Origin of the sequence: Mesorhizobium sp. LCM 4576 (assembly GCF_001854815.1) — a bacterium.
In the GTDB taxonomy this organism is placed as follows: domain Bacteria; phylum Pseudomonadota; class Alphaproteobacteria; order Rhizobiales; family Rhizobiaceae; genus Mesorhizobium; species Mesorhizobium plurifarium.
Genome location: NZ_MDDT01000089.1, coordinates 230685 through 346027, shown reverse-complemented (window position 1 = coordinate 346027; position 115343 = coordinate 230685). Strand labels below are relative to the sequence as shown.

The following is a 115343-nucleotide window of genomic DNA, read 5'->3' as shown; positions in this document are numbered from 1 at the left end:
TTCTCCGGGGAGATCGCCGGCGAGCAGGGCAGTTTCGCCACGGAGATCGACCGCCTGTTCGAGACCATGGGCCGCGTCGATCCGCTCGACCTTCTGCGCGCGCCGGAATGGCTGCCGCGCCTGACCCGCATACGCGGYCGCAAGACCATGGCCTATTTCCGCGACATCGTCGCCGGCACGGTGAGGATGYGCGAAGAGCGGATGAAGCGCGATCCGGGTGGCGTGCCGCAGGATTTCCTCACGCTTCTGCTGCGCGCTGAGGGGCCGGATGGGCTGACCCGCGCCGAGGTCGAGGACAACATCATCACCTTCATCGGCGCCGGCCATGAGACGACCGCGCGGGCGCTGGGCTGGACGATCTATTGCCTGGCCGAAGCGCCCTGGGAGCGCGACAAGGTCGAGCAGGAGATCGACGCCGTGCTGGCGCGCGAGCCCGATCCGACGAAGTGGCTGGATGCCATGCCGCTTACCCGCGCCGCGTTCGAGGAAGCGCTGCGGCTCTACCCGCCGGCGCCCTCGATCAACCGCGAGCCGATCGAGCCGGAGACCTGGAACGGTCTCTACATTCCGAAATACGCCGCCGTGCTGGTGATGCCCTGGGTCGTGCATCGCCACCGCAAACTATGGGACAGGCCGGACGCTTTCCTGCCCGAACGCTTCCATCCGGAAAACCGCGACAGGATCGACCGCTTCCAGTACCTGCCCTTCGGCGCCGGCCCGCGTGTCTGCATCGGCGCCAGCTTCGCCATGCAGGAGGCGATCATCGCGCTGGCGATCCTGTTGTCGCGCTTCCGCTTCGACGCGACGTCCGAGACGCGGCCATGGCCGGTGCAGAAGCTCACCACGCAGCCGCAGGGCGGCCTGCCGATGCAGGTCTCCCGGCGGGCGTAATCAATGCATGTCGCCCAGAAGTGTGCAGCGGTTCTGGGATAACGACATGTATCAAAACTCAGAATCTTCTAACGGTCGGCGATCGGCCGGCGCTGCTGGAACTGGCCGGCGGCGCGGAAGCGCCAGAGATAGCTGGGCAGGATGGTGGCGATCGCCTGCGGCTGGATGCCCAGCCCGGCAAGCGTCCTGCCGGCCTTGGCGGCTCCGTCCGAGACCACGTTGTGCTCGCGCAGCTGCAGCACCTGGTCCCTGGTCAGGAGCGGATTGGGCAGCAGCTGAAGGATCGACGCCTGGATGTTCGCCACCCACCACGGCACCGGCACCAGCAGGCGCCTGCGGTCGATGACCGCGAGCAGCTCCTCCATGCATTCCTTGAAGGTCAGCACCTGCGGGCCGCCGAGCTCGTAGATCTGGCCGCCCTTGACCTCGCCGTCGACCGAGCGCGCGATCGCTTCGGCGACGTCGCCGACATAGACCGGCTGCAGCTTGTTCTGTCCGCCGCCGATCAGAGGCAGGACGGGTGAGAGGCGCGCCATGCCGGCGAAGCGGTTGAAGAAGCGGTCCTCCGGTCCGAAATTGATCGACGGCCGGAAGATGACGGCATCGGGAACCGTCTCGAACACTGCTTTCTCGCCGAGCGCCTTGGTGCGTGCGTAGGCCGAAGGCGAATTGAGATCGGCGCCGAGCGCCGAGATCTGGGTGAGGCCGGCGCCGACCGAGCGTGCCGCCTCGGCGACAGCGCGCGCGCCGAAATCGTGCACGGCGCCGAATTTCTGGCGGCCGGTCTCATGCAGGATGGCGACCAGGTTGACGACATGGTCGGCGCCCTGCACGGCGCGGTCGACCGACCAGCGCACGCGCACATTGGCCTGCACCGGCTGGATCTGGCCGACATTGCCGAGCGGCTGCACATGGCCGGCAAGGTCGGGCCGCCGGCAGGCAACCCGGATGCGATAGCCGCGCTTGGCGAGCGCCCGCACGACATGGCGACCGACGAAGCCCGAGCCGCCGAAGACGACAACGAGCTTGGGGGTCTGCAGGATTTCGGTCATGATTGGCTCCGCGCGCGTGCTTGGCTGAAGCCGTTTCTTAATCCGTTTCTCGCCAAAGGCAAAGAGCGACCGGAGGTCGCCATTGCCTTGTTTCGCATCGAGGTTCAGGCGGCTCAGAAAGCCCGGCCGATGCGAGCGTCGACCGAATGCCGATTGCCGCCGCGGATGACGAAGAAGGCGAGGATCGCCGCCCAAAGCAGCGATTTTTCGGCGCCTGAAAAACCCTCCCCCATGGTCACCCAATGGAACCACACGGTGACAAGAAGCACGATCAGGCCGGCGAAAGCGGCAGGACGGGTGAAGAGGCCGAGGGCGATCAGGATGCCGCCGAAGAATTCGGTGCAGGCGAGCAGCGGCGACCAGAACGCGCCGGGATAGAAGCCCAGCCCCTCGACCATCTCCGTGGCGCCGAACGGATTGACGATCTTTTGCGAGCCGTGGATGGCCAGGAAGCCGCCGGCGACAGCGCGCAGCAGGGTTTCGCCGGCGGCATGCAATGCCGAATAGAGACGGCCAAGCGCCGGAATGATCAGATTTGCGCGGTCGGTGGTCGCGGACATCGTAGCTCCTGTTTGTGGCAATACAGGCAGACGCCCGACGGCTCCGGGCAAGTCAAGTTAACAAAAGTTAACCATTGAATTTCGAGTGGCTGACGAACAAACGCAGAAAACCCCGCCGAAGCGGGGTTTTCCGGGCAGTGTCCACGCCGAAGCAGGGTCCAACGAGGCGGCCTGACCTGAGACGGTATCAAGGTGGCGTGAAGCAAGCACGCCCGCCCCGCCCTGAACGCCCGGCGCGGCGCCGCCAACCGCGAGCCGGACGAAGCCAACCAAGGCGGCTCGCGGCGTGGGGTGCCGCGGATGCGTCGCGTCAGGTCGGGAAAAGGTTCAATCGCGCGGGAAAAATCAGGCCGAATAACGCTCGGCGAATTCCGAAATGCGCTGCACGACCGCCCTGGACGTGGTGATGCCGCGCGCCTTTGCCTTCTCGGCGGCCTCGGCGCGGGAGCGTCCGGGAATATGCACGCCATAGCGCCGCCGCAGCCGGTCGAGCTGGTCCTTCATGCGCTGCTCGRAATCCGGGTCGAGCAGTTTTGGCTCTATGGCCAGGACGAAAAGGCCGGTTCCGGGGCTGTCCGGCCCGCCGGTGAACCATGGCGCGTCGAGCGACCAGTTGGCGCCGGAAATGCCCGCGGCCAGCACCTCGACCATAAGGGCGATGTTGGCGCCGCGCTGGCCGCCAAAGGCAAGCATCGCGCCCTTCATCGCCGCCGCCGGATCGGTGGTCGGGTTGCCGCTGGCGTCCAGCGCCCAGCCTTCGGGTATCTTCTTGCCGTCCTCGGCCGCCTTGCGGATGTTGACGAAGGCGGTCGCGCTCGACGACTGGTCGATGACCAGCGGCGGTCCGTCGGCGGCGGGCGAGGCAAAGGACATCGGATTGGTGCAATAGACCGGCTTGACCGAGCCTGAGCCGGCCAGCACCGCCGGCCCGTTGGTGGCGGCGAAGGACACCAGCCCCTGTTCGGCCAGCCGCCCGGTGAAATAGCCGAGCGCGCCGCAAGTATAGGCGTTCTTCTGCGAGAAGATCGAGACGCCGAACAGTTTCGCCGCCTTGACCAGGTCATCGATCGTGCGGTCGAAACCGGTATGGGCAAGCCCGCCGCCCGCATCCGAAAGATAGACGGCGAGCGCCGGCCTGGTGATCACCGGATCGGCATTGCCGTCGATGCGGCCGGCTTCGAGTGCCTCCAGATAGTCGATGAAATGCGATAGCCCGACCGTCGACAGGCCTTCGGCCTCGGCCGCGATGATGGAAGCGGTCAGCGACTGTGCCGCCTCCTCATTGGCGCCGGCGCCGAGCGCCGCCATCCGGCATAGGCCTGTTGCCTGGTCGAGGGTGAGTTGCATCAGAGTTGCCCTGCAGCAAGTAGCGAATAGGGAATAGCGAGTAGGGGRGATAAAGGAACTACTCGCTATTCGCTACTCTCTATTCGCTAACCGATTTTGACCGGAATCCGCGCCTCGATCCGGCTGAAGACGAAGACCAGGATGCCCGTGATGGTCATATAGATCAGCGCCAGAAGCAGCAAAGGCTCGTAGGTCAGATAGGTGTCCTGGCGCACCTTGGAGGAGACGGCGAAGATGTCGATGACGCTGATCGTCGCCACCAGCGGTGTCGACTTCAGCTGCAGCACCGTCTCGCCCGTCAGCGTCGGCAACGCCCGGTAGAAGGCTTGCGGCAGCCAGATGCGGCGGAAGATTTTCCAACGGCTCATGCCGAAGGCGCGGGCGGCCTCGAGCTGGCCTCTCGGCACGCCGGCAAAGGCGCCGCGCATCACCTCGCCCTCATAGCCCGCGAAGGAAAAGGTCAGTGCCACCACGGCATAGGGCCAGGCCTGCCTGAGATATGGCCACAGCCAGGATTCGCGGATCCACGGATATTGCGGGAAGATCGAGCCGAGACCGTAATAGAGCAGCCAGAGCTGCAGGAGCAGCGGCGTCCCCCGGATGATGGTGCAGAAGGCCTTTGCCGGCGCCGAGAACCAGATCGGTCCGCCGGCTTGGGCGAGGCCGAGCGRCACGGCAAGCGCAAAGCCCAGCGCGCAGGTGACGGCGAGGATCCAGAGCGCCCGCCAGATGCCTATCAGGCCCATTTCCCAATATTGYGGCAGCCAGTCCCAGCGCATGAAGAAGGCTGCGCAGAGCACCAGCGCCAAGGCGATCAGGATGAGCACGATGCGGTGCGGCTTGAGCCAGATTGAGGCGCGCGCCGCCATGTTGATCGCGGTGGCTTCGGCCGTCATCAGCGCGCCTCCTTGACGGAGGGCATGCCGCGCCGCGACCAGGCCTCGACGCGGCCGATGATCAGGTTCGAGAACAGCGTGAGCGCGAGATAGAGCGCGCCRGCCGCGAGATAGAAGAGCAGATAGGCCTTGGTGACGCCGGCCGCCTGGCGCGTCGCCAGCGTCAGTTCGAAGAAGCCGACGACGGCAAGCAGCGCGGTGTCCTTGGTGGCGATCAGCCACAGATTGGCAAGGCCGGGAATGGCGAAGGGCAGCATGGCCGGCAGCGTTATACGCCGCAGCATCAGGCCGGGCGGCATGCCGTAGGCTCGGGCAGCCTCGATCTGGCCTTGCGGGATGGCGAGGATGGCGCCGCGGATGACTTCGGTCGAATAGGCGCCCTGGACGAAACCCAGCACGAAAATGCCGGCCGCGAGCCCGCTGATGTCGACGCGGCTGTAGCCCATCGCCGTCAGCACCTGGTTGATGAGGTCGGTGCCGGCATAATAAAGCAGCAGGATCAGCACCAGTTCCGGCACCGCGCGGACCACCGTGGTGTAGACGGCCAGAAGGTCGCGCGTCACCGGGCCGCCATAGAGCTTGCCGAAGGCGCCGGCGGTGCCGATCATGAGTCCGAGGCAGGTGGCGCCCACGGCGATCTCGATCGAATGCAGCAGCCCGACCAGCAGCGTGCCGCCCCAGCCGGGCGCCACGGGTGACAGGAGTTCCATGATGCCGGCCGCGGAGGCCGGAAGAAAGGCGTCGATCAGCTTCGCCCCCGGATTGCTGGGCTAGAGAGTTTCACCGTTCACGGAAACGGCGAACCACTCTATCTCTTTGTTCTCACGCAATTCCGGACGGAAACCRCTCACACTTTTCCTGGAATTGCTCTAGCCGCCGATCATCGGGTCAGCGACTTGCATGCGTGGCAAGGTTGGGCATGGCGTTGGCGCCATGCCCACACTCATTCGCGAGAGGGCTCAGTTCGACTGTGTGGCGCCGCCATAGATGTCGAAGTCGAAATACTTCTTCGAGATCTCGTCATATTTGCCGTTGGCGCGGATCGCCTTGATGCCGGCGTTGAACTTTTCCTTGAGCGCGGTGTCTTCCTTGCGGATGCCGGCGCCGACGCCCGGTCCAAGCACTTCGTCGTCCGGGGCCACCATGCCCTTCAGGTCGCAGCAGGCCTTGCCCTGGTCGGTTTTCAGGAATTCGCCGAGCGCGATCGAGTCGGCCTGCACCGCGTCGATACGGCCGGCGGCCAGATCGTTGTTGGCTTCGTCCTGCGTCTGGTATTCCTTGATTTCCTGCGCGCCGGTGAAGTGCTTCTTGGCGTAGACGGCATGCACGGTCGACACCTGGACGCCGATCACCTTGCCCTTGAGGTCGTCCGGCGTGGCGCCGAATTTCTGGTCCTTCGGCCCGATGATCGCGGTCGGGGTGTTGTAGTACTTGTCCGAGAAGTCGATCGTCTTCTTGCGCTCGTCGGTGATCGACATCGAGGAGACGATGGCGTCGATCTTCTTGGTGGTCAGCGCCGGGATGATGCCGTCCCAGGCGACCGGCGTGATGACGCAGTCGAGCTTCTCTTCGGCGCAGACGGCGTCGACGAAGTCGATCTCCCAGCCCACCCACTTGCCGGTGGCGTCGGGCGAGGTGAACGGCGGGTAGGGCTCGGCGGCGACGCCGATCTTGACCTGCTCGGCCTTGGCCACGCCACCCATCGCCGCGACGCCGAGAAGCAGCGCCGCCGCGAATGTCTTGAGAACAGTCTTCATGTCAGGACTCCCAGTTTGTTGTTGTTCCCGGTTTTTCGCTCCGCGTGATGCCGGCGCCTAGCCGACATTGCGGAGGAATTGTTTGAGCCTTTCGGATTTGGGCGCGCCGAACAGCTGTTCCGGCGGACCCTCCTCCTCGACCAGCCCGTTGTAGAGATAGACGACATGCGTCGCGACCTCGCGGGCGAACTTCATTTCATGCGTCACCAGCACCATGGTGCGCCCCTCGCGCGCCAGGTCGCCGATCACTTTCAGCACTTCGCCGACCAGTTCCGGATCGAGCGCGGAGGTCGGCTCGTCGAACAGCATGACGCGCGGGTTGATCGCCAGCGCCCGGGCGATCGCGGCGCGCTGCTGCTGCCCGCCGGACAGGAAGGCCGGATAGACGTCGCGCTTGTCCGCCAGCCCGACGCGGGCGAGCAGCTTCTCGGCCTGGGCGATCGCCTCGTCGCGCTTGACGCCCAGCACATGCACCGGAACCTCGATGACGTTCTCGATCAGCGTCATGTGGCTCCACAGGTTGAAATTCTGGAACACCATGCCGAGCCTCGAGCGGATCCRCTCGATCTGCCTGCGGTCGGCCGGAACGGTGTGGCCATGGCTGTCGGCCTTGAGCTTGATCTCCTCGCCATTGACGCGAATGATGCCGCTGGTCGGATTTTCCAGGCAGTTGATGCAGCGCAGCAGCGTCGACTTGCCGGAGCCGGAGCCGCCGATGATGGCGACCACCTCGCCGTCGCGCGCCGACAGCGAAACGCCCTTCAGCACGTGCAACTGGCCGAACTTCTTATGCAGGTTCTCGACATGGATGGCTTCGGCGGYGCCGCTTTGCGCCTTGCCGGATTGGATGGCTGCAGCGTCCGCCACGCTCACCGGGCGACCTCGAAGGCAGTTCGTCGAACGTCCATCCGGCTAACCAACATACGCTGTAATACCCGCTCCGAGCTTCAGCATGGACTCGACAGCGCGAGCCCGTCAATCCCGCTCATTACGGCACTTGCGGCGTTGTTGTGCAAGTGTATAAATAGCCTCTCATGAAATTTTTTCGCTTTTTTTCATCTTAGAAGGGCATCGATGAGCGCTTTCGGATCACAGTCCATGGCGGCGCCGCTGCGGCGCGTGCTGATGCGTTCGGCGGCCAACGCCATGCGCGACGCCGACAGGGCTCAATGGCACTATGGCCCGGGGTTCAACCCGGCGAAAGCTGCCGCGCAGCATGCGCTCCTTGCCGATCTCGTGGCGGCTTCCGGCGCCGAGATCGAATGGATCGAGGACAAGGCCGACGGCCTTTCGGATTCGGTGTTCACGCATGACCCGTCGTTGATGACCGACCGTGGCGCGCTGATCCTGTCCATGGGCAAGCCCTTGCGCGCCAAGGAGCCCTCGCTGCATGAGGAAACCTACAGAACCCTGGGCATTCCGATCCTCGGCCGCGTCGAGGCGCCCGGCCAGGTCGAAGGCGGCGACTGTGTATGGCTGGATGCCCGCACGCTGGCGATCGGGCGCGGCGTGCGCACCAACCAGGAAGGCATCCAGCAGGTTGCCAACCTGCTGACGCCGCTCGGCATTTCCGTCTACGGTTTCGATCTGCCGCTGTGGCAGGGCGAAGAGGCATGCCTGCATCTGATGTCGGTGATCAGCCCGTTGGCCGACGACCTTGCGCTGGTCTATTCGCCGCTGTTGCCGGCCCCGTTCTACCAGATGCTGAAGGGGCGCGGCATCCGCCTGGTCGAAGGCGACCCGCAAGAGTTCGCCGCCTCCAATGGCCTCAGCCTGAACGTGCTGCCGACCAGCCCGCGCAAGGTCATCGCCGTGGCTGGCTTTCCCAGGACCAAAGCTGCCATGGAAGCCGCCGGCTGCACGGTCGAAATCTTCGAGGCGGATGCGCTCTGTATCGCCTGCGAAGGCGGCCCGACATGCCTGACGCGGCCGATCCTGCGCCAATGAATGCGCGCCGCAAGTTCCGCCGCGAGGGTGAGGAGCGGCGGCGGCAGGACCTGATCGATGCCACCCTGGACAGCGTGGCCGAACACGGCCTCGAGGGCGCCACCGTGCGCACCATCGCCTTGCGCGCCGGCGTCACCGCCGGGCTGATCCGGCACTATTTYCCCGGCAAGGAGGATTTGCTGCAGGAGGCCTATGCAGCATTGATGAGCCGCATGACCGAGCAGGCGAAAGCGGCATTGGCCATGGAAGATGCCTCGCCGCGCCAGCGCCTTGCCGCCTTCGTCACCGCCAATCTCAATGCGCCGATCATCGACCAGCGGGTGTTCTCGCTCTGGGCGACCTTCATCGGCCGCGCCGGCGCGGATCCGACGCTCGCCCGCGCCCATCGCGAAGGCTATCTCGGCTTTCGCAACGAGGTGGAAGCCGTCGTGGCCGAGGTGCTCGCCGCCGAGCGGCGCAAGCCGGACGCGGCCGAGCTGCGCCATCATGCCATCGCCATCAACGCGATCATCGACGGGCTCTGGATCGAAGGCTGCCTGGCCGGCGAGATGTTCTCGCCCGGCGAATTGGCGGCGATCGGCATCAAGGCCGTCGAGGCCGAGCTCGGCCTCGTGCAGGAAAGGGGAGAAGATCAATGACCACCGTCGGCGAAGCGCTGATCACCCTGCTCGAGGCGCATGGCGTCGACACTGTCTTCGGCATTCCGGGCGTGCATACCGTCGAGCTCTATCGCGGCCTGGCGCGCTCGAAGATCCGCCATGTCACGCCGCGCCACGAGCAGGGAGCCGGCTTCATGGCCGACGGCTATGCGCGCGCCGGCGGCCGGCCCGGCGTCGCCTTCGTCATCACCGGGCCGGGGCTGACCAACACCATCACCGCCATGGGTCAGGCGCGCGCCGATTCAGTGCCGATGCTGGTGATCTCCGGCGTCAACGCCACCGATACGCTGGGCAAGGGGCTGGGCTTCCTGCATGAGCTGCCCGACCAGCGTGGTATGATGGAAAAGGTCGCGCTGTCTTCCGAACGCATCAGCGAGGCCGGGCAACTGCCGGGCGCTCTCGCCCGCGCCTTCACGGTTTTCTCCTCGTCACGCCCGGGCCCGGTCCATATCGAGATTCCCACCGATGTCATGGTCAAGCCCGCCGACGGCATAGCGGCGGCGCTGAGCAACGCCGCGCCGCCCGCTCCGGCCCCTGCGGCGATCGCCGAAGGGGCGAAGCTCATCACGGCGGCGCGCCGGCCGCTGATCCTTGCCGGCGGCGGCGCCAGGAAGGCCGACGCGGCGCTGCGGCGTCTGGCCGAGACGCTTGGCGCTCCCGTGGTCGAGACGGCCAACGCGCGCGGCCTGCTGCACGGCCACCCGCTCTGCGTGCCGGCCAGCCCCAGCCTGAAGGCGGTGCGCGCGCTGATGGCGGACGCCGATCTGGTGATCGCGGCCGGCACCGAATTCGGCCCGACCGACTATGACGGCTATGGCGACGGCGGCTTCGTGCTGCCCAGGAACCTGATCCGCATCGATATCGGCGCCGACCAGATCGCGCGCCGGCCGCTGACGGTAGGCATCCAGGCCGATTGCGCCGAAGGCATCGAGGCTTTGCTCACGGCAATCGGGCCGGGTCATCCTGCAGCCAAAGACGGCGAAGCCCGCGCGGCCGCCGCGCGGAAGGCAGCGCGGGCCGAGCTGAAGCCCGAGTACCTGGCGCAGGTTCATGCCGTGGAGATGATCCGCGACGCGCTGCCGAGCGCCATCATCGTCGGCGACTCGACCCAGCCGATCTACGCCGCCAACCTCTATTACGACCACGACCGTCCCGGCGGCTGGTTCAACGCCGCGACCGGTTTCGGTGCGCTGGGCTACGGTCCGCCGGCGGCGATCGGCGCGGCACTCGCCGTTCCGCAAGCGCCCGTGGTGTGCCTCACCGGCGACGGCGGCTTCCAGTTCACCCTGCCGGAGATCGGCGCCGCGCTCGATGCCGAAACGCCGGTGATCTTCGTCGTCTGGAACAATCGCGGCTATCGCGAGATCGAGACCTCGATGCTCGATGTCGGCGTCGAGCCGGTCGGCGTGTCGCCGGCACCGCCGGATTTCTGCAAGCTCGCCGAGGCCTACGGCATCGGGGCCGAGCGCTTGACCGGGGTTGGCGGTCTTGCCGAGGCGCTGAAGCGCGCGCGCGCGGCCGCCAAGCCGCGCGTCATCGAAATCGCCGTCGACTGACCGTTGTTTGGACCATGCGCTGCCCGGCAATTGGCGTCGCCCGCCGTGGTCCGACGCATGCAAAGACGCTGCGCCAGCCATGTCGATATTTCAATTGAGTGACAGCGCGAAAGGCGCGACGTTCGAGCCTGGGGCGGCATAACCCAAGATATAATCATAAAAAAATGACAGGAGCGGTCTAAGTATGACGGAAACGCTGAATGGCAGGCATGTCGTGGTGACGGGCGGCACTGGGGCGCTCGGCGGCGCGGTTGTCGGCAGGTTGCTGGAGCAAGGCGCGATCTGCCACGTGCCCAATGCCCACGCGGCGGCCCCGCCGCATTTTCCTTACGCGGCTCATGCCAGCGTGCATCTGGCGCACAATGTCGACCTGTCGGATTCGGCCAAGGTCGAAGCTTTCTACCATCAGGTGCCCGAGCTCTGGGCCTCTATCCATCTTGCCGGCGGCTTCACCATGGCGCCGGTCGAGAAGATCGAGTCGGCTTCCTTCGCCGAGATGATGGACACCAACGCTCGCACGGCCTTCCTGTGCAGCCGCGCCGCGGTGCGCTCGATGCTGGCGTCCAACACCGCCGGCCGCGTCRTCAACGTCACCGCGCGGGCGGCRCTGGAACCGCGCAAGGGTTCGGGCATGGTCGCCTATACGGCGAGCAAGGCGGCGGTCGCGGCCATGACCGTGGCGATGGCCGAGGAGTTGAAGCACAAGGGCATCCTGGTCAATGCGGTGGCCCCCTCGACGCTCGACACGCAGGCCAATCGCGACAGCATGCCGGACGCCGATTTCAGCAAATGGGTCAGCCTCGAGGCCGCGGCCGAAGCGATCGCCTACCTCGCCTCGCCTGCCAACCAGGCCATGAGCGGCACGCTGGTTCCGCTCTACGGCCGCGCCTGACGGCTATCTCTTATCTTACGCAATTCCGGACGGAAAACCGCTGACACTTTCCTGGAATTGCTCTGATATCCCGACAAAGAAAAACCCCGCCGGATCGCTCCGGCGGGGTTTTTGTTGTTCGGCTGGAAGAGGCTTGGCTTAATTGCCCTGCTTCTTCAGCGCCGCGCCCAGGATGTCGCCGAGCGACGCGCCGGAGTCGGTCGAGCCGTACTGGGCGACCGCTTCCTTCTCCTCGGCGATTTCCAGCGCCTTGATCGAGACCTGCAGCTTGCGGGTCTTCTTGTCGAAGGCGATGACACGGGCGTCGACCTTCTGGCCGACGGTGAAGCGCTCGGGGCGCTGCTCGTCGCGGTCGCGCGAGAGGTCGGAACGCTTGATGAAGGTCTCGATGCCGCTGTCGACCAGCCGCACGTCCAGACCGCCATCCTTCACGCCGATGACCTCGCAGGTGACGACGGCGTTCTTGCGCAGCTCGCCGCTGTTGGCCGCTTCGCCGACCGTGTCACGGGCCAACTGCTTGATGCCGAGCGAGATGCGCTCCTTCTCGATGTCGACGTCGAGCACCTGCGCCTTGACCATGTCGCCGCGATTGTACTCTTCGATGACCTGCTCGCCCGGACGGGTCCAGTCGAGGTCGGAGAGGTGCACCATGCCGTCCACGTCGCCTTCCAGGCCGATGAACAGGCCGAACTCGGTCTTGTTCTTGACCTCGCCCTCGACCTGGCTGCCGACCGGATGGTTGCGCGCGAAGGCTTCCCACGGGTTCTCCAGCGTCTGCTTGAGACCGAGCGAGATGCGGCGCTTGGCCGGATCGACCTCGAGCACCACCACGTCGACTTCCTGCGTTGTCGACAGGATCTTGCCGGGGTGCACGTTCTTCTTCGTCCACGACATTTCCGAAACGTGGATGAGGCCCTCGATGCCCGGCTCCAGCTCGACGAACGCGCCGTAGTCGGTGATGTTGGTGACGGTGCCCTTGATCTTCTTGCCGATCGGGAACTTGGTGCCGATATCCGACCACGGATCCGACTCGAGCTGCTTCATGCCGAGCGARATGCGGTGGGTTTCCTGGTTGATGYGGATGATCTGCACCTTGACCGTCTGGCCGATGTTGAGGATCTCGGTCGGATGGTTGACGCGGCGCCATGCCATGTCGGTGACATGCAGCAGGCCGTCGATGCCGCCAAGGTCGACGAACGCACCGTAATCGGTGATGTTCTTGACCACGCCTTCGACCACCTGGCCTTCCTCGAGGTTCTGCACGATTTCCGAACGCTGTTCGGCGCGGCTCTCCTCGAGCACGGTGCGGCGCGACACCACGATGTTGCCGCGGCGGCGATCCATCTTGAGGATCTCGAAGGGCTGCGGGTTGTGCATCAGCGGGGTGACGTCGCGGATCGGGCGGATATCGACCTGGCTGCGCGGCAGGAACGCCACGGCGCCGTCGAGGTCGACGGTGAAGCCGCCCTTGACCTGGTTGAAGATGACGCCTTCGACGCGCTCACCCTTGGTGAACTTCTCTTCGAGGCGCACCCAGCTCTCCTCGCGGCGAGCCTTCTCGCGCGACAGCATGGCTTCGCCAAGCGCGTTCTCGATGCGCTCGACATAGACTTCGACGGTGTCGCCGACCTTGAGGGAGGAGTCCTTGCCCTTGGCGCCGAATTCCTTCAGCGGCACGCGGCCTTCGACCTTGAGGCCGACGTCGATGATGGCCATGTCCTTTTCGATCGCGGTGATCGTGCCCCGGACAACCTGGCCCTCGCCGGAATGGCCGGCGGTGAATGATTCTTCGAGCATGCTCGCGAAATCGTCGCGAGACGGATTAGCTACTGACATTGTTTCTCCTGGAATGCTCCGCGCGCTGGCGGAGCGGGCGCCGTGGGTTAGCGTTGCGTGAGCCTGCCGGCGTTCCGGGCTGAAGAGCCCTTGGCCGCTATCGGAGCGGCAAGTCCGGCGCATGAAGAATGYTGGCAGGCTGGTTCATGCCCGATATGGGTATTTTCGCCGCCGACGGCAACCGAAAACGCCTGATCAGGCCTTGTTTCTCTTGGCAAGGGCCTCGTCAACGATCGCCATCGCCGCCAGAAACGCGGCCTCTATAGCCATTTCGCTGGTATCAAGCAAGTGCGCGTCCGCCGCCGGCTTCAACGGCGAGTCGGCGCGGCCCATGTCGCGTTCGTCGCGCCGCTCGATGTCGGCGAGGATGGTGGCGAGGTCGGCGCTGCCGCCCATGCTCTCGATCTCGGCCAGCCGGCGCCGGGCACGCACCTCGGCGCTCGCTGTGACATAGAGCTTGATGTCGGCGTCCGGGCACACGACCGTGCCGATGTCGCGGCCGTCGAGCACGGCACCCGGCGGCGCCTTGGCAAAGGCCCGCTGCTTCTCGACCAGGATGCGCCGCACCGTGGGAATGACCGCGACCTTCGAAGCCGCTTCGCCAACCGCATGTGCAGAAAGCACAGTGCGGTCGAGGTTCGAGAGGTCGACCTGGCGCGCCGCGGTTTCCGCCGCCGAGACATTGTCGAGCGGCAGGCCGAGTTCCAGCAGCTTGTGGGCCACGGCGCGGTAGGTGAGGCCGGTGTCGAGCAGGTTCAGGCGATAGTGGTCGGAGAGCCGCCGGGCAAGCGTGCCCTTGCCCGCGCCTGCGGGTCCGTCGATGGCGATGGTGAAGGTGTGGGTCATTGGCAGTTCGCCTTTGCCGAAAGGAGCGAGCGCCGCGTTCCTTCACACCCCCCTCTGTCCTGCCGGACATCTCCCCCGCAAGGGGGGAGATTGGCGGTTGCCGCGCCCTGCTCAATCCTGCGACGTTGGCGATTGGCGAAAGCCCGCGTGCCGGCTGATCTCCCCCCTTGCGGGGGAGATGTCCGGCAGGACAGAGAGGGGTGCTGTCCCGCCAGCATCTCAGTTCGGCTCCAACCCATCGACAATCACTCGATCTCCGCGCCCAGCCCCTTCATCAGCCCCATGAACTCCGGAAAGCTCGTCGCGATCATGTTGGCGTCGTCGATGGTCACCGGCTTTTCCGTCGCCAGCCCCATAACCAGAAAACTCATGGCGATGCGGTGATCGAGATGCGTCTTCACCACTGTGTCCTGGCCGTTCGGATGAGCGCCCAGGCCCTTGCCGCCGGGCTTGCCGCGCACGGCGAGCGAAGCCTCGCCCTCGGTGCAGTCGACGCCGTTGAGCTTGAGCCCGTTGGCGACCGCCGCGAGCCGGTCGGATTCCTTGACGCGCAATTCCTCCAGCCCCTGCATCAACGTCTCGCCCTCGGCGAAGCTCGCGGCCACGGCCAGCACCGGGTACTCGTCGATCATCGACGGCGCCCGCTCGGGCGGCACCACCACGCCTTTCAGCTCTGAATAACGCACACGCAGGTCCGCCACGTCCTCGCCGCCGGCATTGCGCGGGTTGAGGATGTCGATACGCCCGCCCATTTCCTGCAGCGTCAGCAGCAGCCCGGTGCGGGTCGGGTTCATCAGCACGTTCTCGATTGTAACATCCGAGCCCGGCACGATCAGCGCCGCGACCAGCGGGAAGCCGGCGGAGGAGGGATCGCCCGGCACGGCGATCGTCTGCCCGGTGAGCTTGCCCTGGCCCTCGATGAAGATGTGGCGCACGCCGCGCTCATCGGTCTCGACGGTCAGGTTGGCGCCAAAACCTTTCAGCATCTTTTCGGTATGATCGCGCGTCATCACTGGTTCGATCACCGTGGTGATGCCCGGCGTGTTCAAGCCGGCAAGCAGGACCGCCGACTTCACCTGGGCCGACGCCATCGGCACGCGATAGGTGATCGGCGCGGCGTGCTTCGGGCCGCGCAGCGTGATCGGCATGCGGTCGCCCGGCGCCGCCTTCAGCACCTGCACGCCCATCTGGCGCAGCGGGTCGAGCACGCGGCCCATCGGCCGGCCGGAGAGCGAGGCGTCGCCAATGAAGGTGGTCTCCATGTCATAGGTGCCGACGAGGCCCATGGTGAGGCGCGAGCCGGTGCCGGCATTGCCGAAATCGAGCGGGCCTTCCGGTTGCAGCAGCGCGCCGTTGCCGGTGCCGCGGATCACCCATTCGCCGTCCTTCTTTTCGATATGTGCGCCCATCGCCTTCATGGCGGCCCCGGTGCGCATCACGTCCTCGCCTTCGAGCAGGCCGGTGATGCGCGTCTCGCCGGAGGCAAGGCCGCCGAACATGAAGGAGCGGTGCGAGATCGATTTGTCGCCCGGCACGCGCGCGGTGCCGGCAAGGGCAGGGGATTTGCGGGCCGTGGCTGGTTTAGCGGCGGCGGAATGAGACATTTTGTCGTCCAAATGAAATGCCGGCTGGCCGGCCCGGTTCGTCATGGTGCGGCGGTCTCGTATCACGGCGCGCGGCAATGGTCATCCCCTTGGCGCAAGCCTTTGAAAAGCGGGTTTCGCGCACATGTCTTTTGGCTTTGACAGCGCGGAAAACTGCGGTTATGGGGACCATTCTTTTTTTGACGAGGCCTGCTGTGGCAAAAGCTGAACTTGGCACCAAGCGTGTCGACCCCGAAACGGGTCGGAAATTCTACGACCTGAACAAGGACCCGATCGTTTCGCCCTACACCGGCAAGAGCTATCCGCGCTCCTATTTCGACGAAGGCAAGATTTCCGCCCTCGAGGAAGATGAGGAAGTCGCCGACAAGGAACTGGACGGCGACGAGGAAGAAGGCGCCGAAGTCGTCTCGCTCGAAGAAGCCGATGACGAGGCCAAGGGCGGCGGCGACGATCTTCCCGATCTCGGCGACGATGAGGATGACGATGTCGATCTCGGCGACGATGACGACGACACCTTCCTTGCCGACGAAGAAGAAGAAGACGACGACGTCTCCGACATGATCGGCGTCGGCGACGACGAGGACGAGGTCTGATTCTGATTGTTTGCCGGCCATTTTCGCCTGTGACRAAAAAGCGGTCTTTCAAGGCTTGATCTTGACCGAAGGCGGCGCTAGAAGCCGCCARCACTAAACAACGGCGCGGTCCCAACCGTGCCGGATCTCTTCGCCGGAAACGGCGCCGGCTGACTGCCGGGAGTGGGGCCATAGCTCAGTTGGGAGAGCGCTTGAATGGCATTCAAGAGGTCGTCGGTTCGATTCCGATTGGCTCCACCAAACAGTCCTTCTTGATCGAAGTTTCGTATAGCCGAAGTCACCGCTGTTCACGCTGAGCGGCGCCCCAGCCCGTATGACGGGCCTTGACGCGAAGGCATCTTGTGGCCGGTGCAGCCTGACGCAGGAACCCGGTCAACTGGTCCGCTCCTCGTCCTGCAACTGCGGCTAACCGCGCTCGGCGCGGGTTCTGGCTGCCTTGCGCGCCGCTGCCGATCGTCCGGCAGCGCCTTTGGTCTGCGCGGCTTTCCTGGCCGCCGCCGATCGCTCTGCGGCCGTGCGGCTGGATGCGGCGCTCTTGGTCTGTCGCGACAGGGCCTTGCGGGAGACGGTGCTTTTCGGCTCGTCCTCGAGCACTTTCGACACCGCCTTCGAGACCTTCGGCTGGCGCTTCGGCTTGCGTTCGCCCTGGCCTGCCTCGTAAGCGTATTTGGCGCTCTTGCGCGTGGTTTCCTTCACGTCGCCTTTCTTGGGGGGCGGCAGGTCGACACCCGCGCGACGCGCCTCCGAAAGGCCGATGGCTATCGCCTGCTTGGTGGAGCGGGCGCCGTGCTTGCCTTGGCGGACTTTGTCGATTTCTTCGTGAACGAATTCGCCGGCCTGCGTGCTTGCCGATTTGCCTTCGCGCTTGTCCTTGCGCGCCTTTTCAATGGTTTTCTTGTCCGGCATTGTTTTTCTCCCTATGCGAACGGGGCATGAGCGAACGCCGAAAGCCGCTTCAGCTTGCGCATCAGCGGCTTTCATATGTGCCGACGAGGTCGGCGGTGGCGATCGTACGCGGCCCCGCATGGGCCAGAAGATCGGCTATTCCAGTTTCTCCGYCGGTTTCCAGCGTCTCCACGTCGAGGGCTGAAAGGCGGAAGTGATAGTGATGGACGCCATGGCCTTTCGGCGGCTGGGGGCCGTCGTAATGAGCATTGCCGAAGTCGTTCACGCCTTGGCTGAAGCTTTCCGGCCCGGCGGTGCCCTCCGGCAGGCGATCCCGCCCGGCGGCGATGTCATAGACCGCCCAATGGCGAAACAGGCCGCGTGGCGCGTCGGGGTCCTCGACGACAAGCAGGAAGCTTCTGGTGCCGGCCGGCGCGTTCTTCCACTGCAGCGGAGGAGACAAGTTGCCGCCGTTGCGGACATAGGGCTCGGGAATGGTCTGCCCGTTTTCAAAGGCTGGACTCTCAAGCGTGAAAGCCATGGTTGGAACTCCGTGCTCTATCGCGTTCTTCCCGAAGGAATTCACGGACGATCCTTCCTCGGATCGGTGGAGCGCAATCGCTGCTGGTTTTCATGGGAACGCGGGGCATCCGCGGGGGTTCCAGCCTCGACGGATGTTCGCAAGCGAAGCTATCGTCCCCGGAAAGGGCTGCGCGGACGGATACGACGCAGGTCGTGTCCGGCGAAGATACCGGCAGGTCGGCGTGGAAGCCGTCGACGCGGAACTGGAGGTCTCGAGGATTTTACCGGCTGCATTTTCGGGGCAACGGGTAATAGCCGACGGCACGTCGGCTCGATAGACGGAGTGTCCGTCTCGCGAGCGCGTTCGCCTGAAACGGCTCTAACATTCCTGTGATGGATTCCCCGTTGACAACGAACATGGCTTCGTGTGAAACGGTGAGAACGTTCTCAGAGAACGTTCTCACCTGCAGCTGCGACCTTACCTTGGGAGGAGGTATGAGCACCGACGAGACCCGGCTAGCCGTCCGCATCGCCAAGATCGCGAAGTCCTACGGGCCGACCGTGGCGCTCGATTCCGTTTCCATCGATCTGCGCCCGGGCGAGGTCCATGCGCTGCTGGGCGAGAACGGCGCCGGCAAGTCGACGCTGGTGAAGATCCTCAGCGGCGTGGTGAAGCCGGACAGCGGATCAATGTCGATCTTAGGCTCGCCCTACACGCCGCACGGCATCGTCGATGCGCGCATGCAAGGCGTGGCGACGGCTTTCCAGGAGCTCAGCCTGCTGCCCAATCTCAGCATCGCCGAGAATCTGATGCTGCCGAAAATGCCAAGGGGCATGCTCGGCCTCGCGTCGCATCGCTCGGCCATGGCCGCCGCCGRCAGGATCCTCAGCGATTATGGTCTCGCGCATTTCGATCCCGACACGCCGGTGGGCGTGCTCTCGCTGTCGGACCGTCAACGGCTCGAAATCRTCCGCGCCTTCACCCATGCCGCGAAATTGCTGATCCTCGACGAGCCGACGGCGGCACTGGCCGACGTCGAATGGCTGTTCGAGCTCGTGCGCCGGCAAAAAACCCTGYAGACCGCCATCCTCTACATTTCCCATCGCCTCGGCGAAGTGCGCACCTTGTGCTCGCGCGCCACCATCCTGCGCAACGGCCGCAGCATCGGCACCGTCGAGCTTTCGGGCGCCTCGGACGAGAACATCTTCGAGATGATGGTCGGCCGCAGCGCGCGTGAGACGATCAATGCGCTGCCCAAAACCRGTGAGGCTGCGCCCGTCGCGCTCGGCGTCAAGGGCCTCTCGGGCGGCATCCTGAGCGACGTGTCGTTCGATGTCAGGCAGGGCGAGATCGTCGGCATCGCCGCGCTCGAAGGGCAGGGCCAGCGCGATTTGTTCAGGACGCTGATCGGACTTGCCAAGGCCAGGGGCGGAAGCGTCGAGATCGACGGCGTGCGCGCCCAGATCTCCAGCCCGGGCGCCGCGCTCCATTTCGGCAACGGCCTCGCCTACCTGCCCGAGGACCGCAAGTCGGAAGGCATCCTCGCCGGCCTCACCACGGCCAGCAACATGGTGCTGCCGATCATCTCCCGCATCGCGCGCGGCGGCATCGTCTGGCCGGCCGGCGAGCGTCGCGCCGCACGCGAAACGGCGGCCGTGGTCGACCTGCAGGAACGCTATCTGCATTTCAAGATCGACGAGTTGTCCGGCGGCAACCAGCAGAAGGCGCTGCTGGCGCGCGTCATCATGACCGGCGCGCGCACGCTGCTGCTCTTCGATCCGACGCGCGGCGTCGACGTCGGAACCAAGCAGTCGATCTACGAGGCGATCCGCAAATTCGCCGCCGATGGCGGCTCCGTGCTCTTCTATTCATCCGAGTTGCCGGAACTCGTCCACCTCGCGCATCGCTGCATCGTGCTCTATGGCGGCCGTATCTTCGCCGGGTACCAAGGCGACGCCATCGACGAGCAGACGATTGTCGGCGCGCTGATCGGCCACGCCCGCGGCGCGAAGACGGGAGTGGCGGCATGAGCGCGATCGCTGCAAATCCGGCGCCCCGCCGTTCGCCCTTCTGGCGCGCCGTCATCAGCGGCACCGGCATCGTCGCGCTGATCTATGTGCTGCTCTACGCTCTTTATGCGTTCTGGCAGCCCGATGCGCTCTCGGTCTACACATTCACCGACCTCGTCAACAATTCGACGCCGCTGGCGCTGGCTGCGGCGGGCGAGACGCTGGTCGTCATCAGTCGCGGCTTCGACCTGTCCGTCGCGGGCGTCGTCTCGCTGACCAACGTGCTGATGGCCGTCTATCCGCTCGACGGCCCCGGCGGAGCGCTGGTCAGCCTCTTGATGTGCTGCGCCATCGGCGCCGTCGTCGGCATGATCAACGGCATTCTGGTCGCCAGGCTCGGGCTACAGACCATCGCGGCGACGCTGGGCACCATGATCGTCTGCCAGGGGCTGGCGCTGGTCATTCTCGACGCGCCCGGCGGCATGGTCGCCGACTTCGTCACCTACACCCTGACCGACACGCTCTTCGGCGTCGTCCCGATCGCCGGCCTGTTCCTGGTCGCCGCCATCGTGCTGTGGCTGGCCTTCCGGCGGACCAACACCGGCATCGGCCTTTATGCCATCGGCGCCGACGAGCAGTCGGCCCGTTTCTCCGGCGTCGCCGTCTCGGGCGTTCGCATCACCGCCTTCGTCGGCGCCGGCATCCTCTATGGCGTCGCCGGCTTCATGCTGAGCGCCCAGACCGCCACCGGCAATCCGACTGCGGGCACGCCGTTCCTGATGCTCACCTTTGCCGCCGTGGCGCTCGGCGGCACGCCGCTCAGCGGCGGCCGCGGCAGCCTCGTCGGCTCGATCCTCGGCGCCGGCACGCTCATGCTTCTGCAGAAGGTGCTGTTCTCGGGCGGCGTGTCGTCTTTTTACACCGGCATCTTCCAGGGCTTCGTGCTGGTGCTCGCGATCGTCTTCGGCAACACCGTGGCGCGCCTGCTCAGGAAGGACGACGCCCGGTGAACGCGCACAAGGACATAGCGATGCCATCCGAGGCCTCTTCCGACCAGCGCGGCAGGCAGAAGCTCGACCGGGAAACGGTGAACACGCTCGTCGTGTTCGGCTTGAGCATCGTGCTCATTGTCTGCTCGCGCTTCATCAGTCCGGCGCTCGGCTCCTGGAGCCAGGTGCTCACGGTGCTGATCCTCGCCTCGTTCCTGATCATCCTGTCCTTCGGGCAGGGCCTCGTCATCCTGATCGGCGGACTGGACCTCTCCATCCCGGCCCTCATCACGCTTGGCGGCGTGCTGACCACGACCTGGGTTGGCACGGGCGATGCCGGCGTCTGGTACATGTTGCCGGCAATCCTCGCCATCTGCGCCCTGGTCGGCGCGGTCAGCGGCATCGRCATCGTCTGGTTGAAGGTGCCGCCCTTCATCATGACGATGGCGACCTCGATCGTCGTCGCCTCGGTCGCGCTCGGCTATACCAGCGGCACGCCGCGCGGCGGTTCGCCATCGGCCCTCCTGTGGCTGATGAAGGCATGGTTCCTCGGCGTGCCGGTGGTCATCTACTTCACCCTCGCTTTCATCCTGTTCGGCTGGCTCCTGCAGAACTTCACCGCGCTCGGACGCCGGCTTCGCGCGCTCGGCACCAACAGGAACGCAGCACTTATCGCCGGCGTCGGCGTCAACCGGCTCGAACTCGTGCCCTATGCGGTCAGCGCCGCCTGCGCCGGCTTCGTCGGCATGATGCTGGTCGGCTATTCGAACGGCGCGACGCTCAGGATGGGCGACAGCTACATGCTGCCCTCGATCGCCGCGGTCGTGATCGGCGGCTCCTCGATCCTCGGCGGCAGCGGAACCTTCATCGGTACGGTCGGCGGCGCGATCCTTTTGACCACGCTGGGCACCATGATCTCCGCCATCGGGCTGAGTGAAGGATGGCGCACCATCATCGAGGGTKGAATCATCGTCGGAGCGCTGCTGGTGCTGCGCGGCGAGTTCCTGACCCACATCGGAAACCGGATGCTGACGCGAGGAAAATGACCATGCGCCCGCATGCCAATGATTTTTGTCCAATTGTGAGAACGTTCTCACAAGCTCTGGTCCGGCACCTGAAAGGGCCAAATTCCAAAGGGAGGTTGAYGGAAATGAAGCTGTTGAAAAGACTGGGACTGGCCGCGTCGCTGACGCTTGCCACGACCGCGGGCGTCGCGACGGTCGTCGATCATGCCGAAGCGCAGGACAAGAAGCTCAAGGTCTACCTGTCGCTGAGCTACAGCGGCAACTCGTGGCAGTCGGAGGCCRCGAACATCGTCAAGGCGCTGGCGCAGACGCCGCCCTACGACAAGACGGTGGAACTGAAGGAGGTGATCTCGGGCACGGATCCGCAGGCGCAGATCTCCGCCTATGAAAGCATGATCCAGGATGGCGCCGACGGCATCATCAGCTTCCCGATCTCGTCGACGGCGCTGAACCGCACCATCCATCGCGGTTGCCAGAAGGGCGTGCTCTTCTTCATGTATGACGCGACGGTCACCGAGCCCTGCGCGTACAATGTCAGCTACATCACCGCTGGCTTCGGCGAGAACACCGCCCAGGCGCTGGTCAACATCCTCGGCGGCAAGGGCAACATCTTCCTCAGCCGCGGCGTTCCGGGCAACTCGGTGGACAAGCGCCACACCGACGGCGCCATGCACATCTTCAGCCAGTATCCCGGCATCAAGGTGGTCGCCGAATACTATTCCTACTGGGATGACCGCACCACGCAGCAGGAGACGGCCAAGGCGCTCGCCGCGCATCCGGACGTCGACGGCATCTGGGCCCAGGCCGGCGAATACGGCGCCATCCAGGCGCAGCTCGACAAGGGCAACAAGCTGGTGCCGATGACCGGCGAGAACTCCGATGGCTTCCGCCTCGGCCTGGCCGATCCGAAGATGCAGGGCATGGGCCTCAAGGGCGTCTCGGCCGGCTCGCCGCCCGCCACTTCCGGCTACGCCTTCAAGCTGATGATGGAGATCCTGACCAAGAAGCGCGAGCTGAAGCCGATGAACATCGAGTACCCGCTGCCGTGGGTGCCTGCCGATCAGGTCAAGCCTTGCAAGGGCGATACCTTCGCCGACGGCTGCAATGTCTTCCCGACCGACAAGGTGCCGTCTTCCTTCGTCACCGAGGTCTTCAATCCCGAGCTTCTGCCGGAACTGTCGCTGCAGTCGGCGCTGGAAGGCAAGCCGACGCCCGGAGCGACCATCCAGCCGCTGCCGGCGGATGTGAAGCAGGCGCCCGACGCGCCCGGCATCAACTGCTCGTCCTGCAAGGCCCCGGCCGACGAATACAAGCTCACCAAGATCGAGCCGACGGTTAAGCCCTGACGATCAGCAATGCGACAGATGGACGGCATCCTGCCGTCCATCCCACCCAAGACAAGGATGAGAAAATGCCGACCTTTCTGAAGCGGGGCAGGGATCCCGAAGCCGTCGCCCAGGGCGACGCGGTTGTCCGCACGACCGTCGAGACGATCCTCGCCGATATCGAGAAACGGGGCGACGCCGCCGTCCGGGAATTGTCGGAGCGTTTCGACAAGTGGTCGCCGGCAAGCTTCCGGSTGAGCGACAGCGACATAGAAAAGGCCATCGCCAAGGTCTCGGCGAGGGATCTGGAGGACATTCGTTTCGCCCAGGCGCAGGTGCGCAATTTCGCCGAGAAGCAGCGCGCCTGCCTGCAGGATCTCGAGGTCGAAACGCTGCCGGGGGTCGTGCTTGGCCATAAGAACATCCCAGTCGAGACGGTCGGCTGCTACGTGCCGGGCGGCAAATATCCGATGGTCGCCTCCGCGCATATGAGCGTGGTCACCGCGAGGGTCGCYGGCGTGAAGAAGATCATCGCCTGCGCGCCGCCGTTCCAGGGCGGGCCCCATCCGGCCATCGTCGCCGCCATGCATATGGGCGGCGCCGACGAGATCTACGTTCTGGGCGGCATCCAGGCCGTCGGCGCCATGGCGCTCGGAACCGAGACCATCGGCCGCGTCGACATGCTCGTCGGCCCCGGCAACGCCTTTGTCGCCGAAGCCAAGCGCCAGCTCTACGGCCGCATCGGCATCGACCTGTTCGCCGGTCCGACCGAAACGCTGGTGGTCRCCGACGACAGCGTCGACGGCGAGATCTGCGCGACCGACCTGCTCGGCCAGGCCGAGCACGGCCCGACGAGCCCGGCGGTGCTTCTGACCAATTCGGAAAAGCTCGCCCGCGACACCATGGCGGAGGTCGAGCGCCAGCTGAACACCCTGCCGACGGCCGAGATAGCCGCCAAGGCCTGGGCCGACTATGGCGAGGTGATCGTGTGCGATTCCTACGAGGAGATGGTCACGGAAGCCGACCGGATCGCCTCCGAGCACGTGCAGGTGATGACGCGCGATCCGGACTACTTCCTGAACAACATGCGCAACTACGGCGCGCTGTTCCTGGGGCCGCGCACCAATGTCGCCTATGGCGACAAGGTCATCGGCACCAACCATACGCTGCCCACCAAGAAGGCGGCCCGCTACACCGGCGGTTTGTGGGTTGGCAAGTTCATCAAGACCTGCACCTATCAGCGCGTCCTGACCGACGAAGCGAGCGCCATGATCGGCGAATACTGTTCGCGCCTGTGTGTCCTCGAGGGATTCTACGGGCATGCCGAGCAGGCCAACATCCGGGTCCGCCGCTACGGAGGTCRCAACGAGGCCTAAGGCCGCGCGCCAACGGAGTTTTCATGTCGATCGTCGCCCGCAACAAGAACAGCAAGCCCCGCGTGACCGTAAAGGATCTGGCGCGCGATCTGGGCATGTCTGTTTCGACCGTCTCCAGGGCTTTTCACGCCGATGCCGTGATCGCCAAGGACACGCGGGACGTGGTGCTGAACCGCGCCCGGGAGATCGGCTATTCGCCGAATCCTTTCGCGCGCAGTCTCATCACCAAGAAGACGCGCATCGTCGGCGTGGTCGTGGCCGACATCACCAACCCGTTCTATCCGGAAGTGCTGACCCGGCTCACCACCGAGCTGCGCGCCATCGACATGAACGTGATGCTGGTCGCGGCCGACCAGTCGGGCGAGGTCGACCAGGCGCTGCGCCTTCTCCTCAATTACCAGCCCGACCTCGCCATCATCCTCGCGGCGACCTTGTCCTCGGAAGCCGCGCAGGAATGCCGCAAGGCCGGCACGCCGGTGATCTTCTTCAACCGGCTGTCGGCCGACGACCACGCCTTCGGCATCTCCTGCGACAACATCCTCGGTGGCCGCAGCATTGCCGATTATCTGGTCGACACCGGCCACCGGCGCCTGGCCTATATCGCCGCGCTGGCGGATGCCTCGACCAATGTCGCCCGTCACCGCGGCTTCAGCGAGCGCGCGGTCGAACGGGGCCTTGCCGCGCCCGTGGTCATCGAGGCGGGGCAGTTCAGCTACCACGCCGGCTACGAGGCTGCCCGCAAGCTGCGCGACCTCAAGGAGATGCCCGACGGCGTGTTCTGCGCCAACGATATTCTCGCCATCGGCTTTCTCGACGGCGTGCGGCGAGAGCTCGGCCTCGGCGTGCCGGACGACATCTCGATCGTCGGCTTCGACGACATCGAGATGGCTCACTGGYCCTCGCATGGGCTGACGACGGTCCAGCAGCCCATCGAAAAGATGCTGGAGGCGACGGTCTCGCTGGCCAAGGAGCTTGGCACGAATGCCGGCAAGGAGCCGGTCGTGCAGATGATTCCGCCGGGCTCCGTGATCGAGCGCGCGACGACGCGCCGGAGGCATCATGGCTGAGATGTCGGGGAAACTGTTCTTCGAGCGCGCGGTCACCGTCCACCGCTACGATTGCGAGGTGATTGCGTCGCCGCCGTCGGACGTCGAAGGCGGGGAAACCAGGCAGGCCGTCGAGAACGATCCTGCAGCCGACGAGGTCGTCGTCCGCTACGTGGTCGCCTGCCGCCCCGTCTATGACGGCTTGCGCCGGCTGATCGGACAGGTCGCCGGCCTGCTGGTCCTGGCCGAGGCCGGCGGCCGCCGCGACGTGCTCGACCTGCCGGATATCCCGRCGGCACGCGAACGCTGGGCCGAGGTCGAGCAGCGGCTTCGCGCCTTGYAGGCGCCGAGCGGCCTGGAGGGTCATCTCGACCGCCTTGCGACCGCGCATGCGACGCTCGGCGAAGTGCTCGAGGATTTCGGTCTGGCCCGGCTGCAGCGCGACTGGCAGCAGCATCTCGACCGGGCGGGAGACAGGATCAAGCACGCCTATGCCTGGCTGCAGGCGGCGTCGGAACCACGCGCCGGCATGACGCCGGTCGACTTCAATCACGCCTGCTGCAGTTGTGCGCAGCGCTGGCGACATCAGGGAGGAAACGATGGGCCAATATTCGATCTGGGTGCTTGAGTACAGCTACGTCACCAACTACCACAAGAGTGGCGTGCTCTACGGCGCCCACAACCAGGGCTACGTCAAGCTTCCCTATTGTTATGCGCTGATCAAGGGCAACGGCCACGTCGCCATGGTCGATGTCGGCTACAACAACAAGGATTACGGCAAGCATCTCGGCGACAAGTTCGGTGTCGAGAACTGGCATTCGCCCGAGACCGTCCTCGGCGAGATCGGCCTGGCGCCGAAGGACGTCGACACGGTCTTCATCACGCACGCCCATTTCGACCATTTCGGCAATGTCGAGGACTTCCCCAAGGCAACCTTCTACATCCAGGAGAAGGAGATCGCGAAATGGGTCTGGGCGATGTCGTTGCCGGACCGCATGCGCTGGATGAACGTCGCCGTCGATCCGGGCGATATCGTGCGCGGCGTCGACCTTGCCCGGCAGAAGCGGCTGGTGACGCTCGATGGCGCCAAGCAGGACGTGCTGCCGAATGTCGATCTCAATCCCGCCTTCGACAGCCACACCTATGGTTCGATGTGGGTCACCGTGCGCAACGGCAAGGAAGACACCTGGGTGCTGGCGGGCGATCTGGTCTATGTCTTCGACAATATCGAGGGCTCGGGAGCCGCCGTCGATATCGAGACGCTCTATGTGCCGGTTGGRCTTGCGGTCGGCAGCCAGACCAATCTCGTGCTGGCGACCGAGGAGATGATGAAGCAGGTGAATTACGAGGCGCGCCGCGTCATTCCCATCCACGAAGAACGGCTGAAGGACCGCTTCCCGTCGCGCATCACCAAGGATGGCCTGCGCATCACTGAAATCTGCCTCGCGGACGGCGAGAAATCGCGGGTGCAGTAATGGATGTAATCCGCAAGGTCGCCATCGTCGGGGCGGGGCTTGTCGGCCGCGGCTGGGCGATCGTCTTCGCCCGGGCGGGGCACGACGTGGCCATCTACGATGGCAGCGCCGATATCCGCGCGGCGGTGATCGAGAGCATCCGCGCCAGTCTCGCCGACATGCGGGAAGCCGGGCTGGTCGACRCCATCGATCTGGTCCTGCGGCGGTTGCGCGTGGTCGACACGCTGGAGGCTGCGGTCGCCGGCGCCGACTATATCCAGGAGTCGGTGCTCGAACGGCGCGATGTCAAGCAGGCCGTCTGCCTCGAAATCGACCGGGCGATGCGGCCGGACGCGGTCGTGGGCAGCTCGAGCTCGGGCATTCCGGCCTCGGCTTTCACGGAGGGATGCGTCAACCGGGCCCGCTTCCTCGTCGCGCATCCCGTCAACCCTCMGCATCTGATCCCGCTGGTCGAACTTGTTCCGGCGCCATGGACCGACGCCGGCATCGTGCCGTGGCTGCGGGCGCAAATGGAGCAGGTGGGCCAGGCCGCCATCGTCGTGCGCAAGGAGGTCGACGGCTTTGTCCTCAACCGGCTCCAGGGGGCGTTGCTCAACGAGGCCTGGGCCTTGCTGGAGGAGGGCGTCGCAAGCGCCGCCGACATCGACCTGACCGTGTCGCACGGGCTCGGCTACCGCTGGTCCTTCATGGGTCCGTTCGAGACGATCGACCTCAACGCGCCGGGCGGGATCGCGGATTAYGCGCGGCGCCTGGGGCCGCTCTACCATGCGATCGCGCTGGCAAGGCGCGACCCGGCTCCGTGGTCCGAAGCGCTTATCGCCAAGGCCGAAGCCGAGCGCCGCGCGAAGCTGCCGGCATCCGACTTGAGCGAGCGCAGCGCCTGGCGCGACCGCAATCTCATGGCGCTGGTCGCCCACAAGCGACGCACCGGCGTCTGACACGGAGACCGTCATGGCGGCAATGCTGCAAGACAAGGTTGCCCTGGTGACCGGAGCGACCGGCGGAATCGGGGCGCAGATCGTGTCCAGGCTCGCGCAGGAAGGTGCCTCGGTCGTCGTCGGCTACAACAGCTCGCGCCAGGCGGCCGAAGCGCTGGTCTCGACGCTGGCGCCCGGCGATCACATGGTCGCCGAGGCGGCCGTCACCGACAGCGGCTGCCTTGCGCGGCTGGCCGGCCAGATCGGGCAAAGGTTCGGCCGGCTGGACATCCTGGTCAATTGCGCCGGCATAACCCGCTTCGTGCCGCATCCGGACCTCGATAGCCTGGATGACGCTTTGATCGACCGCATCCTCAGCGTCAACGTACGCGGCGTCATCGCTGCGACGCGGGCGATGCGGCCGCTGCTCGACCGCACCGGCAACGGCATTGTCKTCAACATCTCGTCGATCGCGGGCGTCACCGCCATGGGCAGCAATATCGCCTATTGCGCGTCCAAGGCCGCGGTCGACAATTTGACCAAGTCGCTGGCGCGCGCGCTCGCGCCGAAAATCAGGGTCGTCTCCGTTTCACCAGGCGTCGTCGACACCGATTTCATCAAGGGCCGCGACGAATCCTGGCGCGATGAACAGGCGAGCCGGACGCCGCTCGGGCGATTGGGCACGCCCGACGACGTCGCCGAGGCGGTTCTGGCGGCCGCGGCGCAGCTTCGCTTTGCGACGGGCGTTATCATTCCGGTCGACGGCGGGCGGCCTTTGGCGTGATTGTGTCTTCAACGCCCGTACGGCCCCTGGAGAGAACCGAATGACCGCAACCATTGCCATCACCGTCGGCGATCCGGCGGGCGTCGGACCCGAGATCGCGCTCAAGGCCGGTCGGCATTTCGCGCCGCAACTCGAGACCGGCGCCTTTCGGCTGCGCCTCATCGGGTCGCTGGCGGCGTTGGGCGAAGTGGCCCGGTCGCTCGACTTGCCGTTGCCCGCCGTCGCGCAAGCGGACGAGCCGCTCGGCGTCTGGCCGATCGAGGGCTCCGCCGTCGCGATCGGCCAGGTGTCGGCGGAAGGCGGCAGCCAGGCCTACAAGGCCGTCGCCGAGGGCGTGCGCCGCACGATGGCGGGCGAGGCGTCGGCCATCGTCACCGCGCCGCTCAATAAGGAATCGCTGCACCTGGCCGGTCATCGGTTCCCGGGCCATACCGAGCTGCTGGCGGCGCTGACCGGGGCGCGTGACAGCGCGATGATGCTCGCGCACGGGTCCTTCCGCGTCAGCCATGTCACCACGCATATCGCGCTCGAAGATGTGCCGAAGCGGGCGACGGAGCCGCGTATGCGCCGGGTGCTCGACCTGACGATCGAAGCCTTGAAGCATCTGGGGATCGCCGCCCCCCGCGTCGCGATCGCGGCGCTCAATCCGCATGCCGGCGAAGGCGGCATTTTCGGCACCCACGATATCCGCGTCACGGAGCCGATCGTCGCCGACTACCGGGCGCGCGGCCATGATGTTCATGGTCCCGTCCCGGGTGACACCGTTTTCGTGAAGATGCGCGGCGGCGCCTATGACGCGGTCGTGGCCATGTATCACGACCAGGGTCATATTCCGGTGAAGCTGCTCGGCTTCCAGATCGACCCGCAAACGGGGAAATGGCTCGGCCTGAGCGGGGTCAACATCACGCTCGGCCTGCCGATCGTGCGGACCTCCGTCGATCACGGCACCGCCTTCGACATAGCCGGCCGCGGCATCGCCCGCGAAAGCAGCCTCATCGAGGCGATCGACTACGCCTTGTCGCTGACCGCGGAGAAGGCGGCGTGAAGCTTGGCCCGATCGGGCGCGGCGTCGGCCAGGATGTCCTGATCGTCGCGGACGACATCACCGGCGCGCTCGACGCGGCCGGCTATTTCGCCACGCCCGAAAATCCGATCCAAGTCTGGTTCGATCCGCCGCCCGCCATTTCCGGCGGCAATGCGATCGACCTCGATACACGCGATCTCGACGAGGCGGCGGCTTCTGGGCGTGTCGCCGATATTTTCGCCGGCCGCGAACGAGGCGTGCTGTCGTTCAAGAAGATCGACAGCGTCATGCGCGRCCACCCGATCGCGGAGGCCGCCGCCGCCTTTCGCGCCGGACGGTTCAGCCGGGCCCTTCTTGCTCCCRCATTTCCGGCAATGGGCAGGGTAACGGTCGACGGGCGGCAGCTTGTGCTCTCGCCGGACCGCAAGGCGCAGCAGGTCGGGCCGGCCCTGGTCGATGCATTGTCGCGCCAAGGCATCCCGGCCGCGATGCTGGGCAAAGGCGCTGCGCCGGGCGGATTTGTTGTCGCCGATGCTTCCAGCGACGCCGAGCTTGCGGATGCTGTCGCTGCGTTCGGGACGGGCGACGACGATCTCTATATCGGCACCGRCGGACTGGCCTCGGTGCTCGCTGGGCGGACTCCTCCCGGTTTGCGGCCGCCGGCGCTCGATCTGGCGATTTGCGGTACCAACCATCCGGCGACGCTGAGCCAGATCTCGGCGGCTCCCAGATTGCGGACGTTGGTGATGGACGGCGGCAGTGCCATGCAGATCGAACCGCCGGTCGTRCTGGTCGCCCCCTCCAATGTGGTCTCGGTTCCGGAGGCACGCGCCATGATCGAGCGTTCACTCGAACGGCTGGTGGCCGCCACGCCGCGCCCGCGGGCCGTGCTGGTGACGGGCGGATGGACCTTGCGGCTGCTGGTCCGCATTTGCGCTGCCTCCCATCTTCTCTGCGAGGGGCTCCACGAGCCAGGCGTTGCGATGAGCCGGATGGTCGCGGGCGCATGGGACGGAACCGCGATCATCTCGAAATCCGGCGGGTTTGGCGGCGATACGATTCTTGCTCGACTGTTCTTTCCGGAGCAGGAGGCAACAATCCACCAAAACAATTGGGGGCGTGGACAGGAATGACGCTTCCTGTCCACAGTCGCCGCCTACTGGAGGCAAGCTGTTGGCGATCGTCGCTGTTTGTCGATCCGGCACAGCGCTTCGAATGACCCGCTGATTCGTCAGGCCCGRTCGGTCTGATTGGTTTCTGCGGGTCGTGAGCGACGGCGCCCCGCTTCTCCCGGCCGGCGGTTCCACGTTTCTAATGGCCGTAGCCGAAGAAAGTCATCAACTCGCGGGCCTCGCCTGTGGCGAACCGCTCTTCCATCCCCTGAGGAAGGTTGGTTCGCCAGATGCCCCTGTAATCGGTGATCGGCTGGTTAACTTGCGACCATCGCCGCAAGGAATGTTCCGTTCTCACAGATCGCTGGCGACCCCAGATCACCGGCTTTTCGTGATAGTCCAACATCTCTGGGCGGAACGTCACGCCGATGAAGTCGCACACGGACCGAAGGGAGTCCGGTGGGTTTGAGATGAAGTCCTCGTATCGCCAAACGAGGCTGTCGCCGCGCTCGATGCAGCTTTTGGACGCTGCAGTGTCCCGCACCCACCTTGCAAAAGACTTTTCCGGGTCGTCATATCGCTTGTTGAGCGATGCCACCACGTCCCGCCCGTCGCGTGTCGAGATGATAAACCGCGCGCCCGGCATGGTTCGCCGAATCTCCTCGGTGTAATTTACATGGCCAGGGCTCTTCTCAACCCAGATGTTGCGTCCGGACGCGGCGACCTTTGCAAGAGTGATGACCACCCTATGCCATTTCGGCCATCCGTTTTCCCAAGCGAAGGCGCCTGTTTCATAGGGCAGGCTGAATATATCTGGATGCGTTGCCAGTATGCGGGCCAAGAGGCTCGACCCGGTATGGCCACATCCACAGATGAATACGGATGTTCCTGGCTTCGGCATTAGCCGAACGATAGCCCGCATGYAAATTCCCCCCAATGAATCTTAAAACGCTTTTTGCAATCGATGTAAATGGCTTTGCTTTCCCAGAAGTGGCCAGGATGACAGGAGCGAAACCGGAGGTGACCTCACGTCCGCTCGGCAAGCACCGGCGAGGTTCATTGGCGCCGATGAATGGGTGCCGCCGTTGCAGCAACTGGGCCCGGCCGCGGACGAAAATCGAAGCCCGCTGACTCTACGTCAATATCTGGAAAACGGCCCATCCGGTCTTGTGGGGTCGAAGGCGCGCTTGGTAGTCTCCATCGTCTTGCAAGAAGGCTCCTGTGAATGACATTCGATAAGTCGTCGGTTCGATTCCGATTGGCCCCAAACAGTCTCTGGCTCACGCTTGGCGTCGCGTTATTAGCGCTTGTTGCTTGCCAATCGACTCCGGACACGCAGCCTGTTGCTAACTCGCAACCTGTTGCCGACCCGCAACCTGCTCCGGCCGCTGCTCCCGCCCMGGCCTCGCCGAATTCGGCGGTGCTGGATCAGACGGTCGCTGTCGTCCCGCCCGGCAAGGGCGTTCCGGCCAGATACGCCGCATTCTCCGGCATATGGGCCGGACAGCTCAACGGCATGTATGACGGCAAGCTCGCGGTGCTGACCGTGTCCTCGGGCGGGCAGGTGACGGCGAGCTACGCATGGGGCGACCTTGCCGACAACAAGCCGGGCGTCGCCGACGGCTCCGGCAGGATTTCCGGCAATACGTTGAAGCTCGGGCGCCTGCCGAACGGCGCGGACATCACCGCCACGATGCCGTCGCCGGGAACRCTCAACCTCACCTACGCGCTTGCCGGCCAGACCTATACCGGCTCGTTCGCCCGGGTCAGCCAGTGAGCAACGCGAGCTGCTAGGATTGGAGCGGGTCCCRCGTGATCCGCACGCACATCGGCGTCCCGATCTCGATGGCGTGGCCGGTATCGGCCAGCCGGCCGCTCTGCTCGTCGCGGGCGAAGATCGAGATGCGGTCGGCATTCTGGTTGGCTGAAAACAGATGCTTGCCGGACGGTGTCAGCGCCAGGTTGCGCGGCGTCGCGCCGCCGCAGGGCGTGAAATCGACCGTTTGGAGCTTTCCCGATTGCTGGTCGACGGCGAAGATGGCGACGCTGTCATGGCCTCTGTTGGAGCCGTAGAGGAAGCGGCCGTCGGGCGAGATCTGGATGTCGGCGCAGTGATTGTGCGCGCGCGCCTCGCCGGGAATCGCCGGCTTGGTGTCGATGAGCTCCAGCCGACCCGAGGATTGATCGAGCGCCAGCGACACCACCGTCGAGTCCAGCTCGTTCATGACGAAGACGAAGCGGCCGTTCGGATGCAGCGCGACGTGACGCGGCCCGGCGCCGGGCGTGAGCGCCGAGGAGGCGAGCTTCACCAGCGCGCCGTCGGTCTCGATGCGGTAGGAGACCAACTGGTCGATGCCGAGATCGGCAACGATGGCGACGCCGCCCTGGATGGTCTCGGTGACGCTGTGCGCATGCGACCGCTCCTGCCGCTCGGCGTTGGGGCCGGTGCCGGAATGCGCCACGCTCGCCAGCGGCGCGGTCAGTCCGCCATCGGCCGCAAAACCGAACACTGAGACCRCCTTGTCGGGCCCGCCGCTGCCCATGCCGTAATTCGCCACCAGCAGCTTGCTGCCGTCGCGGGTGATCGCGTTGTGCGCGGTGATGCTGCCGAGCGAGGGCTGCTTGTTGATATAGGCAAGCGAATTGGTGGCGCGCTCGAGGCGATAGGCCGTGACCGTTCCCTCGCGCCAGGCGAAGACTTCCGAATTGGCATAGATGCGGGAGCCATCCGGCGTCACCGACAGGAAGGTCGGATTGTCGACCTCATTGGTCTCGGCCAGCTTCTGCACGGCGAGCGTCGCCTCGTCGAAGGCATAGACGCCGAGGCCGACGCCGCGCGCGCCCTGGAAATAGGGCGCCTCGCGGTTGAGGCTGCCGACAAAGACAAGACAGGCGCTTTGCATCGATCTTCCTCCCACCTCCGGCGGCTCTTCCGCCTCTGCCGGCTTTCCAAAAATTTCGCCGATCATCGCTTGCAAGGCAATCCCATATGTGAAAATATTATTCACAAAAGAAAATTGACGGGAGGAAAGCGATTATGCGTCTCGCCATCCGGCATCGTGCCCGGAACCGCCTTGCAGGCCGCGACGRAAGCTCCCGGAGAGGAYCATGRGCGCGTTCTCGCCGACCGTCGGTGTCGCCTCGACGCATCCTGCCGACATGCCTGAGGCGCATGCGGAGATCCCTGTCTGGAATTCGGAGAACTGGTTCTACGAGGATTGGCAGCCCGGCCACAAAATCCGTTCGCTCCGCCRCACCATCTCCGAGGGCGAAAGCCATATGTTCAATACGCTGGTGCTGGATATCCATCCTTACGTGCAGGACCAGATGTTCGCCGAGAGGGAAGGCATCTTCGGCCGGCGGCTGGTGGCCGGCGCCTTCGTGTTTTCGGCTGGGCTCGGCCTCGTCGCCACCAACTGCCTCAACGCCTTTTCCTATGGCTACGACAAGCTTCGCTTCATCAAGCCGGTCTTCATCGGGGACACCATCTATTCGATCCGCACCAACCTCGACAAAAAGCCGCGCTACCAGGATATGGGCCTGATCCGCGCCAGCTATGAAGTCTTCAAGGGTGAAGGAGAGCTCGTGCTCTACTGCGAGCATCTGCAGACGGTGAAATACAAGAACCCGGCCGATTTCGTCGGCAAGACAGAGAAGTGAACCGTGGCCGCTGACAAAGAACTTCCGCTGACCGGCCTCGTCGTCGTCGACATGAGCCAGTTCCTGTCGGGCCCCTACTGCTCGCTGCGCCTGCYCGACCTCGGCGCGCGCGTCATCAAGATCGAGCGGCCTGACGGCGGGGACCTCTCGCGCCGGCTCTATCTCAGCGACACTGAGATCGGCGGYGATTCAACCATTTTCCACGCCATCAACCGCGGCAAGGAGAGCCTCGCCGTCGACCTCAAGAACGACGCCGATCTCGCCATGCTGCGCGCGCTGATCGCCAAGGCCGACGTGCTCGTCCAGAACTTCAGGCCGGGCGTTATCGAGCGGCTCGGCCTCGACTACGAGCATGTCAGCACGATCAATCCGCGGCTGGTCTACGCCTCGATCAGCGGCTATGGCGAGGACGGCCCCTGGGTGAAGCGCCCTGGGCAGGACCTGCTCGCCCAGGCGCGTTCCGGCGTCATGTGGCTGAACGGCGACGAGGAGCAGGGGCCGGTGCCGTTCGGCCTGGCCATCGCCGACATGCTGGCAGGCGCGGCCTGCGCGCAGGGTATCCTCGCCAAGCTGGTCCGGCGCGGCATCACCGGTCAGGGCGGCCATGTCGAAACCAGCCTGCTCGAGGCGCTGGTCGATTTCCAGTTCGAGGTGCTGACCACGCATCTCAATGACGGCCGCCGCCTGCCCAAGCGCTCGTCCTTCCGCAGCGCGCATGCCTATCTCTCGGCGCCTTACGGCGTCTATCCGACCAAGGACGGCTATCTGGCGATCGCCATGACGCCGATCCCAAAGATTGCCGATCTGCTCGAACTGCCCGAGCTCGATCCGTTCCGCGACAAGCCCGCGACCTGGTTCACCGCCCGCGACGAGATCAAGGCGATCATCGCCAGGCRCATCGCCGAGAAGACCATCGACGAATGGCTGGCCGTGCTCGAGCCCGCCGACGTCTGGTGCGCCAAGGTGCTGACATGGCCGGAGCTGATGGAGAGCGACGGCTTCAAGACGCTCGACATGCTGCAGACCGTGACGCGCGAGGACAATGTCTCGATCCTCACCACACGTTCGCCGCTGCGCGTCGACGGCGCGCGCGCCAAGGTGGATCACGCTGCCCCGCGCATCGGCGAGCACAGTGAGAAGATCCGCGAGGAGTTCGGCCTGTGAGCGGCRTTTCCTTGAAAGGCATGACCTGGAGCCATCCGCGCGGCTACGACCCGATGGTGGCGTGCTCGGCGCTTTGGCAGGAAAAGACCGGCGTCTCGATCGAATGGGAAAAGCGCTCGCTGCAGGATTTCGAGTCCTTCCCGGTGGAGGAGCTCGCCCGCGCCTATGATCTGATCGTCATCGACCACCCGCATGTCGGCCAGATCACCGCCGAGAAATGCCTGACGCCGCTCGATGTCCCCGGACGCGAGGCGGAGCGCGAGGCGCTGGCCAGGGGAAGCGTCGGCAAATCCTATCCGAGCTACACATGGCAGGAGCGGCAATGGGCTTTCCCGATCGATGCCGCGACCCAGGTTCAAGCCTGGCGGCCTGATCTGATCGAGGCAGCGCCCACGATCTGGACCGAAGTGCTGGCGCTTGCCGAGCGGGGCCGGGTGCTCTTGCCGCTCAGGTCGCCGCATTCGCTGATGTGCTTCTACACCCTTGCCGCCGATCTCGGCCGRCCCTGCACGGTCGACGGTTCTGCCGACCTTGTCGATGGCGAGACCGGCGAAACCGCTTTCGAGATGCTGCGGGAGATCGCGGCGCTCGTCGATCCCGCATGCGTGACGATGGATCCGATCGCCGTGTTCGAGAAAATGGCCGAGCCCGGTTCGCGCATCGCCTGCGCGCCGCTGATCTACGGCTATGTTCCCTATGCGGTGGCGGGCTTCCGGCCGCACCGCCTCGCCTTCGCCGACATGCCGGTCGCCGGCGGCAACGGCCCGCTCGGCTCGGCGCTCGGCGGCACCGGCATTGCCGTCTCCGCCTTTTCCGCCGCGCGCGAGGCGGCAATCGACTTCGCCTACTGGATCGCCAGCGGCGACGTGCAGCGCGGGCCTTACGCTGCCGCCGGCGGCCAGCCCGGCCATGCCGCGGCCTGGGAGGATGACGCCGTCAACGCCGCGACCGGAGACTTCTATCGCGCCACGCGGGCGACGCTCGAAGGCGCCTGGGTCCGACCGCGCCATGACGGCTACATGGCGTTCCAGCAGCAGGCCTCCGATCGGATCAATGAAGGTCTTACCGGTCGGCAGGACGCCGGCCAAGTCGTCGCCGACATCAATCGCCTGTTCAGGGAAAGTTTCGCGCCGGCCGCCGCCGGCTAGTTCCAGTGCACCAAGGGAGGAAAAAATGACCAGCCTGATACGCGGCCTGCTCGCCGCAACCGCCTTAGTCTCGATCCCGTTCGCCGCCCATGCCGCCGACGTGAAGTCGGTGATCGACGGGCTGCCGGATGTGCTGAAGGCGCAATATGACGGCGCGCCGCAGAAGGTGCTGCCCTCGGCCTGGGACAATTTCACCCCGCCGCCGAAGCCGTGGAAGTGGTGCCATTCGGAAAGCTACCAGGGCAATCCGTGGCGCGTGTCGGTCACCAAGGAACTGAAGCGGCTGGTCGACGGCCTCATCGCCGACGGCACGGTGTCGAGCTTCGAAGTGTCGGATTCGAACAACGACCCGAGCCAACAGATCAATCAGATCCGCGCCTTCATCTACAAGAAATGCTCGATCATCACCTCGATCCCGGGCTCGGCGACGGCGCTCGACGACGCCGTGGATGCCGCGGCCAAGGCGGRCATCCCCTTCATCACGGCGGCCGGCTCCGTCACCAGCCCCAATGCCATCAATGTCGATTCCAACTATGCCCGCTGGGGCTATGACATGATGACGGCGATCGGCAAGGCAAAGCCCGATGCCAGCGTGCTGGTCGTCGAAGGCATCGCCGGACATCCGATCGTGGTCCAGGAAAAGCAGGGCGCCGACAAGGCGCTCGCTGAGAACAACGGCCTCAAGGTCGCGCGCACCGTCAACGGCAACTGGACGGCCAACGTCACCAAGACGGTGGTGCTGCAGGCGATCGCCACCAATCCGGCGCCGATCGACGCGGTGTGGACGACAGGCAGCGAAAGCYGCGTCGTGGCCGAGGCCTTCGCCGAAGCCGGCCGCCCGGCGCCGCTGATCACCGGCTCGATCACCGGCGATGCGCTCGGCTACTGGAAGGCCAAWCCCGACAAGTACCGCTTCGAGGGCCATGCCGTGCTGCCGGRCTGGACGGCGCAGACGCTGTTTCGCGTCGGCGAGCGCATGCTCGACGGCCAGAAGCCGAAGCTCAACACGCTGCTGATTCCGATCCCGYCGGTGCATGCCGCCGAGCTCGACAAATGGTACAAGGACTGCATGACGCCGGACGCCGTTTCGGTCTTTCCGGTGCCGCCGACGGACCCGATGCCGGAGGACGTGCTCGACGCCTATTTCGCCAATCCCGCGCCGACCAAGGGCTGGGATTATTCCAAGGTGCCGGACGCCTGCGCCAAGTGATGTCACGCGAAGCCGGTTATTCTTGAAGCGCCGGCTTCTCCGATCCGGGAAGAAAAATGCTTGAGGTCCAAGGCGTTTCCAAACGCTATGGCGAAACCGTCGCGCTGGCGGAGGCGTCGATCGCCTTCCGTCCCGGCACGATCCATACGATCCTGGGCGAAAACGGCTCGGGCAAGAGCACGCTGGTGAAGCTGTTGTCCGGAATCGTGCAGTCGGATGACGGCGCGATCCTGCTCGACGGCAGGCCGTTTTCCGGCGCGCAGCCCGCCGCTTTCCAGGCGGCCGGCTTCGCCACCGTTTTCCAGGAGGTGCTGGTCGCGCCCGATCGTTCGGTGGTCGACAACATCCTGCTTGGCCTCGACGGCCTGTGGCGACGAGGTGTGCCGCGCGRCGAGCGGCGCGCCCGGGCGCAAGCCGCGCTTAGCCGCTTCGCGGTGACGCCGATCGATCTCGACCGGCCATGCGGCGAGCTGCCGCTTGCCGCAAGGCAGCTTGTCGTGCTCGCCCGCGCGGTCATCCGCAACCCGCGTGTCCTGATCCTCGACGAGGTGACGGCGGCGCTCGACTTCGCCGATCGCGAATCGGTCTTCGCGCTGATGCGCGCAATGGCTGGCGCTGGCACGCTGATCCTGTTCATCACGCACCGCATGGATGAGGTGATGGCTTTGTCCGATCGCATTTCCATCCTGCGCGCCGGCCGCGTGGTGAAGACCGAGGAGCGCGGCGCCTCGACGCCGGCCGAGCTTCTGGCGGCGATGGCGCCGCAAACGGCCGCGGAGTTGGCGCATGGCTGAGGCAAATTCTCTTCATGTGCGTGAGCTTGTCATCGCTCCCGGCGTCGATCCGATCAGCCAGACCATCGCGCCGGGCGAGATCGTCGGTCTTGCCGGTCTCGACGGCCACGGCCAGGAACGTTTCCTGCGCGCGCTGGCCGGGCTCGAGCGGCCGGTTGCCGGCGAGATCGCCGTCGCCGGCAAGGCAGGATCGATCACCAGCTTCCGCAAGGCCGTTGCCGGCGGCATCGCCTATCTGCCGCGCGACCGCCGCTCGACCGGCATTTTCCCGACACAGTCGGTGCTCGACAATTTCGCCATCTCCACCGTGTCGAATGACCGCCGCTTCGGCCTTCTCTCCTTCGCGGCACGGCGCCGGCGCTACGAGGCTTACCGGCAAAAACTCAGCATCGTCGCGCCGCGCCCCGACGCAGCCATAACCACGCTGTCCGGCGGCAACCAGCAGAAGGTGCTGCTCGCCCGGGCCCTCGCGCTGGAACCGAATTTCCTTCTGCTCAACGATCCGACGCGCGGCGTCGACGTGGCGACACGACATGTTCTCTACGACGTCTTCCGCGGCCTCGCCGCCGAGGGCATGGCGCTGGTGATCCTGTCCAGCGAGATCGAGGAGATATTGCTTCTCTGCCACCGCGTGCTGGTGTTCCRCGAGCAGCGCGTGTCGGCCGAGTTCTCGGGCGCGGAAATGACCACCGACACGGTGATCGCCGCCATGTTCGGACGCGCCGCATGAGCCCGGTCCTTCGCAAATTGCGCGGCGTCAGCTTTGCCGTCGTGATGCTCGTTGTGCTGCTCGTGCTCAACGTCGCGCTCAATCCGGCGCGCTTCCAGCCGTCGTCCTGGGGCACGCTGCTCGGGCTGGCCGCACCGCTGATCGGCGCGGCCGTCGCCTCGGCGCCGGTCATCCTTGCGGGGCGCGGCGGCATCGACATCTCCGTCGGCCCGCTGATGGGTTTCGTCAACGCTCTCATCCAGCTTCTGTTCCTCAACCTCGGCATCACGTCGCCGTGGATCATCGTTCCGGCAGCGCTGCTGGTAGGGGCGGCGGTCGGCGCCGCGAACGGCGTGCTTGCCACCATCGTCCGCATCCAGCCGATCGTGGCGACGCTCGGCACCTACCTGATCCTGACCGGCATCACGCTCACCATCCTGCCGGCGCCGATCGGCCCAGCGCCGGACTGGCTGAAGGCCATGGCGGGGCCGCTCTCGATCGTGCCGCTGGCGCTGATCGGCCTATGCTGGCTGCTCATACGCCGGACACCCTATCACGACCTGCTGATGGCCGTCGGCAGCGACGACCGCGCCGCCTACACGGCCGGCGTGCCGGTGACCAAGGTGCGGCTCATCGCCTATGTCCTGACCGGGATCTTCGCCGCCGCCGCCGGGCTGATGCTCACTTCACTGATCGGCTCGGCCGACCCCAATATCGGCCCGACCTATACACTGATCGCGATTGCCGCGGTGGCCCTCGGCGGCGTCAGCCTCGCCGGCGGGCGCGGCGGGCTTGGCGGCGCCGCGATCGGCGCCATCGACATCTTTCTGCTGCAGAGCCTGCTCACCACCTTCAACGTCTCAACCTATGTGCTGCAGATCGCCTATGGCCTGATCCTCGTTATCGCCGTGGTGCTGACGGCGGTGCAGGAGCGGCTGTCGAGGCGGAAAGGCTGACGRGATGACAAGCAACTGGTTCCAGTCCACCAACGCCCGCATCGCCGGCGCCTTCCTGATGGCGCTGCTTTTGCAGATCGTCGGCACGCTGCTCATCCCCGGCTATTCGGCGCCCTTCGCCATCCGCGCGCTGCTGGTCATCGCCTCGCTGCTGGCGGTGGCTTCGATCGGCCAGACGCTGGTCGTCATCATCGGCGGCATCGATCTTTCCATCCCCTTCGTCATCGGCTTCGCCAATGTCGTGGCGGCRCAGCTTTACGGCCAAGGCTGGAACTTCGCCCTGGTCTGCGGTCTCGTCGGCATCCTTGCCATCGTGATCGGCGTGCTCAACGGGCTGATCTCGCGCGGGCTCAACATCCATCCGCTGATCGTCACGCTCGGCATCGGCATGGTCGTCCAGGGCGCCGTGCTGTTGTGGACGGGCGGTTTTCCGTCAGGCTCGGCGCCGGAAGCCGTGTCCAGCTTCGTCTCGATCGGCGGATCGGTCGGTCCCTTGCCCGTGCCCTTGCTGGTGCCATGCCTCGTGGTGCTGACGGCGCTGATCGTGCTGCTGCTCGCCCGCACGCCCTACGGGCGCCGCCTCTATGCGGTCGGCAGCAACCCGGAGGCAGCACCTCTGGCGCTGATCGATCCGCTGCGCATGTGGATCGTCACCTATGCGGCGAGCGCGTTCTTCGCGGCGGTTGCCGGCGTGCTTTTGCTCGGCTTCACCGGCTCGGCCTATGGCGATGTCGGCCAGCCCTATCTCTTCCAGACGATCGCTGCCGTCGTGGTGGGCGGCGCGGCGCTTGTCGGCGGCCGCGGCAGCTATCTCGGCACCATCGCCGGCGTCCTGGTGCTCACCGAAATCAACACGCTGCTGATCGGCCTCGGCTTCCGCCCGTCGACGGTGCAGGCCGCGCTCGGCCTTGTCATCCTGCTGCTCGTCTCACTCTACGGTCGCGAGCGCCACGTCCGCACGACGATTTAACTACCCTAACCGCCATAGCCGGCGCGCATTGCCCGAAAACAGGCGCGCCCGTTCCGACTCGCTCGCGCCGGCCAGCAGCGCATGCGTCGCGGCAATCCACGTCGTCAGCCCGCCGCCCAGCGTACAGACCGGCCAGTCGCTGCCCCAGATCACCCGGTCCCAGCCGAACGAACTTATCGTGTGCTCGACATAGGGCCTGAGCGTCTCGACCGTCCAAGTCGCCGGGTCGGCATAGGCGACGACGCCAGAGATCTTGCCGACGACATTCGGACGCTTGGCGATGGCTTCCATATGCTCGCGCCACGGATGCTCGGCATTGCCCTTGATGTCGGGCACGCCGCAATGATCGAGGACGAACTGGACGTCGGGCGCGAGATCGGCAAGCGCCATCGCCTTCGGGATCTGATGCGGCAATACCACCAGGTCGAAGGTAAGGCCGGTGCCGGCCAGCCGTTTGATGTTCTGGCGAAACAGCGCCCCTTCCGAGACATCGTCGGGCACGACATGCAGCACGCGGCGGAAACCCTTGACGAACGGCTCGGCCTTGACCGTTTCCAGATAGGCCTCGAAACCGGCCTCCTCCGGCCGGCAGGCGGCGATCGCTCCACGAAGCAGGCTACCTGGACGACCGGCGACCGACTTCACATAGGCAGTCTCGGCGGCGATGTCGGCAGGATCGACATCGACCTCCATATGCAGGACGCCTTCGACACCTGAGCGCCGCGCGTCGGCGGCGTATTCCTCATAGGGGAAATTGCGGTTCAACGCCGGCGCGCCGGCCAGCCATGGATAGCGAAGCGCGCTCTGGTCGACCAGATGCAGATGCGTGTCGATGATCATGGCGGCGTCTCCTCCGTGGCCCTGAAGAATGATCCCGAAAGTTGCAGACTTTTTGGACAGGATCATGCTGCAAAAAGCAAAACCTTAGAGCGGGATGACCGGCTGCTTTGGGTTCATCCTGCTCTAAGCCACTATCTCGCCGAAAAATCCATTATTCAAATAAGAAATTACGACGATTGCGGCACGTCGGATCCGGCAAGCTGCGACAGCCTTGCGGCGGCGCCCTGCAGATGCCGAATCGTCAGCGTGATGTCCGGCGCCTTGGGGGCGTTGACCAGCGTGATGTAGGGGATGGTCAGCGCCGCGATGGCCCTGCCGTCGGGTCCGAGCACCGGCGTCGAGAGATTGTAGACGCCGGCGGTCTGCAACGATGCCATCATCTCGTAGCCGCGGTCGCGCACTTGGTCGAGGCGGGCGAAGAACTCCGGCGTCAGCGCGAACTGTTCGTTGCTCTGCAGGTRCTCGGCGATCATCATCTTGCGCTCTTCCGGGGAGYGAAAGGCGAGCAGCACATGGCCGGAGCCGGTGTCGAACAGGCTGATATGCGAGCCGACGCGGATCGAGATGCCCCAGTAGCGCGGCGCTTCCTGCTGGGCGATGACCACGGCGGCGCCGCGGTCGAACACCACCAACTGGTTGGCCTGCCATGACGTCTCGGCCAGTTCCCGCATGATCGGCGTCGCGTAGGACACCAGCCGCCGCACTGGCGCGTGCAGTTGCGCGAGGCCGAAAAGCTTGAGCGTCAGCGAATAGCGGTCGCCGTCGATTTTGGTGACATAGCCACGCCGCACCAGGCGGTCGAGCATGCGGTAGAACTCGTTCGGGCTGCGGTCGAGCCGCTTGGCGATCTCCGCCTGCGTCAGCCCGCCGTCCACGCTCGACAGCAATTCGAGAATGTCCAGTCCCTTGTCCAGCGCCGGCGCGCGGTAGCGGTCCCCATCTTCTTCTTCGGCCACCAGCCCCTCCAGTGAATTTCGCTCTGCATATATGCATGAACTTCATTCGCCTGAAAGCATAATCGCCTTGACCCGGGAATGAAAATGCTATTTGCATATGAATGAAGCTTAAGCGATCGGTCGCGCAGTCGGCGCGCTGTCGCTGCGAGCCCATGGGAGGAGAACATGACGAGACTGGTTCTAGGCATTTCCGCCGGCCTGGCTGGCCTGTTGCTGAGCGGCACCGCTTTTTCGGCCGATCTGCCCGGCAAATTTCCGGGCGTGACGATCGACGTGAAGCTGATCGGCGGCCAGCAGTATGAAARGCTCTACGAGCGCATCCCCGAATGGGAGAAGGCGACCGGCGCCAAGGTCAACATCCTGACCAAGAAGAACGGCTTCGACATCGACAAGGAACTGAAGTCCGACATCGCCTCGGGCAGCACCAACTGGTGCGTCGGCTGGAACCATTCGTCCTTCGCGCCGCAATATACGAGCCTGTACACCGACCTCAGCAAGCTGCTTCCAAAGGAAGAGATCGACGCTTTCGTGCCGTCGACCATCAAGGCCGCGACCATCGACGGCAAGCTGGAGATGCTGCCGCGCGCCCAGTTCGACGTCTCGGCGCTCTACTACCAGAAGAGCCTCTACGAGAACGYCGACAACAAGACCAAGTTCAAGGCCAAATACGGCTATGACCTCGCGCCGCCGGATACCTGGAAAGAGGTCACCGACCAGGCCGAGTTCTTCGCCAATCCGCCGAATTTCTACGGCACGCAGTTCGCCGGCAAGGAAGAGGCGATCAACGGCCGTTTCTATGAGATGGTGATCGCCGAGGGCGGCGAATACCTCGACAAGGACGGCAAGCCCGTCTTCAACTCCGAGGCCGGCATCCGCGCGCTCGACTGGTTCGTCAACCTCTACAAGGCCAAGGCCGTGCCGGCCGGCACCACCAACTATCTCTGGGACGATCTCGGCCAGGGCTTCGCCTCCGGCACCGTGGCGATCAACCTCGACTGGCCGGGCTGGGCCGGCTTCTTCAACGACCCGAAGTCGTCGAAGGTCGCCGGCAATGTCGGCGTCAAGGTCGCGCCCAAGGGGTCTGCCGGGGTGCGTACCGGCTGGTCGGGTTTCCACGGCTTCTCGGTGACCGAGAACTGCGCCAACAAGGAAGCCGCGGCCTCGCTCGTCTGGTGGCTGACCAATGAGGACAGCCAGAAGCTGGAAGCCGCCGCCGGCCCGCTGCCCACCCGCACCGCGGTCTGGGACTGGGACCTGAAGCAGGCCGAGAACGATCCTTACAAGAAGGAGGTCCTCGCCGCCTTCCAGGAGGAAGCCAAGCACGCCTTCGCCGTGCCGCAGACGCCTGAGTGGATCGAGATCTCGAACGCCGTCTACCCCGAGCTGCAGGCGGCGATCCTTGGCGACAAGACGTCCAAGCAGGCCCTGGACGAGGCCRCCGCCAAGGCGACGCAGATCCTCCAGGACGCCGGCAAGCTCTGACGATAGCTTTCAAGGCCGCCTCCCCCGTCGCGAAATGGGGGAGGCGACTTGCCGCTACCGGCCTTTCCGTTCCGGCCGGGCTTTGCCCATGGCGGAACGAAGTTTGATGCAAAACCTCACAGGATCCTGATGAAGGGCTTCAAGCCATCCGCGCCGTTCCTGCTGCTGCTCCCGGCCATCATCGTGCTGGCGGCGGTCGTGGTGCTGCCGTTGATCCTGTCGCTCTATTCCAGCTTCACGCCGTTTCGCCTGACGCGGCCTGAGACCTTCTTCGTCTTCGTCGGCTTCAGGAACTATCTCTCGATCCTGTCCAATGCGGATTTCTGGTGGGCCTTCGGCCGCACCGTCTTGCTGCTCACCATCGCGCTCAACCTCGAAATGCTGCTCGGCCTCGGCCTGGCCATGCTGGTCGAGAAGGCGACGCGCGGCCAGCGCATCCTGCGCACGCTGATGATGTTCCCGATGATGTTCTCGCCGATCCTGGTTGGCTTCCAGTTCAAATTCATGTTCAACGACAATATCGGCCTGGTGAACAACGCGCTGCAGTCGCTGGGCATCACGCAGGATGCCATCCCGTGGCTGATCGAAGGCCATCTCGCCTTCATCGCCATCTCGATCGCCGAGATCTGGTCGTCGACCTCGATCTTCGCCATCCTGATCCTGGCCGGACTGCTCGCCATGCCCAAGGAGCCGATCGAGGCGGYGCGCGTCGACGGCTGCACGCCCTGGCAGACCTTTCGCTATGTGACCTGGCCCTTCGTCATGCCCTTCGCCTACATCGCCATGACGATCCGCTCGCTCGACGTCGCGCGCGCCTATGACATCGTCAAGATCATGACCGATGGCGGGCCTGCCGGCCGCACCGAGCTGTTGTGGACGCTGGTGGGGCGCACCGCCTACAGCGACGCCCGCATGGGCCTCGCCAACGCCATGGCCTATTTCTCGATCCTGCTGTCCATCGCCTTCACCGTCTATTTCTACAACAAGCTCGCCGCGGCGCGCGCGCAGATCGGCGCGGAGTGGTGAGAATGGACGAGAACGCCTCCGCCCGCCTCACGCGCCGCGCGCTGACCGTCGCGCACCGCGTCGGCCTGTTCCTCGCCATGCTCGTCATCTGCCTGCCGGGTATCTGGATCGTGCTGTCGTCGCTCAGGCCCACGGTCGAGATCATGGCGAAGCCGCCGGTCTGGATTCCGCAGGAACTGTCTTTCGACGCTTACATCGCCATGTTCAGCGGCATCGGCAAAGGCGGCATTCCGGTGCTCGACTATTTCCGCAATTCGTTGATCATCTCGGTCACCTCGACGGTGATCGCGGTGGCGATCGGCATGGCCGGCGGCTACGCCTTCGCGCGCTACCGCTTTCGCGGCAAGTCGGGCATGTTCCTCGGCCTGATGCTGACGCGCACCGTGCCCGGCATCGCGCTGTCGCTGCCGCTGTTCTTCCTCTATGTGCGGCTGGGCATCATCGACACCCATATCGGCATGATCCTCGCCTATGTCGCGCTCAACGTGCCTTTCACCATCTGGCTGATCGACRGCTTCTTCCGCCAGGTGCCGAAGGACTTGGCTGAGGCCGCGCAGATCGACGGYTGCACGCGCTGGCAGGCCTTCTGGCAGGTCGAATTCCCGCTGGCGCGTCCCGGCATCGCCTCGGCGGCGATCTTCGCCTTCCTCACCTGCTGGAACGAGTTYGCGCTGGCTTCGCAACTGACTCGCTCCGTCAACTCCAAGACGCTGCCCGTCGGGCTGCTCGACTACACGRCCGAGTTCACCATCGACTGGCGCGGCATGTGCGCGCTGGCCGTGGTGATGATCATCCCGGCGCTGACCCTCACCTACATTGTCCAGAAACACCTCGTCGGCGGCCTGACCTCCGGCGCGGTGAAAGGTTGAACTGCATGGCAACGGTTTCGCTGAAAAAGCTCACCAAGCGCTACGGCAACATGGAGATCGTGCATGGCATCGATCTCGAGATCGCCGACCGCGAATTCATCGCGCTGGTCGGCCCGTCCGGCTGCGGCAAGTCGACGACGTTGCGCATGATCGCGGGGCTGGAGGATATCAGCGGCGGCAACATCGACATCGGCGGGCGCACGGTCAACGACCTGCCGCCACGCTCGCGCAACATCTCCATGGTGTTCCAGTCCTACGCGCTCTACCCGCATATGACGGTGCGCGAGAATCTCGGCTTCTCGCTCAAGATCGCGGGAGCGGCCAAGGACGACATGGATCGGCGGGTGGCGGAGGCTTCCACCATCCTTGGTCTCGACGAACTGCTCGAACGCCGCCCCTCGCAGCTTTCCGGCGGCCAGCGCCAGCGCGTCGCCATGGGCCGCGCCATCGTGCGCGATCCGGATGTGTTCCTGTTCGACGAGCCGCTCTCCAACCTCGATGCCAAGCTGCGCACGCAGATGCGCACCGAGATCAAGAAGCTGCACGCCAAGGTGAAGTCGACGGTCATCTACGTCACTCACGACCAGGTCGAGGCGATGACGCTCGCCGACCGCATCGTCATCATGCGCTCAGGCCATATCGAGCAGGTCGGCACGCCGGACGAGGTGTTCAGCCGTCCCGCCACCCGCTTCGTCGCCGGCTTCATCGGCTCGCCGCCGATGAACCTGCACGAGGCGACGGTCAGCGACGGCAAGCTGGTCTTCGGCGGCGGCGACAGCCTGCCGCTGCCCGGACAGTTCAAGTCGAAGACGGCTGCCGGCGACAAGGTCGTGTTCGGCATCCGCCCGGATGATTTCTATCCCACCGGCCATGGCTTGAGTTCCGGCGGCGAAACCGAGGTCCACCGGGTCGAGCTGCCGGTCAGCATCACCGAGCCGCTCGGCAACGAAACGCTGGTCTTCGCCGAGTTCAACGGCGCCGACTGGGTTTCGCGCATGCTCAATCCGAAACCGCTGAAAGCCGGCGACAGGATCGGCATGAGCTTCGACTTGAGCCGCGCGCATCTGTTTTCCGCCGAAACCGGCAAGTCGCTGAGGAGCTGAACATGGCGAAAATCGAGAAAATCGAACTGCGCATGGTCGACCTCGTGCCGAAGGTCAAGCGTACCGACGCCATCCAGAGCTTCGTCAGCCAGGAGACGCCGATCGTCACCATCACTGATTCCGACGGCGCGACCGGCACCGGCTACAGCTACACGATCGGCACCGGCGGTTCCTCGGTGATGCGGCTTCTCGCCGACCATCTCGCGCCGCKCCYGATCGGYCGCGACGCCGACCAGATCGAGGCGATCTGGCACGAGCTCGAATTCGCCACCCACGCCACCACGATCGGCGCTATGACCGCGATCGCGCTCGCCGCGATCGATACGGCGCTTTGGGATTTGCGGGCAAGAAAACAGAACCTGCCGCTCTGGAAGCTCGCCGGCGGCGCCAAGGACCGCTGTCCGCTCTATACGACAGAGGGCGGCTGGCTGCATATCGAGACGCAGGCACTGGTCGACGATGCGCTGGAAGCGAAGGCCAAGGGCTTTACCGGCTCGAAGGTCAAGATCGGCAAGCCGCATGGCTCGGAGGATTTTTCGCGGCTGTCGGCGGTGCGCAAGGCGCTCGGCGACGGCTATGAGATCATGACCGACTGCAACCAGGGCTTTTCCGTCGACGAAGCGATCCGCCGCGCCGAGCGGCTGCGCGAGCTCGATCTCGCCTGGATCGAGGAGCCGCTGCCGGCCGACGACATAGACGGCCATGTGCGGCTGTCGAATTCGACCGCGACGCCGATCGCGGTCGGCGAGTCGCTCTATTCGATCAGGCATTTCCGCGAGTACATGCAGAAGGGCGGCGCCAGCATCATCCRGGTCGATGTCGGCCGCATCGGCGGCATCACGCCATGGCTGAAAGTCGCRCATGCGGCGGAAGCCTTCGACATGCCGGTCTGCCCRCATTTCCTGATGGAGTTGCATGTCAGCCTGGTCTGCGCCATCCAGAACGGCAAATATGTCGAGTATATTCCGCAGCTCGACGAGTTGACGGGCGCCAAGATGCGCATCGAGAATGGCCATGCGCTGGCGCCCAGCGAGCCCGGCATCGGCATCGACTGGGACTGGGACGCGGTCAAGGCAAGAAGCATCGCCGAATTCACCACGGCGATCGTGAAATAGGGAGGCGGATATGCAGCGCATGGGAATGGTGCTCGGGCTGAAGCCCGAGAAGGTCGAGGAATATGTCCGCCTTCACGCCGCCGTCTGGCCGGACGTGCTGACCATGATCTCGGCCTGCAACATCAAGAACTATTCGATCTACCTAAAGCGGCCGGAGAACCTGCTGTTCTCCTATTTCGAGTATCACGGCAGCGACTACGCCGCCGACATGGCCAAGATGGCCGCCGATCCGAAGACGCAGGAATGGTGGTCTGTCTGCATGCCCTGCCAGGAGCCGCTGGAAACGCGCAAGCAAGGTGAGTGGTGGGCGACGATGGACGAGGTCTTCCATCATGACTGACGCCTTCGATCCGGCATCACTGGTACAGTCCTGGCCCAAGCCCTCGAAGCCGCGTCCGATCGTCACTTTCGGCGCCGGCTCGATCGTCGGCGACGCCCATTTTCCCGCCTACAAGAAGGCTGGATTTCCGGTTGCCGGCCTCTACGATCCGGACCAGGCCAAGGCGCAAAAACTTGCCGAGACATGGGGCGTCACGGCATTCCGTTCGGTCGAAGAGGCAGCGGCGGTGAAGGACGCAATCTTCGATCTCGCGACGCCGCCGGGCCGGCATGCCGAGGTGCTGAAGGCGCTGCCCGATGGCGCGGTGGCGCTGATCCAGAAGCCGATGGGCAATTATCTCGGCGAGGCGACCGAGATCCTGGAAATCTGCCGCGCCAAGCAACTCAAGGCGGCGGTCAATTTCCAGCTCCGCTTCGCGCCGATGATGCTGGCGCTGAAGGATGCCATCGCCCGTGGATGGCTGGGCGAGGTCGTCGATTTCGACGCGCTTCTGGCGCTCGACACACCCTGGCAGCTTTGGGAATTCCTGCTCAAGGCGCCGCGCGTCGAGATCGCCATGCACTCGATCCACTATCTCGACCTGATCCGCCAGCTCCTCGGCAATCCGCTCGGCGTGCATGCCAAGACGCTCGGCCATCCCAACCACAAGGTCGCGCAGACCCGCACCAGCGCCATCCTCGACTATGGCGACACGGTGCGCTGTGGGCTGTCGATCAACCACGACCACAAATTCGGCCGCCGCTACCAGGCCTGCGAGTTCCGCATCTGCGGCACAGAGGGTGCTGCCTATGTCAAACTCGGYCTCAATCTCGACTATCCGCGCGGCGAGCCGGACATTCTGGAAATCCATCCGAAAGGCGGCTCGGAGTGGGTCACCGTTCCGCTCGCCGGCGAGTGGTTCCCCGATGCCTTCGTCGGCCGCATGGCCAACGTCCAGCGCTTCGCGTCCGGCGAGGACAGCGAGCTGATCAGCTCCGTCGAGGACRCCTGGCACACCATGGCTCTGGTGGAAGCCGCCTATAAATCGAGTGCCGCGCCTGCGACGCCGCTGGCCGCAAAGCCGTAAGGCAGGACATGGAACAGACCACCTATTTCGAGGATTACGAGATCGGCTCGTCGCGCCTCACCAGCGGCCGCACCATCACCGAGACCGACTTCGTCGTCCATGCCGGCCACACCGGTGATTTCTTTCCGCATCACATGGACGCCGAGTTCATGAAGACGACGCCCTTCGGCCAGCGCATCGCGCATGGCACGCTGGTCTTCTCGGTCGGCGTCGGGCTGACGGCGAGCGTCATCAACCCGGTCGCCTTCTCCTATGGCTATGACCGGCTGCGCTTCATCAAGCCGGTCTTCATCGGCGACACGATCCGCACGCGCACGACGATCGCCGTCAAGGAGGATGACCCGAAACGGCCCGGATCGGGTCGCGTCATCGAGCGCGTCGAAGTTCTAAATCAGCGCGACGAGGTCGTGTTGGCGGCGGATCACATCTACATCGTCGAGCGACGGCCCGGCTGAACACGGAGACAAGAACATGGCTGACATCACAGGCAAGGTCGTGGTCGTCACGGCGGCCGCGCAGGGCATCGGACGGGCAAGCGCGCTGGCTTTCGCCAAGGCGGGCGCCATCGTCCACGCCACCGACATCAACGAGACGGCCCTGGCCGAGCTCGCCAGGACGCCCGGCATCACGACGCGCAAGCTCGACGTGCTGAACGACGGGGCTRTGAAATCCGCCTTCGCCGAGATCGGCCAAGTCGAYGTGCTGTTCAACTGCGCCGGCTTCGTCCATGCCGGCTCCATCCTGGAGATGAAGGACGAGGATCTCGACTTCGCCTTCAACCTCAATGTGCGCGCCATGATCCGCACCATCCGCGCCGTGCTGCCCGGCATGCTGGAGCGCGGCGACGGCTCGATCATCAACATGGCCTCCGTAGCCGGCGCGCCAAAAGGGGTGCCAAACCGTTTTGCTTACGGCGTGACCAAGGCCGCCGTCATCGGCCTGACCAAATCGATTGCCGCGGATTATGTCGCCAAGGGCATACGCTGCAACGCCATCTGCCCGGGCACGGTAGAGAGCCCCTCGCTTCAGGGCCGCATGCAGGCGCAGGGCGACTATGAGGCGGCCCGCGCCGCCTTCATCGCCCGCCAGCCGATGGGCAGGATCGGCACGCCGGAGGAAATCGCCGACCTTGCCGTCTATCTCGCCGGCGCCACCTACACGACCGGGCAGGCCTATAATATCGACGGCGGCTGGTCGATCTAAGCGGGGGAGGCTGGTGGCAATTCAGTCACGAGGCAGAGAATGACGAAAATCACGGACCTCAGAACCTTCGACCTCCGCTTCCCGACATCGCAAAGCCTCGACGGCTCCGACGCGATGAATCCCGATCCGGACTATTCGGCGGCCTATGTCATCCTCGACACGGATCGCCCGTCGCTGAAAGGCCATGGCCTCACCTTCACCATCGGCCGCGGCAACGAAATCTGCTGCGCGGCGATCGAGGCGCTGCGCCATCTCGTCGTCGGGCTCGATCTCGACTGGGTGAAAGAGGATCCCGGYCGCTTCTGGCACCATGTGACCGGCGACAGCCAGTTGCGCTGGATCGGCCCCGACAAGGGCGCCATGCATCTTGCGGTCGGCGCGGTGGTCAACGCGGTGTGGGACCTGTGGGCCAAGGAAGCCGGCAAGCCGGTCTGGCGCCTGGTCGCTGAGATGAGCCCGGAAGAGATCGTCAGGATCGTCGACTTCCGCTACCTCACGGATGCCATCACGCCGGCCGAGGCGCTGGCGATCCTGAAAAAAGCCGAGGCCGGCAAGGCCGAGCGCATCGCCACGCTCGAGCGCGAAGGCTATGCCTGCTACACCACCTCGGCCGGTTGGCTCGGCTATCCCGACGACAAGCTCAGGCGCCTTTGCCAGGAAGCGGTCGACGATGGCTTCAACCACGTCAAGCTCAAGGTCGGCCGCGACCGCGCCGACGACGTCCGTCGCTTGAGGATCGCTCGCGAGGTCRTCGGCCCGGACCGTTACCTGATGATCGACGCCAACCAGGTCTGGGAGGTCGACCAGGCGATCGACTGGCTGAAGGACCTCGCCTTTGCGAAACCCTTCTTCATCGAGGAGCCGACCAGCCCGGACGACGTCGCCGGCCACGCCAGGATCCGCAAGGCTGTCGCGCCGATCAAGGTCGCGACCGGCGAGATGTGCCAGAACCRCATTATGTTCAAGCAGTTCATCGTCGGCGGCGCGATCGACGTGGTGCAGATCGATTCCTGCCGCATGGGCGGTCTCAACGAAGTGCTGGCGGTGCTTCTGATCGCCGCCAAGTTCGGCCTGCCGGTCTGGCCGCATGCCGGCRGCGTCGGCTTGTGCGAATATGTCCAGCACCTGTCGATGATCGACTATGTCGCGGTGTCGGGCAGCAAGGACGGGCGCGTCATCGAATACGTCGACCACCTGCACGAGCACTTCCTCGAACCCTGCGTGATCCGCGACGCCGCCTACATGCCGCCCCAGGCGCCGGGCTTTTCGATCGAGATGAAGGCCCAGTCGATCGAGGATTACCTGCATCGCGCCTGACATCGGTGCCCTGACCGCAATGGTGCCGCTGGGCCGACCGGCCGCGAATCGGCTATGCCTGCCGCATGCAGGAAACCTCCCTCTACGAGCCGGTGAAGCGGTTCCTCGAGAGCATGGATTTTGCCGTCAAGGGCGAGATCGGCGGCTGCGACGTGGTCGGCGTGCGCGCCGGCGAGCCGCCGGTTGTCGTCATCTGCGAGCTGAAGCTGCAATTCAACCTCGAGCTTGTTCTCCAAGCCGTCGACCGCGCGGCGGCCTGYGACGAGGTATGGCTCGCCGCCTATATGTCGGCGCGCGGCAAGGGCCGCGAGCACGACCGCCGTTTTCGCGCGCTCTGCCGCCGTCTCGGCTTCGGCCTGTTGGGCGTCGGCAAGAAGGGCGAGGTGGAGCTGCTGCTCAGTCCGGCCGCCTTGCCGCCGCGCCGCGATCCCAGGCGGCGCTCGCGTCTGGTCGAGGAGCATCACCGCCGCAAGGGCGATCCGTCCATCGGCGGAAGCACGCGCAAGAAGCCGATCATGACCGCCTACCGGCAGGAAGCGCTGGCCTGCGCCGCCGCCATGGCCGACGGCCCCAAGCGGCCGCGCGACCTCAAGGCGCTTTCGCCCCGCGCGGCGAGCATCCTGCAGCATAATTACTATGGCTGGTTCGCCCGTGCCGAGCGCGGCATCTACGCGCTGACCGAAGCCGGCCTCGCAGCGATCGCACCCGCGGCGGCGGCCCTATAAACCATTGCGTGACGAAAAATTCACCGGCTTACCACTCGGCAAACGAACCGTCCTTGTGGCGCCAGACCSGGTTGCGCCAGCGATGTCCTTCCCTGGCGCGCTCCTTCACATGATCCTCGTCGATCTCGACGCCCAAACCGGGTCCGTCGGGTATTGCGACATAGCCGTCCTGGTAGCGGAAGACATCTTTGTTGGCGGCGTAGTCGAGCAGGTCGTTGCCGGCATTGTAGTGGATGCCGAGGCTCTGCTCCTGGATGAAGCAATTGTAGCTCACGGCGTCGAGCTGCAGGCATGCGGCCAGCGCGATGGGCCCGAGCGGACAATGCGGCGCCACAGCGACGTCATAGGCTTCCGCCATCGCCGCGATCTTGCGGCATTCGGTGATGCCGCCGGCATGCGACAGGTCGGGCTGGATGATGTCGACGACCGCTTCCTCGAACACCGGCTTGAAGTCCCAGCGGCTGTAGAGCCGTTCGCCGAGCGCGATCGGCGTCGAGCCGAGCGCGGCGATCTCCTTCAGCGCCTCGCGGTTTTCGCTGAGCACCGGCTCCTCGATGAACATCAGCCGGTAGGGCTCCAGTTCCTTGACCAGGATGCGCGCCATCGGCCGGTGCACGCGGCCGTGGAAATCGACGGCGATGCCGATATTCGGGCCAACGGCCTCGCGCACCATGGCGACCCGCTCGACCGCGGCGTCTATCCTGTCGTGGCTGTCGACGATCTGCAGTTCCTCGGTGCCGTTCATCTTGAGCGCCTGGAAGCCGCGCGCCACCACATCCTTGGCACCGGCGGCCACTTCCGCCGGCCGGTCGCCGCCGATCCAGGAATAGACCTTGATCGTCTCGCGCAGCTTGYCGCCGAGCAATTCATGCACCRGCACGCCGAGCGCCTTGCCCTTGATGTCCCACAGCGCCTGGTCGATACCGGCGATCGCGCTCATCAGGATCGGCCCGCCGCGATAGAAGCCGCCGCGATGCATGACGGTCCAATGGTCCTCGATCAGGCGCGGATCCTTGCCGATCAGATAGTCGGCCAGTTCCTTGACCGCGGCTTCGACGGTCAGCGCCTTGCCTTCGACCACCGGCTCGCCCCAGCCGCTGATGCCGGCGTCGGTCWCCACCTTGAGGAACAGCCAGCGCGGCGGAACGATATAGGTGGTCAGAGCGGTGATCTTCATGCGGTCGGCCGGTCTCAGTTGTTTTTCAGTTTCTTGGCGCTGACGAGGTCGCGTGCGGCGAGATCCAGGATCTTGTCGGCCGCGTTTCGCGCGGCGACAGCGTCGCGCATGCGCAGCGCCTCGACCACCTCGCCATGCGCCGCCGCCGCTTCTCTGCGCCGGACCGGAGAGATCGTCGCGGTGGCTTCCAGCGAAAACAGCAGCGCCGTGTCAATCAGCTTGCCGATCTGGCGGAAAATCGGGTTGTGGCTCGCGCCATAGACGATCTGGTGGAAGACGATGTCGGAGCGCGAGAACTGCGTCAGGTCTTCGCCGGCGCCGGCCATGCCCTGCCAGGCCGCTTCGAGGTCGGCGATTTCCTGCAGTGTCGCGCGCGTCGCCGCGAGTTCCGCGACCAGCGGCTCGATGGCGCGGCGGGTTTCCAGGATCGCGTCGAACAGCTTGTCGTCCAGCGCATGCGGCGCATGCCAGGCCAGCACCTGCGGATCGATGATGTTCCAGTTGTCCTGGTCGCACACGACCGTGCCGACGCGTGGCCGGGACAGCACCAGCCCCTTGGCCGCCAGCACTTTCAGCGCTTCGCGGATGACGGTGCGGCTGACGCCGTATTCGATGCCGAGATCGTTCTCGGTCGGCAGCGACGAGCCGGCCGGATAGCGTCCGGAGAAGATATCGGAGGCGATCGCCTTGGTCACGTCGGGCATGACGCGCGGACGACGCRCCGTCTCGCGCGTTTCCGTGTCTTCGTCAGCCTTCTTCGGTGTCTCGTTCACCTCAGCCCCTCCTCCAAGGCAGCGAACCCTTCGGTTTGCGCGCAATTGGTCCGGCCTTAGCGGATGCGAGTGATTTGCGCCAGCGACTACTTATCGGACTACCTATCTCATTTATCATACCAGATCAATTGACGGGTATGATAAAATTGACTACACACGACCAATCCGGGCTGAGCGCCCGGCCGTTTGCTGGGAGGTAATCATGCGACTTTTGAAAACCGCGCTCGTCGCGGGTGCTCTCGCCGTCTTGTCGGTCACCACGATCGCGTCGGCCTACGCTCAGGACACCAAGATCGGCTTCATCGTCAAACAGCCGGAGGAGCCCTGGTTCCAGGATGAATGGAAGTTCGCCGACCAGGCCGCCAAGGAAAAGGGTTTTACACTCGTCAAGATCGGCGCCGAGGACGGCGAGAAGCTGATGTCGGCGATCGACAATCTGGGCGCTCAAGGAGCGCAGGGCTTCGTCGTCTGCACGCCGGACGTGAAGCTCGGCCCGGGCATCGTCGCCAAGGCCGCCGCCAACAATCTCAAGCTCATGACGGTCGATGACCGTCTCGTCGGCGCCGACGGCAAGCCGCTGGAAGATGTGCCGCATATGGGCATCTCCGCCACCAAGATCGGCGAGGCGGTGGGTCAGGCCATCATCGACGAGATGAAGGCGCGCGGCTGGAAGATGGACGAGGTCGGCGCGATCCGCGTTTCCTACGACCAGCTGCCGACCGCCGTCGACCGCGTCGAGGGCGCGATCTCGGTGCTGAAGGCCGCCGGCTTCAAGGCCGAGAACATCTTCGACGCGCCGCAGGCCAAGACCGACACTGAAGCCGCGCTCAATGCCGCGACCGTGGTGCTCAATGCCCACGCCGGCATCAAGAAGTGGATCGCCTTCGGCCTCAATGACGAGGCGGTGCTCGGCGCCGTGCGGGCGTCCGAAAGCGTCGGCATTCCGGCCGACGGCATGATCGGCGTCGGCATCGGCGGCGCGGAATCGGCGATCAACGAGTTCAAGAAGCCCACCGCCACCGGCTTCGTCGGCACGGTGATCATCTCGCCCAAGCGCCACGGCTACGAAACGGCGCTGAACATGTATGACTGGATCGCCAACAACAAGGAGCCGGCCAAGCTGACGTTGACCGCCGGTGCGCTGGCCAAGCGCGACGACTACCAGAAGGTGCGCAAGGAGCTCGGCATCGAATAGTCCTCCCTGTACAAGCGGCGGCGGCTTGATGCCGCCGCCGCTTGGCACGCTCAAGAAGGATCGAGGCCCCGTGTCCTTTCTCGAATTCTCCAACATCACCAAGACCTATCCGGGCGTCAAAGCCTTGTCGGATGTGTCGTTCGACGTCGAAAAGGGCGCCGTGCACGGGCTGATGGGCGAGAACGGCGCCGGCAAATCGACGCTCATCAAGATCCTGTCCGGCGACCAGCATGCCGATGCCGGCGCAATAAGCATCGACGGCAAGGTCCAGGCCTATGCCTCGACCAGAGACGCCTTCGACAATGGCGTCATCGTCGTCCATCAGGAATTGCAGCTGGTCCCCGAGCTGACCGTCGCCGAGAATCTCAGCCTCGGCCGGTTTCCGGCGAGCGGAGGCGTCATCGCCCGCCGCCGCATGCTCGACGATGTCGGCGCCAAGCTGAAATCGGCCGGCATCGACATCGACATGCGCCGCAAGGTCAAGACGCTGTCGATCGGCGAACGCCAGATGGTGGAGATCGCCAAGGCGGTGATGCTCGACGCCCGCGTCATCGCGCTCGACGAGCCGACCTCGTCGCTATCCTCGCGCGAAAGCGGGATTCTGTTTAAGCTGATCGACCGGCTGCGCGGCGAGGGCAAGGTCATCATCTATGTCTCGCACCGCCTCGACGAGGTCTTCCGGCTCTGCGACAGCCTGACGGTGCTGCGCGACGGCAAGCTCGCCGCGCATCATCAATCGCTCAAAGGCGTGACGCGCGATCAGGTCGTGGCCGAGATGGTCGGCCGCGAGATTTCCGACATCTGGGGCTTTCGTCCGCGCAAGGCGGGAGAGGTTCGCCTCAAGGTCGATGGCTTGAGCGGCGCCAGGTTACGGACGCCGGCGAGCTTCGAAGCCCGCGCCGGCGAGATCGTCGGCTTCTTCGGCCTCATCGGCGCCGGCCGTTCCGAGCTGATGCGGTTGGTCTTCGGCGCCGACTCGCGCTCGGGCGGCACGATCGCGGTCGACGGCAAGACGGTTGCCGCCGCCAGCCCGCATGACGCGATCCGGGCCGGCATCGTGCTCTGCTCGGAAGACCGCAAGCATGACGGCATCATCCAGGGCCGTTCGATCGAGGAGAACATCAACATCTCCTCCAGGCGCCATCACACGCGCTTCGGCGTGTTGAGCCGCGCCAGCGAGATCGCGACGGCCGAAACCTTCATCAAGAAGCTCAAGGTGCGCACGCCCTCGCGCAAGCAGGACATCGTCAACCTGTCCGGCGGCAACCAGCAGAAGGTCATCCTCGGCCGCGGGCTGTCGGAGCAGGACATACGCGTGCTCATCGTCGATGAGCCGACGCGCGGCATCGATGTCGGCGCCAAGTCGGAGATCTACGAGCTGCTCTACCAGCTCGCCGAGGACGGCATGGCGATCATCGTCGTCTCCTCCGAGCTGCCGGAAGTGATGGGTATCTGCGACCGCATCCTGGTGATGTGCGGCGGGCGCATCAGCGCCGAGCTTACGCGCGGCCAGTTCGCCGAAAAAGCGATCCTGGCCGCCGCTTTGCCCGACAAGAAAACCCCCGACGCGATCGCATCCTGAGGATTTGTAATGACCGATCGATTGAAGAAGGTCCTGCTCGGCGAACAAGGCCTCGTCGTCATCTTCATCGTCGCCTTCGCGCTGGTGTCGCTGCTGGTGCCGAACTYTCTCACCGACCGCAACATGCTTGGCCTGCTGCAGTCCGTGGTCACCGTCGGCATCGTCGCCTGCACGATGATGTTCTGCCTCGCGGCGCGCGATTTCGACCTGTCGGTCGGCTCCATCGTCGCCTTTGCCGGCATGGTCGCGGTGATGGCATCCAACTACACCGGCTCGATCCTGCTTGGCCTCATCGCTGCCATCGCCTGCGGCGCCGTCGTCGGCTGGGTCAACGGCGTCGTCATCGCCAAGTTCCGCATCAACGCCCTGATCACCACCTTGGCCACCATGCAGATCGTGCGCGGCTTCGCGCTGATCTCGTCCGACGGCCGCGCCGTCGGCATCAACAGCCCGGATTTCTACCAGCTGGCTCTGTCGAAGCTGCTCGGCATCCCGACGCCGATCTGGGTGCTGGCGGTGCTCTTCGCCGTTTTCGGCTTCGTGCTCAACAGCACCGTCTTCGGCAAGAACACGCTGGCCATCGGCGGCAATCCGGAAGCCTCGCGCCTCGCCGGCGTCAATGTCGACCGGACGCGCATCTGGATCTTCACGCTGCAGGGCGTGGTCTGCGGCATCGCCGGCATCCTGCTTGCCTCGCGCATCACCTCCGGCCAACCCAACGCCGCGGTGGGCTTGGAGCTGTCGGTGATCTCGGCCTGCGTCCTCGGCGGCGTCTCGCTGGCCGGCGGCAGGGCCACGATGTCGGGCGTCATCGTCGGCGTGCTGATCATGGGCATCGCCGAGAACGCCATGAACCTGCTCAACATCCCGGCCTTCTACCAATACATCGTGCGCGGCGTGATCCTGCTTCTGGCGGTCCTGCTCGACAATCTGCGCTCCTCGGCATTGGGGCGGCGCTGATGGCACGGCTCGAGGGAAAACGCATCTTCCTCACCGGCGCGGCGCAAGGCATCGGCTACGCCATCGCCGAGGCCTGCCTGCGCGAGAAGGCCGAGCTGTTCCTGGTCGACCGCGACGCGGAGCTGCTCGCCGAAAGCGCCGGACGTTTGGGCAAGGTCGCGCATGCCGCGGCCGATATCGCCGACGCCAAGGCAATCGAGGCCGCGATGCAGGCAGCGGCAAAGGCCATCGGCCCGATCAACGCCGTCATCAACAATGCCGGCGTCAATGTCTTCTCGACGCCGCTCGAGGCCACCGAGGACGACTGGACGCGCAATCTCGACGTCAATGTGAAAGGCGCCTGGCACTGCGCCAAGGCGGCRCTGCCGGGAATGATCGGACAGGGCGGCGGCGTGATCCTCAACATCGCTTCCACGCACGCCTTCACCATTATCCCGCACACTTTCCCCTATCCCGTCRCCAAGCATGCTCTGCTCGGCCTGACCAAATCGCTGGCGATCGAATATGCCGGCAACAATGTGCGCGTGAACGCGCTGGCGCCGGGCTATGTCGCTACCCAGAAGGTCATCGATTACTGGAACAGTTTTGAAGATCCCGAGGCCGCGCGCTCCAAGACGCTGGCGTTGCATCCGGGCGGGCGGATCGCCACGCCGGAAGAGATCGCCATGGCGGCGGTCTTTCTCGTCTCCGACGAATGCCCCTTCATCAACGCCGCCTGCCTCGTCGCGGATGGCGGCCTGAGCGTGCTTCACCACCCCTGACACACAAGCCATAATGGGAGGAAACCATGGCGACTGATGTTATCGAGAAGTTCCTGCTGACGCGTCGCCAGGCGCTCGCGCTCGGCGCAAGCGCAGCACTAGCCGGTGCGCTGCCGCGCGACGCCTTCGCAGCGGACGAAAAGGTCACGCTCTGGCATGGCTGGACCGGCGCCGACAACACCACCGCGCTCAACGGCGTCATCGACACCTTCAACAAGGGCGGCAAGGGCRTCACCGTCGAGCCGACCGGCTACGATTGGKATACGCTTTTCTCCAAATGGGTGGTCTCCTCGGCGGGCGGCCGCGCGCCGGACCTGGTGCTCTTCCACATCACCGAGCTGCCGGAATTCGCCACGCGCAAGGTCATCCGCCCGATCGACGACGTCGTCGCCTCATCCGGCCTCGACCTGTCGCAGGTTCCGGACGCCGGCCGCACAGGCGTGACCTTCGACGGCAAGGTCTATGCCGCGCCGCTCGATGTGCATCCGCTCGGCTTCTACTACAATGTCGATATGGTGCAGGAGGCGGGGCTCGATCCGGCCAAGCCGCCGAAGACCGGCGAGGAATTCCTCGAATGGGCAAAGAAACTGACCGTCAAGGACGGCAGCGGCAAGATCACCCGCTATGGCTTCGAATTGCCAAACACCTGGGCGACGGCGCGCTGGATCTGGTTCAGCCTGATGTACCAGAATGGCGGCACCTTCCTTGACGACAAGGGTCTGGCCGCGGTCGATAGCGAGGCCTCGCAGAAGGCGTTGCAATATCTCGTCGACCTGATCAACGTGCATGGCGTGACCAACCCCGAGGTCGGCGGCAACAAGGGCGAGGACGCCTTCGCCTCGAAGCAGGTCGCCATGAAGTTCATCGGCCCCTGGGAGGTCAATCTGCGCATGGCGCAGAAGATGAATTTCATGACCGCGCAGCTGCCTGTTTTCGGCGCCAAGCCTGCGGTATGGGCGAACTCGCACTGCATGGCCGTGTCGAARCAGAAAAGCGACGACAAGCTCGCCGCCGACGGCACCTTCATGAAGTGGTTCTTCGACAACTTTGCCGCCCCGGCCACCACTGTCGGCATCATCCCGCAGAGCAAGGCGGTGCGTGAAAGCGCGGCCTTCACCGGCACCGAGCAGTACAAATACTTCAAGTCCTTCGTCGACGACCTGCCCAACATCGTCTACGAGCCGCTGATCCCGCAATACCTGTCGGTCTTCTCCTTCGACAAGCCGACGCCGCTGGTCACCAATCTGCAGGCAGCTCTCAGCGGCTCGAAGTCGGTGCCCGACGCCTTGAAGGCGATGAAGGAAGGTCTCGACGCGCAGCTGAAGAAGGGCTGATGGCATCGCTGGCGTCACAACCGGCGGGCCGCTCCAGGGCCCGCCGCGCAGCGGCGCAGGAAGGAGGGGCGGTGCGCAGCGGCATGACGCTTGCCGCCTATCTGTTCCTGTCGCCCTATCTGGCGTTGTTCATCGCCTTCATGCTGTTGCCGACGCTCGCCGCCATCGGCATCAGCTTCATGCGCTGGGACATCCTCGGCACGCCGGAATTCATCGGGCTGGACAATTACCGGCAGATCTTCGCCGATCCGCTGTTCCTGACCGCGATCAGCAACACCTTCTATTTCGTCTTCCTGACGGCGATCCCGATGGTCGTGYTCGGCCTGGCTCTGGYCATGCTGCTCGACCAGAAGCTCAAGGGCACCGCCTTCGTGAGGACGGTGGTGTTCCTGCCCTATGTCGTCATGGTCTCGACGGTCGGCATCCTCTGGGGCTGGCTGTTCGACAAGGGCACCGGCCTCGTCAATTACTATCTCACCACCATCGGCATCGAGCCGATCGCCTGGCTCAAGGACCCGCACTGGTCGATGCCGGCGCTGGCCATCACCACCATCTGGTGGACCGTCAACACCAACATGATCATCTTCCTGGCGGCGCTGCAGGACATTTCCGAGGAATTGCATGATGCCGCCACGCTCGACGGCGCCGGYCCGTGGCAGCGCTTCGTCTACATCACCTTGCCCTTGCTGCGGCCGGCCATGGCGCTGGTCACCGCGCTCACCATCATCAATGGCTGGCGCGTCTTCGGCCAGGCCTATGTGATGACGCAGGGCGGGCCGGAGGCGAGCACCTTCGTCATCGTGCAATATATCTACCTCACCGCGTTTCAGAATTTCGAAATGGGCCCGGCCGCCGCCGCGGGCGTGGTGCTGCTCCTGATCACGCTCGTCTTCTCGCTGGCCCAGATGAAGCTGATGAAGGCGATCTGATGCAGGACCAGCGCTCCAACCGTGYCGGAAAATCGCTTGGCGGGCRCACGCTCGCCTATGTGCTGATGATCGTCGTGACGGCGCTCTGGGGCGCGCCGATCCTGTGGATGCTGGTCACTTCGATCAAGCCCGAGAGCGAGATCTATGCCTATCCGCCGSCATGGATTCCAGACGCGCCGACRCTGGAAGCCTATGGCGCGCTGTTCCAGCGCTTCCCCATGCTGACCTGGTTCCGCAACTCGGCCGTCGTCGGCATCCTGACCACCGTGCTGACCCTGGCCGTCGATGCCTTGGCCGCCTATCCGCTGGCCCGCATGCAATTCCCCGGCCGCCGCGTCATCATGGGCGTGATCTTCGCGACCTTCCTTTTGCCCTATGAACTCCTCTTCGTGCCGCTGTTCCTGGGCCTCAACAGCTACGGCCTTGTCGACAGCGTCTTCAGCCTCACCGTGCCGGCTTCCGCCAATGCCTTCGGCGTCTTCCTGCTGACCCAGTTCTTCCAGGCCGTGCCGCGGGAGCTGGAGGATGCCGCCATCATGGATGGCTGCGGCCGTTTCGGCTTTTTCTGGCGCATCCTGTTGCCGCTGACCAAGCCGGGACTTGCCACCGTCGCGATCTTCACCTTCGTCGCCAGCTGGAACAATTTCTTCTGGCCGCTGATCGCCACCAATTCCGACGAGACCCGCACGCTACCGGTCGGGCTGGCCACGCTGGTCGGCGGCGCCGGCATGTCGATGAAGCAGAGCGTGCTGATGGCTTCGGCCGTCGTGGCGACGCTGCCGACGGCGATCTTCTTCCTCGCCTTGCAGCGGCACTTCGTGCGCGGCATCGCCGCGACCGGCATCAAGGGCTGACGATGGCCGATATCGGGATCGATCCGTTGCGGATCGCTTCGGCGCACGCGGCAATCGATCAGAAGCGCTCGCGATAGTCGCGCGGGTTGGTGCCCAGCACACGTAGAAAGCCGCGCCGCATCGTTTCTTCCGAGCCGAAGCCGCAGCGCCGCGCTGTCTGGCTGACGGTCTGCCCCCGCTCCAGCATCCGCCGCGCCGCCTCGATCCGGATCTCCTCGACGGCGCGGGCGGGTGTGCGCCCCGTCGCCTCCTGATAATGCCGCGAGAAACTGCGCCGGCTCATATTCGCGCGGTCGGCCAGTTGCTCCAGCGACAGGTCTCCGCTCAGATTGTCCAGGATCCAGCCATGCAGCCGGTCGAAGCGCCCGTCGCCTTGCTGCAGCTTGAGGGTCTCGCTGAACTGCGCCTGGCCGCCGGGACGTTTCAGGAAGACGACCAGCTCGCGCGCCACCGCCAGCGCCGTGCGCCGGCCGAGGTCGGCCTCGACGAAGGACAGCGCCAGGTCGATGCCCGCCGTCACGCCGGCGGAGGTCCAGACATTGCCGTCGCGAAGGAAGATCGGGTCGGGGTCGAGCCGAACCGCRGGAAAGCGCTTGGCGAACTCCGCGCAGCGTYCCCAATGGGTCACCGCGCGGCGGCCGTCGAGCAGACCGGCCTCGGCCAGCAGCATGGCGCCGCTGCAGACGGAGGCGGTCCGCGTCGCATCGCGCGAACGGCCGATGATCCAATCCACCAGTTCAGCCTCCTCGCATGCCGCGTTGACGCCCCAGCCGCCGGGCACGATCACCGTGTCGATCTCGGTCCCGTGTGCCGGCAGCGCCGCTGCCTCCAGCACCAGGCCGGACGATGTCCTGATCCGCGGCGAAGYGGCGACGACGGCGACCTCATAGGCGGGCGCTCCGCCGGCCTGCATCTTGAAGTCGTTGGCGCTGGCGAAAACCTGCAGCGGTCCGCTGACATCGAGGAGCTGGATGTCGGGATAGGCGAGGATTTCGATGCGGCGCATGGCTTTGGCCTGAAACGAGGGATCAATGGCAATCGCGCCAAAGCATGATGCCTTACATTGCCAGAAGTCAACTCGCGGAGATTCCCCATGTCCCTTCGTTTCGGCATTCTCGTCTTCCCCAACGTCCAGCAGCTCGACCTCACCGGGCCTTATGAGGTCATGGCGACGGTCAAAAGCGCCGAGGTGGAACTGATCTGGAAGAATCGCAATCCGGTGACGTCCTCGACGCGGCTGTCGCTTACGCCGACGGCGACCTTCGACGATTGCCCGCCGCTCGACGTGCTGTGCATTCCAGGCGGTGGCGGCGTCAACGCGCTGCTGGAGGACAAGGCGGTTCTCGATTTCGTCTGGGAGCGCGCGGTTGAGGCGCGCTACATCACCTCGGTGTGCAGCGGCGCCCTGGTGCTTGGCGCGGCCGGATTGCTCAAGGGCAAGCGGGCGACCACGCACTGGTATGCGCATGATTTCCTGGAAGAATTCGGTGCGATCCCGGTCGATGCGCGCATCGTCGAGGACGGCAAGCTGATCACCGCCGGCGGCGTCACCTCGGGGATCGATTTCGGCCTGGCGCTGGTCGCAAGGCTGCTCGGTCAAGCGGAAGCCGAAATCGTGCAGCTCTCGCTCGAATATGCCCCGGCGCCGCCCTTCCGCTCCGGCACGCCCGCCGGGGMTTCGCCGGCCGTCCTGGCGGAGGCAAAGGATCGGCTTTCGGGTTCGCGGCGGGTTCGCGAGGAAATGTTCGCGCGCTGGCGCGAAGAGCGGGCGTCGGCCAAGCCGGCACGCATCGGCGCCTGAACGACAGGCCGGATGGCGGGTCCCTCCGCCGTTCGGTCGTTACCATTTCGACTGTTGACTCATCTTTCCGCCTGTGCAGAAATTGGTTGGACCATTGAACCACTTCGGGCTCAACCTGCGTGACCGATTTCCTGCCCCCCATCCAGACCACGGCCCGCGACGACGCGGTGCTGAAGGCCTTGGCGGGCTTCGTGCGGCAGGAAGCTCTGGGCCCGGGCGAGAAGCTGCCGACCGAGCGCATCCTGGCCGAACGCCTCAAGGTCAGCCGCAACACGGTGCGCGAGGCGCTGACGCGCTGGGAAGGCCTCGGCCTTGTCGAGCGGCGGCAGGGCTCGGGCACCTATCTCAAGGCCGCTGTCTCGCCCGACATGCTGCACATGCCGCTGACATTGGCGGGCGGCAACGATTTCGCCGGCCTGATGCGCACGCTGGAGATCCGCCGCGCGCTGGAGGCCGAGGCGGCGGCCCTTTGCGCCATCCGCGCCGGCAAGGCCGAGATCGCCGAGATCGAGCGCAAGCTCGACATCATGGAAGATGCCTTCCGCACCCGCGCCGGCATGTCCTCGGAGGAGGACTGGGAATTCCACCAGGCCGTCTACCGCGCCTCGGGCAATCCGCTCTTCGAGCAGATCATCAGCGCCATGCACGAGCTGTTCCACCGCTTCTGGGAGCATCCRCTCGGCGTGCGCGATTTCGGCCATGCCAGCTTCCCCTATCACCGCACCATCTTCGACCGCATCGCCGCGCATGATCCGGACGGCGCCCGCGCCGAGGCGCTGAAGCTCATCGCCACCGTCGAGGACGATCTGAAGCGCGGCGCCGCCAACCTCAAACTTTCGGACCGCAGATGAACGAGCAGCCCAACACTTTCGATCCGGCCTCCCTGGCCAGCGACTATCTCGGCGAGGCGGCGACGCTTCTGGCGCATGACGATCCGTTCCCCGGCGGCGCGGTGGTGCCGCCGATCTACCAGACCTCGCTGTTCACCTTCGCCAGTTACGCCGACATGGCCGATACCTTTGCCGGCCGGAGAAAGCAGCCGATCTACTCGCGTGGCGACAATCCGACGGTGATGGAGTTCGAGGCGCGGGTCGCTGCGCTTGAGGGCGCGGAAGCCGCGCGCGGCTTTTCCAGCGGCATGGCCGCGATCAGCAGCACCGTACTTGCCTTTGTCGGCGCCGGCGAGCGCATGGTCGCCGTGCGCAACTGCTATGGCGACGCCTACCGCCTGTTCGAGCGCCTGTTCCCGCGGTTGCACATCAAGGTCGACTATGTCGACGGCGCCGATCCCGACGCGGTTGCCGCCGCTCTTCCCGGCGCCAAGCTGCTCTATCTCGAAAGCCCGACCTCGATGATGTTCGAGCTGCAGGACCTGGAGCATCTGACGCGGCTGGCAAAGGAGCAGGGCATCGTCACCACGATCGACAATTCCTGGGCCACCCCCGTCTTCCAGAAGCCGATCTCGCATGGCGTCGACCTGGTGCTGCATTCGGCCTCGAAATATCTGAGCGGCCACAGCGACACCGTCGCCGGCGTGGTTGCGGGTTCGGCCGCCCACATCAAGCACATCAACGAGCAGACCTATTCCCAGCTTGGCGGCAAGCTGTCGCCCTTCGAAGGCTGGCTCCTGCTGCGCGGCCTGCGCACGCTGCCGCTGCGGCTGCCGCACCACATGAAGAGCGGGCTTGTCCTCGCCGAGCGGTTGAAGGCGCATGGCAAGGTCGAGCGCGTCAACCACCCAGCCTATTCCAACCATCCCGGCAAGAGGACATTAGCCGGCTATGCCGGGCTGTTCTCCTTCGAGGTCACCGAGGATGTCGATATCCCGGCCTTCGTCGATGCGCTGAAATATTTTCGCATCGGCGTCAGCTGGGGTGGCCATGAAAGCCTGGTCGTGCCGGCAAAGGCCTCGCTCGAGCAGACGCCGGGCATCAATTCGATGGCGCGCTTCGGCGTCAGCCCCCGAACCATCCGCTTCAATGTCGGATTGGAAAATGTCGAAGACCTCTGGGCCGATATCGCCCAAGCCTTCGACAAAAGTAAAGCCTTCGACAAGTCAAAAAAATAACGAGTGTTCAAAATGGGAGTCCTGAACATGAAAAGACTGACCTTCATGCTTGCCGCCGTCGCCGGCCTGGCGATTTCCGCCAGCGGCGCGCTGGCCGACACCACCATCAAGCTGGTCGAGGTCATCACCAGCCCGCCGCGCACCGAATTCCTGAAGAAGCAGATCGCCGAATTCGAGAGCGCCAATCCGGGCATCAAGGTGGAGGTGGTCTCGCTGCCCTGGGGCCAGGCCTTCGAAAAGTTCCTGACCATGGTGCAGGCCGGCGACACGCCCGATGTGGTCGAGATGCCGGAGCGCTGGATGGGCCTCTACGCCAACAACGGCCAGCTCGAGGATCTTGGTCCGTTCATGGCCAAGTGGCCTGACGCAAAGACGCTCGGCGACCGCGCCAARCAGTTCGGCTCGACCGTCAACAACACGCAGTTCATGATCCCCTACGGCTATTATGTGAACGCGCTGTTCTGGAACAAGAAGCTGTTCAAGGAAGCCGGCCTCGACCGGCCGCCGGAAAACCTCGACGAGTTCGTCTCCTTCTCCAAGAAGATCTCGGCCATCCCCGGCAAATACGGCTACTGCCTGCGCGGCGGCCCCGGCGCCTTCAACGGCATGCACATGTTCATGAACATCGCCGACGGCAAGGGCGGCTATTTCACCGACGACGGTGTCTCGACCATAAATGACGCGGGCTCGATCAAGGGCCTGCAGATGCTGGCCGACATGTACAAGGACGGCCTGGCGCCGAAGGACGCCGTGAGCTRGGGCTTCAACGAAACGGTCACCGGCTTCTATTCCGGCACCTGCGCCATGCTCAACCAGGATCCGGACGCGCTGCTCGGCATCGCCGACAAGATGAGCGCCGACGACTTCGCGGTCGCGCCGCTTCCGGTGGGCCCGAGCGGCAAGTCCTATCCGACGCTGGGCTATGYYGRCTGGGCGATGTTCGCCAATTCCCAGCACAAGGACGAAGCCTGGAAGCTGATGGCCACCCTTCTGTCGCCCAAGGACAATCTGGAATGGGCCAAGGAAGTCGGCGTCATCCCGATCCACAACGGCGCCGACCAGGACGCGCATTTCAAGACCGAGCAGTTCAAGGGCTGGTTCACCGAGCTCAGCGACAGCTCGAAATATGAAATGGTGACGCCGCCGACCCATCTGGAGAACCTCGGCAACTTCGTCGACCAGGTGGCCATCAAGAACTTCCAGGAAGTGCTGCTCGGCCAGAAGCCGGCCAAGGACGTGGCCGACGAATGGGCCAAGTTCCTGACCAAGGAACAGCAGGACTGGCTGGCCAAGAACAAGAAGTAAGCGCAGGCCTCTTCCTTCTCCCCGTTTACGGGGAGAAGGTGGTCCGAAGGACCGGATGAGGGGCAGCGCCAGACCTTCGTAAGTTCGCGCCGCCCCTCATCTGCCTGCCGGCATCTTCTCCCCGTAAACGGGGAGAAGGGCGCTGTCGCCAATGTCGGTCCCCATTCCCCAACGCGAGCACCGTATGACCTACGCAGTGTCCGAAATCCGATCCGCCGCCCGGCCGCGCAAGCGGCGGCTGAGCAAGGCCGCGATCGAGCCTTGGCTCTATCTTTCGCCGGCTATCGTCCTGCTGGTCCTGGTGCTTCTGGTGCCGCTCATCATCGGCATCAGCTACTCCTTCCGCAAATTCTCGGCCTTCAAGTCGCAATATGTCGGCCTCGCCCAGTACCAGGCGATGCTCTCCGACCAGGTGYTCGGCCAGGCGCTGATCAACACGCTGTGGTGGACGGTCGCCAGCCTGTTCTTCCAGTTCTTCCTCGGCCTCGGTCTGGCGCTGCTCCTCGACAAGCCCTTCTACGGCCGCAAGGTCGTGCAGGCGGTGGTGTTCCTGYCTTGGGCAGTGCCGTCCTTTCTCTCGGGCCTTACCTGGGCCTGGCTGTTCAACCCGATCATCGGGCCGTTGCCGCACTGGCTCTTCGCRCTGGGCTTGAAAGCCGAGCCGACCAATGTGCTCTCCGATCCCGCCACCGCCATGTGGGGACCGATCGTCGCCAACATCTGGTTCGGCATCCCGTTCTTCRCCATCACGCTGCTCRCCGCGCTGAAGTCRATCCCGTCCGAACTGCATGAGGCGGCGGCCATCGACGGCGCCTCGCCCTGGCAGCGCTTCACCAAGGTGACGCTACCTTTCCTGGCGCCGACCATCGTCATCACCGTCATGCTGCGCACCATCTGGATCGCCACTTTCGCCGACCTGATCTTCGTCATGACGGAGGGCGGGCCTGCCGGCTCGACCAGCACGGTGCCGGTCTACATCTATGTCAGCGCCTTCAAGTCGCTCGACAAAGGCTACGCTTCGGCCGTTGCGGTGCTGCTTCTGGTGTTGCTCATTGCCTATGCCATCGGCCTGATCGCCATCCGCCGCACGCTGGTGAGGCACGTCTGATGATCGCCGGTCGCTCCACCTCCTCGCGCATTTTCGGCGGCATYGGACTCTACGCGGCAATCGCAGCTTACGTGATCTTCGCGCTGTTCCCGATCTTCTGGACGCTGAAGATATCGGTGACGCCCGAACGCCTGCTCTATTCCGAAGGCATCACCTTCTGGCCGTCTGAAACCACGCTCAAGAACTTCGCCACTGTGCTCGAAGCCTCCGACTTCCCGCGCTACTTCCTCAACAGCGTCATCGTCTCGGTGTCGACGGCAGCGTTCGTCACCGTCATCGCCACGCTCGCCGGCTATGCCATGTCGCGCTTCACCTTCCGCGGCAAGGCGACGCTGGCGATCCTGTTGCTGCTGACCCAGACCTTTCCRCTGGTCATGGTCATCCCGCCGATCTACCGCATCATGGGCGATCTCGGCCTGACCAACAGCCTGATCGGCCTGATCATCATCTACACCGCCTTCAACACCGCCTTCGCCACCTTCCTGATGCAGTCCTTCTTCGACGGCATCCCGAAGGACCTGGAGGAAGCGGCGATGATCGACGGATGCACGCGCGCTGAGGCGATGCGCCGCGTGATCGTACCGCTCACCCTTCCGGGCATGGGCGCGACGCTCGGCTTCGTCTTCACCGCCGCCTGGAGCGAATTGCTGTTCGCGCTGATGCTGATCTCCAGCGACGAGCAGAAGACCTTCGCCGTCGGCCTGCTCACCTTCATCGGCAAGTTCGCCGTCGACTGGGGGCAGATGATGGCGGCTTCCATCCTGGCGCTGATCCCGGTCTGCGTCTTCTTCGCCTTCCTGCAACGCTATCTCGTCACCGGCCTCACCGCCGGCGCGGTCAAAGGATAAAAGATGGCTTCCGTCACGCTGCAAAACGTCGAGAAGGATTATGGCGCGCTGCGCATCCTGCACGGCGTCGATCTCGAGATCGCCGATGGCGAGTTCGTCGTGCTGGTCGGCCCGTCCGGCTGCGGCAAGTCCACGCTCTTGCGCATGATCGCCGGCCTCGAAGAGGTCACCGGCGGTGAGATCCATATCGGCGAGCGCCTGGTCAACGACGTCGCGCCGAAGGACCGCGACATCGCCATGGTGTTCCAGTCCTACGCGCTCTACCCGCATATGGATGTCTCCTCCAACATGGGCTTCAGCCTGATGCTGAAGAAGGCGGAGAAGACGACGATCGACGACCGCGTCGGCGCCGCCRCCAAGCGCCTCGGCCTCGACTCCTATCTCGGCCGCTTGCCGAGGCAGCTTTCCGGCGGCCAGCGCCAGCGCGTCGCCATGGGCCGCGCCATCGTGCRCGACCCGAAAGTCTTCCTGTTCGACGAGCCGCTCTCCAACCTGGACGCCAAATTGCGCGTCCATATGCGCGCCGAGATCAAGGCGCTGCACCAGCAGCTCAGGACCACGTCCGTCTATGTCACGCACGACCAGGTCGAGGCCATGACCATGGCAGACCGCATCGTCGTCATGCATGACGGCTATGTCCAGCAGGTTGGCCGTCCGCTCGAACTTTACGACCGRCCAGCCAACACCTTCGTCGCCGGCTTCATCGGCTCGCCCGGCATGAATTTCTTGCCGGCTAAGGTCGCCAAGGGCGGCAAGGTCGATGCCGTGCTGGCGGACGGCCAGAAGCTCAGATTGCCGGACGGCCTGCCGCTGAAGGACGGCGATGCGCTCACCGTAGGATTGCGGCCCGAGCATATCCGGCTGGTGGACGACGGCGCGCTGAAGGCCGAGGTCGAGGTCGTCGAGCCGCTCGGCCTGTCGACGCAGTTCTATGTCAGGCTGGCCAATCAGCAGATCTGCGTCTTCGTCATGGGCCGCAGCGACGTGAGGCCGGGCGACACGATCCGTCTCGCCGCCGATCCGGCGGCGCTGCATCTCTTCGATCCGAAAAGTGGAAATCGGATCGGCTAGCTGGCCAGCAGTGCATCCGTTCGCCAGCAGGCGATCAGATGGCCGTCGCCCACATCGGCGGCAGCCGGCTCCGCTTCCCGGCAACCGGCCAAGGCAAGAGGACAACGATCGGCGAACGCGCACCCGCCATGCGCTGTCTCTGCGGCCGCTTGGACCGAAACTGCCGGCGCCTCGTCCGAAGACGCCGCCAAAAGCAGCTTCGTATAAGGGTGGTTGGGTCCGCGAAAAACCTGTTCCGATGAGCCGGTCTCGATCAGCCGGCCGCGATAAAGCACGCCTATCCGGTCGGCCATGTAGCGCACGACCCTGAGGTCGTGGCTGATGAACAGATAGGTCGTGTCCTGGTCGCGCTGGAGGTCGTTGAGCAGGTTGAGCACCGTCGCCTGCACCGACACGTCGAGCGCCGAGGTCGGTTCGTCCAGCACCACCACTTTCGGCGCGCCGGCGAAGGCGCGCGCGATCGCCGCCCTCTGCCGCTGGCCGCCGGAGAGCGAGCGCGGCTTCTGTTCCACGGTCGTGTCGGTCAGCCTGACGGAACGTAGCAGCTCGGCGACGCGGTTCTTCGCATCTCTGCGGCCAAGGCCAGCAAGCCGCCGCAGTGACCGGCTGATGATCCGCCCGATCCGATGGCGCGGATTGAGCGTGCGGTCGGGCGACTGGAAAACCATCTGCAAGTCGCGCCGTTCGCGCCGCGCCCGTCTCTCGGCGCGCGGCGCGACGGTCTTGCCGAACAGCTCGACCGATCCTTGGCTGGGTGTCTGCAGGCCGGTGACGATCCTTGCCAGCGTCGACTTGCCCGAGCCGGATTCACCGATCAGGCCGAAGGTCTCGCCTTGTCCGATGCGGAACTCGACATTGTGCAGCACCGGCTGCGAACCGAATGAATGACTGACGCTCTTGCAGGCAATAGCGGTCCGGCGTTCCGGATCCGGGCCGGTTTGGCGAGCGGCCGGCTGGATGTGGCTTGCCGCGCCGATCTCTGCCAGCCGGCCGTCGCGCTTGGTGAAATTGAGCGCCGGGATCGAGGCGATCAGCGCCTTGGTATAGGCATGGGCGGGATTCTCGAAAACCTTCTCGGCGCCGCCGCTCTCGACCACGGCGCCCGACTRCATCACCGCAACGCGGTCGCAGGAGCGGCGGATCAGGTTGATGTCATGGCTGATCAAAAGGATGCTGGTCTTGTGGTCGCGGCGCAGATCGTCGAGGATCGCGATCACTTCCGACTGCACGCTGGCGTCGAGCGCTGTCGTCGGTTCGTCCAATACCAGCAGCGCCGGGTCGAGCGCGATGGCAATCGCGATGTTGGCGCGCTGCTGCATGYCGCCGGAAAGCTCATGCGGGTAGAGGTCGAGCACCCGCTCGGGATTGGCGACCCGCACACGCCGGAGCAACTCAGCCGAGCGCCAACGCGCCTCCTCATGGCGGACCGGACGATGGCGCATGATCGTCTCGCCGATCTGTCGGCCGATCGTCATGGCCGGGCTGAGCGCGGCCCCTGGATGYTGGTAGACCGCCGCGATACGATCGCCTCTCAGGCCGCGCAGCTCCTCGCCGGAGAGGCCGCGTATTTCCCGACCCTGGAACTCCAGCGCCGAGGCCGCCAGCCGGGCATTGCCCGGCAGATAGCGCAATATGGCCAAAGCCACGGAGCTCTTGCCCGAACCTGACTCGCCGACCAACCCCAACGCTTCGCCCTGGCCTATGGAGAGCGAGACACCATTGACGGCGGATTGCCATCCTCTTTTCCCGCCATAGGCGATGGAAAGTTTCTCCACGTTCAGCACTGAAGGGGACATCAAGACCTCGAAATCGCTTTCTGCCGGTACCCTAATCAAGGGCAATCGCTTCCGCTCATTTAGTACATTATCTCTATAAAATTACTCGAATTAACGACAAGCGCAATCTAGCCTTTCACCTGATCGAGAGATTTCAACGGCGCTGCCGATGCAACGCCGGCTCTCTCGCGAAGCTGCAAGGAGGCCGGCATGGCGCGAAATCAACTGATCCTGAGCGCGTTCTTCTTCAACCCCCAGGGCGATCACCGCATGTCGTGGCGGCACCCGCGCGCGCCCGGCCGGGAAGTGCTTGGCTTCGACTACTATCGAGAGCTCGTCCAGGCCGCCGAGCGCGCCGGGATCGACACGATCTTCGTCGCCGACCACGTATCGATCTGGGATTCTGTGAAGAGCGGCGTCGCGCATTACGCCAATGCCCGCCTCGAGCCGCTGACGCTGCTTTCCGCGCTGGCCGGCGTAACCAAGCATATCGGTCTCATCACAACCGCGTCGAGCTCCTACAGCGAGCCCTACAATGTGGCCCGCCTGTTCGCCTCGCTCGACCATATCAGCGGGGGCAGGGCGTCGTGGAACGTCGTCACCTCGGCCATGGACGAGGAGGCGCGCAATTTCGGCCGCGACGGCAATATCGAGCATGCCTTCCGCTACCAGCGCGCGGCCGAATTCCTCGATATCGTCAAGGGGCTGTGGGACAGCTGGGAGGATGAAGCTCTGCTGTTCGACAAGGAAACCGGCTATTTCGCCGATCCGGACAAGGTCCATGTGCTCGACCATCGCGGCGCGCATTTCAAGGTGCGCGGGCCGCTCAACGTCTCGCGCCCGCCACAGGGCCATCCGCTGATCGTCCAGGCCGGCTCGTCCGAGGACGGCAAGAATTTTGCGGCTGCCCACGCCGATGCCCATTTCGCCATCTACAGCACCAGGGAAGACGGAATCCGGTACCGCGAGAACATCAACGAGCGGCTCGCCCGTCACGGTCGGCGGCCGGAAAGCTTCAAGATCCTGCCGGGCATCCTGCCGATCGTCGCGGCGTCCGAGGCCGAGGCGCGCGACAGGCAGGAGTACCTGCAGACGCTGCTCCCCGATCGCGTCGGCATCGATCTCCTGTCGAGCTGGAGCGGCATCGATCTTTCGGCCTATCCGCCGGACGGCCCGCTGCCGCAGCTTCCGGACGAAAGCACCTTCAATGGCGGGCGCACCTCGCTCAATCGCGTCAGGCAGTGGGCGACGCAGAACCTGACCCTGCGCGAGATCGCCCGCAAACTCGCCAACAGCGGCTCGGTGCCGACCGTCGCCGGCACGCCGAAACAGATCGCCGACCAGCTCCAGGACTGGTTCGAGGCGGGCGCCGCCGACGGCTTCAACCTGATGTTCCCGCTGCTGCCGGAGGACTGGATCAATTTCGCCGAGCAGGTCGTGCCCGAACTACAGCGCCGCGGCGTCTTCCCGACCGAATACGCGCCCGGAACGCTGCGCGACCGCTTCGGCCTCGCCCGCCCCGCCAACCGCTTCGCCGAGCAGCGCGCCAACCAGCGCGCCGTGTCCTGAGGGAGAGCTGTCATGACCGCCGCACCGAGACTGCAGCCGCGCGAAGCCACCGCGCCGCAACTGATCAACGTCCTGCACAGCCCCAAGCGCATCCGCGTCAAGTTCGCCGGCCGCATTATCGCCGACAGCCGCAACGTCATGGTTCTGCGCTCCAACCATTTCCTGCCGATTTATTTCTTCCCGCTGGCGGCGATCGACCAGTCGGTGCTGAAGCCGTCGAAGCAAGGCCAGCAGCATCCGATCGGCGGCGAGAYGAAATACTGGGATATCGAAACGGGCGACAGGCGCGCCGCCGATGCCGCCTGGTCGTTCACGGCGCCRCCGGATGAGAACCTCGCGCCGCTCGCCGGCCGCGTCGCCTTCACCTGGAACCTCGTGGACCAGTGGTTCGAGGAGGACGAAGAGGTCTTCGTCCATGCCCGCGATCCCTATGCGCGCATCGACGTGCTGCAAAGCTCCAGCCATGTCGAGATCTGGTTCGACGGCGAGCCGATCGCCGACAGCCGGCGTCCCGTGCTGCTCYTCGAAACGCACCTGCCGACGCGGTTTTATCTGCCGCTCGAGGATGTCCGCCTCGACCGGCTGAGGGCCTCGTTGACCAGGACCCGATGTCCCTACAAGGGCATYGCCTCCTACTGGTCCGGCGTGCTCAAGGACGGCTCTTTGCGCGAGGACATCGCCTGGAGCTACCGCGATCCGATCGCCGAAATGCCGAAGATCAAGGGGCTGATCGCCTTCTATCCGCAAGCAGTCGACCGCATCCATCTCGACGGCCAGCCGGTCTGACCCGGCTCCGTCGCCTCCACTTCATTTCAAACCGCGATTTTCACAGAGGCAAAAATGACCAAACGCAACGAAATCGACGCCCTTCGCAACCTGTCCGGCGACATCTGGAACGTCGCCGTCGACGAATATGCCAAAGGCTATCTCAAGCGCCGCGACCTGCTGAAATATGCAGCCCTCATCGGCCTGACCGGCTTCGCCGCTTCGCAAGGCCTCGGTTTCTCCCGGGCCCGCGCGGCTGTCGCCGGCGGCACCGTCCGCGTCGGGCTCGGCCAGCCGACCAAGGCGATCGATCCGGTCACGGTCACCGATCCGGCCAGCATCGGGGTGCTCAGTCAGGTCGGCGAATACCTGATCCTCGACGATCCCAAGGACGGGCTGCAGCCGAAGCTCGCTTTGTCCTGGGAAGCCGACGAGACGGCCAAGCGCTGGACCTTCAAGCTGCGGCCCGGCGTGAAATTCCATGACGGCCGCACCGTCACCGCCAAGGATGTGGTGGCGAGCTTCGAGCGTCTGGTCGATCCAAACAGCGGCTCGTCGGCGCTCTCTGCCTATAAKGGCATCCTGTCCAAGGGCGGCGCCAAGATTGTCGACGACGAGACGGTCGCCTTCGATCTCGACCAGTCGAACTCGAATTTCCCCTTCTATGTCTCGTCCGACGTCTACAACGCCGTGATCCTGCCGGYCGACTATGCCGGCGACTTCGAGAAGAATTTCAACGGCACCGGGCCGTTCAAGCTCGAATCCTTCCGTCCCAAGCAGGGCGCCAGCTTCGTGCGCAATCCCGACTATTGGGGCGACAAGGCGCTGCCCGATCGCGTCGAGATCAAATTCTTCGACGACGAACAGGCACAGGTCGTCGCGCTGCAGGCAGGCCAGCTCGACGTCATCCCGAGCACCACGCGCCTGGAATTGGCGATCGAGGGCAATCCCAACTTCAAGCTTTTGAGCGTGCAGGCGAGCTCGCATGACGCCGTGCATCTCAGGACCGACCAGGCGCCGTTCACCGACAAGCGCGTCCGCCGCGCGTTGGCGCTCACCCTCGACCGCGAGGCCATCGTGAAGGGGCTGCTCAAGGGTCGCGCCATCGCCGGTAACGACACGCCGTTCGCTCCGATCTTCCCCTCGGCCGATCCGTCCGTGCCGCAGCRCAAGCAGGACATCGCCGAGGCCAAGCGGCTRCTCGCCGAAGCCGGCGTGCCCAACGGCTTCGAGGTGACGCTGACCACCGAGCGCGCCTACGACAYCCCCGACTACGCCGTCATCATCCAGAACTTCGCCAAGAAGGCCGGCATCGACGTCAAGCTCAATGTGCTGCCGCAGGACGCCTATTACGGATCGGCGACCTTCGGCAGCTCGCCCTGGCTCGACTCCAATCTCGGCATCACCGATTTCGGCCATCGCGGCACGCCCGACATCTTCCTCAACGCGACGCTGAAGAGCGACGGCGCGTGGAACGCCGCGCATTTCAAGAATGCRGATTATGACGCCTTGCTGGTCGAATACGGCAAGGCGCGTGACCTTCAGGCGCAGCGCATCGCGGCCGGCAAGATCCAGGCCCTGTTGCTCGACGAGACGCCGGAGATCATCAGCTACTTCTCGCAATACAGCCGCATCTCCAGCGCGAAAGTGGAGGGCGTGCGCTTCACCGCGATCTCGCATCTCCTGCTCGACCGCGTTTCCTTCGTCCAGGCATGACGCGGAAACGCCAAACCAGGCGGGATGCCGGATGCTGACCGGCCGCACCTTGTCGGCGCGCGCGGCCTCGCTCCTGCTGACGCTGTGGCTGGTCAGCGCGCTGGTTTTCCTCGCCGGGCAGGTCCTGCCCGGCGATGTCGCGCGCGTCATGCTCGGTCCCTTCGCCGACGCGCAAGCTGTCGCCGCGCTGAACAGACAGCTCGGCGCCGATCAGCCGGTGCTCGTCCAATACTGGCGCTGGTTCAGCGCGGCGCTCACCGGCGATTTCGGCACGTCGCTGTCGATGCGCGCGCCGGTCGGCCCCTTCGTGCTGGCAAGCCTCGGCCGCTCGGCCGCACTTGCCGGCATCATCCTTTTGTTTCTCGTGCCGCTCGGCGTCGGCGCGGGCATTGTCGCCGGCCTCAACCGGGGACGACTGATCGACCGRCTGATCGTGCTCGCCGGCGTCTCCTTCGGCATCGTTCCGGATTTCGTGTCCGGCCTGCTCCTGCTCCTGGTCTTCGGCCTGTGGCTGAACTGGCTGCCGATCACGGGTGCCGCGCCCGATGGCGCGGGCCTCTGGACGAGCGGCTACTATCTCATCCTGCCGGCGCTGCCGCTGGTGCTCAACCTCGCCGGCTATCTGGCGCGCATGACGCGGGCCGGCGTCATCGAGGCGCTTGCCGCCGACTATACGCGCACCGCCACGTTGAAAGGGCTGGATCGTCGGCAGGTCATTCTCCGCCACGTGCTGCCCAATGCGCTGACGCCGACCATCGCGGTGCTTGCCACGCAGAGCGGCTACATGCTCGGCGGGCTGGTGGTGATCGAGGCGTTGTTCGGCATCCAGGGCCTCGGCAACCTCGTGCTCAATGCCGCCAAGTCGCGCGATTTCCCGATGCTGGAAGCGGGCGTGCTGGTGATGGCGACGATCTTCGTCCTGTCCGCCGCGATAGGCGATCTCGTCCAGGCGCTGYTCGACCCGCGGCAGCGGCGGCGGGCGTCGCCATGATGGACCTTTTGGAATTCCCGGCACCGTCGCACGCGCCCGTTGTCTTGCGGGTCGCCGGCAGGCTGAGCCGCGCCGTTCGCGGCCTTCCCGCGTCCGTCATCATGGGATCGCTCATCCTCGCTTTCTGGATCGCTTGCGCCCTGTTCGGCGACCGGCTGGTTCCCTATGATCCTTATGCCGAGGATTTCCTCGCCACGCTGACGCCGCCGGACGCCGCGCACTGGTTCGGCACCGACCATCTTGGCCGCGACGTGCTGTCCCGCATCATCGTCGGATCGCGCGATATCCTGCTGGTGGCGCCGCTGGCCACGCTTGGCGGTGTTGCCGCCGGCACCATCATCGGCCTGGTGCTCGGCTATTTCGATGGCCTGGTCGACGCGATCGGCGCGCGGCTGCTCGACACGCTGATGGCCTTTCCCTTCATCGTGCTCGTCACCATGACGCTGGTGGCGCTGGGGCCATCGAACCTCACGGTTATCCTGGTGATCGCCATCGCCTATGCGCCTCTGGTGGCCAGAACCGTGCGCGCCGCGGTGCGCGAGCAGAAGGAGCGCGAATATGTCAGCGCGGCCCGCCTAGGCGGCGAGAATGCTTTCGCCATCATGGTGCTGGAGATCCTGCCCAACATCAGGGAGACGATCCTCATCGATCTCGTCACCCGGCTGGGCTACGCCTTCTTCTCGATCGCCACGCTGAGCTTCCTCGGCCTCGGCATCCAGCCGCCTTCGGCCGACTGGGGCCTGGCGATCGCCGAAGGCTACGGCTTCCTCACCGGCGGAAAATGGTGGGTCGTGGTCTTCAACTCGGGCGCGATCGTCTCGCTGGTCATGGCGACCAATCTGATCGCCCAAGGCATCGGCGCTTTCGAGAATATCGAGAGGTGAATTGCGGCTTTGATTGCTAGACTCCTGTTGATTCGTCTCGACAGGAAACGGCATGAGCAAGGCCCTTGGCACGTTCGCACTGATCACGGTTCTGAGCGCCTTACTGATGGCGCTGTCATTGGCCGTGGCGAGGCACGGCTATCCCTACGGCGCCTATGGCGTGAAGCGCCTCGACGGCATCGCCGACGCCGGCTCCTTCCTGGCGATCGCCGCCGTCTATTTCTTCGGCGCCATGCTGATGATGATCCTGCCGATCCGCGCCGCCGGCATCGTGCTGACCCATGCCGCCGACGCGATCTTCTGGGCGACGATCATGCTCTTCGCGACCATCGTCGGCTCGCTCGTCGCCAGATGGGCCTTCGGCCAGCATGAGGTGCTTTGGGCGCTCTTCAACTGGCGCTTCCTGTTCGTGGCAGTGATCGTGGCGGCGCACCTCACCATGAACGAGCTTCGCCGCAATGTCCTGCTCAGAAGCCTGTTCTTCGTCGTCTTTGGCGCGGTCACGCTCGCCTGCCTGTTCTGGTCGTTCTCGACCTGACGCGATCCGGCTCTAGGTTAAGATCGCGGGTAGACCTCCTGCTGGCCAATAGCTATATCATTTGTCTGACAATTGACCCGGCCGAAGGCCGCCGCGACCAATCTCGAAGGAAAAAACAAGATGACCGTGCTCCRCAAGAACCTGATCGACGGCGAGTGGCTTGGCGAGGCCGGCTCGCGCAACATCAACCCCTCGAACACCAACGACGTCGTCGGCGAATACGCTTCGGCGGGGCCGGAAGAGGCAAAGCAGGCGATCGCGGCCGCCAAGGCCGCTTTTCCGGCCTGGTCGCGCTCCGGCCCGCTGGCCCGCCACGCCGTGCTGAAGAAGACCTCCGACGAGATCATGGCGCGCAAGGACGAGATCGGCCGCTCGCTCGCGCGTGAAGAAGGCAAGACATTGGCCGAGGGCGTCGGCGAGACGATCCGTGCGGCGCAGATCTTCGATTTCTTCGCCGGCGAGACGCTGCGCCTGTCGGGCGAGATGGTGCCGAGCGTGCGGCCGGGCGTCGGCGTCGAGATGACCCGCGAAGGCGTCGGCGTCGTCGRCATCATCACGCCTTGGAATTTCCCCATCGCCATTCCCGCCTGGAAGATTGCGCCGGCGCTCRCCTACGGCAACACGATCGTCTTCAAGCCGGCGGAGCTCGTGCCCGAAAGCGCCTGGACCATCGTCGACATCCTGCACCGCGCCGGCCTGCCCAAGGGCGTGCTCAACCTCGTCATGGGCAAGGGCTCGGTTGTCGGCCAGGCGATGCTCGACAGCCCTGACGTCAACGCCATCTCCTTCACGGGCTCGGTCGGCACGGGCAAGCGCGTCGCCGCGGCCAGTGTTGAGCATATGCGCAAGTTCCAGCTAGAGATGGGCGGCAAAAACCCGCTCGTCGTGCTCGATGACGCCGATCTCGCCGTCGCCGTCGATTGCGCCGTCAACGGCGCCTATTTCTCGACCGGACAGCGCTGCACGGCGTCCTCGCGTCTCATCGTCACCGACGGCATTCACGACCGTTTCGTCAATGCGGTGAAGGAGYGGCTGGACAAGCTCGTCATCGGCGATGCRCTGGACGCCAAGACCCAGATCGGCCCGGTCGTCGACCAGACGCAGCTCAAGCAGGACGAGGACTACATCGCCATCGGCCGCCAGGAAGGCGCCGAACTCRCCTTCGGYGGCGACCGGCTGGAGCGCGGCACGCCGGGATTCTATCTGCAGCCGGCGCTGTTTGTCGGCTCGACCAATGCCATGCGCATCTCGCGCGAGGAGATCTTTGGACCGGTCGCCAACGTCATCCGCGTCAAGGACTACGACGAGGCGCTGGCTGTCGCCAACGACACGCCGTTCGGCCTGACCTCGGGCATCTGCACGACCAGCTTGAAGCACGCGACGCATTTCAAGCGTAATTCCGAAGCCGGCATGGTGATGGTCAATCTGCCGACGGCGGGTGTCGACTTCCACGTGCCGTTCGGCGGCCGCAAGGGCTCGAGCTACGGTCCGCGCGAGCAGGGCCGCTACGCGATGGAGTTCTACACCACGGTGAAGACGGCCTATACATTCGCCGGCTAGAGTGGTTCACCGTTTCACGGAAACGGCGAACCACTCTATCTCTTTGTTTTGACGCAATTCCGGGCGGAAAACCGCTCACACTTTTCCTGGAATTGCTCTAATCCAATCCGGGAGGAGCTCGATGAACGTGGCCGACATGACATGGCTCAACCCGCCGCCGCACCACACGGTCGGCGACGGCACGCTCACCGTCCGAACGGGCAAGGAGACCGACTTCTGGCGCGAGACCTTCTACGGCTTCTGGCGCGACAACGGCCATTTCCTCCACCGTCCCGTCGAGGGTGATTTCAGCGCCGAGGTCACCGTCAAGGGCGACTACAAGGTGCTTTACGACCAGGCGGGGCTGATGCTGCGCCTCAGCGAAACGCACTGGATCAAGGCCGGCATCGAATACACCGACGGCTTGGCCTATTTCTCCGTCGTCGTCACCAACGACACCTCCGACTGGTCGCTGGTCGCCATCGCCGCCGGCAAGGACGGCGTCAGGATCCGCCTGACCCGCCACGCCGAGGCGATCCGCATCCAGTATCTCGACGCCTCGGATGGCCACTGGAAGCCGGTTCGGCTGGCCTATTTCCCGACCTCGAAAGCGGTCGATGTCGGCATGATGTGCTGCTCGCCGCAACGCGAAGGTTTCGAGGTGACATTCTCCGGCTTCACGATCGGGCCGGCGATTTCAAGGGACCTGCACGACTGAGCGACGCACCGTAGGCCCGTCTCACCACGGCACGTGCAGGATCTCGAGTCTCGGCAGGCCGATCGGYCGGATCCCCAGATCGTTGGCGAGCACGCCAAAGGCCTCCGTCTCGATCAGGTCGCGATAGGGGATTTCCGGAAAGCGGAGCCCGCCGCGATGCAATGTCGCGTCGACCAGCAGCATCGTCCCGCCGACGCCGTCCAGTCCGATGCTGTCGAGATGCCTGACGTCGCTGAGATGAAGGCGGTTGTAGGAATACGCCGGGGGTTGATGGATGCCGCCGTATATCTCGCGATAGTAGCGATAATCCTTCTCCTTGCCCACGCTGATGAAGCTGTTGAGGTCGAAGCTGCCGCCGCCGGCGATCTTGACGCAGTTGGGAACCACGATGCGATGCCCGCCTTCCATAAGCCGGCTCAGGATGTCGCCGGGAAACCGCCATACATCGATATCGACCCACAACGCCCAATCGTCATCCGGGTTGAGGCCGTGGTCGATCAGGTGGTTGCGCACCTTCGCGATGGCGCCGCGCCTTGCGCGCTGCAGGCGTCGCTTGGCGCGCTTGGTTCGATCGACCCGGACGCCTGTCTGTCTCTGCAGCAGAACCACGTCACGATAGTTGCCGGTCAGCGGCGCCACGGCTTGCTGCAATCGCTCCCAGCTTCCGTCCGTGCTGTCGCCCTCGCAAAAGACCAGCTTGATCCTGTCCTTTGGGTAATCGAGTGCGGAGACGGCATCGAGAAACGGCTGGATATGATCCGCCGCGTCGCGCAGCGGCACCAGAATGGCGACGTTGCCGCCTGACGGGGCAGGCGCGGCGACGGCCGCCGGGTCCACGCCCTCCCTGGCGGCTGCTTCGCTCAGATAGGCGCCGCGCGTCAGATGGTGCCAGGACCGGTAGACCCGCGTGCGGATCTTGTCTCGCCATCCCGGCGCCGGGGCGCGTGTCCACCATGTGCCGGCCCAATGGTGGATGGAAAGGGTAGGCGTCTCGTTGCCGCCATTGCGTCCGGCCGAGTCCACCGGCGCGAACAACGCCGAAGGGTGGATGGCGAAGGCGGATTGGTCACCGTAGCTGAGCTGCGCCGAAGTCATCACACAGGGGCCTGTCGCGTCGATGGCCTCCTTGGCGTGGGCCAGCCCCGGCAGGAAGGACAGGAGGTGAAGCCAGAAGGGATGTCCGGGCGGGCTGGCGATCGTGCCGTTGAACAGAAGATAGRGCAATCGGYGGAAATCGGCCTGCACTCGCGCATGCGTGTCCGGTTCCTTGCAGACCACGATCCGGTCCTCGCTGGCCAGCGGATCGAACGAGGCCACGCATTCGCAGTCGATATCGGCATAGACGCCGCCGAAATGGTGCAGAAGCATATACCGTCCGGCATCCGCCCTCAGCACACCCCGTTCGTAACTGCAAAAGGTCGGCAGGAAGTCGGGATAATGCCGGGCGACGAACTCGAGCAACCGCCGGTCGTTCCAGAACATCATCGTCCAGTCCGGATGGTGCCGCTTCCAGCTCTCGACATAAGCCTGGAACCGGGCGGGGATGTCGTCGGTCTTCCAGGTCTGGTGCAGGATCTTGGGGATCATCGAAGACTCGTTGTGCAGCGGTTCATCGGCTGGCGCCCTCCAGCCCCAGGCCATGGCGAACGGCGTCGCGGATCGCCTGAGGTCCGAAGCGGGACCATGCGGTGCCATGGGCGCGGACGCGCAGCCTGGCCATGCGAGCGGGGTCGGAACAGAGTGYGACCGCCAGGTCGGCAAGTCCTTCGTCGGTGTCGGACAGGAGCAAGTCCGCGCCGCTGGTGAGGTCGAGCCCTTCCGCCGCGAGCGGCGTCGCGATCACCGGAACACCCGCGGCCATCGCTTCTAGGATCTTGATGYGCGTGCCTCCCCCGGTCCTGAGCGGAACGATGCAGAGATGCGCTGCCGACAGCAGGGGTCCGATATCATCGGGGTTTTCGATCAGGACGACGCCGTCGAGTTCCGACAGGGCCTGGACGGCTGGATCGGGCGRACGGCCGGCAAGGACGAGCCGCGCGTCTGGCAACGCCTCCCGGACCCGCGGCAGGATGATGCGCGCCAGGCGTTCRGCGGCATCGACGTTGGGATGATAGCCGAGATGGCCGACAAAGAGGATCACCGGAAATCCATCGGCTGTGYCGGGTGGTGGCGGTAGCGTCTCAGACATCTCTTTGGCGCGGGGRATGCCATTCGGCACGATATCGACCGGCGTTTCATGCGTGGTTATCGCCTTGAGCCGCTCGCGGTCCAGCTTCGAACAGACCCAGATGCGATCGACGATCGCCGCCGCCCTCCGCTCCAACTGCCTTATCTCGGGCGACACGGCCGACGCGGCATCGCCGGGCGTCTGGGTGGCGAGATCGGATTCGACATTGTGCATGTCGAGAATGAGCTGACCGGTCAACGGCCGCAGAGGCTGCAGCAGCTTGAACAGCGGAATGCTCTCGACGACGATCGTGTCCGGGCGGAACGCGCGCACCAGGGCTCTGAGACGGGCGAGCGCCGGCCGCGGAATCCTGTTCTCGCCCTTGATGCGTCGCCAGCCGAGCGAATGCGACAGCCTTTCGGCTTCCGTGGTCAGTGAGACCGTGCGGATGTCGCGGCCTGGTGGCTGCGTCGAGCCGGCAGGTCTGACCGAGGCAAGACGGACGGGACCGATTTCGGCGGCCGCGACGGCATTGCCGAAAGTCCTGAGGTCGGCGCCGGAGGCGGGCGGGTAGGCCGGATCGAAGCTGACGATCAGCGTGCGCCGTGGCGCCGCCAAGCCGGTGGATGTATCCGGCCTGATCCCGGCCAGCCGCCCGAACCGGATCCTGGCCAGGTATTGGGCCGCTTTCCAGCTCCGGCCAAGTTCTCGATGGCCCTTGACCGCGCGCATCATGCYGGCGGCGTCCGCCAACATCCCGTGCTTGATAAGCTGGCGGGCGATGCGCTGCGCTATCCAGGCCTTTCGCCATTGCAACGCGTCCCGCTCGACGCCGGCGGCCGCGAGGCCGTTGAGTTCGCGCGCTATGGTGAGGAACGTCTTGCGCGGCGCGGTGATGAAACGGCGCGCCATACGTTCCTCGTCATGGTGATAGAGAAGCACCGGCGTGTCGATGGCAACGATTTCGGCGCGCGCCAGCAGCGCCGCCCAGTAGCAGGTGTCCTCGTCGAGCCCGATCGTTTCCGGAAAGCGGATGCCGGCTGTCGCCCAACCGGCAACCAGCGCGCTTCCCATGGCGATCGGCCACAGCTCGTTGCGCAGGTATCGGCGCGTGTTCTGCCGTTTGTCAGGGCCATAGCCATGCGGGGTCTTGAGCTTGTCCGGCCGGCCTTTCGCGCGCCGTATGCTGGCCCCGACGGCGAGGCCGGCGCCAGGCCGGCTTGCGAGCGCCGATCCCAGCAGCGACAGGCTGCCGGGCATCACCTCGTCATCGGCATCGAGAAAGAAGATGGATGTGCCGCTCGTCCGCTCGATTCCGACATTGCGCGCGGCGCCCGCGCTGCCCAGGCGAACGCTCACCACATCCAGCGGCAAGCCATGGCGGCGAGCACTCTCCGTCGCCGCCTTGGCCGTGCAGTCATCCGAGCTGTCGTCTATCAGCAGGATCTCGCGGATGACCGCCCTGTCGGCGGTCAGGCTGCCGAGCGCCGCGTCCAGCGTCGCGGCCGCATTCCTTGCCGGGATGACGACGGTTATGTCGGCCGCCATGCGCTCAACCGCTCATTGCCGTTCGAAGAAGCCGCGCTTGAGCAGGCGGTCGTAGTGGTGCTTGAGCAGTGACACCGGCCGCAGCGAAAGACTGCCAAGGCCATCGACGAGCTGCGGCTCGATGTCGAATGGCGATTGGTTTTCGAGCCAGCGGTAGGAAGAACCGTCCCTGAGCACCGAAGGAGAGCCCACCACATAACCRCCGAGCGCCTTGACGTGGCCGACCCGTCGCAGGCCGAAATGCAAGCTGGAGGAGACCATCGGTTCCCGCGTTCTCAGATAGACGTGAAATCCGCTCGGCGACTTTGCTATCGGCGTGCCGTTCRCAATTGCCATGTGATCGGCGCGCCAGGCACGGTAGCCGGCATCGCTGTCGAAATCGAGGATCATCAGGTTGGAGAATCCCCCCAATATGCCGACATTGCCGGCAAAGCCGCGAAACCAGCTTGCAATGTCGCTACCGTCCGGCGGCTTCTGCGCCAGCTGGAAGGTGATGGAATTGAAAGCCAGTTCCTTCAGGTCCTTGCGCAGCGTCTGCAGATGCAGCGGATCATACTCCATCGCCGCAAGGTCGAGATGCTTGCCGCCGRCGCGAAGCGGAAGGCATATGTAGYCGCGCTCCCGCAGCCTCAAAGCATAATCGGTCAGCACCTCAGGCTGCATGCGCCAGCTTGCCCGTATCGAACCCACGGCCGATCTTCGTTAGCCAACAGCGCCGTCGTCAAGCAATTCATCCCGGCCCGACGCGTTATTTTGCGGGCTAGCCGTCCATTCGGTGCTGGAAGAATTGCAGGAACAGTTCCCGCTCGGTGGTGATGTCGAGCTTTTCATAGATTCGCCGGCGGTGGTTCTTCACCGTGCCGACGGTGATGCCGAGCCGCTCGGCGATGTTGGCGGTTGGATGGCCGGCGAGGATGAGTTCCACCAGCTCGCGCTCGCGCAATGAGAGTTCCGGMCACAGGCTTTCCGGAATTCTGGGCTTCTGCTGCGGCGAAGCGCCTGGACCGCTCGGCGCCGAGGTGCGTGAAAAGTCTGAGCCGCGCGCTTTGATGTCCAGCGCATGCAGCGCTTCGAACACCGGCAGCCGCTCGGTCAGCAGCGCGATCTCGCCGTCCTTGAACGACACGGTCGAGCGGTCGAGGAAGATGCCGAGGCACCAGTCGCCGCCGTCGGCGAGCAGGATGCCGACCTCGTCGCAGATTTCGGACTGCGCCAGGAAGCCGGCTATGTACTGGCCGCGCTTGGCCTCCTCGTCGGCCAGGYCCTTCAGCGGCATGATGCCCAGCCGGCGCTCGCTGCGCCACGACGCATAGAACGGGTCGAAGACGTAGTAATTGTCGAGATAGCGCCGCACCATCTCGTCGGAGAAGCGCCGGTGCTTGACGAATTCCGGCGTCTTGGTCGCCGAATAGCGCGTCACCGTCACCAGGTCATGCGCGATGTCGGCGCCGATCAGGTCGATCAGGCAGTCGACATGCCGGTCGGTGCCGGTGGYGGCGATCGCTTTTGCCAGCGGCGCCCAGATATTGCCCATGCGCATGCCCTTTTCTCGGCGAACCCGGCCCAAGCGTCATTGTGTCTTTAGGCATATGGCGCGATCCGGCTTCGGGAATCTAGCCTGCGGTCACTCTCGGCAAGGGAAAGCGACCCGTGGACCAGATCACCACCAACCCAATCGTCATCGGCATCGACGCCGGCGGCACCATGACCGACACGATCCTTGTCGATCAGGACGGTCACTTCAAGATCGGCAAGTCGGCGACCACGCCGAAGAACGAGGCCGAGGGCTTCCTCGCTTCGGCCGAGGACGCGGCGGATGCCTGGGGCATCTCGCTTCAGGATCTGTTTTCGGGCGTCAACGTGGTGCTCTATTCCGGCACCGGCATGCTCAACACGCTTCTGTCGCGCACCGGCCGCAAGCTCGGGCTGATCACCACCAAGGGCCTCGAGGACATGATCCTGATGGGCCGCGGCCTGCAGGCCTGGGCCGACTATTCCTATGCCGACCGCCTGCACGCGGTGACCCACCATCATCCCGATCCGCTGGTGCCGCGCCGCCGCACCCATGGCGTCACCGAGCGCATCGACCAGTTCGGCGACGTCATCCTGCCGCTCTACGAGCACGAGGTGCACGCTGCCGCAAAGAAGCTGATCGCCGACAAGGTCGAGGCGATCTGCATCATGACCATCTTCTCCCATGTCAATCCGGCGCATGAGAAACGCATCGCCGAGATCTGCCGCGAGGAGATCGCCGCCGCCGGCGCCGACATCCTGGTCTACACCAGCCACGAAGTGCGCCCGGTCATCCGCGAGCAGTCGCGGCTGAACTCGGTGCTGATCGAAGCCTATGCCACCTCACGCGGCCGCAGGCAGCTCAAGGGCATCGAGGACGTCTCGAAGAAATATGGCTTCAGATATGGCGTGCAGACGCTGCTTTCCTTCGGCGGCCTGACGTCCATCGACCATCCGCGCCTGCACGAGACGATGATCTCCGGTCCGATCGGCGGCATCCTGGGCGCGGCCTATGTCGGCAAGCTGATCGGCAACGACTCGCTGATCTGCTCGGATATGGGCGGCACCTCGTTCGACATGGGCGTCATCACGCGCGGCCAGACGCGGATCGAGAACGAGCCGCTGATGGACCGCTTCAAGCTCAACGTCCCGACGCTGCATCTCGACACCATCGGCGCCGGCGCCGGCATGATCCTCAAGGTCGATCCGCTGACCAAAAAGGTATCGCTMGGGCCGGAAAGCGCCGGCTCCGATCCCGGCCCGATCTGCTTCGCCAAKGGCGGCGCCGAGCCGACGATCGCCGACTGCGACGCCATCCTCGGCCGCTTGAACCCGCATTACTTCCTTGGCGGCAAGGTCGTGCTGCAGGTCGAAAAAGCAAGGAAAGCCTTCGAGGAGAAATGCGCCCGCGTGCTCGGCGTCGGTGTCGAAGAAGCTGCCGAAGGCATGATCGACATGCTGGAGGCCGACGCCAACAATGCGCTGCGCCGCGTCATCTCCGGCCAGGGCATCCATCCATCGGAGTTCACGCTGCTCTCCTATGGCGGCTCCGGCCCGCTGCACCTCGCCGGCTGCTCCAAAGGCATCGGCTTCAAGGACATCATCACCTTCCAGTTCGCCGCCGCCTTCTCGGCCTTCGGCTGCACCACTGCCGATTTCATGCGCCGGCATTCGGTGTCGACACAGATCGACATCGGCGCGCGCGCCAGCGATGACGAATTGCAGGCTTTCGGGGCGAAGGTTACCGGCGTGTGGAACGACCTGACGAAGGCCGCGGTCGAAGAAATGGTCGCCGACGGCCATGCGCTCTCAAAGATCAAGACCGTGCCGTTCCTGATGATGCGCTACACCGGCCAGCTCGAGGACGTCGAGGTGATGGCGCCGCTGTCGGCGGTTCGTTCGGCCGACGACATGCGCAAGGTCATCGCCGAGTTCGAGGCGGTCTAYGCCAAGGTCAATCACCGTGTGTCGCGCTATGGCGAGGCCGGCTTCTCGATCAMCGAGCTGGGCTTGATCGCGACCGCCGACAAGGTCAAGCCGATGCTGGTCAAGYGGCCGCTGGGCAAATCCGACCCCGCGTCGGCCCATAAGGGGGTGCGCGAGGCCTATATCGGCGGCCGCTGGCACAAGGCCAATCTCTACGAGATGGATCTGCTCCAGCCCGGCCACGAGGTTATCGGCCCGGCCATCATCGAACATCCGGCGACCACTCTCGTCGTCCACCCGCAGGACCGCGTCCATGTCGATGAATGGACGCTGCTGYACTACACCCACGCTTGAGAAGGGCGAACGCCATGCTGGACAAACCCGCCTCTGCGCTGCGCATCCGCGAAAGGCTGATCGAATCCGAACGGCTGATGGACGAGACCGGTTGCTATGACGGCATCACCGAGCTCGAGCTGYGCAACCAGGATCCGCTGAAGTTCGAGACGCTGCACACCAAATTGCGTGCCTATTGCGTGTCGGCCCGCGAAATGGCGCGGCGTATCTCCGCCTCGCCCGGCGTGCGCGAGGTCGGCGAGATGGTCGTCGCCATCTACACGCCGGAGGGCGACGCGATTGCGCTCTCCAATGGCATCATGGTGCATGTCCACACGATGAGCCGCTTCATCAAATGGATGATCCGCAACGGCTACGAGGAAAACCCGCAGATCCGCGACGGCGATATCTTCGCCAACAATGACGCCTTCATCGGCACCGTGCAGGTGCCGGACGTGATGGACGTGGTGCCGATCTTCCATTCGGGCAAGCTCGTCGGCTGGGCCGGCGCCGTCTGTCACGAGCTGGAGGCCGGCGRCATCACGCCGGGCGGCGACGTGGCGCTGGCGCAGGAGCGCTTCACCGAAGGCCTGTTCGTTTGTGCCGAGAAGGTCGGTGAGAACGACGAGCTCAGGCGCGACTACGTCATCCGTTGCGAGCGCAATCTCCGCATGCCGATCTACTGGGTGCTGGACGAGAAGGCCRAGGTCGCCTCCTGCATCGACATGCGCGAAAGCGTCAAGGCGCTGATCGACGAGATCGGCCTCGATTACTGGATGCAGGTGTCGAAGGAGTTCATCGAGGAAGGTCGCCGCGCCCAGCTCGCCCGCACCCGCCAGCTCACCGTGCCCGGCATCTATCGCGGCCACACCTTCTACGGCCACRTCACCGCCGGCAAGCCGGGCTACCAGCCGCTCGGCGACCCCAACTGGCTCTACAACATTCCGATCGAGATGGAGATCACGTCCGACGGCAAGATCGTCATGGACTTCGAGGGCACGCAGCCTTGGGGGTACCATTCGATGAACTGCACGCCGGCCGGCATGGACGGCGGCATGTTCGTGACGCTGACCCAGCACATGAATTTCGAGGGCCTGGTCAATGACGGCGCCTGGATGGCGACCGAATTGAAGCTGCCGCATGGCACCTGGACCAACCCCGACAACGAGATGGTGGCGACGGCCACATCCTGGGCGCTGCTGCTGCCCGCCTACGGCGTCTTCCAGCGGCTCTTGTCGCGCTCCTTCATCGCGCGCGGCTTCGTCGAGGAGGCCTTTGTCGGCCAGGTCAACAGCCCGATGATCGAGATGGGCGGCGAGAGCCAGTACGGCACGCCTTTCGGCATGGCGCATTTCGAATGYGCCGCCGCCGGCTCCGGTGCGCTGGCGATCAAGGACGGGCTCGACACCGCCTATGTCGGCTGGAACCCGGAATCCGACATGGGCAATATCGAGATCTGGGAACAGAACATGCCGATGCTCTATATCGGCAGGTCGATCGTTCCCAATTCCGGCGGCGCCGGCAAATATCGCGGCGGCTGTTCCTTCCTGTCGACGTGGCTGGTCTCGAAGACCGATCATTTGCGGCTGGTGACGTCCGAGCACTCCTCGCGGGTCTTCGACAATGGCGGCCTGTGCGGCGGCTATCCRGCGCCGACCTGCCAGAAGCACCGCGCCGTGCGCGATTCGAACATCTTCGAGCTGGCCGAAAACGGCGCGCCGCTCGCCCATCACACCGGCACCAATCCGTACCGCTCGGAGCTGGAAGTGCGGCTCGAAGGCGATCATGTGACGCTGGAAGGCCCTTACATCACCGCGCCGCATAAGACCGGCGATGTCTTCACCCATTCCTACAATGGCGGCGGCGGTTACGGTGACGTGCTGGAGCGCGATCCGATCAAGACCGCCTGGGACGTCGAGAACGGTTTTCTGACCAAGGAAGCAGCCGAGGGCATCTTCGGCATCGTGCTCGACGAGGACGAGGAAGGTTTTCCGGTCGCCAATCTCGAAGCCACCAAGCGCCACCGCGCCGAGATGCGGGCCAAGCGCCTGGCGCGTGCAAAACCGGTCTCGGAATGGATCGCCAAGGAGCGCGAACGCGTGAAAGCCGCCGATTTCGCGCCCGAGGTGAAGAAGATGTACGCCAGCGCCATCAAGCTGTCGCCGCGCTTCACCAGGGACTTTTCGACCTTCTGGGATGTCGATGCCAAATCGACCTTCGGCGTGGAGTAAGGACCATGACCTCATACAGCAAGGAAGTCATCGCCGATCTGGTTGCCGGCACGCTGCCCTGRCCGCAGACGCGGTGCATCATGAGCGCCTACAAGGACGACGACCGTTTCTTCAAATATGTCGCGGTGCTGCAGGATCGCGTCGGCTGGAAGGACCCGATCCTGCTCCCGGTCGGAGACCATCTCTTCATCTGCCAGAGCGGCGACGAGCGGGTGACGAAATGCGAATGCGGCCACTCCTTCGGCGACTACCGCAAGAACTGGAAGCTGAAGGCCGCGATCATCGTGCGCGACACCGAGGAGACGCTGCGCGAGATCTACCCCAACAGCGACTTGCCGGATCCGGAGTGGATGGAAATCCGCGAATTCATCTGCCCGCAATGCGGCACGCTGCATGAGGTCGAAGCGGCCGCCCCCGGCTATCCGATCGTGCATGATTTCGAGCCCGATCTCGAAGGTCTCTATCGTGACTGGCTGGGCAAGCCGCTGGAGCCGTTGAACAAGGGAGGCTGATGCCGCAATGGGCCGCGTCGCAGGCAAGGTGGCGCTCGTTACCGGGGCCGGGCTCGGCCTCGKCCGTGCGTCGTCGCTTCTGCTGGCGTCGGAAGGCGCCAGGCTCGTCGTCAGCGACATCGATGAAGGCCTCGCGGCCAACACGGCGGCGGAGATCGTCAAGGCCGGTGGCGAGGCATTGGCACTGCGCCATGATGTGTCGAAACCCGAGGACTGGCCGGCCGTCATGGCGGCGATCGAGCGGCGCTTCGGGCGGCTCGACGTGCTGGTCAACAATGCTGGCATCGCGATCGCCAAAAACGTCGAGGACACGACTTTAGCCGAATGGCGGCGCACCATGGCTGTCAATCTCGACGGCGTCTTCCTGGGCTGCCAGGAAGGCGTCAAGCTGATGAAGAAATCCGGCGGCGGATCGATCATCAATCTCTCCTCCATCGACGGCATCATCGGCGAGGCGGACTTGGCCGCCTACTGCGCCTCCAAGGGCGGCGTGCRCACCTTGACCAAGGCGGTTGCGGTGCATTGCGCCGAGCAGCGCTACGGCATCCGCTGCAATTCCATCCATCCGGGCTACATCTGGACGCCGCAGACCGAGACCTATTTGCGCGACCTCGGCACGCTCGAGCAGGAGAAGGCCAAGGCGCTGTCGCGGCACCCGATCGGCTTTCTCGGCGAGCCGAACGACATCGCCTACATGGTCCTCTACCTCGCCTCGGACGAATCGAAATTCGTCACCGGCTCCGAAATGGTGGTCGACGGTGGCTATCTTGCAGTGTGAACCCGGAGACCGCTTGCGATGACCAACCTCACCGGCCGCAGCGCCATCGTCACCGGCGGCTTTTCCGGCATGGGCTTTGCCATCGCCACGGCGCTCGCCAAGGCCGGCGCCAACGTCGCCGTCGGCTCCTATGTGGCGCCGCCGCAGGCGGGCAGGGCAGACGCCGCCTACTATCCCGGCGCCGACGAGATCGAGCGCGTGAAGTCGGCGCTGGCTGCCCACGGCACCAAGGTGCATGCCACCCATCTCGACGTGCGCGACAGCGCGCTCACCAACCTCTTCTTTGCGGAAGCCCAGGCGGCGGTCGGCCCGGCCGACATCCTCGTCAACGCCGCGGGTACCACGGCCGAGCAGCCGGTCTGCGGCCATTCCGACGAGCTCTGGGACAAGATCGTCGACACCAATCTCACCGGGGCGTTCCGTACGACCCGCGCGGTCCTGCCCGGCATGATCGAGCGCGGCTGGGGCCGCATCGTCAACATCGGCTCGACCGCCGCTTCCGTCGGCTGGAAGGACAATCCAGCTTATTGCGCCTCCAAGGCCGGCCTGCTCGGCCTGACCCGGTGCGTCGCGCTCGAAGGCGCGGCACACGGCGTCACCTGCGTCATGATCAGCCCGACCTGGGTCGAAACCGAGCTGATGCGCCGCAACGTGGCGCAGGTCGTAGAGCGCGAAGGCAAGGGCCGCAGCGCCGAGGACCTGATGGACGAATTCAGGAAGGGCAACCCGCAGGGGCGTATGATGCAGCCGGAAGAAATCGCGGCGCTCGCGGTCTTCCTCTGCTCGGACCTGGCCAAGGGGATCACCATGGAAAACATCCAGATCACCGGCGGAGCCTTATGGTAGCATCGGCAGGGGTGATGGATACCGGTCTCGTGGGAGGAGGCCGGCATGACGGAAGGACCATCAACCAACAGGGGAACTGACATGATGATAAGAAATGTCTTGCAAACAGCCGGAATTGGCCTCGCGCTGATGCTTGCCGGAGGGAGCGCGGCGTACAGCGCCGATCTCGGCGCCAAGGACGAGCCGATCAAGCTCGCCATGCTGGAATGGACCGGCGCACATGTCTCCACGCACATCGCCGGGCAGCTCCTGGAGAAGCTCGGCTATAAGGTCGAATACGTCACCGCCGGCAATTTCCYGCAATTTTCGGGCCTGGCCGATGGCTCGCTCAGCGCCTCGGTCGAGATCTGGTTGAACAATGTCGGCGACATCTATCCGAAGGTGCTGGYCGCCAAGCAGATCGAGGACATCGGCAAGCTCGACCTGAAGACCCAGGAAGGCTGGATCTATCCGAAATTCATGGAGAAGGTCTGCCCCGGCCTGCCGGACTGGAATGCGCTGAACAAGCCCGAATGCGTGCAGGCATTGGCGACGCCCGAGACGGCACCCAACGGCCGCTTTCTCGATTATCCAGCCGATTGGGGTTCGCGCGCGGCGACCATCCTCGCCGACAACAATATGCCTTACACCGCCGTTCCGTCGGGCTCCGAAGGCGCGCTGGTCGCCGAATTGGAAGCAGCAGAAGCCGCCAAGACGCCGCTGATCATGATGTTCTGGGGCCCGCATTACGCGCTGGCCGAGAACGATGTCGGTTGGGTGACGATGCCGCCCTGCAAGGAGCAGACCAACGAGCACTGCATCACCCCTCCCGATGTCGACAAGATCGTCTGGTCGGGTTTCGGCGCCAAATGGCCGGCGGCTTACGCCTTCCTCAAGGCCTTCAAGATGGATGCGACCGAGCAGCAGAAGATGATGCTGGCCGTCGACAAGCAGGGCAAGGATCTCGACGCCGTCGTCAAGGAATGGATCGACAAGAACGAGACGGTGTGGAAACCTTGGCTCGACGCCGCCAAGGGATAATTCGCCGATGTGCTTGGCAAGGGCTGAGGGCACCATAGGCCGGCTTCCGCGCTGCGCGGAGCCGGGCGGGCGATCGGCACGGGTGGTTAAGGATGAACACGGCCGCGCGTCCGATAAAGCTTGCCTGCCGAAATGTCTGGAAGGTCTACGGCCGGCGCCCGGCCTATTACTTCGACTCGCGCGGCTATATCATCGATCCCGACGCGCTGGCCGAACGCCTGCGCGCCGAGGCGCATCTGCCGGCCGTCGTCGATGCCAGCTTCGAGGTGGCGACCGGCGAGATCTTCGTCATTATGGGCCTGTCCGGCTCCGGCAAGTCGACCCTGGTGCGCTGCCTGTCGCGCCTGGTCGAGCCCAGCGCCGGCGAGGTCCTGCTCGACGGCAGGAATCTGCTCGCCGCCAGCGGCAAGGAGCTCATCGAGCTGCGCCGCCACGCCATGGGCATGGTGTTCCAGAATTTCGGCCTGCTGCCGCATCTGAACGTGTTGGGAAACGTCGCCTTCCCGCTGAAGATCCAGGGCAAGYCGGCGAAGGAGCGCGAGGCCCGTGCCCGCGAGATGATCGCCCTGGTCGGGCTTGAAGGGCGCGAGGCGTCCTTCCCGCATCAGCTCTCCGGCGGCCAGCAGCAGCGCGTCGGCATCGCCCGTTCGCTCGCGGTGGGGCCGGAGCTCTGGTTTCTCGACGAGCCGTTCTCGRCGCTCGACCCGCTGATCCGCAAGCAGATGCAGGACGAGTTCCTGCGCCTGCAGCGCATGCTGAAGAAGACCATCATCTTCATCACCCACGATATCGCCGAGGCCTTCCGCCTCGCCGACCGGCTGGCGATCATGCGGGCCGGCAAGATCGTGCAGATCGGCCGCCCGGCCGATATCGTGCTCAACCCGGCCGACGACTATGTCGCGCAGTTCACTGAGGACATGCCGCTGTTGCGCGTCATCACGGCTGGCGACATCGCCGCGCCCGCCAATGGCGCGGTGCTGCCTGAGCGCAGCGTCGCCGCCGACACCAGCCTCGAAGCGCTGATCCCGCAGCTCGCCTCCGGCGTGGCGGCGTTCACAGTGCCGGGCGCCGGCGACAGCCCGCCGGCGGTGCTCAGCGCCGGCGCCGTGCTCGCCGTGATGGAGCGCGAGCAGGCGAGGCGCAAAAGTTCATGACGGCGCCGGCCGCGATCGCACCATCCCCGCAAAGGTTCGCCATCGCGCCGGCCCTTCTTCCCTGGTGCGCGCTGGCCGTRCTGACGGTGCTTTGCCTGCTGCTCAAAACCGAACTTCCCTGGCTGGTCAATTTCCCAAAGGAATGGACGCTGCCGCTGGCTACATACATCAATGCCGTGACCGACGTGGTGGTCGCCGTCATCCAGCCGGGTTTCCGCGCGCTCTCCGCTCTGCTCGATGCGCCGATGCGCGGCGCGCGGCTGGCGCTCGCCTGGCTGCCCTGGCCGGCGGTGATGCTGGCTGTCGCCGCCCTTGCGCTGAAGTCGAGCGGCGAACGGCTGGCCATCTTCGCGCTCGCCACGCTCGCCTATATCCTGCTCGCCGGCTACTGGCCGCAGAGCATGAACACGCTGGCGCTGGTGCTGCTGGCGGTGCCGATCTCGATCGTGCTCGGCTTCCTGCTTGGCGTTCTCGGCCATGCCCGCCCGCGTTGGCGTCCGGTGCTCAACGGCGCGCTCGATCTCATGCAGACGGTGCCGGCCTTCGCCTATCTCATCCCGCTCCTGCTTCTGTTTGGCTTCGGCCCGGTGGTCGGGCTGATCGCCTCGGCGATCTACGCGACGCCGCCGATGGTGCGCAACACCATGCTCGGATTGGATCGCGTGCCGGCGGCGATCAGCGAGGCCGGCCTGATGAGCGGCTGCACGCGCCGCCAGCAATTCTGGCAGGTCGAGGTGCCGACGGCGCTGYCGCAGCTTCTCGTCGGCTTCAACCAGACGACGATGGCGGCGCTGTCGATGGTCATCGTCGCCGCCATCATCGGCGGCTTCGAGGACATCGGCTGGGAGGTCCTTTCGTCGATGCGCAAGGCCGAGTTCGGCCAGAGCATCCTCTCAGGCCTGGTGATCGCGTTGCTCGCCATCCTCATCGACCGTCTCACCATCGGCTTCGCCAGGGCGCCGGAGACCGGCCCAACGCGCGCCATGCGCTGGATGACGCCGCGCCGGCTGGTGCTGTCGCTGGCGGTCGCGCTGGCTCTTGCAGTGGTCATCCGGTTGGCCGTGCCTGATGCGACGCTTCTGCCGCAAACCGGGCTGCGCATGCAGATGGGCACCGTCAACGAGTGGCTGCTGGGACTGGTGCGTGACTATGCCTGGTTCTTCAACGGCGCGCGCAATGCGGTGCTCTATTGCCTGTTGCTGCCGATGCGCGTCGGCATTTCCGGCTCGGCGACGCCGGTCATGTGGGGCTTCTCGCTGCCGCCATCGGCGCTGGCCGCCTATGCCGTCCTGGTGCTGGCCATGGCCGTGCTGGCTGCGCGCCGTCTCGGCYGGCAGGCGGCGGCCGCGGTGCTGGCCGCCGGCCTCGTCCTCTACACCGGCTTTCTCGATCTGCCTTGGCCGGTCTTCATCCTTGCCGTCGCCTTGCTTGCCGGTCAGGTGGGCGGGCCGCGGCTCGGCCTCTTCGCGGTGGCGGGCTTCGGGCTGATCCTGGTCAACGGTCTGTGGCCGCAGCTGGTGCAGTCGCTCTATCTCTGCACGCTGGCGGTCCTGCTTTGCCTTCTGGTCGGCGGCGCGCTCGGCACATGGGCGGCGCATAGCGACCGCGTCTCGCAGGTCCTGAAGCCGATCTGCGATGCATTGCAGACCATGCCGCAATTCGTCTTCCTCATCCCGGCGCTGATGTTCTTCAAGGTCGGCGAGTTCACCGCGCTGATCGCCATCATGCTCTACGCCATCGTGCCGCCGATCCGCTATGTCGAGCACGGACTGCGGCATGTGCGCGCCGATGTGGTCGAGGCGGTCGAGCAGATGGGCGCGACGCCGCTGCAGACGCTGCTGCAGGCCAAGCTGCCGCTCGCCTTGCCGGTCGTCATGCTCGGCCTCAACCAGACCATCATGGCGGCGCTGTCGATGCTGGCCATCGCCGCCCTTGTCGGCACGCGCGATCTTGGCCAGGCGGTCTATGTCGCGCTTGGCAAGGCCGATGCCGGCATGGGCCTGATCGCCGGCCTGTCGATTGCCTTCCTGGCGATCCTGGCCGACCGGTTGATCCAGGCCGCCGTCGCACGCTCGGCGGCTTCGTCGCTCTGATCAGACCGGCGCCGGCACACGGCCATTGGCAGGTCTCTCGTCCTCGGTTGGGACGACCGCCCTGCGGCGCCGGAAAGCCGGCAACGGGGTCAGCGTGAACAGGCCATAATAGACGATAAACGACGCCATGAAGTAGGGGCCSAGCATTTCGACCTCGAAGAAGGAGCGGATCAGCATCAGCCCGATCGCGCCGGCAAGCACCACCGAATCGGCGTTCCAGTCGCCGAACACAACCTTCGACACATGGCCGTAGAAAGAGCGCAGGATGACCAGCGCCAGCAAGGTGACGCCGATGAAGCCAATCTCGACCAGTGTCTCGACATAGGTGTTGTGGAAGTGGAAGCCGGAGCGGGTCGAGATGTAGAATTCCGCCCACAGCCGTTCCGGATCGRCAAAGCCCTGCACCCAATAGGCGGCATAGCCATAGCCGAGCAGCGGATGCTGCTGYGCCGCTTCCCAGCCCTGTTCCCAGAGATAGGTGCGGCCGGTGAGCGTCGAATCCTTGCCGAAGAGGCCGAGCACGAAATCCAGCAGGCCGAGGTTGAGCGCCGCCACCACGCCCRTCACCAGCGCGCCGGCGCCGACGATGAACAGCACGCGGCGATAACGCAGCGACAAAACCTTGGTCATGGTGAGCAGCATCACGATGCCGATCACCGYCGGCAGCGAGGCAACCGACGTCGCCGAATGGGCGATGGCAAGCATATAGACCGACAGAAGCATGATCGGCGCGGTCCAGACGAAGCCCAGCCAGTTGCGCCGGTAGAAGACCAGGAAGGCAAGGCAGAAGAAGATGCCGAGCGAGGAGAAGAAGCCGATCTGGTTCTTGGAGCCGAAGGCGCCGACGAAATTGACCGTGCCGTCGATCGTGTCGAGCGCGTAGGCGCCGACCTTCAGGGAATAGAGCAGGACAATGAAGATGCCGATCAGCGAGCCGACCACCAGCGTGCGCACGCTGATGGTGCGCGCCGCGACATAGGCGCAGACGATATGCGAGGAATATTGCACTGCCGCGCGCGCGCTGATGCCCGCCGCCTGGGACCAGAACACCGAGAAGCAGACATAGGCCGCAAGCAGTATCGGCAGCCAGGCGCTGGAAAGCCTCCAGGTAAAGCGCCGGTAATCGACGAAGAGCAGCGGCAGCCAGACGGCGTAATAGGCGAGGATCAGGATCTGACCGAAATTGGGCGAGTAGGCGAAAGCGACCATGGAAACCGCGACGGCGAAGGCGCCGTAGGTCTCGTTGCGGTCGGGATCGATCAGAATGGATTTCGGAATCTTCATGCCGGATCTGTCCGTTGAGCCCTTCTTCAGTGAGCCGGTCTAAGCCACGGCTCGCGCGCGCTGCATCTGCCGCTGCAGGAAGCGCCGCACCGGCTCRTCATAGATGCGCGTGGCGATGTCGGCGATGACGATGACCGAGGCCGCCATCACGATGCCGAACCAGGGATGATGCGCGAAAGGATCGATCGAGAAGGCCTTGCCGGCTCCGGCGATGATCATCAGCATCGGCGTGTGGATGATGTAGATCGGATAGGAAATCCGCCCGAGCCAGCCATAGAAGCCGGACAGAAGCGGCGCGGTCGGCGCCACCGCGCCGGTCATCACCATGATCGGGAAGACGATGACGATCGCCGCGAGGTCGTAGGCAACGCGCGCGCCGCCGCCAGGTGCGATGGCGAAGACGGCGAGCGTGAGCAGGATCGCGCCCTCGACCCACAAGCCGTGCCGCAGGAAGCCGAGACTGCCTTGCCAGCGCGCCATCGAGCGGCAGAGCAGCACGCCGAGGAAGAACGAGAAGGTGACGCGTGGCAGTCCGCTGAGGATGGTATTGCCGGTCATGCCGAAATCCAGCGTGCCGGCGAAGATCGAGGCGACGACGAGCAGCACGAGGCTGAYGGCGACGATGCCCGTCAGCACGCGCCGCGACAGGAGCACGAAGACCGCGACATAGGCGATGTTGACGATGAGCTCGAAAAACAGCGACCACGAAGCCGGATTGAGCGGGAAGATCGTGTGATAGGCATCGCTGACCAGCGGGATGAAGAACATGCCGGTCGTCAGCCGCATGCCGATCTCGGACAGCGGCATGTATTCGACCGGCATCAGCCTGTTCTTGACCAGCAGGTAGAAGAAGCCGAGCAGCGTGCCGGCGAGATAGAGCGGATAGAGCCGGATCAGGCGGATGGCCACGAACGTGCCGAAGCCCATGCCGTTCTCGATCTTGCGGTCATAGGCATGCGCGATGACGAAGCCGCTCAGCAGGAAGAACAGATCGACGGCGAGATAGCTCGACGGCAGYACCCTACCGTCGGCCAGGAACGGCGAGAAGTGGTAGAGCATGACGCTGATCGCCGCCACTCCGCGGATGGCGTCGAGATTGAGATACACATGACGCGGAGCTGCGGGCTGCATGTTATGCCTTCAAGCGGTCCAAAACAGATCGCCCGCCCGCGTTGCGCGCGAACGAGCCTGACTTGTTCCTCCCGCCTCCGTTGCTCGGTTCGCCGCGTGCAAGCCGTGGCCGGCGGCGCTACTGGCTGGCCGTCGGCGCCAGCTTCACCTTGATCACGTCGCCCGGCAGCACAGGCGTGTCTTCCTTGGCTTCGATCTCGCTCGTCTTGCCGTCGGCAACGCGCACCAGCGAATAGAGCAGGGGCGGTTCTTGACTGCCGGTGAGGGCCGCAGTCGTTGCCGGATCCGACGCCTGGGCGATCAGGCCCTTCTGCATGCCGACCCTCAAGGCTGCCTCGTTCAGGTTCGCCTCCGTTTGCTGCCGGTCGGCAGTGAGGCTCGAACTCAGTGTGTTACKGGCATCGATGGCGTCCTGCTCCGCCTTGCTGATCGACTGCTTGGCGGTGAGGATAGCCGTCTCATAATCGRGGATCTTGCCCTGCAGGTCGGTGACCGTCTGCTGCGAGGAAAGCAATCGCGCATTGGCAATCAGGCCCTTTTGCGCCAGCGGACCGATGCTGTTTGCCTGCTGCTCCGCCAGGTCGACCTGCTTCTGCTGGTTGGCGATCTTCTTTTGCAGCGATTCGATTTCCGACTGCAGAACACCCTTCAACTGGTCGAGCGCATCAAGCTTCAGCTTCAGCGACTTCTGGTCGGAAACCAGGATGGCCGTTTCGTCGGCGACGATGGTCGRCAATCTCGAATCACCCTGGATTTCCTGAGGCACCTCGAAGGTCGTTTTCCCGGCCAGGTCGGCGTCGATGCGGGCTCGCTTGACCATCAGCCGCAAGCGCTGGTCGTCATAGATGTCATAGCTGCCCTTGGCGGTGATCAGATCCTTTTCGATCTGCGGACCATAGTCGGCATTGCGCCTTATGCCGCCGGCAATGCTGACTGCCTTGAGCACGGTCAGATCGGGCACGAAGGGAAACTGGCCGGGATTTTGGACTTCGCCCGAAATGTAGAACGGCCGGAACTGCGCCATCTGGACTGAAGCTTCCGGCTTGTCGGGTAGCGCCAGCTTACGCTGCAGCGCGAGTCCGATCGCCGAAGCGATCTCCGCCGTCGTCTTGCCGGYGGCCTCCATGTCGCCGACGAACGGCACCGAGAGYGTTCCGCCCGGGCCGATCGAATACTCGCCGTTGATGGCCGACCAGTCGCGGAACGTGCCGTCGACCGTCTGCCATTCGGCGACGCGGATGTTGAGCTTGTCCAGAGGGCCAAGCTGATAATCGCCGGCGGCAGCCAATTGCGGCATGGCCAGCGACGCCGCAAGCAAGAAGCCCGCGACGCGGGCCGGTGTCCGGGATATGAGACTGYAGGCGAAAGACAGTCCGAAGAGGTCTTTTGTCAAATGAACGTTTCCGATCCGCTTTGGCCCCATCCGCCCGATGAGATCACTGCCGGATGCCTGCCCCTAATCTGGCGGGGCAGCCCCGTCGGTCAATAGCTGCCGCGCGACATCCACACGGCAGGAACCGTCTTGAAGATGATGCGAATGTCCTGGAACATCGACCAGTTCTCGACATAGTGGCGGTCGAAGGCGACGCGTGTGTCGTAGGATACGTCGTTGCGGCCGCTCACCTGCCACAGGCCGGTGAGACCCGGGCGCGACTTCAGGTAATAGACCGCGGCRCTGCCATAGATCTCCAGTTCGTCGCGTACGACCGGGCGCGGGCCGACAAGGCTCATGTCGCCCTGCAGGATGTTGAGGATCTGCGGCAGCTCGTCGAGGCTGAGCTTGCGAAGCACCTGGCCGACGCGGGTGACGCGCGGATCGTTCTTCAGCTTGCGCGTCGCGATCCATTCGGCGTTGGCTTCCGGATTGGCGGCCAGATAGGCGGCGAGCACGCGCTCGCCGTCCGTCACCATGGTGCGGAATTTGAGGCAGGAGAAAATCCTGCCGCCACGACCGATCCGCTTGTGGCCATAGAAGATCGGACCGTTGTCCGAAAGCTTGACCAGCAGGGCGACCATCAGGAAAAGCGGGCTGAGCAGAACCAGCCCGGACAGGGAACCGACGATATCGAAACTGCGTTTGAGCAGACCGCCGATGGGGGGTGGAAAATCAACGCCGACCTGCGCAAAACCCGCATTAGCCGACTTGGCGACGTCCCTCATGCAGAAGCTCCATACGTTGAACGGATGGTTTACGGCAAGATATCAAAAAAATGCTGCAGCGCAACACACAATTTCCCATCGCGCTGAAATGTTCACGTCATGAATTGACTAAATAATAAACCTGCCCTGCCCAAATTTTCACCTTTGTGGCATGTTTATGACAAGGTGAGAGCAAACCAGGAAAATGTAGTCCACCTTTTGGGCCATTTTTGGACAGTGCATTCTTTGCTGCAGAAGAAATGCGGTTGCATGTCGCTGGGAGCACTCGCAACGGTAAGTTATTCAGCTAAAATACTAATCAAAGTGGTAGGTTTTACTGAAGCGACAGGCGGTGCATTGAATAGCTGCCGGAGCCAGAGTGTGCGACGCAGCATGGTGGAGTCGATCTCGTAAAATCCTTGGAAACCATACCTGCCGGGCCTTGCTCCAACCGGCCCRCCTTAATAGAGTCGCAAATTGTTCCTGTCATTGTCTGCATGGGTAAGGAAGGCCGGAAGCAACCGGCCGGATTGGGCAGCCAGAAAGAACTCTTTGGCGCAACGGGGAGTTACGCGGGTGGGTAAGTCACAGCTTCTGCATGCTCGWCTCGGTTGAAGGGCCGGCGAACATGTCTCTGCCAAAATTCATCATCGGCATGATATTCGCGCTCGCGATCGTCATCGGCTGGTCGTATTTCGACGGCGCATCGGYGGGCACCATCCTGTTGCGTGCCATCGTTTGCGCCGTGATCATCCAGGCGGGCTATTTCCTTCTGGTCTTCGCCATGATCGGCAGGGCCACGCCGACATCGGCCGACAAAGCCCGCGAGGCGGACCGCGGCACGATCCTGAACAAGGTCGCCGAAGGCGAAAAGCTAAGCGCCAGGCGCAGCCTCCACTGATCGTTCGACCGGCGTCGGGACCGGTCCGGCCTCGACCGGAGGCGCGGTGCCGCGCTCGGCCTGCTCGCCCGACAGCATCCTCGCAAGACGGCTGCCGGCTTTTGCCTTCAGCCGCCGATATTGTCCGACCTCGACGATGCGCCCGTTCTCGATGGCCACGACCCAGTCGGCGAAGGCGATCATCGATGGTCGGTGCGCGATGGTCAAAATCGTCATTTCGCCGCGCAGCRCCTCGATCGATTGGGCGATCAGCGACTGATTCTGCCAGTCGAGCGCGCTCGTCGCCTCGTCGAGGATAAGCAGCGAGGGCTTGCGCAGCAGCGCTCGCGCCAGGGCGACGCGCTGCCGCTCGCCGCCGGAGAGCCGGACACCGCGGTCGCCCACCACCGTCTCGAGCCGCAATGCCAGCCGCTCCACGAAATCGGCCGCATGGGCGTTGCGCAGCGCCGCCCAGAGCTCGTCCTCGCTCGCCCCGGGTGCTGCAAGGCGCAGATTGGCGGCGATCGTGTCGTGCAGCAGGAACACGTCCTGCGGCACATAGGCGACCTGATCGCGCCAGGCCCTGCGATTTTGCGCAGTGATCTCCACGCCGTCAGCCAGGATGCGTCCCTCGGTGGGCTCGAGCAGGCCAAGCAGCATGTCGGCAATCGTGCTCTTGCCGGAACCGGAAGGGCCGATCAGCGCCGTCACCTTGCCGGYCGGCAGGCCGAAGGTGATATCGCCGACCACCGGTTTCCCGTCTCCTTCGCCATAGGTGAAGGAGACATCGCGGATGTTGAGGCCCGTCTCGAGCGAGAGTTTCGCGCCCTGTTCGGCCGCGCTCTCTCCCGTCTCGCGTTCTGCCTCGAAGCGAGCCTGGAGGCTTTGCATCGAAGCGTAGGCCGGCAGGTTGATCAGCACCTGCTGGGTCTGAAGCTGCATGTCCATGAAGCGCGGCGCGACGCGCATGAAGACCAGGAGCAGCACGACGATCTCGGCCAGCGACAGATGGAAGCCGACCAGCGCGATATAGATGAAGAGGCTGAGCCCGATCACGCTCGTGACCTGCAACAGCGCGGTGCCGAGCGAAGAGTTGCGGACGAAGGCGATGTTGTCGGCCTTCATCCTGTCCAGCGTCGCGCCGAGCTCGRCAAAGTAGCTTGCCTCGACATTCAGGCTCTTGGCGACCTTGATGCCGCCGAGGAACTCGGAGACCGTGCGGTACTGGTCCTGGCGGTTGCCGGTCAGCGTGCGGCCATAGGCGCTGGCGCGCGCCCGGAACGGCTGCAGGGCGATCAGCAGCACCAGGCCGACGAGGATGGCGAAGGACGTCATCACCGGCGAGATGAACAGCGAGACCACGAGATAGCCGGTGAGAAGCAGYGTGGCCTGGGTGAGCATCAGCWGCGAGAAGGCCGCCACCTGCACCCGGTCGACGTCGCCGTTCAGCGCATGGTCGAGGTCGGAGCTGCGGATACGCGTGAAGACGCCCCAGCGCGCCCTGCCGACGCTCTCGAACAGGTTCATGCGCACCTGGTTGACGAAGTCGTAGAGCAGCCGCGCCATGTAGACCGACTTGAAGCGGTTGAAAATCGCTTGCAGCGCCACCAGCGCGACGAGCAGTGAGAGCACGGTGGCGAGCGACAGCGTTCCGCCGGGCACAAGCCAACGCAACGCCTCCGGCACCCGCACCGCGTAATCCTGCTCGGCCTTGCCGATCAGGCGCAGCAGCGGGACGAGCAGCAGGATCGACATGCCCTCCGTGAGGCTCCCCAGGATCAGGAAGGCAAGCGCCGTCGCCGTGCGCCGCCCGCCGACATGCGCCATCATGGCGCCGAAGCCCGCGACATCACGGAAAAACGACAGGCGAAGCTTCGAGGACCAGCCCATGCCCTGGCTCACCTTGTCCCGGACGCCAGGTCGGCTTCGATCGCGGCAACCGCTTCGTCGATCCGGGCTAATCCGGCCGGCACTTCGAGGCGGCTGACGCCGATTTGCCCGGCAACCCGCGCGCATTGGCGCAGATGCGCGGCGGCAAGGTCGCCCGGCAGCGCCTGGCGGCCGAACCGCGTGACATAGGAGAATTTGATGATCGCCGGCAGCGCGGCGCCCCCGGTCAGCGGCGAGATCGCCGCTCGCGCGCCGCGCTCGAGCACATAGAGGCGCGACACCGGCACTGCTTCGGCGGCAAATCCGTCGCGCAGCCGATGCTGCGCCTTGTCGATTTGCGGATGCACCTGCGGGCGCACCTCCGCCTGCTCGAGGCGGATGGCGCCGGCTGCATCCGCGGCGAGCTTGAGCTGCGGAAATCCGGGCAGGATCATCGGCCGCTCGGGATCGGACAAATCCAGCGCCACGACGTCGTCGGTGAGCAGCCGATGGCCGGCGCGGATCATCGCGCCCGCCGTCGTCGATTTGCCGGCGCCCTTGTCGCCCATGAAGATCACGCTCTTGCCGCCGACGGCAATGGCGCTGGCATGCAGGACGAGCAACCCGCGCCGATGCAGGGCGAGCGCCATCACCGGCCCRAGCAGCGGAAAGGCAAGCAGCGGGTCGTCGACCCCCGGCGCAGGATCGACATCGATCCGGCTGGCGCCGCTGATCATGAAGGTGYCGACCGCCTGCCATGAAAGATATTGGCGCGTCGGCTCGAAACGGAACGCCGTGGCGCCCGGCGATGCACCGTCCGGAAAATCGACCGGCCCGACCGCGATCTCCAGGTCGGGCGTCGTCGGCGCCGTCGGTTCCAGTTCCGGCAAGCTCACTTCCGAGCTCACGATCAGCCCGTAGGCCCTGTAGAAATGGTGCACACGTCCCGCCGGCGCCGCTGTTTCAGCGGCGGGCTCCTGCCGCTCAAGGGAAGCGATCGAAAAGTTCATGCAGGGCTTCCTTGGACTTGCCGCAACCACAGCGACAGCGACACCGAGCGCCAGACATGCTGGACGTCCGGCAGCGTCGCCTGCTCGGGTTGGCTGAGCAGGCGCTCGTAGACCGCGTTCACTTCAGGCAGGTTGACATAGGGCGCGATCCGCTCGCTGTCCGAAATCAGCAGCCTGTCCAGAAGCTCGCGATGATTGCCGAGCATGCCTTTGACCAGGTTGGCGGTGAAATCGATCTTGTCGCGCCGCCACTGCACCGCCGGCGGCAGAACGCCTTGCATGGCCCGGCGCAGCACATGGCGGCCGAAGCCGTCCTTGAGCTTTTCCTCGCCGGGCAATGCCAGGCAGAATTCGATGAGCGGCTTGTCCCAGAACGGATAACGAGGCTCCACGCCGAAATTGGCTGCGGCCTTGTCGAGCACTTCGAAGGCGTGCGGCACCAGTCCGGTAGACAGAAGCCAGCGATGCGTCAGCGCTTCGCTGGCGCTGACGGCTGTCGGCATGTGGCCGCTGCGATGGAAACGCTCGGCAAGATCGGTGCGCCTGGCAAGCTCCGGGTTGACCAGGCCCGTCCAGGCGGCGCGCGCCGCTTGCGCCGGCCTGCGCCGCGCCTTGCCGACGATGCGTCTGGCCATCGACCTCATCCGGACGATCCGCCAGGCCGGTCCGTAGATGGTCAGGAACTTGAAATAGAGCGAGAGCATGCCCTCGCCATAGGTGTTTGCGGCGCTGCGCAGCTCGCGCCACAGCTCCAGCCACCTGCCGGCATTGGCGAGTTCATGAAGGTGTCCATGGCCCTGCGAGACGACCTCGTCGCCGCCATGCCCGTCGAGAAGCACTTTGACGCCCTTTGCGCCGGCGGTGCKGTAAAGGTCGCGCGTCAGCGACAGGCCGGGCGCCAGGAACGTGCCTTCCTGCTCCTCCAGGATGCGCTCGAATTCGGCGAAGGGCGCGTAATTGCCCACCGATATCAGCGTGGCATCGAGCRGATTGTCGGCGAGGACTGCATCGATGAACGGCTTTTCGTCCATCGGCGAGCCCTTGCCGAAGACCAGCGAGAAGGTCTTGAGCTTCGGATTGCGCTGCGCCGCCGCGCGAAGACCGGCAACGCAAGCGATCGAGGRGGAATCGAGCCCGCCGCTCAGCATGGCGCCGACGGCCGGCGTGCCGCGCATCCGGTTCTCCACCGATTGCGCGAAGAGATGCTTGAATTCCTCGGCCACGTCCGAACGCGGCGGCCGTTGCGACGGCTCGATCTGCCAGTAGCGCCGCAGCGTCACCTGGCGGTCCGCGACCGTCATGCTGTGCCGTGCCGGCAGGCGGAAGATCTCGGCATAGGGCGTGGCCTGCGTATCGTCCGGCAGACCGGCGAGGAAGCCGGAAATCTGGTGCTCGCTGAGGCGCCTGCCGACGCCGTCCAGCGCCAGGATCGGTCCGATCTCCGAGGCGAACGCAAAGCGTTTGCCGGTCGAATGATAGTAGAAAGGTTTGACGCCGAAATGGTCGCGCGCGCAAAACAGCGCCCGGCGCTCGCCGTCCCATATCGCGAAGGCGAAATCGCCCTGCAGATAGGTCGGGCAGGCTTCGCCCCATTTGAGGTAGGCGCGCATGATGAGCACTGCGTCGGCGATCGACCGGTCGCGCAGGCCGAGCCGGGCCAGAAGCTCGTCGCGATTGTCCAGCCGGCAGTCGGCGGTGATGGCGAGCTTGCCCCCGGCCATCGTCATCGGGCCGGGGCCGTCCTCACCGGTCGTGTCGAGCCAGGCGTGGCCGAGCGCCACGCTGCCCTCGGTCCACCACGAGCTGCCGTCGCGGGCGCGGTGGCGCATGCGCGAAAGCATCTCTTGGATATCGCCGGCCCCGGCGGGCCGGCCATTGTCGCCATGCACGAGTCCGGCGACGCCGCTCATCGCTCACGACCCATGGTCGACAAGATGGGCAAATCCCTTGATCGTGCCGCCGAGCACGATGTGGTTGCCGCTCATCAGCCAGGCATGCGCCTTGAGCGTGCTGCCGGTCCCTTTCTCGATGCCGATGCTGATCTTCGAGGCGTTGCCTTGGCGGGCGAGCAGATATTGCCCGGCCAGCGCCTGGGTGAGGCAAGTGGCGCCCGGCACGAGCCGCGCCGCGGCCGCAACGCCCCAGGCGACCCGCCGCAGATCGGCGATGCCGGCGTCACGCCTGGCGTCCAGCCGCGTGACCGCGCCGCGGACACGGTTGTAGGAAGACAGCGTCAGCGCAAGCCGCACCGCGCTCACCACCATCAGGCAGCGTGCCAGAAACAGCATCTCCCGGCCGCTCAGCGAGCGGAGCCTAGACCAGTTCCTCACGGTGGAGCCTCGCAAGCCCTGCTTCGCTCAGCCCCTTGAGCAAGCCCTCGACATCGGCCTTGCAGCGCTCGGCATCGACATTGTAGCGCGCGAGCACGGCGCCGCGGATATCGAGGATCGATCGCGGCTCCTGGATCTGCTCCCAGATGAAGGCGCCGACGCCGTTCAGGCTGTAATAGACATTGGATTTGAGGTGGAGCAGCGCCAGTCCGGCGCCGAATTCACATGCGACCGCCTCGCCGGTCGCGACCACGCGGTCATGGTCCGAGGGGTTCCAGTCCATCCTAAAACCTCGTTGCTGGCCACCGCGCCCTAGGGCCTTTCGCCGTGGATCGGTTGCCGGCGATCCTCGGCAGGAAGCCGGGGGGCAAAAGCCCCCCGGCTCACCTGTTGGAGAGCATCCGGAGCCCCAACTTAGACATCCGGATGCCTGTAAGCTTTAAGAGAAGGTCAGCTCGCCGACCGGCGTGTGCGCGGGAAAGCTCGCGTCAAGCGCCGTCGTGCCAGCACCGCCCTGCGTGATCGTTTCAATCGAACCGTGAACCGTCAGGCTGGGGGTTTCATACTCATGCTTTTCAACATTCTGTTCCATTTTACTCTCCAATTAAGGACTGGAAGCGRCTGCAGAATGCCGCCAGCATATGGCTATGCTGCAATGCGATTGCTGCACGRCACCATCCATGAGTCAAGCCTGATTTACCAAGCGTTAATCAATTCTTGGTTGCGCTCGCCTTCGTTGGTGRTCAAGGCGTAAGCCCCGTCATCGTAGACCCTGCCCATTCAGAAATTCAACCGCGGGTCTTCGCTGTTCAAATAAGCATTTGATTTATTTATGATATTTTTTAAGGCGAGGAAGGCATCTCGCACCTGCGAAGAAATTCCTGCAAAAATTCGCCGCATTCCGGCCTGCTGGAACGTCTCCGGAGTTGTCTTCAAAAGTGATTGAGCGCGCAGCAGTTTTAAACGCTGAGGTTGCAGTCGTGAGGCGGTTCAGTCCGGATCTGGGATGATGGCGTTAATTTTTCCGATGCTTTTCTTCGCAGTTGCGGTATAAGCGCCTCGGGCGGCATTTTGCGGAGAACGACATCGGGCATGGCGGTGCAGGATGGCTCCTATGAAAGGCTGCGCGCCGCCGGCTGCGCCGACGAAGTCGCCTATGTGCAGGCCTGCCTGAGGCTGTTTTTCGCGCCAGGAGCCAACACCACCGATGGCCGGGCCGATCTGCCCGCATCGACAGTCTCAGCCTCCCCAATCTCGGCGACCCCAGTCTCGGCGACCAATGTCGCCGATATCGCCAGGCTGAACAAGGTCGCCGTGTTCCTGCTCAAGGCGCTCAAGCGTAGGCCCGCAGATGCTGTGCCCGCAGAGTTGGCTGGATGGCTCGATGGCTATCGTCGACGCACGATGTCGATGAACGCCGCCTGCATCGGCGACTCGATAGCCATCGGTCGCGCGCTGCGCGAGAGCCGGGTCGATTTCGTCTTCCTCAAGGGGCCGCTCCAGCAGCATCTGCTCTATGGCGATCATTTCATGAAGCCATCGGGCGATGTCGACATACTGGTTTCGCCGGCGCGCTTTGGGCAAGCCCGCGAGGCGTTGCGGGCGATCGGCTACGAGATTGCCGGCAAATCCCGTTCCGTCTGGTGGGTTCGCTTCCTCGGCGAGCAGCACATGGTTCGCGACGATGGCGCGAGGGCCTCGACGGTCGACCTCCATCACCGGCTGCAGCAGCCGGGCTCGCCGAGCCCGCGCGACATCGACGGCTTTCTTCGTCRCAAGCGCGGAGTCGAGGTGGCCGGTGTCATCATGCCGGTGATCTCGGCGGCCGACACGCTGCTATTGTCCTCGATCAGCGTCGCCAAGGCCTTTTTCAACCGCGAACCCTGCGCCGGCTATGTCTGCGACGTCAGGGCCAGCGCCAGCCGGCTGAACGAAGCCGAGCAGCAGAGGGTGCTCGACCACGCAGCCGGACAGGGCCTGGCGGACACACTGCTCTTGGGATTGCGCGCGGCCGACGTGTTGCTCGGCGGCGACGGCACGCTGCTTTCGGATCGCGCCACCCGCATTCTGGCCCGCATCGACAACGCCGACCTCTTCCACATGGTCATGGCGCCGTGGCTCGCGTCGCTGCGCTGGCCGCAGCGCCGCCATGTGCTGTGGGAGCTCTGCGGTCGCGAGCCGGTCCGTTACCTGGCGGAAGCCGGCTGGGCGGCCTCGGCCGACCTCAGCCGGCGTATCTTCGAGCGCCCGGCCATGGTCGAGCCGGCACGGAGCGAAATGATCAAAATCGTTGGCGGGGCGGCCAATCATGCAAGCGAAAGGTGAGCCCATGCCCGTGACGACGCCTGTGACGACCCCAGTGGCGAACCCTATGGCGACCTTGGGGGTCTGCGTCATCATCGCCGCGCGCAATGCGGCGCGAACGATTCCCGCCGCCATTGCTTCGGCGCTGCGCGAGCCGGAAGTGGCCGAAGTCATCGTGGTCGACGACGCCTCCACCGACGACACCCGGGATGTGGCTTTGGCCGCCGACGACGGCAGCGGCCGGCTTGCCGTCATCCGCTTCGACGTCAATCGCGGTCCTTCCGCGGCGCGCAACGCCGCCGTCCGGGCCTCCAGATCGCCTTTCATCAGTATTCTCGACGCCGACGATTTCTTCCTGGAAGGCCGCTTTCGCCGGCTTTTCGCCAGCACCGACTGGGATTTCGCCGCCGACAACATCATGCTGATCCGCGACGATGCCGCGCCCGACCTCGCCAAGGTCGCCGCGCCGCCTTTCGCGGCCGAGCCGGAATTTCTCGATTTCGAGCGCTTCATCGACGGCAACATCTCCCGCCGCCGTGTGCGGCGCGGCGAACTGGGCTTCCTCAAGCCGGTGATCAGCCGGGCCTTCCTCGAGCGGCATGGGCTGAGCTACGACGAGAACCTCAGGCTTGGCGAGGACTACGAGCTCTACGCGCGCGCTGTCGCCTGCGGCGCTCGCTTCAAGGTCATCAAGTCCTGCGGCTATGGCGCGATCGTGCGCGCCGATTCGCTGAGCGGTCGCCACCGGACGCAGGATTTGAAGCGTCTTGCCGATGCCGATCTGGCGCTGCTCGAGATCGACAGCCTTCCCGAGCGCTCGAAGGCCGCGTTGCGGCGCCACGAGCGCCATGTCCGCGACAAATACCGGCTACGCAACTTCCTTGACGTGAAAGCCGAGCGCGGGCTGGCGTCGGCCGCGGCTTACGCCTTCGCCAGCCAGTCGAATCTGATCCCGATCGTGCGCGGCGTCGCCACCGACAAGCTCGACGCGCTGTTCCGCCGCACCGGGATTGTTGCGCGGCAGCAAATACCGCCGATGCGCTTCCTGATGGCGGCAACCAATGCGGCAAACGAGTGATCCCGCATCGTCCCGGAAGCTGCGGCCCCTCAAAAAATCCGCATTCGCAAAACTATGATGTTGCCTAGTCGCTGCTGGAATGGCAGTCTATGTTGCAATGCAGCAATTTCGAAAGGCCGATAGGATGGCTTCGATTTTTGGCTTCAGATCCCGCGATCCGGCGCGCGACCGGCAGACCGATCTTCAGCGTTTCGACCGGCTGGCGAAGCTGTTCGACCAGATCGCGGCGGAGATCGAGGCGGAGAAAACCGGGCTGGAGAACCGTTACAAGTCGACGGCCGCCAACGCGGCCTTTCTGGTCGAGGCGATGGAGAACGGTTCGGCGTCGGCCAGCAAGGGATCGGATGTCAGCGCGATGACCAGTTCGATCCTGAACTGCGAGCGGCGCATTGCGGAGCTCGCTCGCCAGAAAGGTTTGATGAAGGAACTGCGCCATTCGCTCGACGCGATCGTCGAGGATGGTTCCAATCGGCTTGCTGCGCAGGCGACGGCAAGAGGTTGATGACGTGTTAGGCGCCGTCATCGGTACGAGACATTAGAGGAGTTCAAAGGGCGGAGGATCAGAAGCGGCTCGCTCATGCGAACCGAGGATGACTTGGGTTGGGCGGACAACACAAGGTGAGTTTGTTATGAACRCAGATCCGGACAACATCTCCACCATGGCGGCTTGCGCGATGTCGCATGCGCCAGGGAGCGGATTGACCAGCCTGAGGCTAGGCTTCGTCGGAGCCCTGGTTGCGGCTACGGTGGCCCTTGCGGCAAGCCTGCACCCCGCGCATGCGCAAGAGGCGCAGCAAGAGCTRCAAAGCGCACCATCCTTCGTCGACAATTTCTCGAATTTCAACCAGTCCCGCTGGTTCGTCTCGGACGGCTGGACCAATGGCGCCCATCAGAACTGCACCTGGTCGAAGGATCTCGTGCGGCTTTCCGACGGCGTGCTGTCGCTGGGCTTCGAAAAGCGCAAGCTGAAGGACCGAGATTTCGCCTGTGCCGRGATCCAGACCAAGCAGCGCTTCGGCTACGGCGTCTACGAGGCGCGCATGAAGACCGGCACCGGCTCCGGCCTCAACGCCGCCTTCTTCTCCTATATCGGCCCGCAGGACAAACAGCCCTGGGACGAGATCGACTTCGAGGTCCTTACCAAGGATCCATCGAAAGTGCAGGTCAACAGCTACATCCAGGGCAAGCCGAAGAACGGCAAGCTGGTCGACGTCGAGGGCGGCGCCGACAAGGGCTTCAACGATTACGGCTTTGTCTGGGAAAAGGACCGGCTGCGCTGGTACGTCAACGGCAAGCTCGTCCATGAAGTGACCAACCCGGACGAGCTGCCGAGGCATTCGCAGAAGATCTCTTCAGCCTCTGGGGCAGCGACAAGCTGACCAACTGGATGGGCGCCTTCACCGATCCAGGCAGCAAGGTGACCATGCAGGTCAAGCGCGTCGCTTTCACCGCCCTGGGCCAGCCATGCCAGTTTCCGGAATCGCTGGCATGCAGCATAAGTAACAGCAACTAGGCCGTTGGACCTGGGGACATCTGAACCGGCCGGACCGCTTTTGCGGCCCGGCCTTTGACAGGAATAGAACCAAAATGAATTTGACGGTGTTTGGGATTGGTTACGTCGGTCTCGTCCAGGCCGCTGTGCTTGCCGAGGTCGGACACGAGGTGGTGTGCGTCGATATCGACGAGAAGAAGGTGGAGCGGCTCAACCAGGGTTTGATCCCGATTTTCGAACCGGGCCTCGAAAGCCTCGTCAAGGAAAACCACGCGGCCGGCCGCATCCGCTTCACCACGGACGCGGCAGCGGCGGTCAGGCATGGCCAGATCCAGATGATCGCGGTCGGCACGCCGCCCGGCGAGGATGGCTCGGCCGATCTGAAATATGTGCTCGCCGTCGCCGAGACCATCGGCCGCGAGATGGACAGCCCCAAGATCGTCGTCGGCAAGTCGACCGTGCCGGTCGGCACTTGCGAAAAGGTGAAGGCCAGGATCGCCGAGACGCTGAAGAAGCGCGGCCGCGAGGACCTCGCCTTCGATGTCGCCTCGAACCCCGAATTCCTCAAGGAAGGCTCGGCGGTCGCCGACTGCATGAAGCCGGACCGCATCATCGTCGGCACCTCCAGCGAGGACACCGAGATGGTGATGCGCGAGCTCTACGCGCCCTTCAACCGCAATCACGAGAAGATGATCGTGATGGATGTGCGCAGCGCCGAATTCACCAAATACGCAGYCAATTGCATGCTGGCGACCAAGATCAGCTTCATGAACGAGATGGCCAATCTCGCCGAGCAGCTGGGTGCCGACATCGAGGAGGTGCGCAAKGGCATCGGCTCGGATCCGCGCATCGGCTACCACTTCATCTATCCCGGTCTCGGCTATGGCGGCTCCTGCTTCCCGAAGGATGTGCGCGCGCTGATCAAGACCGCCGAGGGCGTCAAGTTCGACGCCAAATTGCTGCGCGCCGTCGAGGAGCGCAACAATGCGCAGAAGTCGGTCCTGTTCGACAAGGTCAACCATTATTTCAAGGGCGCTCTCAGGGGCAAGACGTTTGCCGTCTGGGGGYTGGCCTTCAAGCCCAACACCGACGACATGCGCGAGGCGCCGTCGCGCACGCTGATGGAAGCGCTATGGGCGGCCGGCGCCAAGGTGCAGGCCTACGATCCCGAGGCGATGCAGGAGTGCCAGGCGATCTACGGCCTGCGCGAGGATCTGCTTTTGTGCGGCACCAAGGAGGCGGCACTTCGCGGCGCCGACGCGCTGCTGATTTGCACCGAATGGAAGAGCTTCCGCGCGCCGTCCTTCGACGCGCTCAAGGATGCGCTGACGACGCCGGTCATCTTCGACGGCCGCAATCTCTACGATCCCAAGGTGATCGCGCGCTACGGCATCGAATATTTCTCGATCGGCAGGATGGCGGCATGACGATGGCTGCCTGCCTCGAGGACAATTGTCGTCGCCACGTCCGCGACACAACGCCGRCGAACGGCGCATCGGCAATAAAATAATGAGGTCACCAATGGCTTCGCGGCAGAGACCCACAGTCACCGTCATCGTCCCCACCTTCAATCGGGAGAAGTTCCTGCCCGAATGCATTGGCAGCCTGCTGCGGCAGACTGTGGTGCCGGATCAAATCCTGATCGTGGACGACGGTTCGACCGATAATACTGGTGCGGTCGCCGCCTCGTTCGCGGCCCCGGTGGAATATCACCGCAAGGAAAACGGCGGCAAGTCGACGGCGCTGAATTTCGCCCTGAAGCACTGCACGGGCGATTTCGTCTGGATATTCGACGACGACGACGTCGCGCATCCGACGGCGCTGGAACGGTTTCTCGCCGCCTTCGAGCGGGAACCGGACGCCGAT

Annotated in this window: 108 protein-coding genes, 2 tRNA genes and 1 pseudogene (2 of these 111 cut by a window edge); 77 read left to right on the top strand and 34 right to left on the bottom strand. The window is 64.8% G+C overall.

The genetic code is table 11. The features are described 5' to 3' along the window. Positions 1–891: the 3' portion of a cytochrome P450 gene (locus LCM4576_RS33320; protein WP_071036510.1), read on the top strand. 480 nt of this gene lie to the left of the window's left edge; only the last 891 of its 1371 coding nucleotides appear in the window; its start codon lies beyond the left edge, outside the window; it ends in the stop codon at positions 889–891. 68 nt (positions 892–959) lie between these two features. Here LCM4576_RS33320 and LCM4576_RS33315 read toward each other — a convergent pair whose 3' ends face one another. From LCM4576_RS33315 to LCM4576_RS33285, 7 genes are all read right to left on the bottom strand, one after another. Further along, the gene (locus tag LCM4576_RS33315; RefSeq protein WP_040988882.1) at positions 960–1943 is read right to left on the bottom strand and encodes a complex I NDUFA9 subunit family protein; all 984 of its coding nucleotides are present in this window, start codon (positions 1941–1943) and stop codon (positions 960–962) included. 113 nt (positions 1944–2056) lie between these two features. Next, positions 2057–2503, bottom strand: coding sequence for a DoxX family protein (locus tag LCM4576_RS33310; protein WP_071036509.1), 447 nt, complete (start codon positions 2501–2503; stop codon positions 2057–2059). Positions 2504–2848: 345 nt separating this feature from the next. Further along, positions 2849–3850, bottom strand: a complete 1002-nt coding sequence (locus LCM4576_RS33305; protein ID WP_071036508.1) for an Ldh family oxidoreductase — start codon at positions 3848–3850, stop codon at positions 2849–2851. A gap of 86 nt (positions 3851–3936) precedes the next feature. After that, positions 3937–4746, bottom strand: coding sequence for an ABC transporter permease (locus LCM4576_RS33300; protein WP_071036507.1), 810 nt, complete (start codon positions 4744–4746; stop codon positions 3937–3939). Then, positions 4746–5456, bottom strand: a complete 711-nt coding sequence (locus LCM4576_RS33295; RefSeq protein ID WP_116389962.1) for an ABC transporter permease — start codon at positions 5454–5456, stop codon at positions 4746–4748. Before LCM4576_RS33295 ends, LCM4576_RS33300 begins: the two co-directional genes overlap by 1 nt. Positions 5457–5705: 249 nt before the next feature. Further along, entirely contained in the window at positions 5706–6503 is a 798-nt protein-coding gene (locus tag LCM4576_RS33290; protein WP_041001086.1) for a transporter substrate-binding domain-containing protein, read from the bottom strand. A gap of 57 nt (positions 6504–6560) precedes the next feature. Continuing rightward, complete coding sequence (locus LCM4576_RS33285; protein ID WP_071036506.1) at positions 6561–7376, bottom strand: ABC transporter ATP-binding protein; 816 nt, start codon at positions 7374–7376, stop codon at positions 6561–6563. Between the two features lie 201 nt (positions 7377–7577). On the opposite strand from LCM4576_RS33285, the gene LCM4576_RS33280 reads away from it, so the two are divergent. The 4 genes from LCM4576_RS33280 (at position 7578) to LCM4576_RS33265 (ending at position 11557) form a co-directional block, all read left to right on the top strand. Continuing rightward, a complete protein-coding gene (locus LCM4576_RS33280; RefSeq protein WP_071036505.1) occupies positions 7578–8450 on the top strand; it encodes a dimethylarginine dimethylaminohydrolase family protein in 873 nt (290 codons plus the stop codon). Beyond that, a complete protein-coding gene (locus LCM4576_RS33275; protein ID WP_071036504.1) occupies positions 8420–9088 on the top strand; it encodes a TetR family transcriptional regulator C-terminal domain-containing protein in 669 nt (222 codons plus the stop codon). The genes LCM4576_RS33280 and LCM4576_RS33275 overlap by 31 nt, the downstream gene beginning before the upstream one ends. Beyond that, a complete protein-coding gene (locus LCM4576_RS33270) occupies positions 9085–10665 on the top strand; it encodes a 5-guanidino-2-oxopentanoate decarboxylase (RefSeq protein ID WP_071036503.1) in 1581 nt (526 codons plus the stop codon). The genes LCM4576_RS33275 and LCM4576_RS33270 overlap by 4 nt, the downstream gene beginning before the upstream one ends. A 184-nt stretch (positions 10666–10849) precedes the next feature. Continuing rightward, complete coding sequence (locus LCM4576_RS33265) at positions 10850–11557, top strand: SDR family NAD(P)-dependent oxidoreductase (protein ID WP_071036502.1); 708 nt, start codon at positions 10850–10852, stop codon at positions 11555–11557. A gap of 138 nt (positions 11558–11695) precedes the next feature. On the opposite strand, the gene rpsA is transcribed toward LCM4576_RS33265, so the two are convergent. The 3 genes from rpsA to aroA all read right to left on the bottom strand — a co-directional run bounded on the left by rpsA (position 11696) and on the right by aroA (position 15843). Beyond that, on the bottom strand, positions 11696–13393 hold the full coding sequence (gene rpsA / locus LCM4576_RS33260; protein WP_071036501.1) for a 30S ribosomal protein S1: 1698 nt from the start codon (positions 13391–13393) through the stop codon (positions 11696–11698). Positions 13394–13588: 195 nt separating this feature from the next. After that, on the bottom strand, positions 13589–14239 hold the full coding sequence (gene cmk, locus LCM4576_RS33255) for a (d)CMP kinase (protein WP_071036500.1): 651 nt from the start codon (positions 14237–14239) through the stop codon (positions 13589–13591). A 245-nt stretch (positions 14240–14484) separates the two neighbouring features. Next, entirely contained in the window at positions 14485–15843 is a 1359-nt protein-coding gene (aroA, locus tag LCM4576_RS33250; protein WP_071036801.1) for a 3-phosphoshikimate 1-carboxyvinyltransferase, read from the bottom strand. 194 nt (positions 15844–16037) lie between these two features. Here aroA and LCM4576_RS33245 point away from each other — a divergent pair, with 194 nt between their 5' ends. Further along, positions 16038–16436, top strand: a complete 399-nt coding sequence (locus LCM4576_RS33245) for a TIGR02300 family protein (protein WP_071036499.1) — start codon at positions 16038–16040, stop codon at positions 16434–16436. Positions 16437–16600: 164 nt separating this feature from the next. Then, positions 16601–16676, top strand: a tRNA-Ala gene (locus LCM4576_RS33240). 165 nt (positions 16677–16841) lie between these two features. Here the strand turns inward: LCM4576_RS33240 and LCM4576_RS33235 are convergent. Beyond that, the gene (locus LCM4576_RS33235; protein ID WP_041001102.1) at positions 16842–17342 is read right to left on the bottom strand and encodes a DUF6496 domain-containing protein; all 501 of its coding nucleotides are present in this window, start codon (positions 17340–17342) and stop codon (positions 16842–16844) included. Positions 17343–17403: 61 nt separating this feature from the next. After that, positions 17404–17862: a YbhB/YbcL family Raf kinase inhibitor-like protein gene (locus LCM4576_RS33230; RefSeq protein ID WP_071036498.1), complete on the bottom strand. Its 459-nt coding sequence runs from the start codon at positions 17860–17862 to the stop codon at positions 17404–17406. 476 nt (positions 17863–18338) lie between these two features. Here LCM4576_RS33230 and LCM4576_RS33225 point away from each other — a divergent pair, with 476 nt between their 5' ends. From LCM4576_RS33225 to LCM4576_RS33170, 12 genes are all read left to right on the top strand, one after another. Beyond that, positions 18339–19874 (top strand): sugar ABC transporter ATP-binding protein, encoded by a 1536-nt coding sequence (locus LCM4576_RS33225; protein ID WP_071036497.1) that lies wholly within the window; start codon positions 18339–18341, stop codon positions 19872–19874. Then, positions 19871–20863, top strand: a complete 993-nt coding sequence (locus LCM4576_RS33220) for an ABC transporter permease (protein WP_052458157.1) — start codon at positions 19871–19873, stop codon at positions 20861–20863. Before LCM4576_RS33225 ends, LCM4576_RS33220 begins: the two co-directional genes overlap by 4 nt. After that, positions 20860–21888: an ABC transporter permease gene (locus LCM4576_RS33215; protein ID WP_071036496.1), complete on the top strand. Its 1029-nt coding sequence runs from the start codon at positions 20860–20862 to the stop codon at positions 21886–21888. Before LCM4576_RS33220 ends, LCM4576_RS33215 begins: the two co-directional genes overlap by 4 nt. A 104-nt stretch (positions 21889–21992) precedes the next feature. Beyond that, on the top strand, positions 21993–23213 hold the full coding sequence (locus LCM4576_RS33210; protein ID WP_071036800.1) for a sugar ABC transporter substrate-binding protein: 1221 nt from the start codon (positions 21993–21995) through the stop codon (positions 23211–23213). A 65-nt stretch (positions 23214–23278) separates the two neighbouring features. Then, on the top strand, positions 23279–24568 hold the full coding sequence (gene hisD / locus LCM4576_RS33205; RefSeq protein ID WP_071036495.1) for a histidinol dehydrogenase: 1290 nt from the start codon (positions 23279–23281) through the stop codon (positions 24566–24568). A gap of 23 nt (positions 24569–24591) precedes the next feature. Beyond that, positions 24592–25635: a LacI family DNA-binding transcriptional regulator gene (locus LCM4576_RS33200; RefSeq protein WP_071036494.1), complete on the top strand. Its 1044-nt coding sequence runs from the start codon at positions 24592–24594 to the stop codon at positions 25633–25635. Next, positions 25628–26242, top strand: a complete 615-nt coding sequence (locus LCM4576_RS33195; RefSeq protein ID WP_131803340.1) for a hypothetical protein — start codon at positions 25628–25630, stop codon at positions 26240–26242. The genes LCM4576_RS33200 and LCM4576_RS33195 overlap by 8 nt, the downstream gene beginning before the upstream one ends. Continuing rightward, positions 26214–27089: an N-acyl homoserine lactonase family protein gene (locus tag LCM4576_RS33190; protein ID WP_040988847.1), complete on the top strand. Its 876-nt coding sequence runs from the start codon at positions 26214–26216 to the stop codon at positions 27087–27089. The genes LCM4576_RS33195 and LCM4576_RS33190 overlap by 29 nt, the downstream gene beginning before the upstream one ends. Next, positions 27089–28027 (top strand): 3-hydroxyacyl-CoA dehydrogenase, encoded by a 939-nt coding sequence (locus tag LCM4576_RS33185; RefSeq protein WP_071036492.1) that lies wholly within the window; start codon positions 27089–27091, stop codon positions 28025–28027. The genes LCM4576_RS33190 and LCM4576_RS33185 overlap by 1 nt, the downstream gene beginning before the upstream one ends. A 13-nt stretch (positions 28028–28040) precedes the next feature. Next, on the top strand, positions 28041–28790 hold the full coding sequence (locus LCM4576_RS33180) for an SDR family NAD(P)-dependent oxidoreductase (protein WP_083361607.1): 750 nt from the start codon (positions 28041–28043) through the stop codon (positions 28788–28790). A 40-nt stretch (positions 28791–28830) separates the two neighbouring features. Beyond that, positions 28831–29835, top strand: coding sequence for a 4-hydroxythreonine-4-phosphate dehydrogenase PdxA (gene pdxA / locus LCM4576_RS33175; protein ID WP_071036491.1), 1005 nt, complete (start codon positions 28831–28833; stop codon positions 29833–29835). Further along, entirely contained in the window at positions 29832–30947 is a 1116-nt protein-coding gene (locus LCM4576_RS33170; protein WP_071036490.1) for a four-carbon acid sugar kinase family protein, read from the top strand. Before pdxA ends, LCM4576_RS33170 begins: the two co-directional genes overlap by 4 nt. A 178-nt stretch (positions 30948–31125) precedes the next feature. On the opposite strand, the gene LCM4576_RS33165 is transcribed toward LCM4576_RS33170, so the two are convergent. Then, positions 31126–31767, bottom strand: a complete 642-nt coding sequence (locus tag LCM4576_RS33165) for a sulfotransferase (RefSeq protein ID WP_157900446.1) — start codon at positions 31765–31767, stop codon at positions 31126–31128. A gap of 330 nt (positions 31768–32097) precedes the next feature. On the opposite strand from LCM4576_RS33165, the gene LCM4576_RS36705 reads away from it, so the two are divergent. Further along, positions 32098–32193, top strand: a tRNA-OTHER gene (locus LCM4576_RS36705). Positions 32194–32346: 153 nt separating this feature from the next. After that, a complete protein-coding gene (locus LCM4576_RS33160) occupies positions 32347–32703 on the top strand; it encodes a hypothetical protein (RefSeq protein WP_244510981.1) in 357 nt (118 codons plus the stop codon). 13 nt (positions 32704–32716) lie between these two features. On the opposite strand, the gene LCM4576_RS33155 is transcribed toward LCM4576_RS33160, so the two are convergent. Then, on the bottom strand, positions 32717–33829 hold the full coding sequence (locus LCM4576_RS33155) for a lactonase family protein (RefSeq protein WP_071036796.1): 1113 nt from the start codon (positions 33827–33829) through the stop codon (positions 32717–32719). 205 nt (positions 33830–34034) lie between these two features. On the opposite strand from LCM4576_RS33155, the gene LCM4576_RS33150 reads away from it, so the two are divergent. Genes LCM4576_RS33150 through LCM4576_RS33115 form a run of 8 tightly spaced genes read left to right on the top strand, consistent with a single transcriptional unit; the run spans position 34035 to position 41537 of the window. Further along, positions 34035–34586, top strand: coding sequence for a MaoC family dehydratase (locus LCM4576_RS33150; RefSeq protein WP_071036488.1), 552 nt, complete (start codon positions 34035–34037; stop codon positions 34584–34586). A gap of 3 nt (positions 34587–34589) precedes the next feature. Continuing rightward, positions 34590–35750: a CaiB/BaiF CoA-transferase family protein gene (locus LCM4576_RS33145; protein WP_071036487.1), complete on the top strand. Its 1161-nt coding sequence runs from the start codon at positions 34590–34592 to the stop codon at positions 35748–35750. Positions 35751–35770: 20 nt separating this feature from the next. Next, positions 35771–36898, top strand: coding sequence for an extracellular solute-binding protein (locus LCM4576_RS33140; RefSeq protein ID WP_198540355.1), 1128 nt, complete (start codon positions 35771–35773; stop codon positions 36896–36898). A 25-nt stretch (positions 36899–36923) separates the two neighbouring features. Next, on the top strand, positions 36924–38108 hold the full coding sequence (locus LCM4576_RS33135; RefSeq protein WP_071036485.1) for a substrate-binding domain-containing protein: 1185 nt from the start codon (positions 36924–36926) through the stop codon (positions 38106–38108). Positions 38109–38164: 56 nt separating this feature from the next. Next, entirely contained in the window at positions 38165–38902 is a 738-nt protein-coding gene (locus LCM4576_RS33130; RefSeq protein WP_071036484.1) for an ATP-binding cassette domain-containing protein, read from the top strand. After that, a complete protein-coding gene (locus LCM4576_RS33125; protein WP_071036483.1) occupies positions 38895–39632 on the top strand; it encodes an ATP-binding cassette domain-containing protein in 738 nt (245 codons plus the stop codon). The genes LCM4576_RS33130 and LCM4576_RS33125 overlap by 8 nt, the downstream gene beginning before the upstream one ends. Beyond that, positions 39629–40567, top strand: a complete 939-nt coding sequence (locus LCM4576_RS33120; protein ID WP_071036482.1) for an ABC transporter permease — start codon at positions 39629–39631, stop codon at positions 40565–40567. Before LCM4576_RS33125 ends, LCM4576_RS33120 begins: the two co-directional genes overlap by 4 nt. Positions 40568–40571: 4 nt before the next feature. After that, entirely contained in the window at positions 40572–41537 is a 966-nt protein-coding gene (locus LCM4576_RS33115; protein WP_071036481.1) for an ABC transporter permease, read from the top strand. On the opposite strand, the gene LCM4576_RS33110 is transcribed toward LCM4576_RS33115, so the two are convergent. Then, on the bottom strand, positions 41538–42377 hold the full coding sequence (locus LCM4576_RS33110) for an amidohydrolase (protein ID WP_071036480.1): 840 nt from the start codon (positions 42375–42377) through the stop codon (positions 41538–41540). A gap of 167 nt (positions 42378–42544) precedes the next feature. Then, complete coding sequence (locus LCM4576_RS33105) at positions 42545–43333, bottom strand: IclR family transcriptional regulator (protein ID WP_071036479.1); 789 nt, start codon at positions 43331–43333, stop codon at positions 42545–42547. Positions 43334–43498: 165 nt separating this feature from the next. Here LCM4576_RS33105 and LCM4576_RS33100 point away from each other — a divergent pair, with 165 nt between their 5' ends. From LCM4576_RS33100 to LCM4576_RS33050, 11 genes are all read left to right on the top strand, one after another. After that, on the top strand, positions 43499–44815 hold the full coding sequence (locus tag LCM4576_RS33100) for a sugar ABC transporter substrate-binding protein (protein ID WP_071036478.1): 1317 nt from the start codon (positions 43499–43501) through the stop codon (positions 44813–44815). A 129-nt stretch (positions 44816–44944) separates the two neighbouring features. After that, positions 44945–45841 carry a carbohydrate ABC transporter permease gene (locus LCM4576_RS33095; protein WP_071036477.1) on the top strand — a complete coding sequence of 299 codons (897 nt, stop codon included), beginning with the start codon at positions 44945–44947 and terminating at the stop codon, positions 45839–45841. Positions 45842–45843: 2 nt separating this feature from the next. Next, complete coding sequence (locus LCM4576_RS33090) at positions 45844–46710, top strand: carbohydrate ABC transporter permease (protein WP_071036476.1); 867 nt, start codon at positions 45844–45846, stop codon at positions 46708–46710. A 5-nt stretch (positions 46711–46715) separates the two neighbouring features. Next, entirely contained in the window at positions 46716–47813 is a 1098-nt protein-coding gene (locus LCM4576_RS33085; protein ID WP_071036475.1) for an ABC transporter ATP-binding protein, read from the top strand. A 2-nt stretch (positions 47814–47815) separates the two neighbouring features. Further along, the gene (locus LCM4576_RS33080; protein WP_071036474.1) at positions 47816–48928 is read left to right on the top strand and encodes a mandelate racemase/muconate lactonizing enzyme family protein; all 1113 of its coding nucleotides are present in this window, start codon (positions 47816–47818) and stop codon (positions 48926–48928) included. A 10-nt stretch (positions 48929–48938) separates the two neighbouring features. Then, entirely contained in the window at positions 48939–49268 is a 330-nt protein-coding gene (locus LCM4576_RS33075; RefSeq protein WP_041007165.1) for an L-rhamnose mutarotase, read from the top strand. Further along, on the top strand, positions 49261–50334 hold the full coding sequence (locus LCM4576_RS33070) for a Gfo/Idh/MocA family protein (RefSeq protein ID WP_071036473.1): 1074 nt from the start codon (positions 49261–49263) through the stop codon (positions 50332–50334). The genes LCM4576_RS33075 and LCM4576_RS33070 overlap by 8 nt, the downstream gene beginning before the upstream one ends. Positions 50335–50342: 8 nt before the next feature. Beyond that, entirely contained in the window at positions 50343–50789 is a 447-nt protein-coding gene (locus LCM4576_RS33065) for a MaoC/PaaZ C-terminal domain-containing protein (RefSeq protein WP_071036472.1), read from the top strand. Between the two features lie 16 nt (positions 50790–50805). Continuing rightward, the gene (locus LCM4576_RS33060) at positions 50806–51537 is read left to right on the top strand and encodes an SDR family oxidoreductase (RefSeq protein ID WP_071036471.1); all 732 of its coding nucleotides are present in this window, start codon (positions 50806–50808) and stop codon (positions 51535–51537) included. A gap of 39 nt (positions 51538–51576) precedes the next feature. Continuing rightward, complete coding sequence (locus LCM4576_RS33055; protein WP_071036470.1) at positions 51577–52854, top strand: L-fuconate dehydratase; 1278 nt, start codon at positions 51577–51579, stop codon at positions 52852–52854. Positions 52855–52919: 65 nt separating this feature from the next. Continuing rightward, positions 52920–53579, top strand: a complete 660-nt coding sequence (locus LCM4576_RS33050) for a DUF2161 family putative PD-(D/E)XK-type phosphodiesterase (RefSeq protein WP_071036469.1) — start codon at positions 52920–52922, stop codon at positions 53577–53579. Positions 53580–53607: 28 nt separating this feature from the next. Here the strand turns inward: LCM4576_RS33050 and dgoD are convergent, their stop codons facing one another. Together dgoD and LCM4576_RS33040 are read right to left on the bottom strand one after the other, a co-directional pair. Beyond that, positions 53608–54756 carry a galactonate dehydratase gene (gene dgoD, locus LCM4576_RS33045; protein WP_071036468.1) on the bottom strand — a complete coding sequence of 383 codons (1149 nt, stop codon included), beginning with the start codon at positions 54754–54756 and terminating at the stop codon, positions 53608–53610. A 14-nt stretch (positions 54757–54770) separates the two neighbouring features. Then, positions 54771–55460, bottom strand: a complete 690-nt coding sequence (locus tag LCM4576_RS33040) for a FadR/GntR family transcriptional regulator (RefSeq protein ID WP_082037350.1) — start codon at positions 55458–55460, stop codon at positions 54771–54773. 271 nt (positions 55461–55731) lie between these two features. On the opposite strand from LCM4576_RS33040, the gene LCM4576_RS33035 reads away from it, so the two are divergent. The 7 genes from LCM4576_RS33035 (at position 55732) to LCM4576_RS33005 (ending at position 63144) form a co-directional block, all read left to right on the top strand. After that, complete coding sequence (locus LCM4576_RS33035) at positions 55732–56724, top strand: arabinose ABC transporter substrate-binding protein (RefSeq protein WP_071036466.1); 993 nt, start codon at positions 55732–55734, stop codon at positions 56722–56724. A 70-nt stretch (positions 56725–56794) separates the two neighbouring features. Then, positions 56795–58306 carry an L-arabinose ABC transporter ATP-binding protein AraG gene (gene araG / locus LCM4576_RS33030; RefSeq protein WP_071036795.1) on the top strand — a complete coding sequence of 504 codons (1512 nt, stop codon included), beginning with the start codon at positions 56795–56797 and terminating at the stop codon, positions 58304–58306. A 9-nt stretch (positions 58307–58315) separates the two neighbouring features. Beyond that, positions 58316–59266, top strand: a complete 951-nt coding sequence (araH, locus tag LCM4576_RS33025; RefSeq protein WP_071036465.1) for an L-arabinose ABC transporter permease AraH — start codon at positions 58316–58318, stop codon at positions 59264–59266. Further along, the gene (locus LCM4576_RS33020; RefSeq protein ID WP_116398069.1) at positions 59263–60027 is read left to right on the top strand and encodes an SDR family oxidoreductase; all 765 of its coding nucleotides are present in this window, start codon (positions 59263–59265) and stop codon (positions 60025–60027) included. The genes araH and LCM4576_RS33020 overlap by 4 nt, the downstream gene beginning before the upstream one ends. A 26-nt stretch (positions 60028–60053) precedes the next feature. Next, the gene (locus tag LCM4576_RS33015) at positions 60054–61361 is read left to right on the top strand and encodes an ABC transporter substrate-binding protein (RefSeq protein ID WP_071036463.1); all 1308 of its coding nucleotides are present in this window, start codon (positions 60054–60056) and stop codon (positions 61359–61361) included. Continuing rightward, positions 61361–62290 (top strand): carbohydrate ABC transporter permease, encoded by a 930-nt coding sequence (locus LCM4576_RS33010; RefSeq protein ID WP_071036462.1) that lies wholly within the window; start codon positions 61361–61363, stop codon positions 62288–62290. The genes LCM4576_RS33015 and LCM4576_RS33010 overlap by 1 nt, the downstream gene beginning before the upstream one ends. Then, positions 62290–63144: a carbohydrate ABC transporter permease gene (locus LCM4576_RS33005; protein WP_071036461.1), complete on the top strand. Its 855-nt coding sequence runs from the start codon at positions 62290–62292 to the stop codon at positions 63142–63144. Before LCM4576_RS33010 ends, LCM4576_RS33005 begins: the two co-directional genes overlap by 1 nt. A 58-nt stretch (positions 63145–63202) precedes the next feature. On the opposite strand, the gene LCM4576_RS33000 is transcribed toward LCM4576_RS33005, so the two are convergent. After that, complete coding sequence (locus LCM4576_RS33000) at positions 63203–64150, bottom strand: GlxA family transcriptional regulator (protein ID WP_071036460.1); 948 nt, start codon at positions 64148–64150, stop codon at positions 63203–63205. A gap of 87 nt (positions 64151–64237) precedes the next feature. On the opposite strand from LCM4576_RS33000, the gene LCM4576_RS32995 reads away from it, so the two are divergent. The 7 genes from LCM4576_RS32995 (at position 64238) to LCM4576_RS32965 (ending at position 71345) form a co-directional block, all read left to right on the top strand. After that, positions 64238–64945: a DJ-1/PfpI family protein gene (locus LCM4576_RS32995; RefSeq protein WP_071036459.1), complete on the top strand. Its 708-nt coding sequence runs from the start codon at positions 64238–64240 to the stop codon at positions 64943–64945. 119 nt (positions 64946–65064) lie between these two features. Continuing rightward, positions 65065–65796: a FadR/GntR family transcriptional regulator gene (locus tag LCM4576_RS32990; protein ID WP_041001158.1), complete on the top strand. Its 732-nt coding sequence runs from the start codon at positions 65065–65067 to the stop codon at positions 65794–65796. Continuing rightward, positions 65793–67013: a PLP-dependent transferase gene (locus tag LCM4576_RS32985; protein WP_041001160.1), complete on the top strand. Its 1221-nt coding sequence runs from the start codon at positions 65793–65795 to the stop codon at positions 67011–67013. The genes LCM4576_RS32990 and LCM4576_RS32985 overlap by 4 nt, the downstream gene beginning before the upstream one ends. A 27-nt stretch (positions 67014–67040) precedes the next feature. Next, a complete protein-coding gene (locus LCM4576_RS32980; protein ID WP_071036794.1) occupies positions 67041–68318 on the top strand; it encodes a sugar ABC transporter substrate-binding protein in 1278 nt (425 codons plus the stop codon). 184 nt (positions 68319–68502) lie between these two features. Further along, the gene (locus tag LCM4576_RS32975; RefSeq protein ID WP_071036458.1) at positions 68503–69426 is read left to right on the top strand and encodes a carbohydrate ABC transporter permease; all 924 of its coding nucleotides are present in this window, start codon (positions 68503–68505) and stop codon (positions 69424–69426) included. Next, the gene (locus LCM4576_RS32970; protein ID WP_071036457.1) at positions 69426–70274 is read left to right on the top strand and encodes a carbohydrate ABC transporter permease; all 849 of its coding nucleotides are present in this window, start codon (positions 69426–69428) and stop codon (positions 70272–70274) included. Before LCM4576_RS32975 ends, LCM4576_RS32970 begins: the two co-directional genes overlap by 1 nt. 3 nt (positions 70275–70277) lie before the next feature. Then, entirely contained in the window at positions 70278–71345 is a 1068-nt protein-coding gene (locus LCM4576_RS32965) for an ABC transporter ATP-binding protein (protein WP_071036456.1), read from the top strand. On the opposite strand, the gene LCM4576_RS32960 is transcribed toward LCM4576_RS32965, so the two are convergent. Beyond that, entirely contained in the window at positions 71342–73141 is a 1800-nt protein-coding gene (locus LCM4576_RS32960; RefSeq protein ID WP_071036455.1) for an ABC transporter ATP-binding protein, read from the bottom strand. The two genes, LCM4576_RS32965 and LCM4576_RS32960, sit on opposite strands and share 4 nt — an antisense overlap. 189 nt (positions 73142–73330) lie before the next feature. On the opposite strand from LCM4576_RS32960, the gene LCM4576_RS32955 reads away from it, so the two are divergent. From LCM4576_RS32955 to LCM4576_RS32920, 8 genes are all read left to right on the top strand, one after another. Next, a complete protein-coding gene (locus LCM4576_RS32955) occupies positions 73331–74689 on the top strand; it encodes an LLM class flavin-dependent oxidoreductase (protein WP_071036454.1) in 1359 nt (452 codons plus the stop codon). Positions 74690–74701: 12 nt separating this feature from the next. After that, complete coding sequence (locus LCM4576_RS32950) at positions 74702–75475, top strand: DUF427 domain-containing protein (protein ID WP_071036453.1); 774 nt, start codon at positions 74702–74704, stop codon at positions 75473–75475. A 54-nt stretch (positions 75476–75529) separates the two neighbouring features. Continuing rightward, positions 75530–77170 carry an ABC transporter substrate-binding protein gene (locus LCM4576_RS32945; RefSeq protein ID WP_071036452.1) on the top strand — a complete coding sequence of 547 codons (1641 nt, stop codon included), beginning with the start codon at positions 75530–75532 and terminating at the stop codon, positions 77168–77170. A gap of 31 nt (positions 77171–77201) precedes the next feature. Beyond that, positions 77202–78161 (top strand): ABC transporter permease, encoded by a 960-nt coding sequence (locus LCM4576_RS32940; protein ID WP_071036451.1) that lies wholly within the window; start codon positions 77202–77204, stop codon positions 78159–78161. Next, positions 78158–79045, top strand: a complete 888-nt coding sequence (locus LCM4576_RS32935) for an ABC transporter permease (protein WP_083354611.1) — start codon at positions 78158–78160, stop codon at positions 79043–79045. Before LCM4576_RS32940 ends, LCM4576_RS32935 begins: the two co-directional genes overlap by 4 nt. Positions 79046–79097: 52 nt before the next feature. Further along, entirely contained in the window at positions 79098–79583 is a 486-nt protein-coding gene (locus LCM4576_RS32930) for a hypothetical protein (RefSeq protein ID WP_040988758.1), read from the top strand. Between the two features lie 120 nt (positions 79584–79703). After that, complete coding sequence (locus LCM4576_RS32925) at positions 79704–81143, top strand: aldehyde dehydrogenase family protein (protein ID WP_071036790.1); 1440 nt, start codon at positions 79704–79706, stop codon at positions 81141–81143. A gap of 121 nt (positions 81144–81264) precedes the next feature. Then, complete coding sequence (locus LCM4576_RS32920) at positions 81265–81840, top strand: DUF1349 domain-containing protein (protein WP_071036450.1); 576 nt, start codon at positions 81265–81267, stop codon at positions 81838–81840. Positions 81841–81861: 21 nt separating this feature from the next. On the opposite strand, the gene LCM4576_RS32915 is transcribed toward LCM4576_RS32920, so the two are convergent. The 4 genes from LCM4576_RS32915 to LCM4576_RS32900 all read right to left on the bottom strand — a co-directional run bounded on the left by LCM4576_RS32915 (position 81862) and on the right by LCM4576_RS32900 (position 87095). Further along, positions 81862–83427, bottom strand: a complete 1566-nt coding sequence (locus LCM4576_RS32915) for a glycosyltransferase (RefSeq protein ID WP_071036788.1) — start codon at positions 83425–83427, stop codon at positions 81862–81864. 22 nt (positions 83428–83449) lie between these two features. Then, the gene (locus tag LCM4576_RS35505; RefSeq protein WP_083361606.1) at positions 83450–85555 is read right to left on the bottom strand and encodes a glycosyltransferase; all 2106 of its coding nucleotides are present in this window, start codon (positions 85553–85555) and stop codon (positions 83450–83452) included. A 12-nt stretch (positions 85556–85567) separates the two neighbouring features. Next, positions 85568–86245, bottom strand: coding sequence for a bifunctional DNA primase/polymerase (locus tag LCM4576_RS32905; protein WP_244510980.1), 678 nt, complete (start codon positions 86243–86245; stop codon positions 85568–85570). A 70-nt stretch (positions 86246–86315) separates the two neighbouring features. Next, complete coding sequence (locus LCM4576_RS32900; RefSeq protein ID WP_071036448.1) at positions 86316–87095, bottom strand: helix-turn-helix transcriptional regulator; 780 nt, start codon at positions 87093–87095, stop codon at positions 86316–86318. A gap of 110 nt (positions 87096–87205) precedes the next feature. On the opposite strand from LCM4576_RS32900, the gene LCM4576_RS32895 reads away from it, so the two are divergent. The 8 genes from LCM4576_RS32895 to LCM4576_RS32860 all read left to right on the top strand — a co-directional run bounded on the left by LCM4576_RS32895 (position 87206) and on the right by LCM4576_RS32860 (position 97960). Then, positions 87206–89347, top strand: a complete 2142-nt coding sequence (locus tag LCM4576_RS32895) for a hydantoinase/oxoprolinase family protein (RefSeq protein ID WP_071036447.1) — start codon at positions 87206–87208, stop codon at positions 89345–89347. Positions 89348–89361: 14 nt separating this feature from the next. After that, the gene (locus tag LCM4576_RS32890; protein ID WP_071036446.1) at positions 89362–91557 is read left to right on the top strand and encodes a hydantoinase B/oxoprolinase family protein; all 2196 of its coding nucleotides are present in this window, start codon (positions 89362–89364) and stop codon (positions 91555–91557) included. A gap of 5 nt (positions 91558–91562) precedes the next feature. Beyond that, positions 91563–92069: an acetone carboxylase subunit gamma gene (locus tag LCM4576_RS32885; RefSeq protein WP_071036445.1), complete on the top strand. Its 507-nt coding sequence runs from the start codon at positions 91563–91565 to the stop codon at positions 92067–92069. 7 nt (positions 92070–92076) lie between these two features. Then, positions 92077–92847 (top strand): glucose 1-dehydrogenase, encoded by a 771-nt coding sequence (locus tag LCM4576_RS32880; RefSeq protein WP_071036444.1) that lies wholly within the window; start codon positions 92077–92079, stop codon positions 92845–92847. Positions 92848–92865: 18 nt separating this feature from the next. Beyond that, complete coding sequence (locus LCM4576_RS32875; RefSeq protein ID WP_071036443.1) at positions 92866–93693, top strand: SDR family NAD(P)-dependent oxidoreductase; 828 nt, start codon at positions 92866–92868, stop codon at positions 93691–93693. Between the two features lie 81 nt (positions 93694–93774). Beyond that, the gene (locus LCM4576_RS32870; RefSeq protein WP_083361605.1) at positions 93775–94713 is read left to right on the top strand and encodes an ABC transporter substrate-binding protein; all 939 of its coding nucleotides are present in this window, start codon (positions 93775–93777) and stop codon (positions 94711–94713) included. A 92-nt stretch (positions 94714–94805) separates the two neighbouring features. Next, the gene (locus tag LCM4576_RS32865; RefSeq protein ID WP_071036442.1) at positions 94806–95867 is read left to right on the top strand and encodes a glycine betaine/L-proline ABC transporter ATP-binding protein; all 1062 of its coding nucleotides are present in this window, start codon (positions 94806–94808) and stop codon (positions 95865–95867) included. Then, positions 95864–97960 (top strand): proline/glycine betaine ABC transporter permease, encoded by a 2097-nt coding sequence (locus LCM4576_RS32860; protein ID WP_083361604.1) that lies wholly within the window; start codon positions 95864–95866, stop codon positions 97958–97960. The genes LCM4576_RS32865 and LCM4576_RS32860 overlap by 4 nt, the downstream gene beginning before the upstream one ends. Here LCM4576_RS32860 and LCM4576_RS32855 read toward each other — a convergent pair whose 3' ends face one another. The 4 genes from LCM4576_RS32855 to LCM4576_RS32840 all read right to left on the bottom strand — a co-directional run bounded on the left by LCM4576_RS32855 (position 97961) and on the right by LCM4576_RS32840 (position 102535). Then, positions 97961–99244: an O-antigen ligase gene (locus LCM4576_RS32855; protein WP_071036441.1), complete on the bottom strand. Its 1284-nt coding sequence runs from the start codon at positions 99242–99244 to the stop codon at positions 97961–97963. Between the two features lie 39 nt (positions 99245–99283). Beyond that, positions 99284–100375, bottom strand: coding sequence for an acyltransferase (locus LCM4576_RS32850; protein ID WP_083361603.1), 1092 nt, complete (start codon positions 100373–100375; stop codon positions 99284–99286). Positions 100376–100493: 118 nt separating this feature from the next. Further along, positions 100494–101672 carry a polysaccharide biosynthesis/export family protein gene (locus LCM4576_RS32845; RefSeq protein WP_244510979.1) on the bottom strand — a complete coding sequence of 393 codons (1179 nt, stop codon included), beginning with the start codon at positions 101670–101672 and terminating at the stop codon, positions 100494–100496. Between the two features lie 185 nt (positions 101673–101857). Continuing rightward, entirely contained in the window at positions 101858–102535 is a 678-nt protein-coding gene (locus LCM4576_RS32840) for a sugar transferase (RefSeq protein WP_041001197.1), read from the bottom strand. 607 nt (positions 102536–103142) lie between these two features. On the opposite strand from LCM4576_RS32840, the gene LCM4576_RS32835 reads away from it, so the two are divergent. Further along, positions 103143–103415 carry an exopolysaccharide production repressor exox gene (locus LCM4576_RS32835; protein WP_071036778.1) on the top strand — a complete coding sequence of 91 codons (273 nt, stop codon included), beginning with the start codon at positions 103143–103145 and terminating at the stop codon, positions 103413–103415. Here the strand turns inward: LCM4576_RS32835 and LCM4576_RS32830 are convergent. The 6 genes from LCM4576_RS32830 to LCM4576_RS36170 form a co-directional block, all read right to left on the bottom strand. Further along, positions 103389–105284 (bottom strand): ABC transporter ATP-binding protein, encoded by a 1896-nt coding sequence (locus LCM4576_RS32830; RefSeq protein ID WP_083361611.1) that lies wholly within the window; start codon positions 105282–105284, stop codon positions 103389–103391. The two genes, LCM4576_RS32835 and LCM4576_RS32830, sit on opposite strands and share 27 nt — an antisense overlap. Positions 105285–105292: 8 nt before the next feature. Continuing rightward, entirely contained in the window at positions 105293–106273 is a 981-nt protein-coding gene (locus LCM4576_RS32825; protein WP_071036439.1) for a serine kinase, read from the bottom strand. Beyond that, on the bottom strand, positions 106270–108183 hold the full coding sequence (locus LCM4576_RS32820; protein WP_071036438.1) for a lasso peptide isopeptide bond-forming cyclase: 1914 nt from the start codon (positions 108181–108183) through the stop codon (positions 106270–106272). The genes LCM4576_RS32825 and LCM4576_RS32820 overlap by 4 nt, the downstream gene beginning before the upstream one ends. A 3-nt stretch (positions 108184–108186) precedes the next feature. Then, positions 108187–108561, bottom strand: a complete 375-nt coding sequence (locus LCM4576_RS32815) for a lasso peptide biosynthesis B2 protein (protein ID WP_082037341.1) — start codon at positions 108559–108561, stop codon at positions 108187–108189. Between the two features lie 25 nt (positions 108562–108586). After that, positions 108587–108886 carry a PqqD family protein gene (locus LCM4576_RS32810; protein ID WP_040988730.1) on the bottom strand — a complete coding sequence of 100 codons (300 nt, stop codon included), beginning with the start codon at positions 108884–108886 and terminating at the stop codon, positions 108587–108589. Between the two features lie 156 nt (positions 108887–109042). Further along, entirely contained in the window at positions 109043–109195 is a 153-nt protein-coding gene (locus LCM4576_RS36170; protein WP_095769314.1) for a lasso RiPP family leader peptide-containing protein, read from the bottom strand. Positions 109196–109695: 500 nt separating this feature from the next. Here LCM4576_RS36170 and LCM4576_RS32805 point away from each other — a divergent pair, with 500 nt between their 5' ends. The 6 genes and pseudogenes from LCM4576_RS32805 to LCM4576_RS32780 form a co-directional block, all read left to right on the top strand. Further along, positions 109696–110928, top strand: coding sequence for a nucleotidyltransferase family protein (locus tag LCM4576_RS32805; protein ID WP_083361601.1), 1233 nt, complete (start codon positions 109696–109698; stop codon positions 110926–110928). A gap of 46 nt (positions 110929–110974) precedes the next feature. Beyond that, a complete protein-coding gene (locus LCM4576_RS32800; protein WP_071036436.1) occupies positions 110975–111985 on the top strand; it encodes a glycosyltransferase family 2 protein in 1011 nt (336 codons plus the stop codon). Between the two features lie 124 nt (positions 111986–112109). Then, a complete protein-coding gene (locus LCM4576_RS32795) occupies positions 112110–112487 on the top strand; it encodes a hypothetical protein (protein ID WP_040988930.1) in 378 nt (125 codons plus the stop codon). 172 nt (positions 112488–112659) lie between these two features. After that, positions 112660–113498 (top strand): annotated as a pseudogene (locus tag LCM4576_RS32790) (family 16 glycosylhydrolase). Between the two features lie 74 nt (positions 113499–113572). Further along, the gene (locus LCM4576_RS32785; RefSeq protein WP_071036435.1) at positions 113573–114904 is read left to right on the top strand and encodes a UDP-glucose/GDP-mannose dehydrogenase family protein; all 1332 of its coding nucleotides are present in this window, start codon (positions 113573–113575) and stop codon (positions 114902–114904) included. 94 nt (positions 114905–114998) lie between these two features. Next, positions 114999–115343, top strand: partial view of a glycosyltransferase family A protein gene (locus tag LCM4576_RS32780; protein WP_071036434.1) — the beginning only. The gene runs 876 nt beyond the window's last position; only the first 345 of its 1221 coding nucleotides appear in the window; it begins with the start codon at positions 114999–115001; its stop codon lies beyond the right edge, outside the window.

Excerpts from the sequence above, each read along its gene's own strand:
- LCM4576_RS32795 (WP_040988930.1), top strand. The coding sequence starts at position 112,110 with ATGGCTTCGATTTTTGGCTTCAGATCCCGCGATCCGGCGCGCGACCGG.
- aroA (WP_071036801.1), bottom strand. The coding sequence starts at position 15,843 with ATGTCTCATTCCGCCGCCGCTAAACCAGCCACGGCCCGCAAATCCCCT.
- LCM4576_RS32815 (WP_082037341.1), bottom strand. The coding sequence starts at position 108,561 with ATGCTGTTTCTGGCACGCTGCCTGATGGTGGTGAGCGCGGTGCGGCTT.
- LCM4576_RS32930 (WP_040988758.1), top strand. The coding sequence starts at position 79,098 with ATGAGCAAGGCCCTTGGCACGTTCGCACTGATCACGGTTCTGAGCGCC.
- LCM4576_RS33220 (WP_052458157.1), top strand. The coding sequence starts at position 19,871 with ATGAGCGCGATCGCTGCAAATCCGGCGCCCCGCCGTTCGCCCTTCTGG.
- LCM4576_RS32955 (WP_071036454.1), top strand. The coding sequence starts at position 73,331 with ATGGCGCGAAATCAACTGATCCTGAGCGCGTTCTTCTTCAACCCCCAG.
- LCM4576_RS32935 (WP_083354611.1), top strand. The coding sequence starts at position 78,158 with ATGATGGACCTTTTGGAATTCCCGGCACCGTCGCACGCGCCCGTTGTC.
- LCM4576_RS33280 (WP_071036505.1), top strand. The coding sequence starts at position 7,578 with ATGAGCGCTTTCGGATCACAGTCCATGGCGGCGCCGCTGCGGCGCGTG.
- LCM4576_RS33110 (WP_071036480.1), bottom strand. The coding sequence starts at position 42,377 with ATGATCATCGACACGCATCTGCATCTGGTCGACCAGAGCGCGCTTCGC.
- LCM4576_RS32800 (WP_071036436.1), top strand. The coding sequence starts at position 110,975 with ATGGCGACCTTGGGGGTCTGCGTCATCATCGCCGCGCGCAATGCGGCG.
- pdxA (WP_071036491.1), top strand. The coding sequence starts at position 28,831 with ATGACCGCAACCATTGCCATCACCGTCGGCGATCCGGCGGGCGTCGGA.
- LCM4576_RS32985 (WP_041001160.1), top strand. The coding sequence starts at position 65,793 with ATGAACGAGCAGCCCAACACTTTCGATCCGGCCTCCCTGGCCAGCGAC.
- LCM4576_RS32875 (WP_071036443.1), top strand. The coding sequence starts at position 92,866 with ATGACCAACCTCACCGGCCGCAGCGCCATCGTCACCGGCGGCTTTTCC.
- LCM4576_RS33075 (WP_041007165.1), top strand. The coding sequence starts at position 48,939 with ATGCAGCGCATGGGAATGGTGCTCGGGCTGAAGCCCGAGAAGGTCGAG.
- LCM4576_RS33040 (WP_082037350.1), bottom strand. The coding sequence starts at position 55,460 with ATGCCCGACGTGACCAAGGCGATCGCCTCCGATATCTTCTCCGGACGC.
- LCM4576_RS33290 (WP_041001086.1), bottom strand. The coding sequence starts at position 6,503 with ATGAAGACTGTTCTCAAGACATTCGCGGCGGCGCTGCTTCTCGGCGTC.
- LCM4576_RS32920 (WP_071036450.1), top strand. The coding sequence starts at position 81,265 with ATGAACGTGGCCGACATGACATGGCTCAACCCGCCGCCGCACCACACG.
- LCM4576_RS33270 (WP_071036503.1), top strand. The coding sequence starts at position 9,085 with ATGACCACCGTCGGCGAAGCGCTGATCACCCTGCTCGAGGCGCATGGC.
- cmk (WP_071036500.1), bottom strand. The coding sequence starts at position 14,239 with ATGACCCACACCTTCACCATCGCCATCGACGGACCCGCAGGCGCGGGC.
- LCM4576_RS33085 (WP_071036475.1), top strand. The coding sequence starts at position 46,716 with ATGGCAACGGTTTCGCTGAAAAAGCTCACCAAGCGCTACGGCAACATG.
- LCM4576_RS33315 (WP_040988882.1), bottom strand. The coding sequence starts at position 1,943 with ATGACCGAAATCCTGCAGACCCCCAAGCTCGTTGTCGTCTTCGGCGGC.
- LCM4576_RS33235 (WP_041001102.1), bottom strand. The coding sequence starts at position 17,342 with ATGCCGGACAAGAAAACCATTGAAAAGGCGCGCAAGGACAAGCGCGAA.
- LCM4576_RS32810 (WP_040988730.1), bottom strand. The coding sequence starts at position 108,886 with ATGGACTGGAACCCCTCGGACCATGACCGCGTGGTCGCGACCGGCGAG.
- LCM4576_RS33065 (WP_071036472.1), top strand. The coding sequence starts at position 50,343 with ATGGAACAGACCACCTATTTCGAGGATTACGAGATCGGCTCGTCGCGC.
- LCM4576_RS33120 (WP_071036482.1), top strand. The coding sequence starts at position 39,629 with ATGAGCCCGGTCCTTCGCAAATTGCGCGGCGTCAGCTTTGCCGTCGTG.
- LCM4576_RS36170 (WP_095769314.1), bottom strand. The coding sequence starts at position 109,195 with ATGGAACAGAATGTTGAAAAGCATGAGTATGAAACCCCCAGCCTGACG.
- LCM4576_RS33035 (WP_071036466.1), top strand. The coding sequence starts at position 55,732 with ATGCGACTTTTGAAAACCGCGCTCGTCGCGGGTGCTCTCGCCGTCTTG.
- LCM4576_RS33310 (WP_071036509.1), bottom strand. The coding sequence starts at position 2,503 with ATGTCCGCGACCACCGACCGCGCAAATCTGATCATTCCGGCGCTTGGC.